This is a genomic window from Christiangramia oceanisediminis (genome assembly GCF_022570735.2).
Lineage (GTDB): Bacteria > Bacteroidota > Bacteroidia > Flavobacteriales > Flavobacteriaceae > Christiangramia > Christiangramia oceanisediminis.
Map to the genome: position 1 here is coordinate 519,045 of NZ_JANCNS010000003.1, position 115,343 is coordinate 634,387.

At 38.4% G+C, this 115,343-nt stretch carries 103 protein-coding genes, 1 other RNA gene and 1 pseudogene (2 of these 105 cut by a window edge); 55 read left to right on the forward strand and 50 right to left on the reverse strand.

The window, feature by feature from the left end; genetic code table 11:
• Both MKO06_RS15140 and MKO06_RS15145 read right to left on the reverse strand, forming a co-directional pair.
• Positions 1 to 803, reverse strand: the 5' end (the start) of a protein-coding gene (locus MKO06_RS15140; protein ID WP_241552109.1) for a TonB-dependent receptor. The gene continues 922 nt to the left of window position 1, outside the view; only the first 803 of its 1,725 coding nucleotides appear in the window; its start codon is at positions 801 to 803; its stop codon lies beyond the left edge, outside the window.
• Positions 804 to 829: 26 nt separating this feature from the next.
• Positions 830 to 3,850: a tetratricopeptide repeat protein gene (locus MKO06_RS15145; RefSeq protein ID WP_241552110.1), complete on the reverse strand. Its 3,021-nt coding sequence runs from the start codon at positions 3,848 to 3,850 to the stop codon at positions 830 to 832.
• Between the two features lie 162 nt (positions 3,851 to 4,012).
• Here MKO06_RS15145 and MKO06_RS15150 point away from each other — a divergent pair, with 162 nt between their 5' ends.
• Together MKO06_RS15150 and ppgK are read left to right on the forward strand one after the other, a co-directional pair.
• Positions 4,013 to 4,696 carry a cell division ATP-binding protein FtsE gene (locus MKO06_RS15150; protein WP_241552111.1) on the forward strand — a complete coding sequence of 228 codons (684 nt, stop codon included), beginning with the start codon at positions 4,013 to 4,015 and terminating at the stop codon, positions 4,694 to 4,696.
• Positions 4,697 to 5,251: 555 nt separating this feature from the next.
• Complete coding sequence (gene ppgK, locus MKO06_RS15155; protein ID WP_241552112.1) at positions 5,252 to 5,998, forward strand: polyphosphate--glucose phosphotransferase; 747 nt, start codon at positions 5,252 to 5,254, stop codon at positions 5,996 to 5,998.
• 5 nt (positions 5,999 to 6,003) lie between these two features.
• On the opposite strand, the gene MKO06_RS15160 is transcribed toward ppgK, so the two are convergent.
• The 4 genes from MKO06_RS15160 to MKO06_RS15175 all read right to left on the reverse strand — a co-directional run bounded on the left by MKO06_RS15160 (position 6,004) and on the right by MKO06_RS15175 (position 10,234).
• Positions 6,004 to 6,249 (reverse strand): YgjV family protein, encoded by a 246-nt coding sequence (locus MKO06_RS15160; RefSeq protein WP_241552113.1) that lies wholly within the window; start codon positions 6,247 to 6,249, stop codon positions 6,004 to 6,006.
• 102 nt (positions 6,250 to 6,351) lie between these two features.
• Positions 6,352 to 8,154 (reverse strand): translational GTPase TypA, encoded by a 1,803-nt coding sequence (gene typA / locus MKO06_RS15165; protein ID WP_241552114.1) that lies wholly within the window; start codon positions 8,152 to 8,154, stop codon positions 6,352 to 6,354.
• A gap of 131 nt (positions 8,155 to 8,285) precedes the next feature.
• Entirely contained in the window at positions 8,286 to 9,740 is a 1,455-nt protein-coding gene (locus MKO06_RS15170) for a DmpA family aminopeptidase (protein ID WP_256946191.1), read from the reverse strand.
• Positions 9,741 to 9,748: 8 nt separating this feature from the next.
• Positions 9,749 to 10,234, reverse strand: a complete 486-nt coding sequence (locus tag MKO06_RS15175; RefSeq protein ID WP_241552115.1) for a DinB family protein — start codon at positions 10,232 to 10,234, stop codon at positions 9,749 to 9,751.
• A 127-nt stretch (positions 10,235 to 10,361) separates the two neighbouring features.
• Between MKO06_RS15175 and kdsA the strand changes: the two genes are divergently transcribed.
• From kdsA to MKO06_RS15230, 11 genes are all read left to right on the forward strand, one after another.
• On the forward strand, positions 10,362 to 11,180 hold the full coding sequence (gene kdsA / locus MKO06_RS15180) for a 3-deoxy-8-phosphooctulonate synthase (protein WP_241552116.1): 819 nt from the start codon (positions 10,362 to 10,364) through the stop codon (positions 11,178 to 11,180).
• A gap of 82 nt (positions 11,181 to 11,262) precedes the next feature.
• A complete protein-coding gene (locus MKO06_RS15185; protein WP_241552117.1) occupies positions 11,263 to 12,423 on the forward strand; it encodes a TonB-dependent receptor in 1,161 nt (386 codons plus the stop codon).
• Positions 12,424 to 12,513: 90 nt separating this feature from the next.
• On the forward strand, positions 12,514 to 13,599 hold the full coding sequence (locus MKO06_RS15190; RefSeq protein WP_241552860.1) for a hypothetical protein: 1,086 nt from the start codon (positions 12,514 to 12,516) through the stop codon (positions 13,597 to 13,599).
• A 17-nt stretch (positions 13,600 to 13,616) separates the two neighbouring features.
• Positions 13,617 to 15,251, forward strand: a complete 1,635-nt coding sequence (locus tag MKO06_RS15195; RefSeq protein ID WP_241552118.1) for a BCCT family transporter — start codon at positions 13,617 to 13,619, stop codon at positions 15,249 to 15,251.
• Positions 15,244 to 16,098, forward strand: a complete 855-nt coding sequence (locus tag MKO06_RS15200) for a universal stress protein (RefSeq protein ID WP_241552119.1) — start codon at positions 15,244 to 15,246, stop codon at positions 16,096 to 16,098. The genes MKO06_RS15195 and MKO06_RS15200 overlap by 8 nt, the downstream gene beginning before the upstream one ends.
• A 119-nt stretch (positions 16,099 to 16,217) precedes the next feature.
• A complete protein-coding gene (locus tag MKO06_RS15205; RefSeq protein WP_241552120.1) occupies positions 16,218 to 16,862 on the forward strand; it encodes a hypothetical protein in 645 nt (214 codons plus the stop codon).
• Positions 16,859 to 17,167, forward strand: coding sequence for a winged helix-turn-helix domain-containing protein (locus MKO06_RS15210; RefSeq protein WP_241552121.1), 309 nt, complete (start codon positions 16,859 to 16,861; stop codon positions 17,165 to 17,167). Before MKO06_RS15205 ends, MKO06_RS15210 begins: the two co-directional genes overlap by 4 nt.
• Before the next feature lie 79 nt (positions 17,168 to 17,246).
• Positions 17,247 to 17,531 (forward strand): hypothetical protein, encoded by a 285-nt coding sequence (locus MKO06_RS15215; protein ID WP_241552122.1) that lies wholly within the window; start codon positions 17,247 to 17,249, stop codon positions 17,529 to 17,531.
• 11 nt (positions 17,532 to 17,542) lie between these two features.
• Complete coding sequence (locus MKO06_RS15220; RefSeq protein ID WP_241552123.1) at positions 17,543 to 18,307, forward strand: oxygenase MpaB family protein; 765 nt, start codon at positions 17,543 to 17,545, stop codon at positions 18,305 to 18,307.
• 35 nt (positions 18,308 to 18,342) lie between these two features.
• Positions 18,343 to 19,725, forward strand: a complete 1,383-nt coding sequence (gene creD / locus MKO06_RS15225; RefSeq protein ID WP_241552124.1) for a cell envelope integrity protein CreD — start codon at positions 18,343 to 18,345, stop codon at positions 19,723 to 19,725.
• A gap of 51 nt (positions 19,726 to 19,776) precedes the next feature.
• On the forward strand, positions 19,777 to 20,193 hold the full coding sequence (locus MKO06_RS15230; RefSeq protein WP_241552125.1) for a ribosomal maturation YjgA family protein: 417 nt from the start codon (positions 19,777 to 19,779) through the stop codon (positions 20,191 to 20,193).
• Here MKO06_RS15230 and MKO06_RS15235 read toward each other — a convergent pair.
• The gene (locus MKO06_RS15235) at positions 20,151 to 20,987 is read right to left on the reverse strand and encodes an endonuclease/exonuclease/phosphatase family protein (RefSeq protein WP_241552126.1); all 837 of its coding nucleotides are present in this window, start codon (positions 20,985 to 20,987) and stop codon (positions 20,151 to 20,153) included. The two genes, MKO06_RS15230 and MKO06_RS15235, sit on opposite strands and share 43 nt — an antisense overlap.
• A complete protein-coding gene (locus tag MKO06_RS15240) occupies positions 20,977 to 22,200 on the reverse strand; it encodes an NAD(P)-dependent oxidoreductase (RefSeq protein ID WP_241552127.1) in 1,224 nt (407 codons plus the stop codon). The genes MKO06_RS15235 and MKO06_RS15240 overlap by 11 nt, the downstream gene beginning before the upstream one ends.
• Positions 22,201 to 22,654: 454 nt before the next feature.
• Here MKO06_RS15240 and ssrA point away from each other — a divergent pair.
• Positions 22,655 to 23,054: a transfer-messenger RNA gene (gene ssrA, locus MKO06_RS15245) on the forward strand.
• Positions 23,055 to 23,311: 257 nt separating this feature from the next.
• Positions 23,312 to 24,562 carry a site-specific integrase gene (locus MKO06_RS15250; RefSeq protein WP_241552128.1) on the forward strand — a complete coding sequence of 417 codons (1,251 nt, stop codon included), beginning with the start codon at positions 23,312 to 23,314 and terminating at the stop codon, positions 24,560 to 24,562.
• A gap of 36 nt (positions 24,563 to 24,598) precedes the next feature.
• On the opposite strand, the gene MKO06_RS15255 is transcribed toward MKO06_RS15250, so the two are convergent.
• Both MKO06_RS15255 and MKO06_RS15260 read right to left on the reverse strand, forming a co-directional pair.
• Positions 24,599 to 25,291 (reverse strand): DsbA family oxidoreductase, encoded by a 693-nt coding sequence (locus MKO06_RS15255; protein WP_241552129.1) that lies wholly within the window; start codon positions 25,289 to 25,291, stop codon positions 24,599 to 24,601.
• Positions 25,292 to 25,482: 191 nt separating this feature from the next.
• Positions 25,483 to 25,878, reverse strand: coding sequence for a hypothetical protein (locus MKO06_RS15260; protein WP_241552130.1), 396 nt, complete (start codon positions 25,876 to 25,878; stop codon positions 25,483 to 25,485).
• Between the two features lie 397 nt (positions 25,879 to 26,275).
• On the opposite strand from MKO06_RS15260, the gene MKO06_RS15265 reads away from it, so the two are divergent.
• Both MKO06_RS15265 and MKO06_RS15270 read left to right on the forward strand, forming a co-directional pair.
• Entirely contained in the window at positions 26,276 to 26,515 is a 240-nt protein-coding gene (locus MKO06_RS15265; RefSeq protein WP_241552131.1) for a hypothetical protein, read from the forward strand.
• A 72-nt stretch (positions 26,516 to 26,587) separates the two neighbouring features.
• Positions 26,588 to 27,673 carry a PQQ-dependent sugar dehydrogenase gene (locus MKO06_RS15270; protein ID WP_241552132.1) on the forward strand — a complete coding sequence of 362 codons (1,086 nt, stop codon included), beginning with the start codon at positions 26,588 to 26,590 and terminating at the stop codon, positions 27,671 to 27,673.
• Between the two features lie 187 nt (positions 27,674 to 27,860).
• Here MKO06_RS15270 and MKO06_RS15275 read toward each other — a convergent pair whose 3' ends face one another.
• From MKO06_RS15275 to MKO06_RS15325, 11 genes are all read right to left on the reverse strand, one after another.
• Positions 27,861 to 28,301: a PH domain-containing protein gene (locus MKO06_RS15275; RefSeq protein WP_241552133.1), complete on the reverse strand. Its 441-nt coding sequence runs from the start codon at positions 28,299 to 28,301 to the stop codon at positions 27,861 to 27,863.
• Positions 28,302 to 28,576: 275 nt separating this feature from the next.
• Positions 28,577 to 28,771, reverse strand: a complete 195-nt coding sequence (locus MKO06_RS15280) for a cold-shock protein (protein WP_241552861.1) — start codon at positions 28,769 to 28,771, stop codon at positions 28,577 to 28,579.
• A gap of 836 nt (positions 28,772 to 29,607) precedes the next feature.
• Positions 29,608 to 31,017, reverse strand: a complete 1,410-nt coding sequence (locus tag MKO06_RS15285; RefSeq protein ID WP_241552134.1) for a TolC family protein — start codon at positions 31,015 to 31,017, stop codon at positions 29,608 to 29,610.
• 10 nt (positions 31,018 to 31,027) lie between these two features.
• On the reverse strand, positions 31,028 to 31,693 hold the full coding sequence (locus MKO06_RS15290; RefSeq protein ID WP_279346396.1) for an ABC transporter ATP-binding protein: 666 nt from the start codon (positions 31,691 to 31,693) through the stop codon (positions 31,028 to 31,030).
• Positions 31,694 to 31,696: 3 nt separating this feature from the next.
• A complete protein-coding gene (locus MKO06_RS15295) occupies positions 31,697 to 34,081 on the reverse strand; it encodes an ABC transporter permease (protein ID WP_241552135.1) in 2,385 nt (794 codons plus the stop codon).
• A 19-nt stretch (positions 34,082 to 34,100) separates the two neighbouring features.
• Entirely contained in the window at positions 34,101 to 34,865 is a 765-nt protein-coding gene (locus tag MKO06_RS15300; protein ID WP_241552136.1) for a head GIN domain-containing protein, read from the reverse strand.
• A gap of 9 nt (positions 34,866 to 34,874) precedes the next feature.
• Positions 34,875 to 37,286, reverse strand: a complete 2,412-nt coding sequence (locus tag MKO06_RS15305) for an ABC transporter permease (RefSeq protein WP_241552137.1) — start codon at positions 37,284 to 37,286, stop codon at positions 34,875 to 34,877.
• Between the two features lie 22 nt (positions 37,287 to 37,308).
• Positions 37,309 to 39,687 (reverse strand): ABC transporter permease, encoded by a 2,379-nt coding sequence (locus MKO06_RS15310; protein WP_241552138.1) that lies wholly within the window; start codon positions 39,685 to 39,687, stop codon positions 37,309 to 37,311.
• A gap of 2 nt (positions 39,688 to 39,689) precedes the next feature.
• Positions 39,690 to 42,074, reverse strand: coding sequence for an ABC transporter permease (locus MKO06_RS15315; protein ID WP_241552139.1), 2,385 nt, complete (start codon positions 42,072 to 42,074; stop codon positions 39,690 to 39,692).
• A 30-nt stretch (positions 42,075 to 42,104) separates the two neighbouring features.
• A complete protein-coding gene (locus MKO06_RS15320; RefSeq protein ID WP_156283369.1) occupies positions 42,105 to 42,782 on the reverse strand; it encodes an ABC transporter ATP-binding protein in 678 nt (225 codons plus the stop codon).
• Positions 42,783 to 42,815: 33 nt separating this feature from the next.
• A complete protein-coding gene (locus MKO06_RS15325) occupies positions 42,816 to 44,069 on the reverse strand; it encodes an efflux RND transporter periplasmic adaptor subunit (protein ID WP_241552140.1) in 1,254 nt (417 codons plus the stop codon).
• A gap of 202 nt (positions 44,070 to 44,271) precedes the next feature.
• On the opposite strand from MKO06_RS15325, the gene MKO06_RS15330 reads away from it, so the two are divergent.
• From MKO06_RS15330 to MKO06_RS15360, 7 genes are all read left to right on the forward strand, one after another.
• Complete coding sequence (locus tag MKO06_RS15330) at positions 44,272 to 45,615, forward strand: sigma-54-dependent transcriptional regulator (RefSeq protein WP_241552141.1); 1,344 nt, start codon at positions 44,272 to 44,274, stop codon at positions 45,613 to 45,615.
• A complete protein-coding gene (locus tag MKO06_RS15335) occupies positions 45,605 to 46,945 on the forward strand; it encodes a sensor histidine kinase (RefSeq protein WP_241552142.1) in 1,341 nt (446 codons plus the stop codon). Before MKO06_RS15330 ends, MKO06_RS15335 begins: the two co-directional genes overlap by 11 nt.
• A gap of 1,068 nt (positions 46,946 to 48,013) precedes the next feature.
• Positions 48,014 to 48,958 (forward strand): beta propeller repeat protein, encoded by a 945-nt coding sequence (locus tag MKO06_RS15340; RefSeq protein ID WP_241552143.1) that lies wholly within the window; start codon positions 48,014 to 48,016, stop codon positions 48,956 to 48,958.
• 525 nt (positions 48,959 to 49,483) lie between these two features.
• Positions 49,484 to 50,356 carry a UDP-2,3-diacylglucosamine diphosphatase gene (locus tag MKO06_RS15345; protein ID WP_241552144.1) on the forward strand — a complete coding sequence of 291 codons (873 nt, stop codon included), beginning with the start codon at positions 49,484 to 49,486 and terminating at the stop codon, positions 50,354 to 50,356.
• Positions 50,343 to 51,398, forward strand: a complete 1,056-nt coding sequence (locus tag MKO06_RS15350; protein ID WP_241552145.1) for a glycosyltransferase family protein — start codon at positions 50,343 to 50,345, stop codon at positions 51,396 to 51,398. The genes MKO06_RS15345 and MKO06_RS15350 overlap by 14 nt, the downstream gene beginning before the upstream one ends.
• A complete protein-coding gene (locus MKO06_RS15355; protein WP_241552146.1) occupies positions 51,399 to 52,793 on the forward strand; it encodes a GH1 family beta-glucosidase in 1,395 nt (464 codons plus the stop codon). It begins immediately after the preceding gene.
• 166 nt (positions 52,794 to 52,959) lie between these two features.
• Entirely contained in the window at positions 52,960 to 53,163 is a 204-nt protein-coding gene (locus MKO06_RS15360; RefSeq protein ID WP_241552147.1) for a hypothetical protein, read from the forward strand.
• A gap of 53 nt (positions 53,164 to 53,216) precedes the next feature.
• Here the strand turns inward: MKO06_RS15360 and MKO06_RS15365 are convergent, their stop codons facing one another.
• Positions 53,217 to 55,019, reverse strand: a complete 1,803-nt coding sequence (locus tag MKO06_RS15365; protein WP_241552148.1) for a cytochrome-c peroxidase — start codon at positions 55,017 to 55,019, stop codon at positions 53,217 to 53,219.
• A 13-nt stretch (positions 55,020 to 55,032) separates the two neighbouring features.
• Positions 55,033 to 56,526, reverse strand: a complete 1,494-nt coding sequence (locus tag MKO06_RS15370) for a PhoX family protein (RefSeq protein WP_241552149.1) — start codon at positions 56,524 to 56,526, stop codon at positions 55,033 to 55,035.
• 237 nt (positions 56,527 to 56,763) lie between these two features.
• Here MKO06_RS15370 and MKO06_RS15375 point away from each other — a divergent pair, with 237 nt between their 5' ends.
• The 4 genes from MKO06_RS15375 to MKO06_RS15390 all read left to right on the forward strand — a co-directional run bounded on the left by MKO06_RS15375 (position 56,764) and on the right by MKO06_RS15390 (position 61,565).
• On the forward strand, positions 56,764 to 57,696 hold the full coding sequence (locus MKO06_RS15375) for a glycerophosphodiester phosphodiesterase family protein (RefSeq protein ID WP_241552150.1): 933 nt from the start codon (positions 56,764 to 56,766) through the stop codon (positions 57,694 to 57,696).
• Between the two features lie 1,031 nt (positions 57,697 to 58,727).
• Complete coding sequence (locus tag MKO06_RS15380; protein WP_241552151.1) at positions 58,728 to 59,780, forward strand: TlpA disulfide reductase family protein; 1,053 nt, start codon at positions 58,728 to 58,730, stop codon at positions 59,778 to 59,780.
• A gap of 217 nt (positions 59,781 to 59,997) precedes the next feature.
• On the forward strand, positions 59,998 to 60,768 hold the full coding sequence (locus MKO06_RS15385) for a hypothetical protein (protein WP_241552152.1): 771 nt from the start codon (positions 59,998 to 60,000) through the stop codon (positions 60,766 to 60,768).
• 176 nt (positions 60,769 to 60,944) lie between these two features.
• On the forward strand, positions 60,945 to 61,565 hold the full coding sequence (locus MKO06_RS15390) for a hypothetical protein (RefSeq protein ID WP_241552153.1): 621 nt from the start codon (positions 60,945 to 60,947) through the stop codon (positions 61,563 to 61,565).
• A 121-nt stretch (positions 61,566 to 61,686) separates the two neighbouring features.
• Here MKO06_RS15390 and MKO06_RS15395 read toward each other — a convergent pair whose 3' ends face one another.
• A complete protein-coding gene (locus tag MKO06_RS15395) occupies positions 61,687 to 62,085 on the reverse strand; it encodes a hypothetical protein (protein ID WP_241552154.1) in 399 nt (132 codons plus the stop codon).
• Positions 62,086 to 62,524: 439 nt separating this feature from the next.
• On the opposite strand from MKO06_RS15395, the gene MKO06_RS15400 reads away from it, so the two are divergent.
• From MKO06_RS15400 to MKO06_RS15415, 4 genes and pseudogenes are all read left to right on the forward strand, one after another.
• Positions 62,525 to 63,640, forward strand: a complete 1,116-nt coding sequence (locus MKO06_RS15400) for a DUF2914 domain-containing protein (protein ID WP_241552155.1) — start codon at positions 62,525 to 62,527, stop codon at positions 63,638 to 63,640.
• A gap of 259 nt (positions 63,641 to 63,899) precedes the next feature.
• Positions 63,900 to 64,238 (forward strand): hypothetical protein, encoded by a 339-nt coding sequence (locus MKO06_RS15405; protein ID WP_241552156.1) that lies wholly within the window; start codon positions 63,900 to 63,902, stop codon positions 64,236 to 64,238.
• Positions 64,239 to 64,254: 16 nt separating this feature from the next.
• Positions 64,255 to 64,614 (forward strand): hypothetical protein, encoded by a 360-nt coding sequence (locus MKO06_RS15410; protein WP_241552157.1) that lies wholly within the window; start codon positions 64,255 to 64,257, stop codon positions 64,612 to 64,614.
• A gap of 17 nt (positions 64,615 to 64,631) precedes the next feature.
• Positions 64,632 to 65,060 (forward strand): annotated as a pseudogene (locus tag MKO06_RS15415) (helix-turn-helix domain-containing protein).
• 480 nt (positions 65,061 to 65,540) lie between these two features.
• On the opposite strand, the gene MKO06_RS15420 reads toward MKO06_RS15415, so the two are convergent.
• Together MKO06_RS15420 and MKO06_RS15425 are read right to left on the reverse strand one after the other, a co-directional pair.
• Positions 65,541 to 69,563, reverse strand: a complete 4,023-nt coding sequence (locus MKO06_RS15420) for a DUF6443 domain-containing protein (RefSeq protein ID WP_241552158.1) — start codon at positions 69,561 to 69,563, stop codon at positions 65,541 to 65,543.
• 1 nt (position 69,564) lies between these two features.
• The gene (locus MKO06_RS15425; RefSeq protein WP_241552159.1) at positions 69,565 to 72,870 is read right to left on the reverse strand and encodes a hypothetical protein; all 3,306 of its coding nucleotides are present in this window, start codon (positions 72,868 to 72,870) and stop codon (positions 69,565 to 69,567) included.
• 745 nt (positions 72,871 to 73,615) lie between these two features.
• Here MKO06_RS15425 and MKO06_RS15430 point away from each other — a divergent pair.
• The 6 genes from MKO06_RS15430 (at position 73,616) to MKO06_RS15455 (ending at position 79,492) form a co-directional block, all read left to right on the forward strand.
• The gene (locus tag MKO06_RS15430) at positions 73,616 to 73,972 is read left to right on the forward strand and encodes a single-stranded DNA-binding protein (protein ID WP_241552863.1); all 357 of its coding nucleotides are present in this window, start codon (positions 73,616 to 73,618) and stop codon (positions 73,970 to 73,972) included.
• Positions 73,973 to 74,044: 72 nt separating this feature from the next.
• Positions 74,045 to 74,494, forward strand: coding sequence for a JAB domain-containing protein (locus tag MKO06_RS15435; RefSeq protein WP_241552160.1), 450 nt, complete (start codon positions 74,045 to 74,047; stop codon positions 74,492 to 74,494).
• 370 nt (positions 74,495 to 74,864) lie between these two features.
• A complete protein-coding gene (locus tag MKO06_RS15440) occupies positions 74,865 to 75,401 on the forward strand; it encodes a BfmA/BtgA family mobilization protein (protein ID WP_241552161.1) in 537 nt (178 codons plus the stop codon).
• Positions 75,385 to 76,404, forward strand: coding sequence for a MobB family relaxase (mobB, locus tag MKO06_RS15445; protein WP_241552162.1), 1,020 nt, complete (start codon positions 75,385 to 75,387; stop codon positions 76,402 to 76,404). The genes MKO06_RS15440 and mobB overlap by 17 nt, the downstream gene beginning before the upstream one ends.
• Before the next feature lie 168 nt (positions 76,405 to 76,572).
• The gene (locus MKO06_RS15450; protein WP_241552163.1) at positions 76,573 to 77,991 is read left to right on the forward strand and encodes a type IV secretory system conjugative DNA transfer family protein; all 1,419 of its coding nucleotides are present in this window, start codon (positions 76,573 to 76,575) and stop codon (positions 77,989 to 77,991) included.
• A 124-nt stretch (positions 77,992 to 78,115) separates the two neighbouring features.
• Complete coding sequence (locus MKO06_RS15455; protein ID WP_241552164.1) at positions 78,116 to 79,492, forward strand: alpha-amylase; 1,377 nt, start codon at positions 78,116 to 78,118, stop codon at positions 79,490 to 79,492.
• 67 nt (positions 79,493 to 79,559) lie between these two features.
• Here MKO06_RS15455 and MKO06_RS15460 read toward each other — a convergent pair whose 3' ends face one another.
• From MKO06_RS15460 to MKO06_RS15525, 14 genes are all read right to left on the reverse strand, one after another.
• A complete protein-coding gene (locus MKO06_RS15460) occupies positions 79,560 to 80,366 on the reverse strand; it encodes a DUF4138 domain-containing protein (RefSeq protein WP_241552165.1) in 807 nt (268 codons plus the stop codon).
• Entirely contained in the window at positions 80,363 to 81,265 is a 903-nt protein-coding gene (gene traM / locus MKO06_RS15465) for a conjugative transposon protein TraM (RefSeq protein ID WP_241552166.1), read from the reverse strand. The genes MKO06_RS15460 and traM overlap by 4 nt, the downstream gene beginning before the upstream one ends.
• Positions 81,252 to 81,869, reverse strand: a complete 618-nt coding sequence (locus MKO06_RS15470; protein WP_241552167.1) for a conjugal transfer protein TraK — start codon at positions 81,867 to 81,869, stop codon at positions 81,252 to 81,254. The genes traM and MKO06_RS15470 overlap by 14 nt, the downstream gene beginning before the upstream one ends.
• Positions 81,870 to 81,884: 15 nt before the next feature.
• Positions 81,885 to 82,709 (reverse strand): hypothetical protein, encoded by an 825-nt coding sequence (locus MKO06_RS15475; RefSeq protein WP_241552168.1) that lies wholly within the window; start codon positions 82,707 to 82,709, stop codon positions 81,885 to 81,887.
• A 3-nt stretch (positions 82,710 to 82,712) separates the two neighbouring features.
• A complete protein-coding gene (locus MKO06_RS15480) occupies positions 82,713 to 83,282 on the reverse strand; it encodes a conjugal transfer protein (RefSeq protein WP_241552169.1) in 570 nt (189 codons plus the stop codon).
• Positions 83,279 to 85,684: a TraG family conjugative transposon ATPase gene (locus tag MKO06_RS15485; protein ID WP_241552170.1), complete on the reverse strand. Its 2,406-nt coding sequence runs from the start codon at positions 85,682 to 85,684 to the stop codon at positions 83,279 to 83,281. Before MKO06_RS15485 ends, MKO06_RS15480 begins: the two co-directional genes overlap by 4 nt.
• Positions 85,674 to 85,949, reverse strand: a complete 276-nt coding sequence (locus MKO06_RS15490) for a hypothetical protein (RefSeq protein ID WP_241552171.1) — start codon at positions 85,947 to 85,949, stop codon at positions 85,674 to 85,676. The genes MKO06_RS15485 and MKO06_RS15490 overlap by 11 nt, the downstream gene beginning before the upstream one ends.
• Positions 85,949 to 86,182 carry a hypothetical protein gene (locus MKO06_RS15495; RefSeq protein ID WP_241552172.1) on the reverse strand — a complete coding sequence of 78 codons (234 nt, stop codon included), beginning with the start codon at positions 86,180 to 86,182 and terminating at the stop codon, positions 85,949 to 85,951. Before MKO06_RS15495 ends, MKO06_RS15490 begins: the two co-directional genes overlap by 1 nt.
• 470 nt (positions 86,183 to 86,652) lie before the next feature.
• Positions 86,653 to 87,792, reverse strand: coding sequence for a hypothetical protein (locus MKO06_RS15500; RefSeq protein WP_241552173.1), 1,140 nt, complete (start codon positions 87,790 to 87,792; stop codon positions 86,653 to 86,655).
• A 2-nt stretch (positions 87,793 to 87,794) separates the two neighbouring features.
• Positions 87,795 to 88,451, reverse strand: a complete 657-nt coding sequence (locus MKO06_RS15505; protein ID WP_241552174.1) for a P-loop NTPase family protein — start codon at positions 88,449 to 88,451, stop codon at positions 87,795 to 87,797.
• Positions 88,435 to 89,079 (reverse strand): hypothetical protein, encoded by a 645-nt coding sequence (locus MKO06_RS15510; protein WP_241552175.1) that lies wholly within the window; start codon positions 89,077 to 89,079, stop codon positions 88,435 to 88,437. Before MKO06_RS15510 ends, MKO06_RS15505 begins: the two co-directional genes overlap by 17 nt.
• The gene (locus MKO06_RS15515; protein ID WP_156283448.1) at positions 89,076 to 89,360 is read right to left on the reverse strand and encodes a helix-turn-helix domain-containing protein; all 285 of its coding nucleotides are present in this window, start codon (positions 89,358 to 89,360) and stop codon (positions 89,076 to 89,078) included. The genes MKO06_RS15510 and MKO06_RS15515 overlap by 4 nt, the downstream gene beginning before the upstream one ends.
• 272 nt (positions 89,361 to 89,632) lie before the next feature.
• Positions 89,633 to 90,466, reverse strand: a complete 834-nt coding sequence (locus tag MKO06_RS15520; protein ID WP_241552176.1) for an RteC domain-containing protein — start codon at positions 90,464 to 90,466, stop codon at positions 89,633 to 89,635.
• Between the two features lie 101 nt (positions 90,467 to 90,567).
• Positions 90,568 to 92,985 (reverse strand): aminotransferase class I/II-fold pyridoxal phosphate-dependent enzyme, encoded by a 2,418-nt coding sequence (locus MKO06_RS15525; RefSeq protein ID WP_241552177.1) that lies wholly within the window; start codon positions 92,983 to 92,985, stop codon positions 90,568 to 90,570.
• A 231-nt stretch (positions 92,986 to 93,216) separates the two neighbouring features.
• On the opposite strand from MKO06_RS15525, the gene MKO06_RS15530 reads away from it, so the two are divergent.
• The 5 genes from MKO06_RS15530 (at position 93,217) to MKO06_RS15550 (ending at position 96,504) form a co-directional block, all read left to right on the forward strand.
• The gene (locus MKO06_RS15530) at positions 93,217 to 93,582 is read left to right on the forward strand and encodes a DUF7793 family protein (RefSeq protein WP_241552178.1); all 366 of its coding nucleotides are present in this window, start codon (positions 93,217 to 93,219) and stop codon (positions 93,580 to 93,582) included.
• Positions 93,583 to 93,616: 34 nt separating this feature from the next.
• Positions 93,617 to 94,534: a helix-turn-helix domain-containing protein gene (locus MKO06_RS15535; protein WP_241552179.1), complete on the forward strand. Its 918-nt coding sequence runs from the start codon at positions 93,617 to 93,619 to the stop codon at positions 94,532 to 94,534.
• Positions 94,535 to 94,605: 71 nt separating this feature from the next.
• Positions 94,606 to 95,070 (forward strand): MauE/DoxX family redox-associated membrane protein, encoded by a 465-nt coding sequence (locus tag MKO06_RS15540; RefSeq protein WP_241552180.1) that lies wholly within the window; start codon positions 94,606 to 94,608, stop codon positions 95,068 to 95,070.
• Positions 95,071 to 95,119: 49 nt separating this feature from the next.
• Positions 95,120 to 95,425, forward strand: coding sequence for a DUF6520 family protein (locus MKO06_RS15545; RefSeq protein WP_241552181.1), 306 nt, complete (start codon positions 95,120 to 95,122; stop codon positions 95,423 to 95,425).
• A gap of 149 nt (positions 95,426 to 95,574) precedes the next feature.
• The gene (locus tag MKO06_RS15550; protein WP_256946193.1) at positions 95,575 to 96,504 is read left to right on the forward strand and encodes a hypothetical protein; all 930 of its coding nucleotides are present in this window, start codon (positions 95,575 to 95,577) and stop codon (positions 96,502 to 96,504) included.
• Here MKO06_RS15550 and MKO06_RS15555 read toward each other — a convergent pair.
• The 4 genes from MKO06_RS15555 to MKO06_RS15570 form a co-directional block, all read right to left on the reverse strand.
• Entirely contained in the window at positions 96,491 to 98,065 is a 1,575-nt protein-coding gene (locus MKO06_RS15555) for an amidohydrolase family protein (RefSeq protein WP_241552183.1), read from the reverse strand. The two genes, MKO06_RS15550 and MKO06_RS15555, sit on opposite strands and share 14 nt — an antisense overlap.
• Positions 98,055 to 99,404 (reverse strand): hypothetical protein, encoded by a 1,350-nt coding sequence (locus MKO06_RS15560; RefSeq protein WP_241552184.1) that lies wholly within the window; start codon positions 99,402 to 99,404, stop codon positions 98,055 to 98,057. The genes MKO06_RS15555 and MKO06_RS15560 overlap by 11 nt, the downstream gene beginning before the upstream one ends.
• Before the next feature lie 154 nt (positions 99,405 to 99,558).
• Positions 99,559 to 100,959: a RagB/SusD family nutrient uptake outer membrane protein gene (locus tag MKO06_RS15565; protein WP_241552185.1), complete on the reverse strand. Its 1,401-nt coding sequence runs from the start codon at positions 100,957 to 100,959 to the stop codon at positions 99,559 to 99,561.
• Positions 100,960 to 100,969: 10 nt separating this feature from the next.
• Entirely contained in the window at positions 100,970 to 103,981 is a 3,012-nt protein-coding gene (locus tag MKO06_RS15570; RefSeq protein ID WP_241552186.1) for a SusC/RagA family TonB-linked outer membrane protein, read from the reverse strand.
• 716 nt (positions 103,982 to 104,697) lie between these two features.
• Here MKO06_RS15570 and MKO06_RS15575 point away from each other — a divergent pair.
• Positions 104,698 to 105,027: a helix-turn-helix domain-containing protein gene (locus MKO06_RS15575; RefSeq protein ID WP_241552187.1), complete on the forward strand. Its 330-nt coding sequence runs from the start codon at positions 104,698 to 104,700 to the stop codon at positions 105,025 to 105,027.
• Positions 105,028 to 105,078: 51 nt separating this feature from the next.
• Positions 105,079 to 106,422 (forward strand): hypothetical protein, encoded by a 1,344-nt coding sequence (locus MKO06_RS15580; RefSeq protein WP_241552188.1) that lies wholly within the window; start codon positions 105,079 to 105,081, stop codon positions 106,420 to 106,422.
• 211 nt (positions 106,423 to 106,633) lie between these two features.
• Here the strand turns inward: MKO06_RS15580 and MKO06_RS15585 are convergent, their stop codons facing one another.
• Genes MKO06_RS15585 through MKO06_RS15595 form a run of 3 tightly spaced genes read right to left on the reverse strand, consistent with a single transcriptional unit; the run spans position 106,634 to position 108,488 of the window.
• Positions 106,634 to 106,990 (reverse strand): hypothetical protein, encoded by a 357-nt coding sequence (locus MKO06_RS15585; RefSeq protein ID WP_241552189.1) that lies wholly within the window; start codon positions 106,988 to 106,990, stop codon positions 106,634 to 106,636.
• 3 nt (positions 106,991 to 106,993) lie between these two features.
• Positions 106,994 to 107,497 carry a hypothetical protein gene (locus tag MKO06_RS15590; protein ID WP_241552190.1) on the reverse strand — a complete coding sequence of 168 codons (504 nt, stop codon included), beginning with the start codon at positions 107,495 to 107,497 and terminating at the stop codon, positions 106,994 to 106,996.
• Entirely contained in the window at positions 107,490 to 108,488 is a 999-nt protein-coding gene (locus MKO06_RS15595) for a hypothetical protein (RefSeq protein WP_241552191.1), read from the reverse strand. The genes MKO06_RS15590 and MKO06_RS15595 overlap by 8 nt, the downstream gene beginning before the upstream one ends.
• A 146-nt stretch (positions 108,489 to 108,634) precedes the next feature.
• Between MKO06_RS15595 and MKO06_RS15600 the strand changes: the two genes are divergently transcribed.
• The 3 genes from MKO06_RS15600 (at position 108,635) to MKO06_RS15610 (ending at position 110,745) form a co-directional block, all read left to right on the forward strand.
• A complete protein-coding gene (locus MKO06_RS15600; RefSeq protein WP_241552192.1) occupies positions 108,635 to 108,916 on the forward strand; it encodes an HNH endonuclease in 282 nt (93 codons plus the stop codon).
• Between the two features lie 203 nt (positions 108,917 to 109,119).
• Positions 109,120 to 109,596: a hypothetical protein gene (locus tag MKO06_RS15605; RefSeq protein WP_241552193.1), complete on the forward strand. Its 477-nt coding sequence runs from the start codon at positions 109,120 to 109,122 to the stop codon at positions 109,594 to 109,596.
• Positions 109,597 to 110,472: 876 nt separating this feature from the next.
• Positions 110,473 to 110,745, forward strand: a complete 273-nt coding sequence (locus tag MKO06_RS15610) for a hypothetical protein (protein WP_241552194.1) — start codon at positions 110,473 to 110,475, stop codon at positions 110,743 to 110,745.
• Between the two features lie 19 nt (positions 110,746 to 110,764).
• On the opposite strand, the gene MKO06_RS15615 is transcribed toward MKO06_RS15610, so the two are convergent.
• On the reverse strand, positions 110,765 to 111,031 hold the full coding sequence (locus MKO06_RS15615) for a hypothetical protein (RefSeq protein ID WP_241552195.1): 267 nt from the start codon (positions 111,029 to 111,031) through the stop codon (positions 110,765 to 110,767).
• Between the two features lie 124 nt (positions 111,032 to 111,155).
• Between MKO06_RS15615 and MKO06_RS15620 the strand changes: the two genes are divergently transcribed.
• From MKO06_RS15620 to MKO06_RS15640, 5 genes are all read left to right on the forward strand, one after another.
• Positions 111,156 to 111,365, forward strand: a complete 210-nt coding sequence (locus tag MKO06_RS15620) for a hypothetical protein (protein WP_241552196.1) — start codon at positions 111,156 to 111,158, stop codon at positions 111,363 to 111,365.
• Between the two features lie 29 nt (positions 111,366 to 111,394).
• Positions 111,395 to 111,535 carry a hypothetical protein gene (locus MKO06_RS15625; RefSeq protein ID WP_241552197.1) on the forward strand — a complete coding sequence of 47 codons (141 nt, stop codon included), beginning with the start codon at positions 111,395 to 111,397 and terminating at the stop codon, positions 111,533 to 111,535.
• Between the two features lie 81 nt (positions 111,536 to 111,616).
• Entirely contained in the window at positions 111,617 to 111,766 is a 150-nt protein-coding gene (locus MKO06_RS15630; RefSeq protein ID WP_197092352.1) for a hypothetical protein, read from the forward strand.
• A gap of 5 nt (positions 111,767 to 111,771) precedes the next feature.
• A complete protein-coding gene (locus MKO06_RS15635; protein ID WP_241552198.1) occupies positions 111,772 to 112,110 on the forward strand; it encodes an SHOCT domain-containing protein in 339 nt (112 codons plus the stop codon).
• A 25-nt stretch (positions 112,111 to 112,135) separates the two neighbouring features.
• Positions 112,136 to 113,287 (forward strand): DUF4236 domain-containing protein, encoded by a 1,152-nt coding sequence (locus MKO06_RS15640; protein WP_241552199.1) that lies wholly within the window; start codon positions 112,136 to 112,138, stop codon positions 113,285 to 113,287.
• A gap of 44 nt (positions 113,288 to 113,331) precedes the next feature.
• Here MKO06_RS15640 and MKO06_RS15645 read toward each other — a convergent pair whose 3' ends face one another.
• Positions 113,332 to 113,994 carry a hypothetical protein gene (locus MKO06_RS15645; protein WP_241552200.1) on the reverse strand — a complete coding sequence of 221 codons (663 nt, stop codon included), beginning with the start codon at positions 113,992 to 113,994 and terminating at the stop codon, positions 113,332 to 113,334.
• A gap of 193 nt (positions 113,995 to 114,187) precedes the next feature.
• Positions 114,188 to 114,340, reverse strand: coding sequence for a hypothetical protein (locus MKO06_RS15650; protein WP_241552201.1), 153 nt, complete (start codon positions 114,338 to 114,340; stop codon positions 114,188 to 114,190).
• A 23-nt stretch (positions 114,341 to 114,363) separates the two neighbouring features.
• On the opposite strand from MKO06_RS15650, the gene MKO06_RS15655 reads away from it, so the two are divergent.
• Both MKO06_RS15655 and MKO06_RS15660 read left to right on the forward strand, forming a co-directional pair.
• Positions 114,364 to 114,531 carry a hypothetical protein gene (locus MKO06_RS15655; RefSeq protein ID WP_156283494.1) on the forward strand — a complete coding sequence of 56 codons (168 nt, stop codon included), beginning with the start codon at positions 114,364 to 114,366 and terminating at the stop codon, positions 114,529 to 114,531.
• A 70-nt stretch (positions 114,532 to 114,601) separates the two neighbouring features.
• A protein-coding gene (locus tag MKO06_RS15660; RefSeq protein WP_241552202.1) for a tetratricopeptide repeat-containing sensor histidine kinase crosses the window boundary here: on the forward strand, positions 114,602 to 115,343 show its beginning. 1,160 nt of this gene lie beyond the right edge of the window; only the first 742 of its 1,902 coding nucleotides appear in the window; its start codon is at positions 114,602 to 114,604; the stop codon falls past the right edge of the window.

A 115,343-nucleotide genomic window follows, 5' to 3' on the forward strand; every position in this document is an offset into this window, starting at 1 on the left:
AACTTCCCGTTCACGATATCAGCACCAACTGCAGTAGTGATGAGTTCTTCAGCTATCTCGATCTCGAAGATCCCTTCTGCATTAAAATGATTTTCAGCAGTTCCATAAGCATCGCCAGAATGCCTGAATTGAGCATTCGCGCTGTCGAAGAATGAATCATATAGTTCGATCTCACTTCCCAGGTAAACCGAATAATAGTTTTGCTGGGAGTCCAGGCTAAGCAATTCAGCATCTGAATTCGAATTGAACTCCGGCAAACCATACCAGTTAAAAAGCTGGTGTTCTCCCCCAACTTCGGCGATCCAGGAAAGATCCCTGTTTCGCGTATTATAGTTCAGGTTCAGTTCAGTATCATAAAATTTATTTTCCAGGATCACATCTTCAATGCCGCCCTGGGATGAATTATGATTTAAAGAGATACCAAAATTGCTGGAACGGTCTATTTCAAGGTTCGAGTAGAATTCGGCCAGGACATTGGAGTAATTTCCGAAGCCAAGCGTGGCATAATTATCATACACCTTTGGAGGCCTAACCCTCTCCACAGTGGTGGCTCTTCCTTTGGCAGGAGTAAAAGTGGAAGCAACCGGAACCGAAAATATGGAATACTGAACGGGCTTCTTTTGCAAACTCACAGAATCATTCCTGCTGGGGGTTTCCCTGATCTTGTTGGCATCGCTCACTGAAGGCGTATAGGGCTTCACCACGGTCACGGTCTCACTTCCTATAGGATCCTGCGCATACAGGAATCCACAGAACATGAACATACTAAAGAACAGATTTTTCTTGATCGCTTTAAAATGCATATAGCAGTAGGTCTATTAGATTAAGTTTAGTTATTGGTTTCTACGGAAGAGTTGGTCTTTGCTTCCTGGGCCTTGATCCTTGAGAGTTCAGTCTTAGCTTCCTGGACGATCTCCGGATACTTCTGGAAATTATTGATCACATTTTCCAGGATATAAGTTGCCTGGTAAGCATCCTTAAGAGCATAGAAATTTCTTGCCATCAACACCAGGCCTTTGGCTCCCCAGCGTTTGTAACCGGAGAAGTCTTTCGCCAGGATCTGTACTGCCGCATTGGAAGCTTCATAATTTCCATCTTTATACTTGAAATAGGCATCATAATAAAGAGCTTCTGCAGCGAGCTCGCCGGTGGCTGACTTCTGAACTTCCTTATAGGCTGAACGCGCTTTTGATTCATTACCCGATTCAATCGCAGCCCTGGCTACCATGATGCGGGCATCATTCTTCGCTGCGCCATCTGCTCCTGAATTATTCAGCACTTTTTCAGCATAGGCATTGGCCTTTGCATAATCACCTGTCTCGTAATAAGATTTCATCAGGTTTTGCTGTGCAAAGGCGACATTCTGCTGATTATCGGCCTGTTTTTCCAGTTTCTCTAATAATGGAAGGGCGCTGGCATAATCCTTTTTCTCAAGATAAATCTCCGAAAGCCTGGTCAGGGACTGCTCGGTAAATTCATTCTTTGGTCTCGAGGTCACATATTTGTAATGCGGAATGGATTTTTCAACCTGGCCTTCGCGGTAGTATAACTGGGCGAGGTAAAAGTTGGCATTGATCGAGTGGATCCCGTTAGGGAAGCTCTGTACATATTTTTCAAAATTGGCGATCGCCTTTTGAGTATTATTATTGATATACTGGTTTTCGGCAGCCTCATAGGTAGTATTGTCCAGGTCGGCATCACTAACTTCCACAAAGTCGATATTGCGAACCCAGCTGGCATATTCATCGGTACGCCCAAGGTCTACATACACATTTCTCGCTGTAGAAACCGCCTGTTTTGCTTCGGGAGTGTTCGGGTATTCAGCAACTACTTTTCTGAATTTTTCCAGTGCCTTGTTACCTTCATTCTGGTTGTAATAGATCAAACCCTGTCTTAACATAGCCTTCGGAACCAGCGCACTTTGCGGTACATCCCTGATCAGCCTGTTATAAGACTGGATCGCCTGTGAAGTATTATTCACGGCCACGTAAGTATTCCCTAATTCATACATCGCATCATCACGGTACGAGGAACGCGGATAGCGATTGATGAAAGAATTAAGCTCTTCAATCTTGGTCTCATTTCTTTGCACGAATCCGTAGCTAATCGCTTTCTGAAATGCGGCATAATCGGCATTGCTCACGCCGTTATCGATGGCTTTTTGGTAAGCTTCCATCGCCGGCCAGTACTGGCTGGTCACGTAGTAGGTATCTCCAAGCCTTAAAAGCGCATCGTTCTTCCTTGCTCCGTCGGCATTGGGACTGTCTACATAAGATTTAAAATAATTTACAGCCTGTGAATAATCGTTCTTTTTGAAATAGGCATATCCAATATTATAATCCAGGTCCTGGTATTCATCAGTATTCCTGGCTGCGCTCATCCCCTTGAATTCGCGGTAACCCAGGATGGCATCATCCAGGCGGTTCACATTGTATTCGCTTTCAGCCTTCCAGAATGTTGCCTTTGCCGTGATGGCCTGGTCTCTTGGCTCCTTTAAAGCCTTGTCGAAATTCTCGATCGCTCCATAATAATCTCCTTCCTCAAACAATTCAAGGCCATAGAAATAAGCCACTTTTTGATAAGCCTGCTTGTCGCTGAAATTCCTGTTATTTTCTAACAGCCTCATGGCTTCCTCGTAGTTTTTGGAAGTGATAAACGAGTCTATCAATAAAGATTCTATTTCCTGCCTGTTCTCGGTATCCGGATATTTGTTCAGATAGGTGATCAAAACCTGTGAAGGGCTTTCATACGAGTTCCCTATCTCATAACTGAGCTTGGCATAATTGAGCATTGCATCTTTCTGAATCTTCGCATCGAATTCCATCTCGCTGGCATTCTTAAAGGCATTAAGCGCCTGTTGTTTCTGGTTGGATTCCAGGTAGGATTGTGCTAAATGATAATAGGCATTCTGCGCAATCGCGTTATTCCCGTCTATGATCTTGTTGAATTCGTTGATCGCGGCTTCATAATTGCCCTGTTTGTAATAGGCGTATCCAAGCTGGTAATAATCGGTATTGTTCCATTTTCCGCCAAGCCCGTTATATCCCTTCAGATAGGGAATAGCCTCTTCATACTGCCCAAGATTGAAATAACTTTCCCCTATGATCTTGTTCAACTGCGGAATTTCCTGCCTGTTGGCATTTGGCAATTGTTCCAGTCCCTGTTCGATGGCTTTTTCAAAATTCCCTAATTTGAAGTTCATATCGGCCTGGAAATAGGAAAGATCTTCGGTATACCGCTCGTTTCCTTTTACTTCTTCGAAATATTGGTTGGCCTCTTCATAATCGTCACCTTCATAAGCAATATAACCAAGGTAATACTTGGCCTGGGCACCATACTCCTTTGAATCCCTCACCCTGTTCAAATAGGTTTGCGCTTCTTCGAACTGGTTAGACCTGAAATAGGCATAACCGTTATTGAAATAAAAGCGCTCCCTGTCTTTCCTGCTCATCGCCTTTTCGTCTACCCTGTCATACCAGCGTCTTGACAACGCATATTTCCCGGTATTGAAATAATAATCAGCCACATCTAAATAAGCCGAATTGGTCTTGGTACTGGTTGGATAACGGGTTACAAATTCTTCCATCAATCTGTCTGCCCCTGGCTGGTTCAAACGCACAGCTGCATTGGCGATATAATAGGCTGCATCACCTTTTATCTTTTCATCGGTTGTTTCATCTTTAACCTCGTCAAAAAGGTTCTGGGCGGCCAGGTACTGCTCATTATTATATAATTCCAGGGCCCGATTAAAATCGGCCAGGTCATGAGTATATACGGCAGTTTGCTGACAAATAGCAGAAAATGAGGAAGATATAAAAACGACTAGCAGAAAAGCTCTTTTAAGTGTCATTTATAAGGGTTTTGATTTGGTGTTCAAAGATAATTTAAAGCTTGCTTCTATAACGCCCATTAACTTCTATAATTATGTTAACTAAAAAAAAAGTGACTGCTGGCCTTTTGAAAAATGTATATTTGAAAATAATTTTACAACCCGAATCAACGTTAGAAACCCATGTCTGAAACTGTCCTGGAACTTAAAAATGCGGCGATCTATCAACGCGAAGCCCTGATTTTATCTGATGTAGACGTTACCGTGAATAAAGGTGACTTTGTATATCTCATCGGGAAGACCGGGACCGGGAAAAGTAGTTTTATGAAAACCCTTTACGGGGATCTCCCGCTTACCGAAGGAGAAGGCCATATCGTTGATTATAACCTTAGAACTCTTAAGGAAAAGGATATTCCTTTTCTTCGCCGGAAACTGGGTGTGGTCTTCCAGGACTTCAAATTACTTACAGACAGGAACGTGAAGGAAAACCTTCTTTTTGTTCTTAAAGCCACGGGCTGGAAAGACAAAACGGCCATTGAGCATAAGATCGACGAAGTTCTTAAGAAAGTGGGGATGAATACCAAGGGTTTTAAATTTCCGTACCAGCTTTCGGGAGGGGAACAGCAACGGGTTGCTATTGCCAGGGCCCTATTGAACGATCCCGAATTGATACTTGCCGATGAACCTACGGGAAACCTGGATCCACAAACTTCGGTTGAAGTGATGGAAGTTTTGCAGGAAATAAGCCGCAACGGGAACACCATTTTGATGGCAACTCACGATTATGCCTTGCTGCTGAAATATCCTTCAAAGACATTGAAGTGTGATGGACAACGGGTTTTTGAGGTGGTACAGAAATCGGTGTAAAATCTATTGAACTTCATAGAGACTGCCACGCTTCGCTAGCAGTGACTTTGCTGAACATCATTGCAAAGAGAAAAACGACGAAGCATTCTCTCTGTAAAATCACAAAAACTTCTAGGAATAGACTGCCACGCTACCTCACAGTGACATGAAAAAGGCCGTCACCCTGAACTTGTTTCAGGGTCTCTTAAAGATATTAATTGAGATGCTGAAATAAATTCAGAATGACGAAAATTGAATAGAAGCATTCGTTGAAATTCTCGCCATGCCGTTTGACACAATATTCTATTTTGTCATCTCGACCGAAGGGAGAGATCTGAAAGATTGCGGAGTAGATTTCTCAGTCGCTTTGCTCCTTCGAAATGACTTAGATCACGATAAAATTTCAGATTTAAACATTAGATGCGAAAATAGATTCAGCATCACAAACTTGCCGAAACAACTCAATCAGGCCTGTCATTCATAACAGAATTTCACCAAGAGGAAACCCAAACATTCCCTAAAAACCTTTTCGAAGAAGTTCATTTTTGATAACTTGTATCACGGTCAATCTGGCAAATGGAAATATTAGGAATAGACATAGGCGGCTCCAGTCTTAAAGGGGCTATTGTAGATGTTGAAACTGGAAAGTTAAAGACAGAAACTCACAGCATCCCTACTCCCGAATCCCGGGACCCGGAAGTGATAGCCAGGGCAGTGACTCAAATGGTAGATGATTTCAATTTTAAAGGTGAGGTGGGTTGTGGTTTCCCTACCATTGTAAAAAAAGGGATTTGTAAACACCCGGGTAATTTAAGCCGAAAATGGATAGATGTAGATGTAGATGCGCTATTTGAAAAATCTACCGGACTTGAATTTACCGTGATCAACGATGCCGACGCTGCCGGACTGGCCGAAATTGAATTTGGCGCTGGAAAAGATCGTAAGGGATTTATCCTGATGATCACCGTTGGCACCGGATTAGGCAGCGGAGCCTATTTGAACGGGGAACTGATCCCCAATTTTGAACTGGGCCAGATCCCGTATAAAGAATATCAGAAGATCGAGGAATGGGCTGCGTCATCGATTAAAACAGAAGAGAATCTTAGCTATAAAGACTGGGCCTACCGATTCAATATCTTTCTAAATTATGTTCACACCATCCTTAATCCAGATCTGATCCTGGTTGGTGGCGGAATTTCGAATGACTGGGATCAATTCGAGAAATACCTCGATGTAGACACTGAACTTATGCCTGCAAAACTCCGGAATGACTCCGGCATACTGGGCGCTGCGATCGCTGCCAGAAATAAATTCATAAAATAAATCCTTTAAGCGGTTTCAGGCTTCTTCTTATTGATGAACAGGTAGTAGAAATTCACACAAACAATGGCGACATTGGTGATGATCACCGGCCAGGAATCAAGCAATACTCCGTAAGCAACGAAGAAAAGACAGCCAATGCTGTTCACATACCGCAGGGTCACAATATTTCTCATCAGGAAAGAAAGCAACACAAAAAATGAGGCGAGGTAACCTATCCATTCGGTGATCGTTATTCCAAATATTTCCGTCATAATATGTTTATTAATAAAAAAGCCCGCCTTAGCGGCAGGCTTTTCATATAGTTTTATTTCGTCCTTAAGATCTCTAATTTGAGTTTCTAAACGAATTGCAAATTAGATCGCTTTTGATCTTTTACGCTCGTTCTCTGTTAAAAGGATCTTTCTCAATCTTAAATGATTTGGAGTCACTTCTACATACTCATCTTTCTGAATATATTCCAGTGCCTCTTCCAGAGAGAACTTGATCGCAGGAACGATCTTCGCTTTATCATCGGCTCCTGAAGAACGTACGTTAGAAAGTTTTTTGGTTTTAGTGATGTTTACCACCATATCATCCTGGCGTGAATTCTCCCCAATTACCTGACCTTCATAGATCTCTTCTCCCGGATCCACGAAGAACTTTCCTCTGTCCTGAAGCTTATCGATAGAATAAGGAATTGCCTTTCCTTTTTCCATAGAGACCAGTGAACCGTTCTGGCGCTCCGGAATTCCACCTTTTAACGGCTGGTATTCCTTGTAACGGTGAGCCATGATCGCTTCACCGGCAGTCGCGGTTAACAGCTGGTTTCTTAACCCGATAATTCCCCTTGATGGAATGATGAACTGTATGTTCATTCGGTCACCCTTGGCTTCCATGCTCAGCATCTCCCCTTTTCTCATGGTCACCATTTCAACCGCCTTTCCTGAAACATCTTCAGGAAGGTCAATGGTCAATTCTTCAACAGGCTCGCATTTTACACCATCAATTTCCTTGATAATTACTTGCGGCTGACCAATCTGAAGTTCGTAACCTTCACGTCTCATAGTTTCGATCAATACCGAAAGGTGAAGTACCCCTCTACCATAAACCATGAATTTATCGGCACTATCAGTCTCCTCGACACGAAGCGCAAGGTTCTTTTCCAGTTCTTTATAAAGTCTTTCCTTGATATGTCTTGAGGTCACGAACTTTCCGTCCTTTCCGAAGAATGGAGAATCGTTGATCGTGAACAGCATACTCATGGTTGGCTCATCGATACGGATGGTCTTTAATCCTTCCGGATTTTCAAAATCGGCAACAGTATCCCCAATCTCGAAACCTTCCAGTCCAACTAGCGCACAAATATCTCCCGCCTGTACATGGTCAACCTTTCTACGTCCAAGACCTTCGAAAGTATGAACCTCTTTGATCTTAGTTTTCTTGATAGAGCCGTCACGCTTTACCAAAGAAACCTGCTGATTTTCCTTCAAGGTTCCTCTCTGTAATCTTCCAATGGCGATACGCCCTGTGAAAGATGAGAAGTCTAATGAGGTGATCAGCATTTGAGGAGTCCCAGCGGTATCTACTTTTGGAGCAGGAATATGTTCAATAACCATATCAAGCAATGGCTCGATATTGTTGGTTTGATGCTGCCAGTCCAGGCTCATCCAGTTATTCTTGGCCGAACCATATACGGTTGGGAAATCCAGCTGCCATTCTTCGGCACCCAGTTCGAACATCAAATCAAAAACCTTTTCATGTACCTCATCCGGGGTACAGTTCTCTTTATCTACCTTGTTCACAACCACACACGGCTTCAATCCAAGATCGATTGCCTTTTGCAATACAAAACGAGTCTGTGGCATAGGCCCTTCAAAAGCATCAACTAATAGAAGTACACCGTCTGCCATGTTAAGTACACGCTCAACCTCCCCACCAAAATCGGCGTGACCAGGAGTATCGATGATATTGATCTTCGTATCCTTATAAGTAACCGAAACGTTCTTGGAGGTAATGGTAATTCCGCGTTCTCTTTCCAGATCATTGTTATCCAGGATCAGTTCTCCTGTAGATTCGTTGTCACGGAAGAGTTCACAGTGGTGCATTATTTTGTCAACCAGGGTAGTCTTTCCGTGGTCAACGTGTGCGATAATCGCGATATTTCTAATAGCTGTCATATAGCCTTTTTTTGAGGCTGCAAATGTACAGCTATTTTTCGCTATTTCATCATTGTTTAAAAAGAATTTAAAAAGCTGATTTTCAGAATGTTTTAAGCCTATTATTTATCATAAATAGAAATCCTATAAAGCTATTTCACTTTTTTGGCCGTAAATTCCTGCCCATTAGATCCAATGATCACCCTTTCAACCTTATTGTTCTCATTACGTTGAAAAGTTAATTGAAAGGGTTCCCCCTCAACTTCAAAAACATCCCTGGAAACTTCCATCAGATTAGAAAATCCTGAACGCCAGGGAAAAATAGCCACTAACTTTTTGTTCAGCAATCTAATTTTAAATTGACCTTCTGGTTGAAGCTGGTAAGATCCAATCAACTCTCCAGAGTAATTAGGAGCATAGGCTCTTGTTTCAGGATTTTCATAACGCTTATATTCCTTCATCAGTTTAGTGATGCTTTCATGCGGAATAGCATAAGCCTTATTGCCGTTAATTCCGGTCATGGTCTCCGCGGCAACCATGGCATTGATAACCGATTCTTCCACGGCCTGAATGGTGGATTCAAAAAGAACATCAATAAACTCGTTTGGGATCACTTCCACCTGTGCCAGGTCATTTCTATTGAAAGCATTTTGATTGGCAGTAGAAAACGCGATAAAGATATCTCCCGAACCATTATAGCCCTTTCCACCTACCAGCGCTAACCCCAATGGAACCCGTTGAGCCAGCCTTTTTAACTGATGTGGAAGTAGCGGAGCATCTGTTGCAACCACTACGATAACAGAACCATCTCCTTCTTTTCTTTGAAGATTGGCCGGGGCCTTCAGTTCGTAATTTAGTGTATCCTGTAATTGCATACCTACGGGTACCCCGGCTATATGCAGATTGCTTTTGGAACCAAAATTTGCCTGAACCAGCACTCCTAAGGTGTATAAGCTATCCTGAAGAAAGAACTGCCGGGAAGCCGAACCTATCCCACCTTTAAAACCCAGGGCCATCATGCCAGTGCCTCCCCCAACATTCCCTTCTGGAACAATACCTGTTGAGGCATTTCCTATTGCTTCCAGTACATGCTCTTCTTTTACATGAAATCCATAGATATCATTTAAAAATCCGTCATATGTCTCGGCCACTACGGGATATGTGTACCACCAGTTGTCTTCACCGTACCAGCCCGTATCCACATACCATTTCAATACGGCGTCTCTAACCACTCCAACGCTATTGGTATTGGTGATCATAATAGGGGTTTCCAGGAAACCAGATTCTGTGATCCAGGTAGTACCCGTCATTTCTCCGTTACCATTAAGACTATCCCAGTTAGCATAAACCGGACTAAACTTCTTACCCCTCGGAAAAATTGCCGTAACTCCCGTTCTCACCGGCCCTTTACCCACCACATTCTCACCTTCTCCCCAAATGATCGTACTATGACCTACTTCCACCCCTTTTACATCGGTAATCGAATTAAGAGGTCCCGGCTCTCCATCAAAGGGGATTCCAAGGTCACGGGCCCTTGATTGCTGGGCATTAGCACTGTATAAAAGAATAAAAGCTAGGCCTAAAAGAAGATATCTGAAAGTAACCATGAACATATTTATTGTTCATCTGCTGAAGGCCCGTAAGTGGCCGGAACCGAGATATCCAATAACCGGAAATAAACGCCGAGTTGCGCCCTGTGGTGCGGGAACTGCCCCATTACCATAGACTGCAGAACATTGAATTTTGGCATTTCGAACAGGATCTCCCCATCATTGGTCATTCTCCACATACGCTCGAATTCATCATCCGCTTTCTTTAAAGCTTTCTCTGCTTCGGCCGTATTGTTCTTCAATTCTTTTACGATCTCGTCCACAGTGCCATGTTCAAGAGGTTTGTAGCCTTTTACATCCATATTCCCGGCTTCCATTGTCCCGGTGATCCAGGATGGGATCTCGGCAAGGTGGTTGGCGATCTGCCTGATCGTCATCGATTTCTCATGTGGTTTGTAATCCATCTTATCTTCCGGAATCCTTTTCAGGAATTTCTCGGTAAGCGCTACTTCTTGCTGCAATTGGGGAATGAGGAATTCATAAATTTTCATTTTGGCTGATTTTAGTTGAAGACTCTAATTTACTGAAAATTAGATTTATAAAACTCATTATACCCAATTTCTGTGCTCATTGCAATGCGGAATTAATTCGATTATCTTTGTTCCAAAATAGAATAAGATGGATCTACGCAAAATCAAGAATCTCAAGCATACCAATTCTGGAAACTTCTTTTTACTATCTGGACCCTGTGCCATAGAAGGCGAAGAAATGGCCCTTAGAATTGCCGAAAAAGTGGTGAGCATTACCGATAAGCTGGAAATCCCATACGTTTTCAAGGGCTCCTTCAAAAAGGCCAACCGAAGCCGTATCGATAGCTTTACAGGTATTGGAGATGAAAAAGCGCTGAAGATCCTTCGCAAGGTTTCCGAAACCTTTGAAATACCTACCATTACCGATATACACGAGATCAGCGATGCGCAACTCGCCGCAGAATATGTAGATGTATTGCAGATCCCTGCCTTCCTGGTTAGACAAACCGACCTGGTTGTCGCTGCCGCCGAAACCGGCCGTGTCATCAACCTTAAAAAAGGCCAGTTCATGAGCCCGGAAAGCATGAAACATGCCGTGACCAAGGTGACCGACTGCAATAACGAACAGGTAATGGTCACCGATCGTGGAACCATGTTCGGCTACCAGGACCTTATTGTTGATTTCCGCGGAATTCCAACCATGCGTGAGTTTGCACCAACCGTTTTGGATGTCACGCATTCGCTTCAGCAGCCTAACCAAAGCAGCGGAGTGACAGGCGGAAGACCAGATATGATCGAAACCATTGCCAGGGCTGGAGTTGTGAACAAAGTAGACGGCCTATTCCTCGAAACGCATTTTGATCCTGCAAACGCCAAAAGTGACGGGGCGAATATGCTCGATCTTTCCCATTTGGAAGGTTTGCTTAGCAATCTGGTAAAAATCAGAAAAACAGTGAACGAAATCTAAAATATTTCCCAAAGTTCGTAACGCTTAGGATTAAAGAGGAAAATTCGGTTTAAATTCAAAATTTAACCGACACCTCTCATAAATGCACAGTGATTTTCTAAACTTCGCCTGTCCCAAACTGGCCGTTGTTGGCTGTTTTATTTTTATATTTTTAAATCCTGTGCTCAGCGCCCAGGATGATGAAAAACCTACGCTGGATATAGGTGGTGCCATACGCTTTAACTATAATCTTTCTTCCTGGAAAGAAGGCCAGAAAGATCGAGGTGGCGATTTTGGATATGATCTCTTCCGCCTCAATGTTAGCGGCACCTACCAGGGCCTGTTCGCCCGGGCTGAATACAGGCTTTATGCCGATGTGTTTGGCGGGGATTTCCTGAAAGAAGGTGTGGTAGGCTATAATTTCGATGAAAAGAACCTCATCGAATTTGGCCTTGCAAAAGTACCTTTTGGGATCGAACGCTATAATTCGCATAATTTTTTCTTTAACCTTCCCTACTATGTAGGACTTGAGGATGATTACGATATGGGAGTCACATTTACGCATACCGCTGAAAGACTGGAATACCATTTTGGCTATTTCAAGAATGCAGAAGAGGAGATCTTTGCTGATATTTCTGAACATACTTCCAACAGGTATGCCTATGATATTGTGGGACGCAATAAAGAGATTCACCAGTTCAACGGAAAGGTTATCTATAAACCACTCAAGAATCCAGCCCATAATTTTGGGCTTTCGGCACAGTATGGAGGGATCTACAACCTGGATACCAGGAATACAGGAGATCGATATGCCCTGGCGGCGCATTATGAGTATAAGACCGAAGACTGGCTTATTAAGGCTCAAGCACTTACCGCTTCATTCAGCCCCGAGAATGCCGAGGGAGAATCCAGGCAATCTATCATGATGGGAGCTTTTGGCGCTCCATATGAGGTCGCGACCGAATTTGAGATCTACAATATAGGGATCTCCCGAATCCTTGATATTAATACCAAACTGGTAAAACATATAGAGGTGTACAACGATTTCGGGTATATGAGGAAACGAAATTCGGGCTTTGATGATTCGATCATGAACGTGGTTGGATTCCTGTTCAGTTCAGGACCAATTTTTTGTTTTGTAGATTACGCGGCCGGCTATAACCATTCGTGGCTGGGAGGAGATTATGTAGACGATTTTTCTACTGGAGACCCTGATGCCAAGTGGGAAGCACGGTTCAATATCAATATTGGCTACTATTTTTAGAATTGTTTAAACCAAAGTTTGTTAGAAAGGAACAAACATATTACCGAATTAAGCCGGAAATTGATCATTTTGATCGTTCTTCCGGCATTCATGAGTCCGGTTCTGGGCCAGGAAGAAAAACCCAAACTGGATCTCGGTGGTGCCCTCAGGTTCAATTACAACCTATCTTCCTGGAAAGAAGGTCAAAAAGACCGTGGAGGTGATTTTGGCTATGATATGTTCCGGATCAATGTAAAAGGAAGCTATGCCGATCTTTACGTGGATGCAGAATATCGCTTTTATTCGGATGCCTTCGGTGGTAGTTTTCTAAAGCAGGCCTGGATGGGATACCGATTCGATGAAAAAAGAGAGGTTCAAATTGGCCTTAGCCAGGTTCCCTTCGGCATACAACAGTATAATTCTCATAACTGGTTTTTTAACCTTACCTATTATATGGGACTGGAAGACGACCACGATATGGGTGTGAAATACGTGCATAAAGGAGAGCATTTTGAATATGACCTTGCATTTTATAAGAATGCTGAAGAGCAGATCTTCGGAAATACTTCTGAAGCCAGTCCTTCCCGGTATTCGTACGATATAGTTGGAAGAAATAAAGAAGTAAACCAGTTCAACGGAAAGCTTATCTACAAGACCGGGGAACAATTTCAACAAAGAATTGGTGCATCGGCGCAATATGGAGGCATCTACAACCTGGACACCAGAAGAACTGGCCACCATAGCGGTATCGCCCTGCATTACGAATTTTTTGTGAATGACTGGAACCTTAAATTGCAGGGCATGACAATAGATCATGATCCTGAAAATGCCGAGAGGGAATCGAATGAAATCATTCAAATGGGAGCTTACGGGGCACCCTATTCCGTAGCTTCAGATTTCAATATCTATACGTTGGCTGTTTCAAAAAGCATACCTGTAAGCCTTGGCCCTATATCCAATCTCGAATTCTATAATGACTTCGGGTATATGGATAAAAAAGTGACAAGCTTTGAAGATAGTTTTATGAACGTTACCGGCGTGCTCATTACAGCCGGTCAAATATACACTTACGTAGATTACGCGGCCGGGTATAACCAGTCCTGGCTAGGCGGCAATTTCGTAGACGATTTCGCTGAAGGCAATCCCGATGCGAAATGGGAAGCCAGATTCAATATTAATATTGGCTATTATTTTTAAACCGAAAGACACATTTTATGGCAGAAAAAGTAACAAGAAGTGACGAAAAGAAATCCATTTTTGGATTAGAGGTCAACGGGCCTGTTTTTTTTACTTCTTCAATTTTTATCATCGCAAGTATTGCTCTAACCCTTATTTTTAAGGAACAGGCCGAAAGCTTCTTCGAAGAACTTCAGAACGGCGTGGCAGAAAATGCCGACTGGTTCTTTATTCTTTGTATCAACCTCTTTTTTGTTTTCCTTATTTACCTGGCCCTGGGCCGCTTTGGAAAACTGAGGATCGGGGGGCAGAATGCCAAACCCGAGTTCAAGACGCTTTCCTGGTTTGCCATGCTTTTTAGTGCAGGTATGGGAATTGGTTTGCTTTTCTTTGGAGTGGGAGAACCGGTCATGCACTTTAATGCTCCGCCAACCGCTGAAGCAGGTTCAGCTGCAGCGGCACAGGAAGCCATGAACTTTACATTTTTACACTGGGGATTCCATGCATGGGCTGTTTACGCCCTGGTGGGACTGTCCCTGAGCTATTTTACCTATACCCGCGGACTTCCGCTTACGATACGCTCGATCTTTTACCCCTTCCTGGGTGATCGTATCTATGGAAAGATTGGTGACGTCATTGATATTTTCGCAGTACTGGCGACCCTTTTCGGACTGGCCACTTCGCTGGGTTTCGGGGTGCAGCAGATCGCTTCAGGACTCGACCATGTATTTGGATTACCATCAGATGTCACCGCGCAGATCGTGATCATCGCGATTATCACGGCCATCGCCACCGCCTCGGTGGTATTGGGTGTGGATAAGGGAGTAAAAGTACTTAGCGAATGGAATATGCGAATCGCGGTGGTTTTGCTAGTCCTCGCGCTTATTTTAGGACCCACCATTTTTATTTTCAGGTCTTTTGTGGAAAACACCGGGAGTTACCTTTTCAATTTTCTTGAAATCTCCACCTGGAGTGAAACCTATACCAATGGCAACTGGCAGAATGACTGGACCGTCTTTTACTGGGGCTGGTGGATTGGATGGTCTCCTTTTGTGGGGATGTTCATCGCCAGGATCTCCAAAGGAAGAACCATCAGGGAGTTCATCCTGGGTGTGCTACTCGTACCTTCGCTGGTGACCTTTTTCTGGATGTCAGCCTTCGGAAGCGTTGCGATAGAAGAGATCATGAATGGAAACGAAGTATTGAACCAGGCCGTGAACGATGATATCGCAACAGCCCTATTCGTATTCTTCCAGGACTATCCACTCTCTATGGTGATTAATGTCGTCGCTGTACTACTGATCGCCGGATTCTTTATCACCTCTTCTGATTCCGGATCGCTGGTAATAGATAGTTTAACTTCCGGAGGGAAGATAGACGCACCGGTTAGTCAGCGTATATTCTGGGCGGTTACCGAAGGTACCGTAGCTGCAGTGCTGCTGCTGGGAGGTGGATTACAGGCCCTCCAAACGGCCACCATCGTCACCGGTCTTCCGTTTGCCATCATCCTCCTTATCATGTGTTATTCTTTATACAAAGGATTGAGTGAAGACCTGCGCAAACTGGAAGAGAAAAAATCCCAGAAACAAATGGAGAACTATGAAGAAATAGTTTCAGATATCGTCAAAAAAAGAAATATTAAAACAGCCGATAAAACCGATAGTAATGGATAAAACAAGAAAAATACTGGTAGCTCTTGACCTTACCGAAATGGATGACCACCTCATCAGGTATGCTTCCTTTCTTGCCGAAAAGTTTGCTCCAGAGAAGGTCTATTTTGTACATAATATCAAGAAATATGAAATTTCTGACCTGTTCAAGGATCAGTTGAAGGATCTGAACCTGGAACAACTCATCAGCGAAGAACTCGATGATAAGGTTTCAGAATTGTTCACTGCCGATGTTCCCAGCCAGGTATTGATCTCTGAAGATCCCTATACCGAATCGCTGATGAACTATATCGTGCAGAAATATTCGATCAACCTGGTCATCGTAGGGAATAAATCTAAAACCAAGGGAACAGGAGTGATTTCAGACAAGCTTATTCGCCTGTTGAAGTGTGACATCCTTTCCATCCCGGAACAGGCGCAAACCAAACTCGATCAAATCTGGGGAGGAACCGACTTTTCCAAAGAGACTGTTCGGGTTTTTGAGCGAGCCGAATTACTGAGAAAGAAAACCAGCGCGCATGTCACTGCTGTACACATTTATAGCGTTCCGGTACAGTTCACGCCTTACCTGGATAAGGAAGAAATGGTACCCAAGATCGAAAAGCACACCCGGGAGAAATTTGATAAGTTCCTGAAACGCTACCGGCTTGGTAATCTGGATACGAAAATTATTCGCGGCCGGGATAGCAGTGTAGCCGAAAGACTGGCACTGGAAAGTGAAAAAGCCGGGGTAGACCTGCTCATTGTGGGGGATATTGGAGGAAATGTTTTCTCTTCCCTCCTGGTTGGATCGGTTACCGATGAACTCTTTGACAGAACCCTGAAAACACCATTATGGGTTGCCAAATAATCAGGTAACCAGTTTTCTATCAATTATTAGCCTCGCCATGCGGGGCTATTTTTTTTTGATCAATTTTATTTCTTCAATTAAAATAAAAGCATTTACTTTGTTTTTCAAAGTACTTTATAATGGAAAACGAAAAGTATCTTAAAGACCTTAGCGAGATCAGGAGCATGATGAACCGCTCCTCCAGGTTCATTTCCTTGAGCGGCTTAGCCGGTGTCTTCGCGGGATGTTATGCGATCGCCGGGGCGATCCTGGCAAAATTGGTCCTGGCAGGACGGGATTCAGTATATACCCAGGATTTTAGTGCCCGATTATCAAATGGCATCAATCCCGAAATAATACAACAGTTGATCCTTATTGCTGTCGCGGTTCTTTTACTGGCCATAGGCACCGCCATATTCCTCACGACCCGGAAAGCCAGAAGGAACGACCAGAAGATCTGGGACCACACCAGCAAAAGATTGCTGATCAACTTTTTTGCTCCTTTGGTGGCAGGCGGAATCTTTTGCCTGGTGCTGTTGCAATACGGTCTTATTGGTCTTATTGCTCCTTCCATGCTAATCTTTTACGGACTTGCCCTTATTCACGGAAGTAAATATACCTTTGCAGACCTGAAAAGCCTGGGTTATGCAAATGTGATATTGGGGCTTATTGCAACCCAATTCATAGGCTTCGGAATTTATTTCTGGGCAATCGGGTTTGGAGTCTTTCATATTATTTACGGCATCTGGATGCATAATAAATATGACAGGAAAACGGCTGAATGAAGAATATCATAAGCAATATAAACAAGGCTTTTGACCACAGGATCCGTCTTGGGATCATGAGCGTCCTGGTGGTGAACGATCATGTTGATTTTAAAACTTTGAAAGAGTTATTGGGTGCCACCGACGGAAATGTTGCGAGCCATACCAAGGCGCTGGAAAAACAGAAATATATCAAAGTGGAAAAATCATTTATAGACCGAAAACCCAATACCAGGTATATTGCCACCGAGAAAGGTCGGAAAGCATTCCAGGAACACCTGGATGCCCTGGAAAAACTATTAAATACGAGAAATGAACTGAAATAATAAATCAAACCTAAACCTGAATACATATTTTTTTATCCACTTACTTTGTTTTTCAAAGTACTTTAAAACAAGATGAATTATGAAAACAAGAAATTTAACTATTATCCTGGTGGTTGTTGCGACCATTCTGCTGATCCCTTTTATTGGGATGCAATTTTCAAACGAGGTAGACTGGTCCACCTCCGATTTTGTGATCATGGGAGCCCTACTCTTTTTGACAGGCCTGGGAATTAATTATGCCATTAGTAAACTTAAAACCAACCGAAGCAGGATCATCGCCTGTATAGTGATAATAGGCCTATTCTTAATGATCTGGGCTGAACTGGCCGTAGGTGTTTTTGGAACTCCTTTTGCAGGAAGTTAAAAATAAAGCCCATGGAGTATTTTGTTAAAAAAGGATCTATCGTAAGAGATATCTGGGGAAAGAGCGATACCATTCTTTTCATTTTCGCCGGTGCCTCTGCCGAATTTGCACTAAACAATGCGGTAGACTGGTTATTCTACACCGGCCGGCTTCCAAAAGATCCTTTGGGAAGATTATTTTCAACCGTTTCCTATGCCAGGAAGATCGTATTCTCTTCAAAAGAAGATGCAGAAAAGGCGATTGAAAACATCAACTGCATTCATAATTCGGTCGAGAAAAACCGTGGTAGAAACATACCCGACTGGGCCTTCCGGGATGTCCTGTTCATGCTTATTGACTATTCCATTCGATCTTACGAGATCCTGGAGCGCAAACTCACTTTATCTGAAAAACAGGAAGTTTTTGAGGTGTTCTCTAAGGTTGGTGAAAAAATGCATTTAAAGGATCTTCCCATCGGTTTTAGCCAATTCGAAAGCATGCGACAAAATCACCTCGAACAGCATCTTAGTTTTGGTGAATTTTCTCGTGAACTCTATAAGCAATATCGATCAAACCTGGGCTTTTTAAGGTATCGGTTATTGATCGAGACCCAGGTTCTCATTTGTCCTAAAAAGGTAAGGAAGACCTTGAATTTCAGAAGCTTTTCGCCGCTTTTTCTGCTGATATTTTTCTATAAGATCTCCAGGGAGATCAACCTGGACTGGCTTCTAAAATTGATGTTCCTGCCATCACAATACAAAGAACAGATTAAAGAAATGGATCATGCTCCTGCCTGATCGAATCATTTTTCATTCATCCTAAAAATCAAAAAATGGACAACCAATCATCTAATTATCCAGGCGGATTTAAATTTCTTACCTGGCTCAAGAATTCCATCACTGCCCGTATGTTCATCGTAGGCATCCTCACACTGGTACTTTTGATTCCGCTTTTAATGGTGGAAGAACTGATCACCGAACGGGCTGATCGGCAAAAATCGGTAGTCTCAGAGATTAATGACAAATGGGGAGAAGCAGTAACTATCTATGGGCCAATTTTAAAGATCCCATTTCGCAGTTTTCGTGAAAAACAAATAACCAATTCTCTCAACGAAGTCACTACAGAAACCGTAGAAGAGATCAAATACCTCTACCTGTTCCCGGAACTTCTGAACATTGGATCCAACATTGATCCAGAAATTAAAAAGCGTGGTATTTACCAGACGGCCGTCTATAAGAGCAAAACTGAGATAAGCGGAAACTTTTCAATAGCATCCCTTGATACCGAAGGGATCCTGCCTGAAAATATACTTTGGCCTAAGGCCAGGTTCGTTTTAAAAACTTCGAATTTAAAAGGAGTGAATGAACAGATAAATATCGATCTATCCAATTCAACCTACGCTTTTTCCTCTAAATACCAGGAGCAGAACAAACTAAATGTAGCCGGCAATGATCTATACCTTATGGAAAGCGAACCGATTGAAAGTTCTGACCTTAGCAAGCAACAACAATTCGAATTCAACATGGAGATCTCCATGAACGGAAGTTCAGAAATTTCATTTGTCCCGATCGGGAAAGCCACCAGGGCGCAGATAACTTCAGACTGGAAGACCAGCAGTTTTACAGGTGATTTCCTGCCCTATAATGAAGATAAGATTACCGAAAGTGGTTTTAACGCGAAGTGGAGTATCCTGGATATCAACAGGCCATTTCCTCAATCATTTAGCGAGAGCTTACCAGATCTAACAAAATTTGGATTCGGGGTGAATTTTATGATACCTGTAGATGAATACCAGAAAAGTGAACGAGCCACAAAATATGGCTACCTGGTTATCGGGCTTACCTTTTTGCTATTCTTCCTGATACAAACGCTTAGCAAGATCCCCATTCACCCGTTTCAGTATCTAATGATTGGTTTAGGACTGATCATGTTCTACACCCTCTTGATATCAATTTCGGAACACAGCAGCTTCTTAAAAGCTTATTTGATTGCAGGAACCTCGGTCATTCTTATGATCAGCCTGTATTCAAAAAGTATACTAAATGGATGGAAATTCCCCATTTTCATCGGGCTTTCATTATTAGCTCTTTATTCATTTATTTATATCATCATTCAACTGGAAAGTTACGCCCTGCTGGTAGGCAGCATTGGATTATTCTTGATACTGGCGGGAGTGATGTATGTTTCCAGGAAGATAGACTGGGGTAACTATTAGGTAAAAAGGTATAAACGGAGGTAGCAGCAGCTACCTCCCTAATTCATATTGATGACCGAATTAAAAAGAAATCGAAGGCTTTACTATTTCACAGGATTTCTGTTGCTCTTTATAATCGAGGTGCTTATCGCTATATATGTTTCCGATGATTTTGTACGGCCCTATCTTGGAGATTTCCTCGTGGTGATAATGATTTATTGTTTTCTAATGTGGATCTCCAGGATTGCGATCCTCAAGGGATTAGCATCGGTATTGATCATATCCTTCGCGGTGGAATTCTTCCAACTCATCAATATTGTGAAGGTCCTTCAATATCAGTTACCTGAAATCTTTTTTATAATCCTGGGTAGCAGTTTTTCTTTTTGGGATCTTCTGGCCTACAGTCTTGGAATCCTTTTTATTTTCGGAATTGAGTATTTCCGTTCTTACTCTTCTGAAAATTCCACCTCCACCATTACCGGCAAATGATCTGAAGGATACCTAAGGTCTTTGGAATCGCTTAAAACAGCATACTTGTTCACCATTACTTTCTCATTGCTGAAAATATAATCGATACGACGGTTTACCGCCTGGCTGAAGTTATAACCATTGTAGGTACCTTCAGGACCAAAAGTTAGATCGGCTTTCATTTTTGAGTCGGACAGAAATTCTGAGATCATCCTGATCTCTTTCGTATCTGGTTCCAGGTTAAAATCACCCATTAAAAGCACTGGAAGGTTATCCTGGTTCAGTTCTTTGATCTTCGAAATGATCAGTTTTGAGCTTTCACTTCGGGCTTTGGTCCCAACATGATCAAAATGAGTATTGAAGACCCAGAATTGCTCACCGGTTTCTTTATTTTCGAAAAGGGCATAAGTACAAACCCGGTTAAAGTCGGCATCCCATCCTCTGCTTACTTCGGAAGGTGTTTCAGAAAGCCAGAAAGTATCTTCATTAAGAACCTCGAATTTATCTTTTTTGTAGAGGAGCGCGCTGAATTCCCCTTTATCGCGACCATCCCTGGCTTCACCGATTACCGCATATTGATCAAGCTCTTCTAAAAAATATTCCAGCTGGGATTTTACAGCCTCCTGAACTCCAAGAACATCTGCCTCGTAAAACGCGATCTGACTGGTGATCCAGTCTTTACGCTTTGACCAGCTGTTCTCGCCGTCATTTTCGTTAGCATACTTGATATTATAGGTCATCACCTGGGTTTGCGCACCTACCGTAAAGCTTAACAGCAACAGCGCACTGATTATAAAAAGAGAACTAGTTTTCATTTTTATTATTTTTTCCGTCTACGAAATCCTGTAAATAGGAATATAGCGGGGTTAATTTTCCATTTTTTGTCATACATGCCCTGCCAAGGATCCCGTCTTTATCATCATTGAAAAAGGCTGGGATCACATGTTCCAGGAACATTTCTCCAAATCCTTCGCTGGCATCTTTAGGCAGTTCGCAGGGCAGGTTATCTACCGCCATAATGGCAATAGCTTTAGGATCCATAAAATCTGCCTCCGCTCCAGATTTCCGGTCATAACCATAAAAAGGCTCGGCGATAGTAGAAGGTCTTATGGTTGTAGCCACAGGTCCGGCGATATCACAGGAGATATCGGCCACATATTTTATTCGGAAATCCTTGTGACGAACATCTTCTTTTGAATAGAAAACGGGTGCGCCCTCTCCATAAAAATGACCGGCTATAAAAACATCGCTGGTCTTGGCAAATTTCATGAAATCTGACTCATAGTTTTCAGGAACCTTATAAAATTCCTTTCGGCTACCTTCAGCGCCGTCTTTACGTTTTGCATAATCCAGCACGTCTATATGGCAGAACACAGGCTGGTCGAATTCGTTGACCAGGTAAGTTTCTGGTTCCACCTGTTTGACCTTTAAATGTTCGAGGATCTCACGGGCTCCATGAGCCACCTTTCCACTTCCGGTCAATACGAATTTGTAGCCAGGTATTTCGATCGCATCCAGTTCTTCTAACATAGCGGCAAGGTCTGGCAGGTCTTCGGCTTTTGGCAAACGGAATCTGTTCTCCTTAATACCGATCGCACGAATACCATTATAAGCTCCTACCAGCCCGGCATAACGACCGAAACCTATCAATCTTGCCTGATCCGCACTGATAATCACTTCGTGATCGTATAGTTCGATGTTTCGTGACAGGATCTCGCGAAGCAGGTCACGGTTATAAGGCTGCTTTTTGATGGTATGAGAGAAGAAAAAGTACTTTTTGTCAGGTATCAAATTAGGGATAGGTACTTCTTTTACTCCTAGAAGCACATCGCAATCGCTGATATCATCGGAAACTTCAAAACCTGCCTCACGATATTCATCATCGCTAAAGATCCTGATATCAGAACTTTCAACCTTGAAGGAGGCTTCCGGGAAGCGTTCCACTACTTTTTTAAGCATTAAAGGAGAGAAAACCACGCGCCGATCAGGCGGAGTTTTTCGTTCTTTGATCAGGGCAAATTTTATCATTTCTGGTATAGCTTTTGTACTAATTGAAGAGTCTCAAAGATATAAATTTAAATCTGTATCTTTGCTGGCCCGATCGTAATCTATGATCGGATTTCTTTGATTTAATGAAATGGTCATTCTGTCCCGATAATTCGGGAGATTCAGCATCTCTAAAGGTCCTGAAACGAGTTCAGGACGAATTCGAACTGGTTAAAATCTGACGATTTTAATCTTTCTCATTCGCGTTAGGGATAGCAGCGGAAATCCTTTTTATTTTGGCTCCCGACGGAGTTTATCCTGAGAGAAAGCCGAAGGGCTGAGCTGACAAAATAAAAAGATTGAAGCGAATAGCCCGGCCACGGAGCGAAAGCGAAGTGGAAACGCCCACATTGAAATTAGAAGGCAGAAGTACGAAGTACGAATTGTTCGAAATTCTAACTTCGTAACTCGTACTTCGAGAAGTTCTTTACATATTGGGGTCGACTTGGTTTTGACAGCGAGTCTAATTGAGTTGTAAGCACGTAGAGCGCTGGGATATAGCTCTTAAATCTCATATTTCACACTTTTTTAAACGGCGAGAATAACTACGCCTTGGCTGCGTAACCGAATCATAGTAGGTTTTGCTTAGTCCCGACAAGGTCGGGAGCCAAGATGTCTCGTGGAAGCCCTGATTTACGGCGTCCACAACAGAGGCACCGATAAAGTAAATATAGTGACCGCAGGGCCTTGATGCGGTTGCGAAACTTAAGCGAGGATACGTGTAAAGTTGGTGGTTTTCGGCCGGCTTTGCATCGACAACCAAGTGAAAACTAAACGTGTAGAAAGCAGCTGAATTGCTTGTTTGGACGAGGGTTCGAACCCCTCCGACTCCACTTTTTGAGTACCAAACTCAATCAAAAACCCCGAAATCCCAGGATTTACGGGGTTTTTCATTTTTAATGATATCGTTTAATATCAAATAATTGCACATTTAGCGAGACCAATACGGTGACCTAGTGCGAGACCAAAAAAAGGGTCTCGATAAACTCACAAACACTTGTTTTTCAATTCTTTAAGCTAAGTTAAAATTTAAAATCATATGCTCTTTTTAGGTACTTTGCGAGACCAAGCGAGACCTAAAATTTGAAAAGCTATGAGAACCGATTTTCACATCCACTTTCACATCCTTGAAAAAAAGAAGAATAAACGTGGGCTAGCCCCTATTTATTTAAGACTTACCGTTGACGGAAAAAGAAAAGAATATAGTATTTCCCGAAGAATACAGCCGGAATACTGGAACGTTAAATTGCAGAAAGTCATGGGTAACAATCCTAATGAGAAAGAGATCAATACCCATATCAATAACCTTCGACATAAACTGAATAAAATTCACCAGGTACTTTCAGATAATGACCAACCTATTACCGCTGCCGAAATGATCGCTCATTTAAAAGGTGAAAAGAAAAGGAAGCCAAAAATGACTCTGAAGGTATTTAAGGAGCATAATGAACAAATGGATCGCCTTTCCGGGAAAAGTATCTCTAAGAGCACCGCCAAGCGCTACTGGACCTGTTATAATCATGTTGAGCAGTTCATCAACGAGGAATATAAGGCTGAGGATTACCCGATGAATGAGATTAACCACCAGTTCATTACCAAATTCGAATATTTTCTAAAGACCAAAAGGGAATGTAATCATAACTCGGCATTGAAGTATGTGAACAATTTTAAAAAGATTATTCGCATTGCTTTGGCCAACCAGTGGATGGACCGGGATCCCTTCTATAATTACAAGGTGCAGTTTGAAACCGTGGAACGCGAATTCCTTACCCAGGAAGAAATCGACAAATTGATCGAAAAGGACTTGCACCTGGATCGGCTTAAATTAGTCAGGGACATGTTCGTTTTTAGTTGTTATACCGGACTGGCCTATTCTGATGTCAAAAAACTTTCCGATGCTGACATCACGACCGGGATCGATGGCGGTAAATGGATAAGAATCAAAAGGAGCAAAACAAAATCCCTGAGCAGCATCCCACTCCTGCCTGTTGCGGAAGAAATTCTGGAACGTTATAAAGATCACCCCGAAGTGAAGAACGGAAATTATGTTTTACCCGTATTGAGCAACCAGAAATCCAATGCTTTCTTAAAGGAGATCGCAGGCCTGTGCGGCATCAAAAAACCGCTCACCACTCACCTGGCCCGGCACACCTTCGCAACTACAGTAACATTGACGAATGGGGTGCCGATCGAGTCGGTAAGCAAAATGCTGGGGCACCAGGATCTTCGAACAACACAGCATTATGCAAAGATCGTTGACCGTAAGATCAGTGATGATATGAAAGCTCTAAGGGAAAAGCTGGATGCCCAGGCTTCTAAAAAGGATTCTAAGAAAAAAAGCTAGTTAAGCAATAATAGTTTAATTAAATCAAGGGTTTTCTTAATCACAATTTCCCTCACTGGAACACGAATCCCCTTCGGAGCTCTTAAGCTCAGATTTATTTTCCTCCCAGACTGTTTCTAAAGTCTGAAGAAAGGCTTCAACTGGCTGGGCTCCGGAAATTGCATATTTATCATCAAATACAAAGAATGGAACTCCTCGCACACCAATATTTCGAGCCTCCATCTCGTCCTGTTTCACTTCATATGCATAGGCATCTGAATTTAAAACCTGCTTAACCTCTTCAGCATCCAGGCCTATAGACGTAGCAACCTCTGAGAGAACGGAGATGTCATCAATATTCTTCCCTTCTTCAAAATGAACTTTAAAGAGAGCTTCCTTGATCTCATTCCCTAAGTCCCTGGTTTTAGCAAATTGAATAAGGCGATGCGCATTAAAAGAATTCGCTAAGATCCCTTTTTGAATATTCATTGAAATACCTGCTTCCTCAGCCATCTTTGTAGCTCCGCTGAACATCTGCAGGGCTTGCTCTTCACTTACACCTTTAGCCTTTACGAAATACTCCAGCATTGAGGTATGGGGATCGGTTTTTAAGGATGGATCGAGTTGAAAGCTTTTCCAAACGATTTCTACTTTGTCTTTATTTGAAAACTTTTCCAGGGCGTCTTCAAATTTCTTTTTTCCTATATAACAAAAAGGACATCTAACATCTGACCAAATACTTACTTTCATAGCTCACTTAAATTTTCCACTGGTTATTTTACCGGGGGAAATTTACAACAACTCTGCCAGAATGTGGATACAGGTAGCTTAATTCAACTGTGATAAACCTAACTTCGATTAATAAGTGTATCACTTCCAAAAAACTAAAAATCCCTCTTTACATCAAGCAAAAAGGGATTTCTAATCAGATTTAAAAGTTGTCATGCGCATGCGATAGTAATATTATGACTGTGTCCACTATCGGTTGTGGAAACCTTTGAAATAGTACTGCCCGGATTATCCTTTAAGGCTTGAAAATCAGTGTCATTAAGGGTGACCTGATGTATATGATCTGCTGATTGACCCAGATCATAAGTCTTGGTCGCACCTGCGGAAACATCTTCTTTAGAAACTGTTAGACTGTGGGTGTGGCTCTGGGCTGAACTTACCGTTGTACTAGTTCCATTTTCGACACAATCTTTTGCTACTGGTTCTGGGTCAGGGTCTGGTACTGAATTTCCATTGTCATCAGATCCTGAACATCCAATCATCGTAACTGCAGGGATACTTAACATAAGTCCCATTGTTGTTTTTTGAATAAATGTTTTTCTGTTCATAATCCTGCTTTTTAATTAACACACTTCTTGAATCATAACCAGCCATAGGTTAGAGAAGGTTGTGGGACATAATTAGCGGGGGGAGGTATAAATAAGTAAAGTTTATGCTTCAATAAACTTTTAGAATTGAATAATTATCAAAATTACAAAAAAATAAAAAATACTCTCATATAATTAGTGCTAATACTGAACATTTATTAAAAATAACCGAGAAACTTTAAATTATCATCTATTTGTTCTGATTTCATCCTTAAAATTTAATGCAAGCAGTAAATATTGCTATGTAAACCTGTTAAAATTGTAAGAATTATTTTGCAAAATACTGCACTTCAGATAAGATATTAGTAAATTAAGGAAGCCTCCCCTCGTTGTTTCAATTCTGAAAATTGATGTCGTTATGAAAAAATCTAAAATTTCAATCTTAAGGAATTCTGGAGGCAGCCTTGTAAATCCTGTATATTTCTTTTTAATATGCATTGCGCTTGGAATTTCTGGATGCTCAGATGATGATGACAACTCTCCACCGGACGAAGTAAACCAGTCTATCGATTTAATATTAATTGCTGAGAATATGGTTTCACCTGTGGGCCTTGTTCCCTCGCCCGATAATTCCGGTAATTTATACGTAATAGATTAGGTCGGAAAAATATGGATAATAGATGACTCCGGAACGTTGCTAGTAGATCCTTTCCTCGATGTCAGTTCACGGATGATCTCTTTAAATGCGAACTATGATGAAAGAGGCTTATTAGGTCTTGCCTTTCATCCAAACTATAGTTCTAATGGCCTCTTATATGTTTATTACACAGCTCCCCCGAATGCCGGAGGGCCCGCACCGGGAGAAATGTGGAATAACATAAGCAGAATATCGGAATTTCAGGTCTCAGGTACCGATCCAAACACGGTGATGGCTGGTTCAGAAAAAATAATTTTAGAAATAGACCAACCACAAGGGAACCATGAGGGAGGTACTATTGCTTTTGGTCCTGACAACTATTTATATATTTCCATTGGTGATGGAGGATCTTCTAATGATGTAGCCCCAGGACATGTAGAAGACTGGTATGAAGTGAATGAAGGAGGAAATGGCCAGGATGTTGAAGCCAATCTTTTAGGTAATATCCTCAGAATAGATATAGATGGTGGAGTCCCGTATAGTATTCCTGGTGATAACCCCTTTGTAGGTTCCGATGGGCTGGATGAAATTTATGCCTATGGCTTTAGAAATCCATTCCGGTTTTCCTTCGATATGGGAGGTGACAGACGTTTATTTGTAGGGGATGCCGGGCAGAATTTATATGAAGAAATAAGTGTAGTCGAAAATGGCGGAAATTATGGCTGGAACGTAAAAGAAGGAACTCATTGTTTCGATGCTTCCGATAATGAAAATGTCTTGGATGACTGTCCCAATACAGATAATTTGGGAAATGAACTAATAGATCCTGTAATAGAAATGAACAATGCTAATAATCCTGCTGGAGGTTCTACAGTAACCATAATTGGAGGATATGTATATAGAGGATCAATCCCGGAATTGAGTGGCCAATACGTGTTCGGGTCATTTTCAAAAGATTTTGAGCCTACCGGTGAAGTTTTCTTCGCAAACCCTTCGGGTCCAGGATTGTGGGATTTTGAAGAGTTGGATTTTAAAAGTACAACAGAAGATATAGGATATTATTTAAAAGGTTTTGGCCAGGATCTGGAAGGCGAGATCTATCTAGCGGTATCAGAGATGCTTGGCCCCGCTGGAAATACCGGAAAAATTTATAAGATTGGATTAGTGGATGACGAATAGAAATAATTCAATCTTAGTATGAGAAAATAACTGAAGTTCGAATTATTTAAATAAATACTACTGTTTCGGTTATCGTAATTAGAGGTAGTAGATGCCTGTTGGCCTGGTGTTTTATATTCGTACCTAAAATAGCAAATTTTTACTATCTATCCCCTATCCGAGTTATGAGCCTTAGGTAACTGGCGTTTTACTTATTTTCCTCGATTATATTTATTCCTGGATTGATCTCTTTTATTTTTTGAACAAATAATTCGTTGGACTCAGGGCTGATATAAATTTCATCATATTTATTGTATTTAATGATCAGTCCTTTTGTGGCTAAAGCGGGTTTCAGTCCTGCCCAGAGACTTTTTCCGACGATTATTTCCCTGATTTTATCTATTTCGATTTTACCCTTTATTGGTCCACTTTGATAAAACAAGTATTTATCAGACAATTCATATTTAGTGGACATTAATATCCAAAAGAGCAGAATTAGAACTAAAATCAGCACCAGATCAGAAGGGAAAAATTCATAGTTAAATGAACTCTCTGAGAAGATTCGATAAGAGATAAAAACCAAAAACAAGCCGGTTAACCCAAAGGTTATAGCAAGAAATAAAGTACCTTTTTTAGCCTTGAACTTCATCTGTCTAATTTGACTTTTAATAAATCCTCACCTTATGGTCCAAATTAATATGCGAAGGCAGGTCATACAATTCTTCCTGTTTTTTTAAGTGATACCTTATCACCTTACCGAATTCTTTTCTGGTTACTAAAATTACACTTTTTCCAGAATACCCAGACCTTGTGAAGAAACGCCATGATGCCTGGCTTTTTAAAATCAATGGAACAACTACAAAAAAAAAGATTGCCTGGTTAGGCAATCTTTAATTCAGATTTTATGTAAAAAATTGTTACAAATTAGTAAACAACTTCAACCTTAACAGCATTTAAGCCTTTTTTTCCTTGTTCGGTGATATACTGAACTTTGTCATCTTCTCGGATGTCATCAATTAAACCAGTGGAATGTACAAAAATATCTTCGCCTGATTCGTTTGAAGTAATAAACCCAAATCCTTTTGAGTTGTTAAAAAATTTTACTGTGCCTTCTTGCATCATAATAAATTATAAGTTAAAAATAAATATTGTTCAATTAGATCGATTAACTAACGACCCGGTTTTCGGATGCATTATTGAACTCTTAAAAAAATAAAGTGATGATGAAATAAAAAAGGAAAGAAGGGTAATCTCTTTAACTTATTACTAAAAAATACCTTACCATTAAAAAAATGTGTTCTATCTTGAACAGGACAAACATACGCCTTTTTTCTTCGCACTTGTATAAAAAGAGAAAATAATTCAATTTTTCTTTTTCCGTGTAAATATGGTTAGCAACTGGTTTCCCCTATCTCCCTGATCAAAACCTCTTTTAAGGTTTCCTGATCCCCAAAAGTATCGGAATTAAACTTGTTGTTATTGCTGAGAATAATAATGCATTTATCCTGATCCATAAATCTAACCATCACCGAGTTTGATCCTAAAATAGCTCAACGCCTTTCCATTAATCTTGGCTGGGATTTTAAAAAAGGATACTTGTAATTCCAGACTCCATAGCCAGCGTAATTGTATTCTGGATAGGATTTTTCCAATATATTTTTGCTTTCAGAATTCAAAAGTTCGTCACAGATTATCTTTTATACGCTGGATCTTCTTAGTTAGAGCGAGATTTTTCGGGTTTAACTTTAAGGCTTGTCCATAGGCTTTTTGGCCTGAATGGACATTTCTAAACTTTCATAATTCTGACCCTTGATATCCCAGACCTCCCAGAAACACCCGTTGTTTGAGATAAATGCTTATTGACTAATATTTTTTAAAATTTATTAAGGTCAATGTTTGGAATTTAGAGTAAATGTTAGCGCCAAAAAGCCTAGCTAATGCATATTGCTTCAGAATTAAATAATTCCACGGTAATAATCCAAAATCTTGGTTCTGATAAGAAATTCATATTTAGCGTTGGCTAAGTTAACTCTTGCGCGATCCAGGTTATTTTTGCTAATGATATATTCCACCATATTAGACACACCATTTTGAAACCTAATTTCATTGACACGATAAGACTCTTGATAGGCAGTAACCTGGTCCTTCAGAAAAAAATAATCTTTATAAGCGGCCTTCATATCGTTATGCGCCTGTTTAATGGCCTGGAAATATTCATTCCTGGTGTTTTCTAAAGCCAGCCGGGCATCCTCCTGGCCGATCTTTTTTAATGAAACCTCTCTTTTAGCCTGGAAACCATTTAAAATAGGAATATTTACACTTATTCCTGCAACCGAGCTAAGGTTGTTATTCAGCTGATTGAAATAAGGAATTTCCTGTTGAGAAAATTGAGTTTGATTCACCTGAACTGCATAACTAACACCGTTGATATTGATGAACTGACCGGTTTCTACAACCTGTGAGCCGGTCTCGTTCAAGAGGCTAGCCAGGCTTGAATAATTGGTATTCATCTGTGCGAACAGGGAAATTTCAGGAGCAAAAAGCGATCTGGCTACAGATACATCTTCTTCCGCCGCCTGTAATCGTAAACGCTGACCTTCAAAAACTTCTAGATTTTCCAGTGATTCCTCATAAACCTCTTCCGCAGAAAGCTGGTAAGGTTTAATTTCAGGCAACACCTGAAATTCTTTTACTTCTATTTCTAACCTGGTATTTAATAACTGGGCCAGGTCAAGTTTTGCCTGCTTTAATTGGTTTTCTGCTGCGACAACTGCCGACTGATCATTTGAGAACTGTCCTTGAATATCCGTAAAATCTGCAGGATTACCCGAGCCCTCTTCGGCTAAATGAGCAATCCGGTTCATCTGGTTTTCTGTGGCTTGCAACCTGATATTCGTAAGTTGAAGGAGATCTTCGCTATTCAGCACCTGGAAATAAGCGAGTGTCACATCCAGAATCAATTGCTGCTTAGCCGCTTCCTTTTCTGCTTCGGCGGCCTTCATTTTAAAACGATCCCGCCGGATGCTGTTGCGCAGTTCAAACCCATTAAATAGCCGGGCATTTAATCTTAGGCTGGCATTGCTGAAACTGAATTGTTGGTCAATCACGTCATTGGTATATGGGTCAATGCTCCTACCTTTGTTCATGGCATAACTATACCCCCCGTTAATCGATGGTAAAACCTGTGACCTGGTCCCCTTGAAATTTAATTCTTCGCTTTCAAACTGGAGTTCAGATCGTTGATAAGCGATATTATTATCAATCGCTATCTGGATACATTCTTCCAGAGAAAGCTCTGAATTCGTCGAATTTTGCGCAGTAAGGGATGTTGTGATGAATAGAAAAAGAATGATGAATTTTTTCAAAATTGTAATTTTAGGATTTTTGGATACTTCCGTCTAAGAGATGAATGGTACGTGAACCGTATGTGACGTTACTTTCAGAGTGAGTAGCCTGGATGATGGTAACTCCTTCCTTATTAAGATCATGAAAAAGCTGCATGATCTCGTCACTTTGCTTTGAATTGAGATTTCCAGTAGGTTCATCAGCTAAGATCAGTTTTGGTTTAATGATAAGAGCACGAGCAATACCCACAAGTTGTTGTTGACCACCGCTCAATTGATGTGGAAAAAGATCCTTTTTCCCAACTATATTAAAACGGTCAAGGATATCAGCTACCAAAGCCTTTCGTTCTGAACTTTTTACCTTTTTATACAGTAGCGGAGTTTCAATATTTTCATAAACCGTTAGATCGTCCAGCAAGTGATAAGCCTGGAAAATGAAACCGATATTCTGATTGAAAATTTCGGTTCTTTTTTTAGCCTTTAGTTCATGTATGGCTTCTTCTTCAAAATAATAGTTACCTTCCTGAAAGTCATCAAGCATTGCGATGACATTTAGCAAGGTAGATTTCCCGGAACCAGAAGGCCCCATGATAGATAAGAATTCACCTTCCCTTACTTCCAGATTGAGATCATTTAGCAGAAAAATTCTTCTTCCACCAGAAGAAACCCATTTATAGATATGTTCTAATTTCAGCATGATTTATTCGTTCTTTAAAGAGTTTATAGGGTTTGAAATTGCAGCCTTGACCGCCTGAAAACTTACGGTGACTAGAGCTATTAAAATTGCCGTTGTACCAGCAATGGCAAAAACCTGCCAGCCAATATCAATTCGATAGGCAAATTCCTGAAGCCACCTTCGAGCCATCCAGTAAGCGAGAGGAAATGCAATTACCAATGCAATCATCACCAACTTGATAAAGTCTTTAGAAAGTAAGCCTGTAATATTGCTCACACTTGCACCTAGAACTTTTCGAACGCCAATTTCCTTGGTGCGTTGTTCCGCCATAAAGGCGGCAAGTCCAAATAAGCCAAGACAGGCTATAAAAATGGCGAGTCCGGCGAAAGTAAGAGCTGCCCTTGCCGTTCTCCTTTCACCCGCATACATTTTTTCCACATGAGCATCTAAAAAAGTATAATCGAAAGCGACGGTAGGAGCGACCTTCCCAAAGGTTCCTTTAAATTTTTCAAGAGTTTGAGGTAGTTCACTGCTATTAAAACGAACCAGCATATAACGAAGCGGTTCGAAACCATTATTAAACGCATAAGCACCGATTGGTGATCGCAGGGAAGAAAAATTAAAATCATCCACCACTCCAATCACATAAGCATTCGGTCCTAGATTCGCGATAATATTTTTTCCAATCGCCTCCTGCGGAGTAATTCCAAGAAAATCTACAGCATTTTTATTCAACAGCACATCTACGATTGAATCGGATTCCTGCTTTTGCCCAGGAAGGTCTTTTCCTGCTAATAAATTAAGCTGAAGCGTTTCCACGATACCACCCTGTGCCCTATTGGTTTTCAAAGAGATCGATTCATCCGAGTTCATATTTTTATATAGAGACCTCCCACTAACCGAAATTCCCGGATAGCCCTGAGCCATCGTTACCGAGGAAACTTCCGGGAGATTTTCGAACTGCTTGATCAATGTTTCTTTTTCAGAATTAGATTTGATGGCCCTAATAGAAATTGCCATCGTATTTTCAGCATTGTAACCCAAATTCTTATTCCGAATAAATTCCAGCTGATTGTAGATTACTACGGTAGCAATGATTAATATCACCGAAGCTGAAAATTGTACGATCACCAGCCCCTTTCTTAAAAATGCGGTAAAGCTTTCCCTATCCCTACCCGAACGCATCACTTCCATTGGAGAAAACCTGGAAAGATGTAAGGCAGGAAAGGAACCGGCGATCAGGGTTGTAAGGAACCAAATAGCCAGAATAGCTAGAAGAAACCGGTACGAGAGCATATAGTTCAGGGACAGACTACTGCCTATAATCTTTTCAAAAAAAGGCAGACTCAAAAAAGTAAACAGAAGGGCTACAATGATCGCAAGCAGCGTTACAAAAGCCGTTTCTGTAAAAAACCTGGCAATAAGAACATTTGATGAGGCCCCTAATGTTTTGTTGATGCCCACATCTTTAGTGCTTTTCTGAGATCTTGCTGTTGCGAGATTCATATAATTAATACAGGCGATCAATAAGATCATAACCGCCAGTAGGCTGAAATTTCGAACCTCCTCAATACTTCCCAATTTGGAGGTATAGGCACTCTTGATATTTGATGAATACAAATGCATATTTTCCAGCGGCTGTAAATTAAGTGTATACCACTGATCTTCTTTTTCAACATTTGCATCTACCAGTTTTTGCATTTTTGAAATTACAGCATCAGCCCTCGCATCCTTATTCAGTAAAAAGTAAGTTTCAAAACTGGCATTGCTCCAACTCGGTTCCTTGTAAAATCCAATCGATTTAAAAGAACCTATTATAGTTCCATCAAGACTGGAATTTGCTGGAAAATCTTCATAAACTCCGGTAATTTCCATTTTACTGTCATTATCGATACTTATGGTCTTACCAATTGGATTTATATCGCCAAAATATTTGAGTGAAGTAGATTCAGATATTACTACAGTATTTGGCCTGTCCAGCTGATCTTTTGCATTTCCGTATACAAAATCCAGCTGAAAAATTTCAAAAAATTCAGGATCGGCATAGTAAAGCTTCGATTCGGTAAAATTTTCATTATCCACCTGAATGGAAGCTGTTTTTCCGAAGTCATGATCCCAAAGCCTGGCTGATTTCTGAACTTCCGGAACTCCCTGATCCACCGCTGGTTTTAACGCCGCCGGGACTGTAGCCCATATCTCGTTGTTGCGATGTTCATCTGTGTTGAATAGTACCCGGTAGATACGCTCTTTATTGGTATACATTTGATCAAAGCTCCGTTCCTTTATTACAAAAAGGAAAAGCAGCATGGTGATGGCCAGACCAATAGACAAGCCCAAGATATTGATGAAAGAAAATGTTTTATCGGTTTTAATTCTCCGCCAGGATATTTTGATGAAATTTTTTAACATGATGTACTTTTCAGGATGACTAATCTATTTTCTGAATAACTGTTTCTCCTATCTTTAATCCATTTTTGAGTTTCGCATCGCCTTTATATTCGATACTTGCTTCTCCAAATGCCGTTACCTTCAGTTCTTCTGAAACATTAACCACCACATGGTTACTCCCGTAAGCAGCTATTTTTGTTTCATTAGATTCCAGATCAAGTGTGTTCACTTCGCTGCTTCCATAGCAGCGATAGCGTTGGAGACCTACTTTTCCGCCTTTAACTTCCAGGTAACTTTCGCCGTAAAGGGCCACTTTAAATTCTTCTGCTGTAATATTTTCAAAATAAACTTTGGGAGAACCATAAATATCCAGGTTAAAAATTGCTGAAGTTATCGGGTCTTTAAACTGAATTCGTTCCTCGCTTCGTATTTCCACTTCCTCCAGATCCTTGTAATTCACCGTAATTCGCACTTCGGTACCTTTATAGATCGGCCGCTTCATCTCATGCCCGTTCACTTCAACTTCCTTTTCTTTTCCTACAATTTTTGCGTCTTCGAGGAAGATATGCAGCTCTTTCCCATCATTTTCAATATTGATCTTTTCACGAGCTACCTGAGAATTTTCAATCACCACAGATTCTTCGTGAGCTTGTTTAAAAATAACTTCTATATAAGGGCTGATCGTTACTTCTGAAAAGCGAGAAAGCTTTACGGTTTCAGACTGTGCATGGCCTAAATTAAAAATGATAAGGCTTAAAATTAAAGCGACCATAAATTTCTCCTGGATTAAAAGTATATTCTTCATAGTGTAGATTTATTCGATTTTGAGACTTTTTACGGGGTTCATGTTTGCCGCTTTAAAACTTTTAATGCCTATGGTTAAAAATGCGGTTCCCAGGGTGATGGTCGCAGCTAGCAGGAATAACCACCATTTGATTTCAATTCTGAAGGCAAAATCCTGGAGCCATTTATTCATCAGATAATAGCTCAGCGGGAAAGCGATCAAAAATGAAATTCCTACCAGTTTGATGAAATCTTTGGAAAGCAAGGCCACGATTTGTGATGCTGAAGATCCCAGAACTTTCCTGATCCCGATTTCCTTAAAGCGTTGTTGCGCAGTAAAGGTTACCAGTCCGAATAATCCGAGACAGGCAACAATAATGGTAAGAATAGCAAACAGCGTTAGGATAGTTCCCATTTTCTGCTCTTTCAAATAAGTATGATTAAAGGAATCATCCAGAATACTGTAATTCAAAGCTTCTTTAGGATTATAACTATTCCAATCTGAATTTAGAACCTCAATGATTCCAGACATATCTGCCGTTTTAGACTTGATTATTATACCCCCATGAGGATTCATTTTCAGAATTAAAGGATCGATTTCCTTATGTAGGGATTTCCAGTTAAAATCCTTAATAATGCCAATTACATGAAGGTCTTGCAGACCTTCATGGGTATCACGCTGAAATGTCTTACCAATAGCACTTTGTCCAAATCCAAGTGCCTCGGCAGCTTTTTCATTGATGATCACATTATTGCTTTCATTTCCGTAATCTTTTGAAAAATTACGCCCCGCCAGCAATTCCATACCCATGGTTGGGATATAATTTTCATCAACATTGTAGAAATACATGCGGCGCAAAAACTCTCCTTTAAGAAAAATTCCACCAGCTTCATTGTAGCTTTCTCCGGCAGGCACATAAGCGGAATGAGTTAAATTCTCGACTCGTGGATTATTTTTGATCTCCTGTATAAAATTATCCTCATTATTTTCAAGTAAGTAGGTATTATGAACTACGAGCAGTTGGTCTTTTTCGTAACCCAGGTCTTTATTTTGAATATAACTCATCTGCTCCTTCACCACGAGTGTGGCGAGTATAAGTCCTGCGGAAATAACAAATTGAAAAACTACCAGGCCGCTGCGAATACCGGAATTCTTTCCGCTCCCGGAAAATTTGGATTTCAACGCATGTAGCGGATTAAAGGAAGAAAGGTAAAACGCCGGATACCCGCCAGCCAGGACCGTGATCAAAAAGATCAATCCAATTAAGCATAAAACATAAACAGGTTTAAGAAGAGAATAAAATTCAATGTTTTTTCCTGCCAATTGATTAAAGCCCGGCAATGATATTGCAAAGATCACTATGGCCAGAACTGAAGCCAGTAGAGCTGAAATGAATGCCTCGGCCAAAAACTGGTAGATGAGCTGCTTTTTATTCGAACCTAGTACCTTTCGAATTCCCACTTCTTTTGATCGCTTTGAAGCAGAAGCAGTGGCAAGATTCATAAAATTGATGCAGGCTATGACCAGCATAAAAATGGCCACGATACTAAAAATGTAAATGTATTTAATATCTCCGCCCTGTTCCAGAGTGGTGGCATCAGAAAAATCAGAATGCAGGTGAATATCGGTCAAGGGTTGAAGAAAAAGTCCTAGGTCATTATCTTTCTGGAATTCTTCATAAGACATCCCAATTGCGTCGATCATCTGTGGCCCCATGTATTTCCTGGTGATTGCCGGTAATTTTGCTTCCACTTCGGCTATATCAGCATCTTCCTTTAGAACCAGATAAGTGAAAAAATCAGACTGCATCCAGGTAGTTTTTTTCGCATTGACATAGCCCAGAGTGGACGCCAGGATATCGAAGTGAAAATGAGAATTTTCAGGAATATCTTGCATTACCGCAGTAACTGTATAACTTTCATCCCGATTAGTCACCCTGATCACTTTTCCCACCGGGTCAGCACTGCCAAAGATATTTTTGGCCAGGGTTTCAGAGATTACCACCGTATTAGGTTTATCAAGTGGAGTTCCTTGATCTCCATTGATAATAGGCAAGGTAAACACCTGGAAAAAATTTGGATCTACATATCCCAGGTTACTTTGGCCGTAATAAGTGCCATTATATTCTAACCTGTTATTGTGAGATTTGGCCAGCCTGGTTGCATCGGTTACTTCCGGAATGTCATTCTCCAGGGTTTGAGCAACAGGTGCCATAACTACAGCCTCATTCATTTCCTCACCATTGATATTAGCCCTGAAAACAACTCGAGCGATCCGGTCTGCCTTTTTGTTAAATCGATCATAGCTCAGTTCGCTGGAAACATATAACATGATCATTATAACTGAGGCGATTCCCAGGGCCAGACCTATAATATTGACCATAAAAGTGCCTCTGTTCTTTATGATATTTCGCCAACCGGTTTTTAAATAGTTACTGATCATGATGATTGATTTTTGATGAATTTTATTCTGTTTTGAGACTTTTTACCGGATTTTTCATGGCAGCCTGAGTGGTCTTTAAACTAACGGTAAGAAAAGCTATAAGTAGAACCAGACCGCCCGAAGCCAGGAATATCCACCAGTTTAAAGTGGTTTGATACGCAAAATTTTCCAGCCATTTGTTCATTGCGTACCACCCGATGGGAATCGAAATTAGGACGGCCACCAGTACCAGCAAGAGAAAGTCTTTGCTTACAAGGCTAACGATATTGGGAACTTCAGCACCTAGTACTTTTCGAATTCCAATTTCTTTAATTCGATTTTTCAGGGCAAAAGTTGTAAGTGCAAAAAGCCCCATAAGCGAAATCACGATAGCAATCATTCCAAAGAAGCCAATCACTTTCTGAATCCTGTAATAGGACGCAAACTTTCGTTGGAAGTTTTCATCTAAAAATGAATACCGAATAGGACTTCCTGGTTCCAATTCCTTCCAAAGCTGATCTATTTTTTGAATGGTAGACATTGGATCTTCGGCTTCCAATCTCGCCAGAATGGCACCACCAGATTGGTACATACAGGCTTCGTTATTAATGGTAAAAACAGCGGGCTGAACCCTGGTTTCATAACCCAACACATTAAAATCCCTAACAATCCCTACTATTTTTATAGGTTTCTCCAAACAATTCGAATAGTATATGGTCTCCCCTATTGGCTCCTGTAATCCGAAAATTTTAGCTGCTGTTGCGTTAATAATCGCGGTCTTAGTATGCTGATCCATTCCCGAATCACGAAAATTTCTACCACTGATAATCGGCGAATCGAGTGTTTCAAAATAACCTGAACTAACTTTAACCGAATTCATCCTATAATCGGTCCCATTTAATCTAAAATTCACGGTTGAAGAATCGGCAAGAATATCGCCCGGCACATTTGTAGTTTTAGACACCGATTTAACACCGGGGATCTCGAGCAATTGCTGGCGAACTTTTTCGAAATTTTTCTCGCGTGTATCCTGACTCGAACGAATGCTTATTAACTGCTCTTCAGAAAAACCTTTATCTTTAGTTTGAAGATAATTAAGCTGCTTATCGATGACTGAAATGCTAATAATAAAAAAACAGGTGACGGTAAATTGAAAAATAACCAATAGGTTTCTTAGCCATAAACCTTTATTCCCGCTGAACGTGCCCCCACTTAGAATTTTTAATAGCTTAAATCGCGACAGTAAAAAAGATGGGAAAAATCCAGAAATAAGAATGACTGCTATTAAACATAATCCAATCTGGAATAAAAATTCAAGGTTAGAGTGGATTTGAAGCCCTAACCCAAAGCTGTTATTTACATATGGAAGGATCGCAATCACTAACCCTATAGCAATTACAATACTGATGCTGCATTGCAAAATAGCTTCCCACATAAATTGCCAGAATAAATTCCAGTTTCCCGAACCCAGAACTTTTCGAACCCCGATTTCTTTGGTTTTACCAAGAGATTTAGCGACACTTAGATTGCTGAAATTGATAGCACCAATGATTAAAAGCAACATTGCCAGAATAAAGAGTACCGTCACGGTCTTAATACTCCCATTCCCATATGTTGGGAAATTTTGTATGTCAGGCACGGCGTCCACATATAAAACAGGGTGATTGCCACTGGCTAAATCTTCATCCTGCCAATTTTCAACCTTAAGCCTGCGCTCCTTGAAAATTCGATTAATATCCCCCTCAAGTACTTCTTTCGTTACCGGAACCTTCAATTTAATGTAGCTCTCATAAGAGTAATTATTCCAGAAAAAATTCTGAGATTCATTAGGGTCGCGCATTACCAGGTGCACTTTGCGATGGGAAGGAGTATCTGGCATTTTCATAACCCCGGTAATCACTGCTTCCAGCATATTGAAAATCGTAACTGTACGACCCATGGGATCCTTATTACCAAAAAGTTTTTTAGCCAGCTCGGTGCTGATAATGGCACTATTAGGATTATTTAATGCTGTATTTCTATCTCCCTGTTCTAATTTGTAAGGGAAAACCTTTAGAAACAATGAATCCGAAGATGTAAAACCATTGTGATATAATGTTTCATTCCCGGCACTAATTGGAACTTCATAGTCTCCAGCCCCCTGCAACGATGTTGCCACCTCTACCTTTGGGTAATTCTCTGCCAGAAATGAAGCCAATGGCGCTGGCGTTGCCTCAAAAAGATCCTCTTTCTGCTTCATTGAAACGCGGTAGACCTTTTCTAATTCTGGAGACCATGTGTCATAGCTCAGTTCATAATTCAGATAGGATAAGACAAGGATAAAACTTGCCAATCCTGCTGCCAGCCCTAAAATATTAATCAACGTATACGACTTGGCATTCCAAATACTTCTCCAGGCGATTTTGATATAATGCTTTATCATGATTATTCGGTTCTTAAGGATTTTACAGGATTAGATGTTGCAGCTCGAAAAGCCTGAAAGCTTACCGTTAGGACAGCTACGAACATAGTTGCAAAACTCGCCATTAAAAATATCCAGATATTCAGGTCAATTCTGTATACAAAATTTTCCAGCCAGTTTCGAGCCAGAAGCCAGGCTATTGGGATTGCGATAATAATAGCAAACAATACGATCTTTAAGAAGTCCAGGGAAAGACTCGAAGTGATCTGGAAGACACTTGCACCAAGGGTTTTTCTTATGCCAATCTCTTTGATGCGTTTTTGTGCTGAAAAGGTCGCCAGTCCCAGTAATCCAAGGCCTGCAATGATGATCGTTAACACCACAAAGATGTTGAAGATATGAGCCAGCCGTTGTTCAGATTTAAACATTTCGTTGAAGGCATCGTCCATAAACTGATAACTGAATTCCTTTTCAGCATCAAATTTTACGTAGCTACTTTCAATACTTTTGATCAAGGCGGGCAGGGATGAAGTTTTTTGGTATTTTACATAAAGACTTCCTGAATTGAATTTATTAATACTGGAGTTGCTTTTTGAAACCATCATCGCCAGGGAATTGATAGGAGAATCTAAAGAGGAATAATGAAAATCATTTACCACTCCCACAACTTCAAATTGAGCCCCGGCCATTTCAATATTCTGACCACGAGGATCATTTTTTAGTTTAAATTTTTCGATAGCCGTTTCATTGATAACCAGTTTTTTGGGTTGCTCGGGCAAAAAAGGATCTTCGGGTGGCAACTTCCACTTTAGCTCCAGAACATCAAAGAAATTTTTATCAATACTTATAAATGGTAAGGCCATCGGCTCACCATTTTCTGAAGATGCGTAGAACATATCATAACCACCGTATAAAGGGTAACCCGAAATAGAAGTCCCCTTTACAGCAGGTAGCTTTTCAACTTCTTTTCGAAAAGCGGGGATATTATTTCCCATACTTTTTTCCAGAGAAATCATCAAAATATCAGATCGGTTAAGACCGGTATCAATATTTTGAAGATGACTCATTTGCTCCCGGATAGTAATACCGCCTATGATGAGAATAACGGCAATAATAAATTGGAGGGTAGTACAGACTTTCCGAACCAGGCCTCCCCCAAGGTCATTCCTAGTTTTCTTTTTGAAGTTTTCTATTGGATTAAAAGATGCCATGACCATAGCAGGGTACATTCCTGCAATAAGAATACTTACCATAAAAATCAAGGCAAGCGTCAATATGAAATTTTGATTGAGAAAAAATGCAGTATCAATATTGATATCCAGCAGATTGAAAAAGAAATCTTTAAGAAGGAAGCTCAATATACCAGCAAGCAAAAATGAAAGGCTGATAAAAAGCGTAGACTCAATATAAAACTGGAAAGCGATCTCCTTTCGGCTTGCGCCATTTACCTTGCGAATGCCAATTTCTTTAGATCGGTAGGAGGCTCTTGCCGTTGTAAGACTCATATAATTTATGAGCGCCAGCAGAAGTATAAGTCCGGCAATAAGCGGGAATACGTCCAGGTAACCGATACCTGCATTCCTTGAAAATTTTAAATGAGTTTCGGTAAAGGGATAAAGGAAAAAAAGATCTTTAGATTCACTATTTCCTTCTTTGCTCAGCCTGTTCGTGGTTTCAGCAATTTTCTCAATCTGGGTAGCATCATTAATTTTAAAATAGGTTTTAAAAGCACCTCCGCGAACGATTGGCGAATTGAATAAACCGTCATTTCCCTTAGTTTTCTGAAGACTAGAAACAGATGCGACAAATTTATGCTGAATGCTTGAATTGGATGGGGTTTCAGCGATAACACCCTTTACCGTGTAGTTATAAATACTGTCTTTTTCAACCTGGAGAATCTCGCCGATTGGATTTTCATCTCCGAAATACTTGTTGGCCATTTCTTCGGAAATCAACAAACTGAAAGGCTCTTTTAACGCAGTTTCAGGATTACCCTTAAGGAGCGAAAAAGAGAAAAAATTGAAGTAATTTGGGTCGGTATAGAAAAAACCTTCTTCAGAAAAACTTTTCGGTTCAAGGCCTGTCCTTTTGATGATCAAAGGCTTGTACTCCTGAAAAATCCTGATATTATCATCAACAAAGGCTGAATTCTCCTGAACCATTTGCCCCGTAGCTGCACTGAAATTCTGAACAAAAATAGTGTCCCCACCAAATAAAGCTTTTGCACGAAGCGTATAAATGTCATCTGAATCTTCATGAAATTTGTCAAAGCTATGTTCATGAGAAACATAGAACATGATTAGGATACAGGCGGTAAGACCTAATGACAAGCCACCAATATTTATAAAACTGTATAGCTTGTTCTTTCTAATATTTCTGAATGCAATTTTGATATAATTTCTGAACATCCTGTTTGTTTTTTGATTGATGATGACCTATTACACAAGCACATTTTCAGTGACTTTCTGCCCATCCAGCATCCTGATGATTCGATGACTGAATTTAGCATCATGTTCACTGTGAGTAACCATGATTATAGTAGTTCCGGCTTCATTAAGCTCGGTTAAAAGATCCATAACTTCGTTTCCATTGCTGCTGTCCAGATTTCCGGTTGGCTCATCGGCAAGAATGATCTTAGGATTGTTAACTACTGCCCTGGCAACGGCTACCCGCTGTTGCTGACCTCCCGATAATTGCTGCGGAAAGTGTTTTCTACGATGCATAATCTGCATTTTTTCCAGCACTTCATGAACCCGTTCTTTGCGTTCGGCAGGTTTTACCCCTGTATAGATCAGTGGAAGCTCTACATTTTCAAAAACAGAAAGCTCATCAATAAGATTGAAACTCTGAAAAACGAAGCCTATATTATGTTTTCTCAATTTTGCTCTCTGCCGCTCATTGTAACCGGCTACCTCAATACCGTTAAAAAGATAGCTTCCGCCATCAGGGTCGTCGAGCATTCCAAGAATATTCAGAAGCGTTGATTTCCCACATCCAGAAGGCCCCATAATCGCAGCAAATTCACCCTCTTTTACTTCAAAGGATAGCTTGTTAAGCGCTATGGTTTGAACCTCTTCTGTCTTGTAATATTTTTCCAGGTCAGTGATTTTGATCATTTTTTAAATATTTTGTCCGTTTTTAATTGATGTTTAATTATTGATTACCAGTTCGTCCACGTCTCCAAAATTAGAATAACTAGAGGTGATCACTCTGTCTCCTGGCTCCAGGCCTTCCAGAACCTCGTAGTATTCGGTGTTCTGGCTTCCCAGGCTAATAGGTGTTTTATAAGCCACATCACCATCTTCAGAAATCTTAAAAATCCAGTTTCCACCGGTTTGCTGAAAGAATCCGCCTTTGGCAACCAGGGTGGCTTTTTTTTCCTGGCTTAAAGCTAGCTTGATCTGAAGACTTTGCCCCCTTCTGATATTTTCTGGAACGCCATCAACAAAATGCATATCTACTTTGAAGCGGCCGTTTGATACCTGGGTATACACTTTTTTAATCTCCAGTTGATAGTCTTTTCCGTTGAAAGTAAAAGTTCCAATCTGCCCGTTAAAGATTCTTGAAATATAGTGTTCATCAATTTCAGCCTGAATTTTGTAGGAGCTAATCACATCGATCTGGCCCAACCGCTCTCCTTTAGATTTTGACTGACCAATTTCAGCATCCAAAGCCGTTAGTTGTCCGTCAACCGGAGCTTTCACAACTAAATCTTCTACCTTTTTCCGCATGAGCTCAAGGGCTTTTCTGGTACGTTGATAAGATTCCCGTGCCTGCATGGTTTCAGTTTTACTAGAGACCGAATCCTGAACTAAGACTCGCTCTGTTAGCTCTAAACGCTCTTTTTGGTAATCAAAATTGTTTTTGGATTCTTCATAGTCCTGTCTTCCAATCGCCCCTTTTTCATAAAGTTTAGAATTGAGTTCAAATTCTCTTTTCGCTTCTTTCAGGCTGTTTTTAACGTCTGTTAATTGATTAAGCCTGTTAATGGTGTTTTGTCTGGAAGCATTTTGAGTACGCTGAATCTGGGTAAGAAGATTATAAACCTGTGTTTCCTGGTTTACAAGACTCAATTCCAGATCGGTATTTGATAAGCGAATGATTGCCTCGCCCTTTTTCATCATAGCACCGTCTTCTACAAACCGTTCTTCAACCCTACCTCCCTCCATAGCATCGAGATAAATGGTTTTGATTGGTAGTACCACCCCATTCACCGGGATATCCTCCTGGAAGTTACCAGCCTTAACTTCGTTAATTGTGATACGTTCTTTTTCTATATTCAATTTTGAATTGCCTGTTGAGGAAAGAATGACATAGAGAATTAAAATCCCTATTATTGCAGTTCCAGCAATCATTGCGATTTTTTTAGGTGTAAATCTTTTCTTTTCTAATGGTATATCCATACATGTTCAATTTCACTCGAATACAAGTCAAATTGGTGCCAAAGTGTTAATTACTTGGCTACCAGTTCTTTAAAATTATTTCACCAAATAAAAGTGTTCGGTTTCGTGACACTTCCTGTTCGATTTTAAAACAATTTTAACCCGGGATTTTTTTCGGGCCAGGAAAATTCATCAAGCCTTGAATAAATTGTAATATTGTCTCATGCAGTTAAGAGATGCTAAAATTCTAGTGATCGACGACGATCCCGATGTGCTTATTGCAATGAGATTATTATTGAAGTCTCACGTAGCAGAAATCGCTGTTGAAAAAAAACCGGCCAATCTGCATGCTATTTTTTCGGATAATAAATTCGACCTGGTAATCCTGGATATGAATTTTAACGGCCTCGTTAATACTGGCAATGAAGGCATCTTCTGGTTAAATAGGATCAAAGAACTCAGTCCAGGAACTGATGTGATCCTGATCACGGCCTACGGAGATATCGAATTGGCAATTCGCTCTCTAAAAGAAGGTGCTTCCGATTTTATAATCAAACCCTGGAAGAATGAAAAAGTGATTGAGTCCGTCACTGAAATGATTCGGAAAAAGAAAGAGCCCGGAACTAAAATAAAGGCAAAAGCTGGAAATAACCGTATCATTGGTGAAAGTGAGGAGATTAGGAATGTTTTCACCAAGATTGAAAAAGTGGCACCCACTGATGCGAACGTGCTTATCCTGGGTGAAAATGGTACTGGTAAAGACCTCGTAGCCAAGGCGATTCATGAAAATTCAGAACGCAAGAACAAACCCTTTGTAAAAGTTGATGTTGGCGCACTTACGTCTACTTTATTTGAAAGTGAACTATTCGGTTATAAAAAAGGAGCTTTTACAGATGCGAGGGAAGATCGCAAAGGAAGGTTTGAAACTGCTAATGGAGGAACGCTTTTCCTGGACGAGATCGGGAACATCAGTCTCAGGCAGCAAGCGAGATTGCTTACTGTTTTACAAAACAGGACCATCACACCTTTAGGATCGAATGTGGCTATTCCGGTGGATATCAGACTGATCTGCGCGACCAACCTAAAGATCTCGGAACTCTCTGATGAATCCAAATTTCGAAAGGATTTGATTTACCGAATCAATACGGTCGATATCGTAATTCCCCCACTTAGGGCAAGGGGAACTGATATTACATTACTCACCCGTCATTTCCTTGATTTCTATGCTAATAAATATTCAAAAGGACCGTTTAAGACTGAAAAAAGCTTTCTTGAAAAGCTGAAAAAGCATCCGTTTCCAGGTAACGTTCGGGAGCTTCAGTATATCGTTGAACGGGCTGTGATCATGTCTGAAAACACTATTCTGGCTGATAAAGATCTATCCTTTTCTGCAATCGAATCGGCACCTGACAAACAGGAACTGGACGATTTGCGTCTGGAAACGGTGGAAAAAAACACCATTCTGAAGGTGATCGATAAGAATAAGGGAAACATCTCAAAATCGGCTAAAGAGCTTGGTATCACCCGCGCTGCACTATACAGAAGGCTTGATAAATATGACCTTTAAGAGTTATCATATCGCAATCACGATACGAGCGATTGTTCTGGCGATCATTTCGCTTGCCATGTCCTGGTTTTTCATCCAGCAAAATTGGGTAGGATTCTTCATAGGTCTATTGGTTTTCGTTATGGTGATCTATAACTTTTTTAGATATTTCAGTAAACGCTTCGAGGTCATCGATGATTTTTTTGAAGCTGTAAAATACCGTGATTTCTCTAGAAATTATTTAACTGAAAATAAAACAGAAGATATTAGCCGGCTATATACCGGTTTCAATACGGTGAACAAGACCGTACGTGAAATAAATTCTGAACGGGAAGTGCAGTACCTCTATCTTCAAAAAATCCTGGAGATGATCGATATCGGGATACTCGCTTACGACCTGGATTCTGGTGAAACGCTATGGGTCAATGAGGCGTTCCAGCAATTGATGGATGTTCCGGAATTTAAGAACGTCAAATTTGTAAAATCCCGAAAACCTGAAACCTACCAGGTATTATTTGACAACTATTTTATAAAACCGGCAAACCTCGACCTTAAAATTCGTAACGAAAATATTAAAGTTATTGCTTCGCACAGCATTTTTAAGGTTGAGAGTCAATCCTGTAAGCTTATCGTAGTTCATAATATTGATGATACGATCAATAAAACGGAATCGGAAGCCTGGAAGAAATTATTGAGCGTAATGACACATGAGATCATGAATTCTATTGCGCCTATTTCTTCGCTCGCCAATACTTTGAAATCATCGGTACAGAAAAATATGAATGATTCACTCCTCGAACTTGATCTGGAAGACCTGAACGCCGGCCTGGGCAGCATTGAAAAGCGGAGTGATGGCTTGATGAAATTTGCCAAAACCTATCGAAGCCTGAACAAAGTAACTAGCCTTAATAAGGAGACCATTCTTTTAAAAGATCTGTTTATAGACATCGAGCAACTCATGCGTTCATCTAATTCTTTACGAAAAGATACCCTGCGTTTTGAAGTTGTTGATGAGAAGATGGAAATTGAAGCAGATTCCTATTTGCTCGAACAGGTTTTGATTAACCTTATTCTCAATGCTATAGAAGCATGTCAAAATGAGGAAGAACCTCAGGTTCTTATCAAAGCCGTTCATAAATCAAATGGGAGGAAAATGATTGCGGTGGTAGACAATGGTCCGGGAATTCCTCATGAGATTAAAGACCAGATCTTTGTTCCATTTTTCACTACTAAAAAACAAGGAAGCGGAATTGGTCTTAGTTTATCCCGACAAATTATGACCCTTCACGGTGGTAAGATACAGATAGATAATATCCAGGATCGAGGTGCACAGGTTTCCCTGGTTTTCTAATTAGTAGTAAACATCCCAAAGAGCTTTTCAATCATAACTTGATTTTGAAATGAGTATTCCTTTTCAAGGATATTAAATAGGTTTGCAAATTCCCTTAAGCTATACTTACCCAATGAAAAATAGAGGAAGGTGACAAAAGGAAACCGAAGTAAAAATAAAAACCCCATTTACAATTAAATTTGGTTTCATTTGATCTTATTTGAGAATCCAAAATCACTACAAATCGATATATATTTTATGAACTGAACTATATCATTTTTTGATACCACACATTCCCAAATTTGAACAAGTGGTGTACTCACAGAATTCCATTAATGGACAAGCACTGGACTCATACCATCCCAAAAATGAACAAGCGCTGGTATCTAATATAAACATTAATAAACAGGATAAACATTATAAACCACCAAACAGGAAGGCTGTTATTTTTTTGATTTATAAAATTTTGAACCCGACTATCCTACATATTCCAACTTAGATAAAACACCTTCTAAAAGCGATTTAAACGATGATTCTGAAACTTTTTGACCTAAACCAAACAAGTCTTTGCCTCAGGTCAAAATCGTTCAAAAATTTAGCTTAAAATTCGTTTTTCTGCAAATGAAAAATGTATAATTAAATTTGATGATGTTTGGTAGTATTTGGCCGTATAGAACTTTTTTCAAAGGAAATTTTTAAAGACATATATTTTGTTGGATTTTAATTCTATTTGTGAAATCAGATCGGTCAAATTGGATTTGTCGCAAAAATCAACGTAAAAATGCGGCTTTCGAGGCCATTTGACGCAAATCCGAAAAACACCAGAAACAAACACCCTTGTTTTTCAATGCTTTACAAACCATAACATCGCGCAGCGTGTTATCCTCTTGCTATTCCATTTTTTAAGCTGCCGCTTTTAAAATTGAAATACTTTAAACCGATAATCAAGTTTTGGATTGCGGATTCAAAGCCAATTTTACTTTTTATATCTGGCGCATCAATACTTAACTCATAAAACTTAAAATTCATATTGAATTAACATGAATAATAAATAAAGTCTATAAAATTGCAATAGTCCATAAAGAAACCATGAAAAAACATATTATCCTCCTAGCTTTATTATGCCTAAGCTGTTCCGACGATTTTGAAAATTCTCCTGAAAGAAAACCGGCTTTGAGGGATGAATGGACTGTTGAAAAACAAATTGAAAGCCCATTATCCGATATATGGGGTTTTGACGGTTGTTTATATGTAGTTGGTGGGCATAGAAATGAACTTAATAAAGCAGTTATATCATCCAAAGAAAATGAACAATGGATCATTAAGGAAAATTACGAGGGTGAAATTATAATTCGGGACGTGGAAGGCAAGTCATGTAATGAAATCTATGCAGTAGGATCTGGAGGTAGACTATTTATTTTTAACGGTGACCGTTGGACTATTAGGACTTTTGAAAACACCAATTTCACTAATGTCAGTATCATACAAAATAAAATTTATTTAAGTGCTAGCAACGGTTTTTATTTGTACAGAAGTGGGGAATTAGTAAAAATCTTAGAGAAAGAGGTTCATTTTCAGGATGCCTGGGGTGACAATTATGGAAATTTATATGTAGTTGCCTATAGCGGCGAAAAAGATTTTATTTTTCATACAAATGGTGCAGAGTGGATAAACATGTTAGAGAACTCTGAATTTGAAGGAAGCTTTTTATCTTCCATAGAGGGATTTAATAATAAAAATCTTTACGCCGGGGGTTCAGGGGGGAATTTACTTTTTTATAACGGAGAAAAGTGGACCAAAGTTTTAGAAGGTTTTGGTTCAATTAACGACCTGAAATTTTTTAGAGGAACAACTATGTATTTTGCAACCGGATCTACTATTAACCCTGGAAGAATATATAGTGTGAATGGAGGTTTCTATTCATTCGAATATGAAACCAATGAAAGCATCAATGGCTTATGGATTGATGAAAATGTCGGTATTTATGCAGTAAATTCTGGAGGTAAAATAATATCGAATTTGATCAATCTTTGATGTCAAAACAAAACACCTTAATTGTTCGAAAGAAGATAAAATTTTCAAGATGATTGGAGGAAATCAAATGAAAAGGACTAAATGAATAAAGAATTCTAACTCCGAATTATACGATTCCTTTTTATCAACATTTATCAGCTAATAACGAATTAAGTTTCAATCATTAAATCTCTTACATAGATCAAAAAATTAAAATCCCATTTTGATCCACCTCATTAACAATTTCAAAATATTTAAGCCTCACTTATAAAGGATTAATAAAGCTTGATTGACATTAGCTTAATATAATATTCATAGATTTATATACCTAATAATTAGACTTTTAAGTCTGTTAAAACATAATAACTTTAAGCCTGAATAACATGCCTAAGTTCCGAATTTCTTTCCAAGAGAAGATCGATCATTTAAAGGTACACTTTCTGTGCATTCTATGGAAAACAAGGCTTTCTAAAATTCTATCACCCAATTTTCAGAAAGAGAAATCTCCCCGAAGAAGCCTAATAGCTAACCTATCCCCCATTATATATGAAAAAACGTGAAGTTGAAGTTCTAGTACTTTCAGATATCCATTTGGGCACCTACGGCTGTCATGCTCAAGAACTACTGTTTTACCTTAGAACAATCAAACCTAAAATTGTAATTCTAAACGGTGATATTATTGATATGTGGCAATTCAATAAACGATACTGGCCAGAGAGCCACATGAAAATCATTAAACATATCACCGGTTATTTAACAAAGGACGTAGATGTTTATTACATCACCGGGAACCATGATGAAATGCTTAGGAAATTTGTTGGCTTTCAAATGGGATCCTTGAAAATAGTCAACAAGCTTGTATTGAATCTTGATGGTAAAAAAGCCTGGTTCTTTCATGGAGATGTCTTTGATGTGACCATGAAACATTCCAAATGGGTGGCCAAATTGGGAGGAAAAGGTTATGACCTTCTCATCGTATTGAACCGACTTGTAAATCATCTGTCTGAAAAAATAGGACAGGGAAAAATATCGTTCTCAAAAAGGATCAAAAACGGGGTTAAATCTGCTGTCAAATTCATAAATGATTTTGAACAGGTTGCAGCCGATATTGCTATAGATAACCAATATGATTATGTGGTTTGTGGCCATATTCACCATCCCGAAATCAAAACCATTTCAAATAATGAAGGATCGGTAAAATACCTGAATTCTGGAGACTGGGTGGAAAATCTAACCGCACTGGAATACAGCGATGGAGAATGGTCTATTTATAAGTTTTCTGAAGACCAAATAGCTAATGAAACTTTTAAAATGAAGCGAAATTGGGAGGAAGAACCAAAGCTTAACTCTACTATTCTATTTGAAAATCTGATGAAGGAATTCAACCTTCAAAAAAGTCCAGATAATGGCCAGTTTTAAAAATCTTAAGATTCTTTACGCCATTCAGGGAACTGGCAATGGCCACCTGTGTAGAGCAATCGACATCATACCCATTCTGAAGAATTATGCTGAAGTAGATATACTTATTAGTGGGATACAGGCAGATATTGAGCTGCCTTATGAAGTAACCTATCGCCTGAAGGGACTCAGTTTCATCTTTGGAAAAAAGGGAGGGGTTAATATCTGGCAGACCTACCGTAAAAATCATTTGAAGTCGGTTTACAACGAGATAAAAGATCTGCCTGTTGAACAGTACGATCTGGTGATTAATGATTTTGAACCAATTTCGGCCTGGGCCGCATTTTTAAAGAATAAGCCCTGTTTTGCTTTAAGTCATCAATCTGCAGTGCTGGATAAATCGGTTCCATTACCAGAAAAAAATGATTGGATGGGTAAATGGATCCTGAAAAATTACGCCCCGGCAACGGTAAAATTTGGTTTTCATTTCGAGGAATTCAATCAGCATATATTTACTCCGGTAATCAGAAAGCAAATCCGTGACCTGGAAACAACAAATAAAGGTCATTATACGGTTTACCTGCCGGCCTATTCAGATGAACGCATTATTAAAATACTTAATACATTTCCCCAGGTTCAATGGGAGGTATTTTCCAAACATAATTCTCAGCAATATTCAATCGGCAATATTCATATTCACCCCGTAAATAATGAGACTTTTCTTAAAAGCTTTGCATCCTGTACCGGAATTATATGTGGTGCAGGTTTTGAAACTCCGGCTGAAGCCCTGTTCCTTCGGAAAAAATTACTAGTGATCCCTATGAAGAATCAATTCGAGCAACATTGCAATGCGGCAGCTCTTAAGAAGATAGGAGTGCCAGTAATTCAAAATTTTAAAAGCAAGAATATTGAGGTAATTCATAACTGGCTCAACAATCATGAAATATTAGAAATGAATTACCCTGATAGAACAGCTGAAATTATAGAAAATCTTCTTACCGATTTTCAACGAAATTATTCCAGAGAAACCCAAATGCAGGAAAAACTTTTGAAGACAGTCTAGATGTATTTAAAATATAGTAGCTATAAGTCTGCAAATAGCTTTGTAAAAGATGATTTTGGAAAGGATTTTCATTGGGGTGTGTCAACTGCTGCTTTTCAAACAGAGGGAAGTCCCATAGCCGATGGGAAAGGACTTTCCATTTGGGATGTTTTTTCAACAAAAAAAGGCAGGATTTATCAAAATCAAAATGCTGAAGTAGCCTGTGATTTCTATCATCGATATGAGGAAGATATCAAACTCATGGCTGAAATGAATATTCCGAATTTCAGGTTTTCAGTTTCGTGGTCAAGGATCATCCCTGCAGGGACTGGAACTATTAATCAGGCTGGTATTGATTTTTACAACAAGGTTATAGATTGTTGCCTTGTAAACGGAGTTGAACCCTGGATAACGCTATATCACTGGGATCTACCTAACATCCTTGAGGAAAAAGGAGGCTGGACAAACAGGAAAATTCTTGAATGGTTTAGCGAATATGTAACGGTTTGCGCTCAGAAATTTGGAGATAGAGTAAAACACTGGATGGTACTTAATGAACCTCTGGTATTTACCGGAGCGGGATATTTCCTTGGTTTACATGCGCCAGGAAAGAAAGGAATAAAGAACTTTTTGCCAGCAGTTCATCATGCAGCCTTGTGTCAAAGTATTGGAGGCAGAATACTCAAAAGAATAATCCGCGATTCCCGGATAGGTACTACCTTTTCATCTACCCTGATAGAACCTTACCGAAAAAATAAAAAAGATGAAAACGCGGCAATAAGAGTCGATGCCCTGGTAAATCGTCTGTTTATTGAGCCAAGCCTGGGAATGGGATACCCAACCATGGAACTTCCATTTCTGAAGAAAATTGATAAGTATAAGCATAAGGGTGATGAGGAATTACTGAAATTCGATTTTGATTTTATAGGAATACAGAATTATACCCGTGAGATCATTAAAAAGTCCTGGTTCGTTCCATTCATCAAAGCTACTAATGTGAAGGCCGAAAAACGAAAAGTACCTACAACACAAATGGGCTGGGAAGTTTATCCTCCTTCGATTTATGAAATACTTCGAAAATTCGGGAATTATGACCAATCTAAGGAATTGATAGTGACTGAAAATGGAGCAGCCTTTCCTGACCATTTAACTGATGGAAATGTAAATGATACCAATCGAAAAAAATTCATCAAAAAACACTTACAGGAAGTACTTAGAGCAAAAAAAGAAGGTGTAAATGTCAGGGGATATTTTGTGTGGAGTTTTACCGATAATTTTGAGTGGGCGGAAGGTTACAAACCAAGATTCGGTTTAGTCTATATCGATTACAAAACCCAAAAACGCAGTATTAAAAGCAGTGGGATTTGGTACAGTGAATTTTTAAAAAATGCTAGCAGCCTTAGAGTGCTAAAATGATGTAAAAAATAAAAATTTAATACTGAGTTTTCTTTAGCAGTTGATCCATAATATTCTCTAAACACATTTTCGATGATACTCTTTTACCTTTAAATAAACCGTTAGAGTGACCATTCAGAAATTCTTTTTTAAAGTACTATCTTTACCATTATTTAATACTGAAAAAGTGTACTGTTTTTATCTTGAGAAAAAGCAGCGTCTTGGGTTTCAGAAGATCCATACCAAGGATTGCGAATTACTTCCAGAAAAAAAGGCTCGATTTAAACTAGGTTATTTCGATAATTACGAAGAGCTTATTGATCATGCAAAAAATGAATACGGAGATGTGAAACTCTGTGAGCTTTGTTGTAATACCGAAGCTGAATCGTAATAAAAAAGACCAGATTTTAATCAACTAGAAAATACCAATTAAAAACCCCTTGATTACAGGGGTTTTTCGTTTTGAAATCTTTTGTCGGTAAGGCTTTCCATAAAAGCAATAATGGCTTCCATCTCCTCTTCGTTTAAATCAAGAGAGTCTGGAGGGAGGGTTTGATATTCCTCAATAATCCCCAGGCCGGCTCCACCTCCGTTATTGTAAAACTCCATCACCTGCTCTAAATTAGTGTACACTCCATTATGCATATACGGTGCAGTAAGGGCAATATTTCTCAATGTTGGTGTCTTGAAGAAAAATTTTCTGCTTTCTGTTTTCATTAAGGTATACCTTCCCAGATCTGGATCTATTGAAGAGTTAGCTGATGTATCTTTTGGAACTCCCAACAGTTCCATTTCTGTATCGAGAAATTCAGGAGGGATCGTTCCATTAAAAACAGGAGCGAAATGGCAGGTAGCGCATTTTGCCTTTCCCATGAATAGGTTGAAGCCTTTAATCTCCTGGCTACTCAAACTATTCTCAATCCCATTTATATTATTATCGAATTTCGAATTAAACGGCATAAGGTCCCTGATATAACTAGCGATAGCATTCCTGATATTCCCATGTGTAGCGCCTCGCTTATATAATTTATCAAACTCTTTTACGTAAGTAGAATCTGAAGCAACGGTTTCACTAAACTTTTCAAGGTCTGAATGGAATTCATTTTCTGCGTTAATAACCGCCACAATTTGTTTCTCCAGTCCTCGCGACCGATTATCATAAAAGAATGCTTTTTGAAGAGCCGCATAACCCAGTGTTGGAGTATTCCTGATCTGACCTTCAAATTTGGTAAGGCCATCGGTAAAAGCTTTATCAGCCTGATGACAGGTAGCACAGCTCATCGTTTTTGTATTTGAAAGGCTGGAATCCTCGAACAATCTTTTTCCAAGTTCAGCCTTAGCCTCGGTAAACTGATTATTTCTGTTATAAGCTGTAAAATAATCCAGGTTAAATGTCTGCCTTTCAAAAAGGCTTTCAGCATCTATACCGATTGGCAAACCAACCGGAAAATCTGCATTCCAGTCTTCCCTGGTCCTTTTCCATAATTCTAGCTGCATATGAGTATGGTCCTTTATAAAGCTGTATCGATCGAAATCATTAAAATTCGTGTCTAAACTTTGAATGCTTCGCTCAATTTCGGTCTTCCATGATTCATATAGATCAGGCCTTTTAAACTCAGATTTAAAAATTTCCAAAATATGACCAATCGAGGTGTATACGATTCCTGCTTCCTGAAGCGAGCGCTCCAGCACCGGAGAATCAAATCCCGTTATTCCCAGGGTACTAATCCTTATTATCTCATCGCGAATCAACCATAGAATATGGTAATTTTGAAAATTGAATTCCGTATTCTGCTGAATAAAATTCATCCTGTTCCTGGTACTTGAAATTGCCTTCTGAAGTGCTTCAGGATCTATAGATTCTGCAAAAAGATTCTCCTCGATTACCTGGTATCCAAAAGGTTCAAAGCTTTTAATGTTGGTTTCATCTTCCTCCTCAACCTTGAGAATATTGGGAGCATTCAATGCCTTATAGGTTTTCTTTTCAGCGAAAGCCAGAATAGCCTCTGCTTGCTTAAATGAATTGCGGCTTTGAATATAAAAGTGTTTTTTCCTCTCAATTTCATTTTCGGCCTGGAGACTGTCTAGGTATATAACGCTTCTTTTGATTTGATCCAGGTAATAATTTTCCAGTTTTTTTACCGGAGGCAATTCAGCATATTCTGTATCCTGACTTTCTTTACAGGAAATCAGGAATAGGAAAAGGCATGGAAATACCCATGCCTTAATAGTTTGTTTTTTGAACATTTTTAAGCTCATTTTATCTGTCTAATCCTTTTAGCACGTATAACTGGCTTCCCTCATTTGAATATGCTGCATTGGTAGAGGTATCTGTAAACGAAGCATCTTCCCAGCCATGGTTTTGAGTGATCAAAAGAAACATATCCTTAACTCCAACAGTTTCAGAAATATCGATCATCCCGGTTATTTCCCAGGTATTATCGGTGGTTCCATATCCCATTGATGCAGCCAGTTCCTGGTCACATTCAAGTACCGTTCTTAGTTTGCCGGTCTCAAGATCATATTGGTACAGGCGTGCGAAATGATTTTTAAGAGGATTAGGATCATTGCCATAATTAGGATCCTCCTGGATATAAGCATAATTTTCGGTTACCACGATATTATCAGGGCTTAGGAATGTTTTAGCTTCCCCTTCCAGGTTATCTCCGTCAAGTACGCAAGTGATTTTTCCTGGCGCGGTAGGATCGTTTTCATTTAATTCCAGTTTGTAAACTCTACCATAAATGGTAGCCGCATCATCAGTAAAATCGCTGTCTCTTCTTCCGGTCACACAGAAATAGATCTCTCTTTGGTTTTTGGCTGAACCTCTTCTCCAGTCGATATCTTCAAGTCTTGTAAAGCCCATCACACCTTTGGCATCGGCTTCCATTTCAAGCTCTTCAAGGGTTTGTCCAGTTAATTCCACAAATTCCATATCATAGGATTGACCTTCCAGCATTTCAGCTTCCTGGCCAACTTCGAAACCTGGCACTTTCAGACCATAAAGTTTTCCGTTGTTGAAACTTCCTGCATCTGAAACATACATTCCCAATTGGCCAGATGGTTCATCACCAGATGAATCGTCATCTCCAATAAAGGTTACAGTTTTACCTGGATAAGCATCTCTTCCGATTGGCACTGCATTTTCAACAGTCCACTGACCCATCCCGTTAATGATATCAGCAGTAGAGGCATTAGCAGCATCCTTGTTTGGATCTAGTTGGAAAACTTTCCCTGGATTTCCGGAAATTGACCATTCACCACCGGAAAGATAAACAGGAGAAAAGAATCCATTTTCTTCGGTTACCAGGGTTCCTGAACATTGAGCTACATTTCCGGTTGCAGTAGCATTAAGGATATATTCACCGCTAATAGGTTTTAAGCCTGCATCTAGCTGGATCCTGGCTACAGAGAAATCGGCCTCGATATTATTGATCAATGTAAAAGTTCCGTCAGGATTTCTTAATAGTCCTGCACCGTCGGCCATAGAACCATAAATGAAGTCGGTGTTTTTTCCAGTGGTAGGAAGCACATCTTCAGAAGACAAGATAGGATAAGCCTTTACTCTTCGGAACTGAGGTTCGATCTTAAGAAAGGATGGAGTTTCAGAATAGGCTTTTAAAGGAGCCATTTCTGGACGAATACCTTTGAGTTTAAGATCTGCTGAAGTTTCTTCAAAAGCAGACTGATCCTCGGTACAGGAAGTGAAGCAAATTAATCCTGCAAGAGCGAGGATCGAGAGATTTGATTTCATAATTAAATTGGTTTTAAGTTTACAGGAATAAAAGTACTTTCAGGCTTCTTGAAGGTGTTTAATTAAAAATCATTTGATCTTAAATTAATGGCTACCTATATGTTACCCAGATTAACTCATTATTAAAATCTAAAATCGAATAGTCTTCAGGATTTAAATTATTTGGGAATGGCCTACATTTATATTTCACCTGATTCTTACTCAATAGGAAATTCCATTAAAATCTGAACCACTATCATGATCAAATTCTTTCTTCTCAGTTTCCTTTTCTTAGTTTTTTCCTGCAAAAAAAATCACGAAAGAGCTTCAGAAGCTTATTCCGGAGAACAGGAAATTGAAATTCATGGCCATAGAGGTAGCAGGGGAACCATGCCCGAAAACACCATTCAGGGATTTATAGCGGCAATTAATGACAGCGCAGATGTACTGGAAATGGACGTGGTAATTTCGAATGATAAAAAAGTAGTGGTTTCCCACGAAGCCTATATGGCTTCCAAATTCGTTTTGCTTCCAAATGGAAATATAATTCAGCCAAAAGATGAACGTAAGTTCAATCTTTACGAAATGAGTTATGATAGTATTCAAAAATTCGAAACAGGCTTAAAAGAGGATCAGGGATTTCCCGACCAGAAAAAAATATCAACTTATAAACCCTTGCTTTCGGAAGTTATAGATAGTGTTGAAGAGTATATTCGAAATAATGAAATTGCTCCAGTGAGATATAATATTGAGATAAAATCAGATCCACGCGATTATAAAGAATATCAACCGGAACCCGAAGAATTTGTAGAATTGGTGATGAAACTTATTCAAAGTAAAAACATAGAAAACAGGTATAGTATTCAATCCTTTGACACGAATATACTTGAGATTTTAAATGAAAAATACCCGAAAGTGCCACTGGTTTATCTGGTATATAAACCAGGAATATCTAATAATCTTGAACAACTTTCTTTCGTACCAGACATTTATAGCCCAGAGTATAATCTGATTACCACCAAGGCTTTTGTAGACACCGTCAAGAGAAAAAATATGAAATTGATTCCGTGGACGGTTAACGATAGCCTTGCCATAAAGAGAATGAAATCCTTTGGTGTAGATGGGATTATTTCAGATTATCCTAACCGGGTTTATAATTTGCTTCAGAATGATATTTCAAAAAAGAATTAAAAATGGAAAAGCCCCTCGGTAGGGGCTAAACCTGCTTATATACCGAATGGCAAAGCGGCTATCTAGGAAGGGGAATGCTATACTTCAAAATTAGGTGTTTTAAAAGTGAGTATTGTTAGTTTTATTTTATTTAAAACTTAAATTTTCAACCTGTTATTCAAGATTAGTCATTTAAATTCCACTAGCTAATTTTCATTGCTTTCTATATAAAATTACCCCACTATAAAAAAAGGATGCCCCTAAAAACATCCTTATTCTTTCGATTCCTATGAGAATCAAGATTTCATTTAGTCATTCAATGTTTCTAAGGTCCTATCCAGGTCTTTGCCAATCTTGTACAAATACAAATTGACTATCAGCAAAATGAAGACAGAAGAAAATATGAATACTAGCATGATATTTATGATTCGCTTTAATTATTGAAGCAAATATAGCAGCAGGTAATAGGTTCAAGAATAAATGAAAATTAAAAAAAGGCTATGATAAATGAAGAGGTAAGATTTAATTTAATCCAGAATTAATTACGAAGAACCAAATATTAAAATTTTATAAAGCGAGACTAATCTGGTGACCAATTAACTTCGAATTAGCACTCTAACCCACTAAATCTCCATTTAAAATTTATTTTACTTTTTATATCTGGAGCATCTTCCTTTTGTTCTTTCCTTTAGAAAAATAAAAAGCCCTGATTCTGATTTTAGATTTTACTTCCCATAGAGCTGTATGCATTTCCTTTCTGAAATAGGTTGGAATAAAATTTCGCGATAAGAAAGACTTATAAATAGCTTAGCGGTTTATGCAGTCTGATTAGCGCTAAATTTTATAGGTTTGGAAGAAAGGGAAATGCCGAAAGTAAATCAGAAAAATTTGAGGTTTTTCGTTTAATCCAGATTCATAACGATGTAGTTTATAAAACCACCCCCCTGTTAGAAAGGGAATAATTAGCTTCACTAATCCGCTATTCTTAAAAGTTTTTACTGCAAAAATTGTGGTTTACAAGCTTTGAAACATATTAAGATTATCTCTATCATATGGCTCAATTTAATTTTTATAGCTTTATAGCTAAACCAACTTTAATTATGTTCTTAAAAAATTTAATGCTTTTGAGCTTGATAAGCTGCAACCTTGTTATAGCTCAAAAGAAGGATTTTTCATTATCAGGAAAAACATCTAATATTAATGATGGTACCTATCTATTTCTTCGAGATCTCGTAAATGGAGGGAATATTGATTCTGCTCTTGTTAAAAATAATAGCTTCAAATTTGAAACAATTTTGACTGAACCCGTTGTTTACACAATGCTCTTTTCAAGGGACCGAAAAAACTTTAAAGAAGTTTGGATTGAAGATTCAGAAATGACATTTAATTCTTCCAATGTAGATTTTAAAAATGCGAAAATAACAGGATCTCGCAATCAATACTTATTTGAGGAATTAATTGAAGACACATACTCCAATTCAAATAATTTATCAAAGAAAATTATTAAAGAAAAGGAAGTCTCCTTTATCAAAAATCACCCCGATGCTGTTATAAGTGCCTATCTCTTACATGGTAATAAGAAATTGAATAAAGAGGAAATTAAAGGGCTTTTCAAAAACCTTACAGATGATGTAAAGCAAAGTTCTTTGGGTAAAAAGATAGCAAGGAATATTGAAAATAACATCGCTTCAATAGGAAAGGAATTTCCTGATTTTAGTATCCCAAATGAGAAAGGTGAAATAAAACAAATTTCAAAATTGACCGGTGGTCTCACCTTGCTTCAATTCTGGTCATCTACTTGTTATGGTAGTAGATTGATGAATCCGAAGCTAAAGGAAATTTATGAGAAATACCATTCGGAAGGATTTAGAATTGTTGGGATTTCCAGAGATAGAATCAAAGATAATTGGACCAATGCGATTAAAGAGGATAATCTTACCTGGCCTCAATTAAGTAATCTGGAAAGCTGGGAAGGCGAAGTTTTCCAGGCATATGGTATTTCAACTACCCCTTCAAATATTTTAATTAATGAAAAAGGAATTATTGTAGAACGAGATATAGATATTGAAGATTTAGATAATACTATTTCCCGTTATTTGAATTAAGAATTTCGCGCAGTTTAAAGAAAAAAACTGACCAAAGTAGGACATACACCAATAGCTGGCACCGTAAAATTGAAAAATAGTATCTTCAAAAATAAATCAAACCAAAACGGGACAATCTGCCTCCACTATTCCACTGACTAATTTTATGATAAATTGTGAGGCACATTTTGAACGCAACCTTTTGTTTAATTTTTCATCTATTATCTAAACAGAGAACTTGGAAAGATTTATCATACTTCTTATATCAATAATCAGCCTTGGTTGTAGTAGAGACGATATCGGTTACATAGAATCTGATATAAATTTTATGCCGGTAGAAATTTATAACAATTCAAATACTTCAGAAATTCCAGATCTAAAACTTAAACTGATCACAGAAGAAATATATCCCTGTATTAATTACACTATAATTACCGATCAGTCAATAGAAAAAAATGTGCTCAGGATAAGAATGAAAGAAATTTCCAATCCGGGTATCTGTTTAACAGCTTTAGGCCCGGCAACTGCTTATATAGATCTACCAGAAAATATTACTGAGATAAGCTTTATCAATGGCCAGACAATTGACAAATATTCAATTGAAATTAACCAGGAAAAAATTTCCATAAATCGCATTGAAAGTAACTTTACAAATTTGCTTTTTGAAGATACTTTTCGATATCCTGAAAATTCTTTTGCCTACGTAGGTGGTACGAACACCGATAACACTGAAATCTATCAGGCTTTTTTAGAAGTACTGCTTGAAAATCCAAATTTCACGCAATTCAGCTTTGAGGGAGAGGGACGGATACCTTATCCTCCCGCCTCAGATGGTCATTGGGTTGACCGCCCATCGAAGTATTTCAAATACACAGATTACGAAGAATTCGAAAATTTAGAATCAATTCTACAGGACTTTTCAAATGAAAATATTGAGGAAAATTCTGGTGTTTCACTTTCCATTTACGGTTGGGATAATATAAGTTATCATAGCTGGCTTAATAACTAGTCAGGAACCCCCTATCAGTTTATACTTAAATAGACTCCACCGTTAGAAAGAAAACTGGTATATTCACCATCATTCTGGCTAGGCCTACGAATCAATTTTCCCGTTCTATGATGCAATTATAATCAATGAAATAATTCTTATTTCAATTAGATTGTGTTGGATAAAACAATTTAATAATGACGAAAATCTTACTAACCTCACTACTGTTTTCACTGAGCTTAAATAGCTATTCTCAATCTGAAAAGGATAATCTATTAGAGCAGGATATTGATGAGATAATTGAAGAACTAAAATTCATGTACCATTATGATCAGGCTACGAGAGAATATTTGTACTATCAAACATTTGATAAGTCGATCACTGATAGCATTGAAAATTTAAGCAATGAGGTAAGAGAAAACAGGTTGAAATTCACCCCGGTTAAGTCAGATTCCCTCAAGAAAAAGATCTGGAAAAATTATATTACCCCAATGGACAAGATCCACACGGAGAGAGTAATTGAAATAACGAAAAAATATGGGTTCCCTTCCGCTAAAAGATTAAAAGAATATTCGGAAGAAAACATTGATTTTAATCCTTTGATCCTGTTAATTCATTCCCCATTCGAATATTCAGAAGATCTAAAGAAAATAGTAAAAATAGAACGGGAAAAGGGAAGGTTAGAAAAGTGTGATTATGGATATCTACTTTGGCATTTAAATGGTCGTTCAGATTTTCAACCAATGCTGGACAATGGATATGCAATGACTAAAAAAGAAGATGGAACTATCGAACTAAAAGCAGTGGACTGTGATTAAAATTTCGAAAACTGCTATAAAATAAAAGCTAGCCCTTGTCGCTATCTGCATAGCGCAAACAAAAGACTGCGATAGACCAGATAAAACAAGTAGTTTTATCTGGCACTTTTGAAGCTATTTTTTATTGCTTTGTTAGAGTCACAACTTCATCAAGGGTTTTGTACCAGCTAATTTGTTGATCATCTATTTTTGAAAAGCTAAACATTACCGTGTTTCCTTCTGGATAATTGAGTTCTAAACGGAAATGTTCTTCATTATTGATTTCCAGAATACCCATAGAAACACTGGAATCATGCATAGATTTCAGATGATCCTTTTGGCTTATTTCACCCGAACCTGAAAGTACGATAATATCATCCTCAGTGATCTCAAAACCTGTTCTTGAATCCTCATAAGTATCTGCTTGCCAGGTACCAAGTAGCCAGGCCGGCGGATTAATAGGATTTACATAGGTTTCATCATCTTTGCTACAGGAAATAGTTAAGATACATAAACATAGGAGGATCAAATTCTTTTTCATGATGGTAAATAGGTTACAATTGAAAATCGCCTTCTTAAATCTAATAATGTGAAGCAGTAGGAATAACGGGGTTTTACACTAATGCTCGTAAATCTAAAGCTTTTCTTAAACAGGAAAAAGGAGAAATCCGTTTAAAAATAAACCAGGATTGATATTCTCAAATTGGTTTGAGCTACTTTCCGGTGAATCATGCAGTTGGAAAAATAGTTTAAAATGACCTATTTTGTCCCTTCTTTTGGTTTATTTGTGCTGAACCTCTAACGTTCCAGAATGAAAATTTTTTATCTGCACCGACTCAAAAGCAAATTAAGATAATTCCTTTCCGCTGAAATATTTGATAAGATCCTGCTTCTGCCTTTTCCATAAACTCCCTGGGATTAATGTCAAAGCAAATACCGGTTGAAGTTTTCTTCCTAAATTTGGCGCTACTAAATACAGTGTGAAAAGAACTTTAGTAAGATATAGAAATACTGCTTTTGGAAGGTTTGTTTTTCGCAATCAAAAGTACGCTCCCATTCTTTTTTTTATGGGTGGTTTCATATTTGACACCCTCACCTTAGGGCGAATAGATCGTGTTTATGATACGGTAGTACTATGCTCGCATATGACCTTATTATCCTTAACACTTTATTTATATAATACAGTGGATGATAACAGGTGGGAAGGTACTTTTATCGAACGATATTCCGAATATCTTCCACTAGCCATACAGTTCTTCTTTGGCGCACTTTCAAGTGCTTTTGTCATCTATTTTTTCAGAAGTGTGTCGATGTCAAAAACTCTGTTTTTTTTCATACTGCTGGTTCTGCTCCTATTTGCAAACGAGTTTCTTAAAAGTAAGATCTCCAACAAATACCTTCAGTTTAGTGTTTATTTTTTTATCAGTTTTACCTTTTTCGCCTTTATTATTCCCACGCTGATCAAGGAAATGAATACCTTTATTTTTATCATTTCGGGGCTGATAAGTTTGGGGTGTACGCTAGCACTCATCACGTTTATTTACAGTTCAAGCCCAGTCACAAGAGCTGAGATAAGTTTAAAAAAACTCATCGGTCTTATCCTTTCTATCTATATATCAATTAATGTTTTTTACTATTTCAATTTGATTCCTCCAGTGCCACTAGCTATGGATACCGGGTTGGTGGCTCATAATGTGCGAAAAATAAATAACGAATACTTTGTTACCTACGAAAAGAACCCATGGTATATATTCTGGCGTAAACATGACACCAATTTTCATCACCAGGCAGGTGAAAGAGTTTATGTATTCACTTCTGTTTTTGCACCTACAGATTTAAAAAAGTCCATTTTTCATAGGTGGAAATGGTACAATCCTGAAACCAGAAAATGGGAAGTAACAGATGATATTGATTTTGAAGTTGCCGGTGGGCGTGATCGTGGTTTCCGTGGATATACCTATAAAAATAACCTTAAGGAAGGCCAATGGAAAGTTGAAGTAATTACCGAAGAGGAACTGATACTTGGTATTGTGGATTTTGAGATTAAAAACACTGCTAAACCTCCTAAAGGAAGAATGGTAAAGAAATCATTTTAACAACGGTTACCTCAATTAATGAAACGACATATTTTGTCGCTTTCTCTTGTTTTATTTGTCCTGAACTTCTAAATTAACAGGATGAATATTCTACCTTCACGGACTCCATAGCAAACTCATCCCCGGAAAAGGAAAAGTACTGGAACAATACGGAGAAGTCTTTGCTCCCGATATCAATTATAAACATCAGCATATCCAGCCTGTAGAAATATTAAAGCAATTCCCACATACCGAATTCAACGCCATTATCGGCAGCAGTATGGGAGCTTTGAATGCCTATATCATTTCTGAAAATATTGGCAGGCCGGCATTGATGTTCAATCCGCCGCTATCCAAATACCGGTCTGTAGAATTTAAACCGAAATTTAAGAAAGGACATATTTTCCAGATGTTCCGACTTGGAGGTAAGGATGAAATTGATGTGGCAGCCAAGATTGCCGATGCCCTCGAAGTAAGCCTGGATTTTTTGATTGGTAAGGTAGACCAGGAACTCGACCAGCACCCGCTTAAACGTATGATCGAGGTACAGCAAATGGGAGAAGATGATAAAGAATATTCTTTATACTTTAGATGCTTTGATCAAAAATGTAAAATTTAAGTCTATCGCTTAAACCATGGAAGTAACTTACCCCCGGCAACTGGTATATTTCACCTATTTAGCGACACCGGTACAAGAAGGTACAGCTTATATATTCTTTGCTATGGATCATTACTCGGAGTTCGTTTTTCAATTAGGCGTAGAACCTAATAACTCTGAAGAAGCCACCCTACGCCAGCTTAAAAAGCTGATGAAAAACAAAGGCTTTAAAACGTCCCCTAAAAAACCGTTTACCCTTATGACTAGTTGCGGGAAGGACTTTAAAGATAAAATGCAAGCCGCCATACGACCCTACAATGGCAACCTAATCATAGATATCGAAACAACCCTGGAGAAGACCCATGATTTCGCCGGATATCTCACCAGCAAATATTAATTATTACCTTTGAGACTATGAGTACAACAGCAACCAAACCAAATCATATAGGCCGTAAAATTGCCCGCATTCGTGAACTGCGCGGCATGAAGCAAGAGACCCTCGCCGAGGAGCTGGGCATTTCACAGCAGAGTGTTTCGCATCTAGAGCAAAGTGAGACCTTAGAAGATGATAAGCTGGAACGAGTGGCCTAAGCGCTGGGTGTTTCTAAAGAAGCCATTGAGAATTTTAGCGAGGAAGCTATATTTAATAATATTCAGAACAACTACGAAGGATCCACCATTAATGCCGGGCCTACGATTAACCATCATTGTACCTTTAATCCTCTGGATAAACTGGTAGAAGCCTACGAAGAAAACAAAAAACTCTACGAACGTCTGGTGCAAGCCGAAAAGGATAAGGTTTCGTATTTGGAGAAGTTAGTGGGCAAAATAGAAAATCACTGATTTCAACCTTTTAGTTTAAAAACCCTCTCCTTTTTCCATATAAGATTTCTCCTTTTTCTGATGAATTTAAAAAAACACTGTCTATTCAAATAGGTAATGATTAGCTAGTCTAACTATAAATGTTATTATACCTAGAAAGACAAATATCCACCAGTATTTTTTAAGTCGTTTGTTTTGTTCATGATTTGTATATTTTAATACTAAACCAAAAGCTATTGCAAGTAGAGGAACAATAATTTTAATGGCTTCCATTTTTAATTGTTTTTTTATTTACTCTTCTAAAATTTTTAGAAGGAAGAACACTGTTGTCATTAAGCCCAATAAAATTGCTGCAATTATTTGAGTGAACGGTGTAATATCAGTGGCACCAATTTTTCTGCTTTTGTACCTTTTCTTTTTCTTTCTCAACCACGATACTAAATAGTAGATTTGGAAAGCGGTAAATAATAATCCAGCAAAGCTAAATAAGAGATTCATAAGTTAATTTCCCTCCTTTATTTTTTCATATCCTCTTTCGATTACCACCGGCTTCATAGTGTTTAAGTTTGTTCGTATTACATTTATACCGTTTGAAACTTCTTCCGACATGTTTGGGGTAGGTCCTGGAATTAATCTATCAACTGCATTATGGATAACCTCACCACCAATAATAAAACCTGCCTCTTCAGCGGCAGCGCCATAATCTGCTGTTATTAAATTAACTCCAAACTCTAAAAGAGAACCTGCCATACTAACTCCATTTCCTATACCGGCAATTGTGGCACCTGGTGCAGCTCCCACTCCTGCTACTGCAGATCCTACCACGGCAGCACCGTAACCTGTTACTGCAATACCGTCTCCGGCTGTTTGTAAGTCATCTGCAATAGATAGTAATTGGTCTTTATTATGATTAACATATGTTTGTGTCTCCTCTAGAAAGCTACCGTTGGATTCTATAGATACTCCTGTAGCACCAACAGCTAACTCATCTCCCTTTCCATAAGTTTTGCCTGTATTATTGTCGGTGAAAACGCCATTATCTTGTAAAGAATATCCTTTTCCTACTGCAACATCGGTAGCTTTACCCAGGTTCACATATCCTTCTTTTTCCGCAGAACCATCATGCCATTCAATATTTCCATTATCTAAATTTTGATACCAGTCTGTAGGAGCCATTCCATCAGGATCAATCCAGTATAAAGGATTATTGAAGGCATAATTATAAGGAGAGTGTCTTCTCATCTGTTCAGCCAATGGATCAATATTCATCCACCTACCCAGTGCAGGATCATAGTTTCTGGCAGAGACATCATACCAGTCTAAGGTATTCCCAGAGAAGGTTTCATCCTGTAGCTCTTTCCCTCCAAAACCATAACGTTTCGCGGCATCATTACCATAACTACTGCCTCCACCATTATACCCTTGGTGGGTGAGCCCAAATGGATAATAATTTTTCTCCTGGATAATTTCCGTAGCAGGATCTATCGAGCCGTTGTGATCACCATCAGTATAGCTTAAACGCACATTTCCGAGATGATCGACGTAATTGTAGACATAATTAAACTGCCCGTTGTCATAAGACACGTATCCCTCGGAAGTACTAAAGAATTGCAGTGTTCCGCCTTCGTAGATAAAGTTTCCGGCATAGTCCGTGGTCTTACCTGGGATTACTTTTCGAAGTTTTACCCCGGTAGCGTCATAGGCGTAATGAATTGTCTGGCTGGAAGAGCCGTTAAACTCCACATCTACCGGCAGGTTCAAATGATTATAAGTAATATTCGTTATCCCTTTATTGGCATCGGATGTTAAGTTGCCATTAGGATCATACATATAATCATCGCCAGTGTTTGTTCCATCTTCGAACCCATTTGTATTTCCAATATCGCTTACCCGGCGCAACCTATTGCTTACATCTGAATTATTATAATCATAGGTAAGGTTATCCATAGCCCCGGAACTCCCTCTCTTTAACTTTTGAATATTACCATTCTTATCATAAGTCACCCCACTCAGATTATATGCAGAATTATGAGCAGTCGCCGAAGTGATTCGGTTTAGATCGTCATAATAATACCTATAATACTTCAAGTTACTGTCTGTGTTATCCGTTCTCCAGTCGGCCCTACTAATATTCCCATTAAAGAGAGGCGTGCCTGAAGATGGATCATTATAAGATAATTGAAAGTTAAATAATTTATCAGTATTTCCAATATCATTAATAGATTTAAGCCAGCCTCTAACATTATAAGAATATTCTATATCCTGCAACCTGGTACTGTCTGAAGCAACATTTCCAACTCCTTTGTTCTCTAGTTGACCTAGTTCATCGTAATCGTTTTCTGTAATCATCTCAGGAGTGCTACCATTGATGGTCTGGGTATGTTTCTTAAGTCGCTTCATGTGATCATAATCATAGGTGTCGATAGTCACAATATCACTCTTACCGGTTTTTTGATGGGTCGTCTTAGTCTGTAATACAGTTCCTGTGAAATCAAGGTCATGTGCAACTATATCTGTAGTGCCAAGGAATGGATTATAGGTTTTGGTCCAGACAACCCTTCCTTTACTATCATATCCCATGGCCGTGGTGATCCACTGGCTGGTTCCAAGAACTCTTGTTTTGGTAACCGTAGCAAGCCCTTTGGTTCCCATTCCTTTTATAATTGTTTCTCCAAGAGAATTGGAATTAGGAATGGTGAAACCAATGTTCAGATTATCATAGGAATCGTAATAATTGATGGTATAAATCTCACTAATCGATGTTTGAGGTTTGGCGTTATTGGTGTAATAGACATTGGTTCCTCCTAGACTTCTTGAAGAGGTTTGTCTTTGTTCATAATTATAAGTAGCTCCGTCGAAAGTTCCCTGAAGATTGGATCGACCATTACTATTACTTATATAACCGGTATAAGCCACCCGTCCAAAAGCATCATATTTTGTAAATAACCATTGGTCAGTAGGCTCTCCAGAATTTACACCTCTCATATTTGCATCCTGAGTAAGTACAGGTTGATCCAGCTTGTTGTATACGATATACTCCCAACCTTTACCCGGAACCTTTTTCTCAGCCAGGCGGTTTCTACGATCGTATTTGTACTGGTAACACAATTCATTCTTTTCCGTAGTAGATATACTATCATGAATCACCTTAGGTGGTAATACATAGGTAAGGTTACCATAGTCATCGTAAACGTAGTATGTATCATGTTTAGCATTAGTCTCTCCTGAGTCTGTCGTATCCCCATCGCCATTGTTATCACTATCAGCATAGGTTCTTTTTAACACCACTCTACCTTGCTTATCCGTAAACTCTTCCGTAGTATGAGCCGTACCGGAGGTGTGGTTCTCATCTTTAGTAATGGTTTTATATAATTCTCCAGTGGCATAATAGCCTCCGGAGGACAAGGTAGGTTCATAGATCCCGTTAGTATACGTAAGGCTCACCTGGTAGTTACGTACTTCACTGGAAGTGTTCGTTTGATAATCCATCTCAACCTCATGTCCCCCGCCTAATCGCCAGTCATAACCGGGAGCTGCCTGTTTTTCAGGTCGACTAAGAGGGGAAGCTTCCAATTGACTTTCCGAGAATGGGTTGGCTGTGCTCACTCCATTGAAATCATCTGGGAAAGCAGCATCATAATAATTACGAGTGTTTTCATCTATATCCCCAGTTCTAAAAGAACCAGAACTTCCAGTTTCCACATAGGGAAGGTATTCCCGGGTCTGGCGACCATACTGGTCATAAGCCACATGGGTCACCAGGTCTTTACAAGCTTCATTACCATGGCCAATGCCAACCTGTTGTTTTGGTCTTCCAAGACCATCAAAATACGTGACCTGCTCAATGGCATCTGTTACATCTCCATTCTCATTTTGATAGGTTCGGGTAAATACATAATTCTCGGTATTACTCAGGGATAGTGCATCATTACAACCTGCACTGGTGGTAAATACAAAATTATCCAAAGCAATATCTCCTGTATAATTACTACCGGTAGTAGCTACAAAACGGAACATCTGTGATCCTGTTGTGTTAGAAAGGTTTACAGTATAAGATTGCCAGCTCGTTCCCTGGTTTCCTGATTTTGACCAAATAGTCCCCCAGCTACCACCACCATTGGAACTTATTTGCAACTGGATGGAACCAATCGTTGCTCCATACATATGGTAGTTAAAGGTAAAGGCACTTATAGAGCTTACATCATAGCTAGGAGAAGTAATAATTGCCGTTTTACTAGGAAAGTTAGGACTGGAGGATTCAGTATAAATGTAGTAAGAGCCATCATAAGCTCCGGAAGGACCGGTAGAACTTGAGGGCGTGCCCCCACTCCTCCTACTCCAATCCATATCATCAGACGAAGATTGTGTCCAACCGCCCAGACCGCTCTCGAAACTCTCATCAGAGGCCGCCAGTAACACAGGACTGACCACGCCATTAGAATTCGTTTTATTATTTAATGCAATACTATCGGTTAACCCTACAAAAATAAATAGGATCGTAAATATAAATGTACTTCTCATCATATTAATTTTTGTAGTTGTACTGGTTTTCCTGAACGAGGTTACCTAGTTGATCTTTGATGAATTCAAGACGATTGAAATTATCATAGTGATAGGTAGTTACCTGTGCCCTTGGATCGGTGATCTTAGTTACACCTACTAAGGGTTCATATTCGTAAGTGGTAACCATCGCGTTGGGAAGATTCATGCGAAGATTATTGATCTGCAACATATCAGATTCATCATAATATTCCAGACCACTATGTCCTGATAATTGGTTCATAACCTCAGTTGAAGTGGCATTCTCGATCTTGGCAATGGGGTGTTGATCATTATAACCCCACAAATAAACAATATGAGCACCGTCTTCTTTAGATACCTCTAAAGGATTACCAGAAGAATCGTAACTATGGTAGCGCACGCGGGGTTCTAGCGCATTTGGACCTTTCGCAACTGACACAAAGTCTAATTCCGCCTTCTTTAAACCTATGCTTTTATAGGTATTCTTTACATATGATAAAAGTTCACTGCTTTGAGCAATCTTATCTCCATTTAAATCCTTGTATTGCCGGATTTCAATAGGAACAACCCGGTTTTGAAAAAGTAGGTCCTCCTCAGCAGGTGTGGTATTGATTAAATCCTTGGTATAAACAAATTTCTGAATCAGCGGATCCAGATCACTGGCATCGGTCAATACAGAGGCTACCTGGTAATGATTTGAATAATTGAAATCATATTCGGTAGTTTTTACATGATTACTTGCCCCATCATAACTGGTTTCCGTAGTTGAAACTTTATCCACTGTTCCCCCAGTCATGAAAAATGCTTTATACATGATTCCGGTTCCGCTATCAGGCTCCCAATACTCCTCAGCGTTATAAAAAATAGCTAACGGGAATCTAAATCGAGATTCAAGAAATAATGAAGAAGGCCCAATTTCATCAGAATTATGAGGATGAATTTCTGGTGACTCATCACTTAACATTAAGCCTTCTCCACCTAATGATGATTGCGGAACAATCCCAGCATACAAGTAATTATTTACCACATCTTTTACCAAGGAATAAGATCCATTAGACTCTTTTCGGTATTGACGCACCTTAAGCGGTAAGCCCCTAAGCCATTCATTATCATTAGGGATATGATAGGGATACTTCATATAGCCCTGATTGTCCTTGGTCAAGCTAAATTCATATTCAGTTTTTCCAACATTGTTATTTTTATCCCCGAAATATTCTGTAACCATTCCATATCCAATAGAATTACCTTGAGCAGTACTCATAGGACTTCCTGGAACTGCACCATCAGGCATTAACACCACACTACCATCCGGACTCATTGTCTGATCAATAGAATAAAAACTCGGCATTCCCAATACAGCTCCCGAACAGTCTCCATTGGAGCGTTTATATTCATATTCTTTAAAAGAAACTAGACTTTGATCGGCATCATATGTATCGATTCTTTTAATTCGTTTTCCTGAGGTGTAAAGAATTTCTGATACACTTGCCTGAGATATTTCTGTCCAAGAAAGACTCGCCAAAAAAGCATCGTTCATATTATATGGATCATGGGTTCCCTGAGGAGTTACAACAAATGTGTAATCACCTGGTTGTAAGGTAAGCTGATCCTGACCCATAAATAGTTCAGCAACCGTTAATGATCCTTGTTTTATAAAAACTCTAAATTTGCAACCGTAACCATAGGTGGTGGAGCTACATCCTGAATTATCAGCGAAGGAAATATTAGATGAAACCGACCCATCGATATTGGAACTTACTGTAAATGGTTTCTGATAACTACCTAAATAATAAATTTTTCTATCAATATTATCCAATTGAGAGAGCCCTACATTTTTATTTTCTATAGTAGCTGGATTTGTATTACTAAAAAATAGATCCTCAATATTCCCTGTAGGTTTGGCTTTGTTATGTTCATAGGTGAATACGGTATAACCTCCAGTTGGATAAGTGATCTTTTCAAGCATCCCAGCCCTGGACGCTATAGTATCTACTGATCGATCTATGCCAGTAGTTCCATAATCAAAAAACGTCAAAAAACGACCATTGTTGGTATCGTTATAGTACCCCCAGTAATCCTGTGAATTGGAAAACCTGTTTGGCAATGGATTTGAATTATACTCAAAAAAATAGGAGGGCTTTATAGAACCATTAATCCCCTTCTCGGTTACCGAATTTAACATAAGACGTTTATCAGCCCTAGGCTCTACTGTCTTTAAGTAGGCTAACTGGTTATTGTCATCCTCACAATCGCTATAGGTATAATTAAGGTCAAAAGATTTGATAAGATTGGTGGTTCCCTGGTAAACTTCTACCGATGAAAGTGGAAAAGCATCATCCAAATCCAAACGCTCCGATCCTTTTATAAATTTAACTCGTGTATTTGAGGCGTCTATTTGATGCAACTGGTATTGTTTGCTCTCGACTCGGTTAAAATAACATATAGCCTGGTTTGTATCCATATTTAACTTATCATAACTACGACGATGAAAAATTGGATATTCTTCATTGTAAGAAAAAGATACGGATTCGCCATTAGGAGAAACTATATCCATAAGTTTCCAAGAATTATAAACTATGTATGAATCATCAGAATTTGTCGTAAGGGATCCACTTTGTGAAAATGAATACGAATGTGTTACATCATCGTAGTCAAAAGCCTCTCTCAATCCATTTTGGGATTTCCCAAAATAATAGATGTATCCATTTGAGTTTTTTATTATGAATTTGGCAATTTTGCCATTTTCTAAGGTGTAGTTTATATCTAGGTCATCATATGATTTTAATAACGGCTCTCCGGTCTGCTGGTTAAAAAAGAACGTAGCTGATAATCCCGGAGCCTGCACCTGGAATTTATCTGGGATCATGTCATATTCAGAATAATTTAACAAACCATTATATGCACTACTTCTAGAACTTCTACTCGTAAAAAAATTAGAATAAGTATTAAGGTTTAAATAACCATAGTAAGGTAGCTCATCAGAACTGCCACGTGTCTGACGGGTAACCGCTCCTCCTGCGTTTAACGTCCAACCTATCCCAACCCTGGAAGCAATCTCTTCAACCTTGATTCCGCGTGCGTGATAAGAAAGCCCAATGGGGATATTCATCCCATCTAGATCAATAGAATGAAACGGTACCGATATATTAGGAAGACCTGTATAATGTGACACTGGGGTTTCCGCAAACTTTGCAAATGCAGCAGCTTCAGGAGATGGAGGAATGATCTCAGGGAGAAGTTTTGGGTCCTGTCCATAAGCAAGAGTTGTAAAACCTAAAATTATGGTAATTAAAAATTTGTAGTTTTTCATCGTGAGTCACTTGAACTTTGATGAGCTAAACTACTAGGCGGCTAAACTACCTCAAATTAAAAACCCTTACTATTTTGAAGGATTATTATCATTAACATAAGAAATGTGATTCATTTAATTTTCTATTACTAAACTGTCCGAACATTCCCATTAATGATCATATCACCTTGAATATCATACAAATTTTCAAAACGGTTAATATGAGACTTAACATTAATACTAGTGAAAACATACTGGAAAGAGGCATAATAAAGTCATTGAGGTTAAAAACAATGTCTCATTGAAAAAAAACCATATTCCCACTTCATATTTTCTGGTAAAACTGAAAGTTTCGTATCGAGTTTTTCAAGTTTTTAATGGATTCCCCTGAGACTTTTTAAAGTTTAATTGACCTTAATGTTCTGATCACATTCATTAATCAATATATTTTGATCCAACTAATATTATCGCCATTTTCTTTTTCCGCTAGCAAAACTACAATTTCCAATACCGGAGACGGCATAAAGCCATTACGGCTATGCCTCCACTTTTTATACGTCTCTAACGGCAATGGAAATTGTATGGATGTTTAGCATCAAAAAAGATAACAGCGAAGGCTCTATAAGAAGTAAATCAAAAGAGAATCATTATGAAAAAATACCTGGAGACATATCACTCAAAAAAATCAAAAAAGATAAACGCTCCAGATATAAAAAGTAAATCAAATTTTATTAACCAGGTCTTCAAGGCCATAAAAGTAAATGTTATGAGTACTATCAGAAACAAAGTTCAATTAATCGGTAATGCGGGTAATAATCCCGAAGTGAAAAATCTTGAAAACGGCAAAAAAGTAGCCTCATTTTCAATGGCAACCAATGAATTTTATAAGAATTCAAACGGAGAAAAAGTTCAGAATACCCAATGGCATACCATCGTAGCTTGGGAGAAAACTGCTGAAATCATTGAAAAGTTTGTAACCACCGGTAAAGAAGTGGCAATCGAAGGTAAACTTAGCACCAGATCATATGAAACAAACCAAGGTGAAAAAAGATTCGTGACTGAAGTTATCGCTAACGAGATTCTTTTGCTAGGAACTACTAATTCCAGTGAATCAGATTCTTAAAAAAAGAAAGAGGGTGCTCTTCCTCAACTTGGCACCCTCTTCTATCCTAAACTATTAATTCAAATCTAGAATATGAAAACCAAAGTTAATGAAATATCACTCAAATACCGGGGAAATTTTAAAATGAAAGAAGCCCCGAAAATAACTTCAGCTGAAAAGGCTTCAGAAGTTATTTACCAAAGCTGGGATAAAGATCGAATCGGAATTCAGGAAAGTTTTAAAGTATTACTTCTCAATAATGCTAATAAAGTAAAAGGCATTTATGAAGTCTCAATTGGCGGTATAGCCGGTACCTTAGTAGATGTGCGGATACTTTTTGGAGTAATCCTAAAAAGCCTTACAACCTCAGTCATTTTAGTACATAATCATCCCTCCGGTAATTTAAAGCCCAGCCAGGCTGATAAAATGCTCACACAGAAAATTAAAACAGCCTGTAAATACTTCGATATAAACCTCCTGGATCACCTGATCTTAAATCCAGATGGAGAATACTATTCCTTCGCAGATGAAGGTATGCTATAACCTTTTTTGTTCCAATATTCAATAGGGTGGCTTTTTAGTCACCCTTTTTTAGTCTATACCGATAATTATTATCGATGAAAATAGACTTCTATTGAAATTTATCTAAATCTTCAATTTAAAAACTCTTAAAGTCTAATACTCATAGTGAAGAACATGCGTAACTAATCTAAATTAAAAAATACGGCAAAGCCGTATAAAAAGGAAAAGCAAGAGGGTAACACGCTGCGCGATGTTTCAGACATTCTTTCCTTTTAATCACTGTCAAATGAATGCATTTGATCCGTAATGCTATGTAAAGGGAAAAGACAAAAATTATTTTTCACGCAAAACCTCTGAAAAACCCCGTAAACAGGCAAATATTTCACGCAAAATGAGCCAAACTGAAAAAAAAGAACCCTTTAAGAATCTGAGTTTTAAAGCCTCTGTGGCTAAAAAATTCATCAAGTTTAGTAAAGCGATATCAAAATCCAGGTCCGCTACCCTACTGCTTATGCTTGAGTTTTTTGAATACAATAATATTTCACCCTCAGAATCCCTTGGACCGCGAATGCAAACTCTTGAATCTGCTATCACAAAGCGTATCAATGCACTGGTAGCCATCATTCGAGACATTGAAATCAACCAAACCCTACCAACCAAGGGAATGCTAGATGCCCTATTCGAAGGTATACCCAACCCTTCCACTAAAAAACTATCCATGTCTTTTGAAAAGGCATTTGAAAATTTGACTGTTCAAAGCCCACCTGAACAGAATCATCCCAATAATACTGATCACCACGATATCAGGAAAGTTCTTGATAGAATGAAACTGGTCAAACCGCCTTTTGGTAGGCCTTACTGGAAAGTTTCTCTAACCAATTCAGAGATAGCACACCTCAAAAAAAAATACCATGTATATAACAATTAGCCCTCAAAAATTAGGCGATCAATATGCAACGAGCGTAGCTGATTTCGTCGACTACCTGGAAAAAGAAAACACCGATCGTCTTCCAGAGCAACGGGAATTATTCTTTAACCAAACTAGTGATCATATCAGCTCGAAAGAAGTGATTAGAGAAATCGATTCGAACACTGCAAAACTTAAAACAACCGAACCACGTTATTATTCCCTTACAATTAATCCGTCACAGCGCGAACTCCACCATATTCAAAATGATCCGGACAAACTAAAATCTTATACAAGGGAAGTAATGAAGGATTACGCTGCAAGTTTTAACCGAAACTTTAACGGTAAACCCATCCAGGTATCCGACATTAAATACTATGCGAAAATTGAGTATACCCGCACTTTTAAGAATACCGATAAAGAGGTACGAGAAAATGCCATCTATTCGAACCGAATCGCAAAACTTGAAAATGACCTTCGCAAACTTTCCAGGGGCGAAATAAAAGGCTCTGACCTGGATATTCAAAAGGAAATTAACCGGCTACAAAAGGAGGCTCCCCATAAAGTTAACGGACAACTTATTGAAGCCGGCATCGGTAAACCTGGAGCCCAAACCCATATCCATTTAATCGTAAGCCGAAAAGATCAAACCAATTCCATAAGCCTTTCACCGGGTAGTAAATACCGTGCCTCTGAAGTTATATTCCAGGGTAAACATACCAAAAGAGGTTTTGACCGAGACTCCTTCTTCCAAAAGGCCGAAAGCCGATTTGATAAACAATTCCAGTTTCAACGTAATTATGTGGAAAAATATTCATCTCGTAAACTCCTGATCAACGCTCCCAAGCAGTACTATTCGGCAATCTTAAAATTACCTACCTCCGAACGTAAACTGGCGATGACTTTAATGAAATCAGCCCAATCCGTTATACCTGCCATTCCAAATACAAAATTGCGATTCGCTGTAAAACAGGTTCAGAAAGCTCTGGAACTAGGTATGCGATCAGGCTCAATTGGATATTAAAAACACGACAAAATGATTTTACCTCTTATTTTTTCCTATACACTCTCGGCAGCATTATTTTCTATACTACTGCGGTGGTCCAAATATGGCGTAATACAGGTTCTTCTTGTTTGCAGCCTGGTTTTCCTTCAACTCTTTTATCAAACCTATGAAAACTTATTACAGTCCATGATTATAACGCTACCACTGCTTTTAATTGCATTGATAACTTCAGTTCTAATAAAAAATAATTCTACTGTAGATATTCCGGGGAAATACAAAATCAAATTCTCCCTGGACTCAGGAAATTTGCAAATAAATAACCTAAGGAGAGGTGTATCCATTACCGGGGCCGCAGGTAGCGGAAAGACAGAAAGCGTGGTATATAACTTTATTCAACATTTTTTTAAACATGAATTCTGCGGAATCATTCACGACTATAAAAATTTTGAATTGACAGAACTCGCCTATCCCCTTTTTAAACATTCTAATCTGCCTTTTTACATTATTTCATTTGACCCTGTTTATCATCGCATTAATCCTATAGCGCCCGTTTGCCTACCCGACGAAGAAAGCGTTAACGAGGTTGCCAGGGTGCTGGTGGAAAACCTATTAGAACAAAAAGACCAGTATTCTTCGGGAAGTTCAAGATTTTTCAATGATGCCGTGGAAGGGATTCTTAGCGGAATGATCTGGAAACTCCGCACCTACCATCCAAAATATTGTACCCTTCCTCACCTAATAGCCCTTTACCAATTGATGACCGGCGATCAACTAATCAGTTTCCTTAGTTCTGACTTAACCTCGCGAGCTATGGCCGATGCTTTTATTTCAGGTGTTGATTCCGAGCGACAAACAGCAGCAGTAAAAGGAACCTTGGCCAATGCATTTAAGAAGATTTCAACGCGTAAAATTTTCTTTTGCCTTTCTGGAAATGATGTATCCCTGGATATTAATAATTCCGCTAATCCGTCTGTGGTATGTGTCGTAAATAATCCTAAACTTGAATCTGCCTACTCTCCTATTATTGCTACCATTATGCATTCTATCATCAAACAAATGAGTATCAGGAACAGGCAAAGCTCCTTTGTTTTGATGGAAGAGGCTCCTACGATTCGACTCCTGAATATGCATCGAATACCGGCCACCTTAAGATCATACGATATTACTACACTCTATATTATGCAGGATAAAATTCAAAACGATTTGCTCTATGGAGATAAAGCCAGTAAAGCTATTTTAAGTAACCTCTCCTACCAGTTCTTCGGAAAGGTTAACGATCCAACCACAGCCTCCTATTATGAACAATTCTTTGAACTGGTTAACAAAGATGTAATAAGTATTAGTAAAGGCCAGAATCTTAATTTTGATACGCGAATCACAAAAACTAAAAAGGAGGTTTCGAAACTAAGAGCAGACCTATTTTTTAGATTACAACCAGGAGAGTTCGTAGCATATGCAGATGGAAAAGAAAGACTCGTGAAATTTCGAAAGCAGATATTAGATAGAGGTCTACCAGACAAATTTGTAAGTCATAGTAAAGAAGATATCGAAAGAAATTTTATTACAATTTATGAAGAAGCAAAAAGAATTATTGATGAATTATAAAATTAGAGCCTAAAAAAACATGAAGTTATCAACACTAAAACGTTTTCGTTAAAAATATTCCTATTATATAAACTTTAATACCAACATATTTTTATAGTTTGAATACAACCCTAAATCATAAAATATGAACAATTTAAAATTATTACTATTATCATGTTCACTAACATTCCTGGTTAGTTCATGTGAAAAACCCGACGTGGCAAACCCTACAAGTTACTCCAAACAATCCATTGATTCCAAAGAAAACCTAGTTCACTCCAATAAAGCATCTATTGGAAGTGGGGTCATGATGCAGGCTTTTTATTGGGATGTTCCTGCCGGAGGAAATTGGTGGGAAACAGTAACCTCAAAGATTGCATCCTGGAATAATGTAGGAATTGATGCTATCTGGCTTCCTCCTGTCTCGAAAGCTCAGAACGGCCCCTTTTCCATGGGTTATGATCCATTTGATTATTATGACTTTGGAGAGTACGATCAAATGGGATCTACCGAAACTCGGTTTGGATCAAGAACGGAACTAGAATCTCTAATTTCAACAGCCCATAATAATAATATAAGTGTTATAGCGGATATTGTAATAAACCATAATAGTGGTGGAGATCTTGAAAGTAATCCATACAGTGGTACCGAAACCTATACAGATTACAACCCGGCTTCAGGCATGTTCTTTAGATCAGCAACTGATTTTCATCCAAATGACTACCACAGTAATGATTCAGGTGTTTTTGGAGGCTTTGCTGATTTATGTCATGACAAACAATATGTACAGGATTGGTTGTGGAACAAAACCAACTCCGTAGCTAAATATTATAAAAACACTATGGGGTTTGATGGCTGGAGATTTGATTATGTAAAAGGATTCTCACCAGGTGTAGTAAATGCTTGGACCAACGAAGTTGGTGGCTTTGCCGTCGGTGAATATTGGGACGGTAATGCAGCTACCTTAGAATGGTGGGTAGATCAATCCGGCGCCTCAGCATTTGACTTCGCTTGTTATTATAGAATGAGAGATGCCTTTGAAGGAAATGACCTATCAAAACTCCAAGACGATATGCTCTGGAAAAGAAGACCAATGAAGGCAGTTACATTCGTAGCAAATCATGATACAGACGAAATATATAATGGGAAAATGCTTGCCTATGCATATATTTTAACTCACGAGGGATACCCGACGATATTCTATCAGGACTATGAAGAATGGTTGGACAAAGATAAACTCAATAACCTAATCTGGATCCATAATAATAAAGCAGGAGGAAGCACCGATATTCAATTCGCTGATCAGGATGAATATATAGCTCGCAGGAATGGTGCACCAGGATTAGTTATTTATCTTAATAATAGTAACTCGAGAAAAGAACGCTGGGTATCTACCAATTGGAACTCCCAGAGAATTAAGGATTTTACTGGAAACTCCGGATGGGAGCCTGTCACCCAAAGTGACGGATGGGTAAAAATAGAGGTTCCTCCGAACAGCTATTCAATCTGGTCGCTGAAGTAAATATTACAAGTGTACTCTTTCTAGAGTACACTTGTATTTTGATCTGTACGCGGTTAACAATTAGATCCTATATTTTCTTTATTAATAAATCTATATGGCGTCCACCATTCTTCTCGTTGAGAAATAATTTAAGCGTTTCATGATCGCCTAAGGTGACCTTCGGATATACCATCACAAAACGAGCATTTTTACCACTTCGGACCACTACAGGAAAACCCTTTCGATGCAGGTTTTGAATTTCCAACTCCTGGTATGAACTCTTACGGCGGTTTAATCCATGAATCTTAGTCAAATTCAAAGTATTAATTCTAAAATCAATATTGGATCGATTCTGAATATTCAATACCATATAGACTTTTTCTTGGAAATAATATAAACCCTGAACTTCCAACTTAATCTTATCCTTGCTCTTTAAAGCTATCCTATGTGGATTCCGATTAAGATAATAGGTGGAGAGTTTCTCCATAAAAGTAGAATTGGAGATCCCTTTTGAAAAGATTTTCACTTTGTTTTCCTCGTCACCGTTTTTGATCGTCTGAATTGAGTTAATCCTGAATACAGGATCAATGAAATGAACAAATTGAGTTAGAGTATCCTTATATTTTAGAATATAATGATAGAGTCCCCCATCGGTGGTTCTAACCAATAAATTACTATCTTTTCCCGGCCTCCCCTGCAGCAGTCCCAAACTATCTTCCGCAGTTTGATTATAACTAAAAACAAAATCTTCAGACCCTGTTACCGCCTGGGCGATAGGAGTATCCATTACAATAGCTACATTTTGAAAATCATTGCAATAAATTACATCAGGCGATTTTTGAGCTATAACAACATTAGCTATTATTCCTAAAACAAAACTGGTAATTGATTTCATAATACTGGTTTTAATAAAAGTTGATACTGATGCAGGACCTTAACCTTAGTACTGCGATTATTCCTTTGAAAAATGCCTTTTAACCCACTTACCTGCGGTAAGCCCGAAATATTTATATCCTGGATAACATCATCAATTAACTCCGTAGCAGCCTGGCTTCGGAAACTATTCTCGATATAAATCCCCTCCTGACCATCTGAAATATCAAATGCTTTCATCGAAATAGCTTTATTACCAACCTGGCGAACATTTAATAACAACCGATTTGGCTGAAAACTGCAGAAGGCATAAAAAACCGAGTTTTCCCTCAAGGTATCACCCTCAATAACAAATGGTTCAACTAGCCTTAATTTTAAGCGATGATCCTTTGAAACTACCTGGTCACCAATCACTTCTGCTTTAATTGGTTTGCCCATTTGAAAACCTTTTGATTCTTCCTTTTGGGGCTGGAGAAAGAATATTCCATGACCCTGACCAATCGGTTTTAGCGACTTAGGCTGGTCGAGTTCGATTACAGGATTAGAAAGCAATGACCGATCCCTTGACTCCTCCTGCTCATACTTGTAATCTTCTATATCAGGTCCGGATTTCAGAATACTATCCATTAAAGCGATCTTCTGTTTTTCTCGTAAATAAGGATCGTACTCCCCCGATTTGTTTATAAGGTCTTCGTCATACAAACCCGGGGTAGTTACCGGCCTTTTTCCCGATAACTTATCGACCGCCTCTAAACGGGTATCATATTGCTTTTTTTCATCACTTAATTCAGGAACCTCTGGCTCCTTTATTTCTGGAACTTCTGCGTCCTCTTGCCTGATCATGAACCCGTAAATGATAATAAAAGCAATAATAACCGCAAGCATTGCAATAACTAGTAGTTTTCGTTTATCTGGTTTCATCTGCCAATTTTTTTAAACTGTTTTCGAAATAATTAGTAATAAGAAGACCGTGAGGGTTCCTAGGGAATTGCCTATCGACCTTTAGTAGATTTCCGGAAGTCGTAAGCCGGTAAGTATCAATCGTACTTCCCCGATTTACCTGGAAGTCGATTACCGAAGTAAAGGAATAGGGTGCATTAGAAAGATCTAATTCCGTTTCAATACTTTGGATTTGCTGAACCAGGGAATACTGTAAAAGCCGGTTGTAGACCCCATCCGATTTCTTTTGACGATAAATGTCATCCACGCTTTGATTTCCGAGCCAAAGTGCTTTCTCCAGGTTTGATTTATAATTACTGGTGTTTAGGTCATAAAAGTACCGGTAGAATTGTGCAAGGTGAGCCTTAGCTTCAACTTCTAGATTCTCATTTTCTTCAACTAGTTCCAATGGGATTACCATTCCCTCTTGGCTTACCACAAAGGCCTTACCCAGTAGATCCTCTTGAATTTTCCTTACCTGGAATAAAGAAACTAAACTACTGCCGAAGGCAATGATGATCACAGTGACCACAATAAATCGGTTCAACCGAAGCACTTTATAAATATGTAAATAGGGGCTTTTCATAGGCGTATAGTTTTATTAAGTAGTGAAGATTCGAAATGTGAATGCGATGGCTTGTTTATATAGCTTAAATTTTAATAGAACCATAAATCCAATGGAGCCCAGTTGGATAACCGGGGCTAAAACACTACCATCTATAGAATTACCAACCAGGTTCGGCCAGAAATCGGTGTTGATTGCATTATATAATTGATTGATAAAGATATTGACCAGGAAAAAAGCTGGAACAATCATATAAACTGCTGCATATAACTTGAAGAATCTATAGGCCAGCTCCCGAAATTTCTCAAATACGGAAAGACTAATAACCAGCGGAAATAGTAATTGCATTAAACCGAGAAGAAAGAAGCGCTCTGCAAGAAATAAAGGGTAAATAAATAGATCCATGATCCATAAAAAAATACCCAGGATGAATGCTATGACCTTCATCGGGTAAAAAGGAGTGACCAGGTATTCATATAGCATAGCCAGTGCTTTACTACCTGCTTCTACCAATCCCATATCACGTTCAATTTCTACATCCTGTAATTGCAAGGGCACTAGAGCTGGAGCCGTATCACGAAATCTTGATTCTACCCCAACTAGTATTCCATCAAAAACGCTTAGAATCTCTGAAGAAAAAATAACCAACAGGACAATTACCAGGTTTCTGATAAGATCAGCCGGGTTTAATCCCCAGGTATAACCATCACTGGCCACAGCACCTTCATGGTACTTCTTGATGATATTGATTAGAAATAATAATACTGCCAGCGCTTTTATGCCTGTAATGGTATACTGGGACAGATCAGTTTGTTTGATCGTAGTAAACACGGCATCGATATATACCAGGCCTAGATCCATAACCTAGTAATTAGATACCCGGTTATTAATACTTTCCTTGATTTCCCTAAACTCTATGATTGCTCGATACCGACGCTTTTTTAGTTCTATCTCATGAATCATTTCACGTGAACGTAATCGCTGCGCTTCTAAAATGGCTAATCGTTCCGCATCAGTCATGTTCAGGAAATTACTGGTAAGCAAATCCCTCGAAAATTCAAGGTCTAATAAGGCATTACCAATTAAACTATTGAATGACTCGCTAATTTGGTCTACCTCATCTGCCCTGATATACGGTGAATTCAGAATTTCTCGTAAGTCCTGTTGAACGGTCTCATATAAGCGCTGGTTATTATCAATTATCTCCCGTACAACCTGCAATTGTTTTACAATGTTACTCACCTGTTCAATTCTCTCTTTTTGCTCTTTGAGGAATTTTACAGTCTTAAAAAGTTCGGAAGTCTGCTTGGTCGATTCAATTAACGACTGGGCAAGGGCTAGAAAATTCGTGTTATCATAAACCGGCATGCCCTGGGCACTGGACTTACCTGAATAGATCGTAAGTAGAATGAATAATAAGATAATTTTTTTCATGGCTTAGTTTTTAAATAATTGGTTACAAAATCCTGAATGGCACCTTCCATGGAACCATGTTTTTTATATAATTCGAGTAGAATTTCACTTTCCTTTCCATCGGTTAGATAAGCAGCATATACTTCCGGTGGAACTTCTAACCTAAAGATGTTACTCTCCTGGCCGATCTTTATAAATATTTCAGTGTATTTCCGGTTTCCCTTCAGGTTATTTCGAATGGAATTCAGTTGATTCAGATCGTGCGTAGATAAATTCAACCTCCTATACAAAGCATCGTAACCCTTTTCATTACGAAGACTATAAATAACCTGCGTGTTCTCCAGTATACTGGCTGAAGTGCTATTCTCGGGTAACTGGTTGATCGATTGTAAGATTATACCAATAGCCCCGTTCTGTTTCCTAATAGCCTGGTAATAGAATTCTACGCTTTCAAGGACATTTTCAAATTTTAATTGCTTGGCAAACTCATCAAATAGGATGATCCCTCGCTCCGACCTATTTTTCCAAATGGTGCGCTGAATTGCTGACTTTATAAGTTTTAACATCACCGATAAAATCTCCCTGTTATCCTTGACTTCATCCAGTTCGAATATGATCATTCGCTTATCTTCCAGTTTGTAGGATTGGTCCTTGTTGGTCTCGAAAAGAAAACTATAGATCCCATCCCCAACATACTCTGATAGAATGTGTAGAAAATGTTCCGTATCGAAATACTTATCGGATCTGGCTCGGTTACTACTTTTAGGTCGATCACCTAAATAATCGTAAAAACTTTCCAGAGAGTGATCATCGCTGGTGCTTTGGTAATAATCCAGTAATAATTTCTTTAGGGCTACCTCTCGCTCCTTGGCGACCTTATGACCCGAAGCTGAAAGCTCTAGCAAAAAAGCTGTTAGATCTTCTATTCGCTCCGGGCCCAGGTCATCTGGATTCTCTATATAAAATGGATTGATTCCTAGACTTTTACCCTGCTCGTAACGGAGAATGATATGATCCTTAGGGTAAAGTTTGGCAAACTTGGAATACGAGCCTCCCAGGTCAATTATTACCAGCCGAGTACCCACCTCGTAAAATTGGCGGAGTATATTATTGGCTAAAAAAGATTTGCCTTCTCCTGTTGGAGCAAAAATGGCAAAATTACGAGCTTTAATACGTCGCTTGTCTTCATCCCATACATCTTTGATTACTGGAATATTAAAGAGCCTATCGTTAAACATGATCCCCTTGGAATCATCCCGGTAATTCGTATTATTTAACCATAAACATAATCCATGTCTTAAATCCGATACGTAGTAATCTTCGCTGGAAAAGCCCTGGATAAACCCAAAATAACTGTTCAGAAAATACCGGTGTAAAGCAGAGCCCTTTGGCTGGTATGCTTTAATATCGAGTTCCTTTAAGGACGCCTGGATGTAAGATCTGATTCCAGCTAATTCTGTATTTTCCTTGGCCCAAAACGTAATATTGAAATGCCCCCTGACAAGCCTTGCCTGGTCATCTGAATTTATCTCGGATAGTATTGTTTCAATACGCTCCAGGGTGATCTTATTCTGAGTTCCAAACTGAATGCTCTTTAAAAGCTCCTCGCGCTTCTTATTTAATATACCAATCCAATGGGAACGGTCATCTAATACCAGAACCTGGTTGACAATATGGTTTTGGTTTAAACTAAGACCTAAATCATCAATAAAGCCCTGGTGAAAACTTATCTCGTCCGATGTAAATCTTGAATTGGGTTTGCTGGTGCTAACCGTTTCCGCAATACTCTTTTCGTTATTAATTGCCAGAATATCATATAATTGGTCTCCAATACTTAAATCTTTGCCTAAAAGCATATCGGTGGAAACCGCATTATTAAATCCATTGAAATAATCGGTGGTAAGATTCCATACCTCCTCTTCCCTGAGCCTAGTAAAAGACAGTGTTTTTGAGTTATCCAAAAAGTTTATGGCTTCCCGGACCGATTGTACAAAAGCCCGTAACTTTTGATCTTCACCTTTTGGTAATCGGCTTACCTTCTTTATAAATGGATTGGCAGAAAACCCTTTAGTAATATTCTTTGTACCTGGCCAGGTAAAAAACAAGTAAGAATGATGATCTATATAGTCTCGAAGGTTAAAGTAATTACTGGTAGCATGTGCTAAAAAGGTATTCCCGTGAATTTTCATACCGTCATAAGCCGTTTTTAAATAAATGTCTTGTTTATGTACAATGGTTCCAGATGGAAGTCCCTTTAAAGCCCGGGCCCAATTACTATGTAAGTCTTCAAAATCCTTTTCGGAGAGGGAATAAATTTCAGGTAGCGAAATTTTAAATCCCATCGCGATACTACCGCTGGCCAGGTAGATCAAATCTTTATCCTGGTAAATAACCGGGGGGTATTTTTGCAGGTTAATTTTCATAAGAACTAAAGCCTATTTCTTTATTGGAAATCATTTCTAACTTACCAGTAGATGCTAATTCCGGGATTTTTTTAAAGCGTAACAGGAAAAGATATAAGCCTATATTAGCACTTAACACTAAAAAAATAAGGAACAGGCTGAAGGAAAATATGATCATAAGCAGGCCACCGATTACCGCTATCATCTGTACGGCGAAACCATTTACAGATAATCCGAAGATCACAGCCTGTTCCCTAATACTTCTATAGATCTTAAACCTTTTCATTAGACAACTATTCCAATCAAATAAGTAAAAATGCCAACCACGGCACCCGCTATTAGAACGAACACCAGGACCCTGGTAATCCCCTTCTTTAAATCCGCATTCTCACCAAAGAAATGCCCGGCATTGAATAAGAAACCCACCAGGAAGATTACTCCAAGAATGATTGGAAAGATTGACCGTATCGTATTAGAAATATCGTTAACGGAATTTTCAATCCCGCCGATTTGAGCCATCAGCGGGAGAAAGCTTAGGGACAAAAAAAGTGTGTGTACATATTTATTTTTCATCGTGAATCGGTTAATTTTTTGATATAATCAAATCTAAAACCGACTCTTAATTAACCCCTTAAGATCTTTATAGCTTAACAGGTTTATACGGTGATATTTATGAAGAAATCATCAATAGGCCTTATATTTTAAAAAACTTGTATGAGTGAGCTGCATTTTCATTTTATTAGATCCTATTTGTGGATTGATGATTGGTTTAAGAAGGATCAAAGAAATATTTAGCAGACATCTCTAAATAGACAAAGGGAACAATAATGATGACATTCATTGTTCCCCTTGATTCGCCATAGATCGAAAACTGGCATTATCCAATTCCTCTACGGGTATATTCTCAGACTGTATAGTCACCCCGTTATGACTATAGTAAGATAAGAAATGATCAGCAGCAATTCAAAAGTTTACCGATTAAATCCGTTTCACTTATATGCATTATTCATTGAAAGGTCAACCCAGAGAACAGGATAGTCGCTAGCTTGATTCCAGGGACTTTGTAGATTTCGAAATGTCCTCCATTGCTGCTCCATTCCGGCCCATATACCTTTCCGATTAATTCCAACCCTGGTTACTAATTGGTATAACTCAGGGGATACTATAAAATAACTTTTTTGCCGCATGTTAATTCCTTTGGCATATCCTCCGAGGCGATGGTAATCAGTATTGATGCTATCCCTTTCTTCAATGAAATTGGGATGCCGACAAACATCCTTAAGATCGGTCGATTGAAATAAGGGCGATATAGAATGACAATAAGAATATGCCATTAAACTACCCAAAAGCACAATATTACTGGTACCTCGAGATCGCAGTTCCTGGTAAATTTCGATTATACGGTGAACCTGTTGAATGCGAATGGCATCCGTAACTTCTTTCGGATCTTCAACCGGAACAAATTGAGCCGAAATTACAGTTATAGCTATATTTACCGGGCTGATAATTTCTATGATTCCACAACCATCCTGGAATAAATAATCTCCATTGTCCAATTTTTCTTCTGAAAACAATTCTACTTTGGTAATATGCCACCCCGTCTTCAATAATAATCCATGATGAAGGCCGTGAACACCTGGTGAAGGTAGTAATGCCAGGTTAGCGTAATTGGAACCCGGGTATTCAGGTAAAAAAGTCCGATTTAAATTCGATAAGCTTTCCCGGTCTTCGATCTCATGTAGCATTAGTATATCCGCTTGGGTCTCGGCAATCAATCGTACTTTATTCGAAATGCTAGTAGGATCAATAGGATGATTTATAATCGGAACCCAGCCATTCCAACGATTATTCCAACTGGCTTTTTCCATCGTAGGGTAGTCCATCCCCTTAAGGTATAATTGACCTCCCCTACGGTTCATAATCGCGTACCTTGTTTTATCAAACTTGTCAAACTTGAGTAAAAAAGATAATTCCTGAATTCTTGTTAGATCACTGGAGCTTTTGGTAACCTTCGCGATAAGTTGGTCCATTTCTTCGATCCAGTTAAGAACGCAGCGATTGTTGTTTTTAGGCAACAAATCCTGGTGCCTGAAAAACAAGTTCTGAATGTTATAAAAGGCTATTCTCATAATTACTTTCTTTTATCCTTACTATCTGCATCGAAAGCAACAAGGTTGAACAACTGTCGCATTCTACTACGAATTCTAATTCCATACCGGTTCTCCAGCTCTTCTGCATTCAAATTGGTAGTTGCATGTGTTTTAACTTTATGGCTTACGAAAAGGTCATAGCGCGATAGCATAATTTCACCTAGGACATTATAATCCTGACCGTAATACCTGCCTGCAGGTTCCGCTCCCAAATCATCAAAACAGATGGAACCATTATTACCGTAATCTTCAATAATCTTAAATCCAATATGATTAAAACCGAAAACAATATTACGGGTTGGAATAACCTCGTAATAACGATAATGCGGGACTAGATGTCGCAATAATTTCATTAAACTGGTTTTTCCACAACCTTCAGGTCCCGTTAATAAAAGGCCCTTATCAGGATTCAAACCGTATAATTCACATTTCTCACGGTCCCTGATAAAATAATTGGTTAGCCGGTGTAAGATTTCAAGATCCTCTTCATATATCCTAAACCCGGAACCGAATAAAAGCTTTCCCTTCGTCTCGAGGTATCGTAGAACTTGTGAAAAATCATAGACCAAACGTTCTCCTTCAAATTTGGCAACAGTAAACTCCTCACCATTCTCTATTAATTTACAAGGGTTGATCATAACGCTTTTCTTTTTTTTCCTGGTTGTCCCCATTATGGGACGCCGTTGGAAGGTTTGAGGTTTCGGTAAGCCACCTGGAAACTATTTCCTTGGTATCCATACGTGCTGTATCCCAATTCAGAAAATGTTGATCAAGCCACAATAAAAAATTTGGATACTCTTTTTCATCCAGCTTTTTCTTTTGAAAAGCTTCTTTTAAACTTTCATTTTTTTCATCTAAAAATTCTTTTATGTTTTTAAGTTTATTATATATGGTAAGCTGTTCACCTATGGGACGAGGGCGTCCCACTAACGAACTGCCTTTGGGGGAAAGCCGTCTCTCTAATGGGATGCCCTTTTTAATAATTCTTAATACCTTGACCTTGCTTGCAGGCTTTTGCCTGAATGAAGGACGATATGAAATATATTTCCAACTGTCCAAATCTTTTATAATTCGGTGATACGTGGAAGTGGATCCTAATTTGGAAACTTGCATGATTTCCTTTCGACTGATAGTCATCCAATTGGGAAAATGTTCCCTGTTCCATTGCCTGAACAAAGCCATGTATACACTAACATGCCTTGGATTTAACCTCATGTCTTTACTGAAAGACTCCAGGACTTCGTTAAGATGTGTGATGTAATTCATGACAGCCGATTTTGGATTTTATTTGAATCTAAAACATCCTGGATATCAGAAGCATCATAATAAATGATGCCTCCCACCTTAGTGAAAGGCAGAGTTCCATTTATCCTTAAATTTTGTAAAGTTCCTGGGGAGATCTGTAGAAGCTTCATAACTTCGGTGGACTTCAACCATTTTTTGGAAGAAATACCTTTTCCGTGCTGTTGAATTATTTCCCGGATCTCCTTTAATAATTCTTCCTTAAACTTGTTTAAATCTTCGGTGGTAATAATACTTGTTGGCATGATAAAACGATTTTAAAGAATCCCGCCACAGGGTTTAAATTTTTAAGCAGCGGGATTCAGCTGATTTGACTTTCGTTTTACAAAATTGGCATGTATTGACTCGGATTTTTCCCTAGTAGTTTCGTAGTCCTGGAAAAGTTTAACAGGGAGTTAAACAGCAACATTTACGCGTAAATTATAGGATAATTTTAATTTAAACTTTACAACCCTCAGACGCTAGCTGGGGATTTTAGTAAATTGAAAAAATCGTAGTCCGGTTGAACTTCGATTATTTAGACCTCATCATCTCGAACCATTTTATGCTCTAATTGATGCATTAAATCTGCTAGGTACTTGGTTCTATTCTTCTTCCGAGCTTTGATCTCTGAATAAGTCTTGTAGATATTGTCTAATTTAATATTGAAGAAGTCTTCGAATGAAGAAGCAATGGTTTGAAGATCTGCGGTACCATGATTGAGATCGCCGCTGGAATATAACGCGTAAATCAATTCTACTAAAGCAGTTTTGGATCCCGACCATACTACCAGTTTATGTTTTTTATCGGAAAAAAGAGCAGCACTTCCTGGTTGCAGATTTTGGAGGCTTTCCCTTAAGTAATGAATAAAACGGTATAAGGCCTGTACCTTGGCCCATAACATATCATGTGAAGTGCTAAATTCGGGGTACTGATAATAATTAATAGTTGGCGTAAATGGAAAATCATTACGACTATTCCGGGTAAAAAACTGGTGATCAAGGTAATTGTGATCCTGTTCCATATAATGAACAAAATCATTATTACTGGAGAAAAACTTATTTACTTTCCTGACCTCCTTTTCTAAAAACCTAATTTTATAACTAGTTCCTGCCTTGGGTTTGGTCAATTCACAAGTTCGAACTTCCGTAAAATAAATGAGGTAGCTCATTGGGTAAGGCTTGATATTTTTGAAAAAATCAATCTCCGTTAGTACATCTTCAAAGTCTTCTTTTTCCACATTGGATTGAAGTTTAGACAGCACATCATTACATAACCTGATACCTATTTCAGCCTTTCGAAGATGAGTTTGCTCCGACTTCAACAGTTCATTAAGTTCATTAGTAAATATGGTCATCGTTTCCTCAAACATGCGGTTAGTATTAATGGAAAACAGATAAAATCTTTGTTGAGCTATTTTCAAATTAGGAAGTGCTAAATAATATAAGATTTGGGGCAATAAAAAAGAACTATCTAATCGGTTCGGAGCCAGTCCAGCGCCTCTAATGTATAGTTATCCCTTGTTTGTAGGTATGCGCATTTTTCAATAACCTTCGCTCCTACTTTTCGCTTCTCAAATGCAGCGGTTAATCCGAAATCAATTCTGGAGCATTTGATCCCTTTGGCTCTTATAATTGTTTGATATAACAGCTGGCGATATACCTGGTATTTCCTGGAATATTTATAGTCCATGCCAATTAAATCTGGAACATACACACCGGAACTGTTTTTATAACAAAACATTACCCCCACCATAGGCTCATCCTGGTTCTCTTCCTTCTTTAACCTGAGTATTATAAATTCCCATGACTTGGAATCATTCATATTCTCAAATAATTCAAAAGGATAATTAAACGTATTTAAACCTGGATTGTTTTTCTTTACTTCTAGATATAAACCATAAAATTTTTCCAGTAATGGTATGTTCACACTTTGATCGATCGAAATATTGAAATAATCTCTAAAACCCTGTATTTCTTTTCTAAAATGCTTACGCGACCTGGTGCTTAAAGTGCTCACATATTCTTCCTCACTGTTCCAGGTAAAATTTTCATATACACAGGATTCAGGCATGGCTACTTTTACAAATCCTTTGTTGTGTAAGAAATCGTTCAATTCGTTATCATCAGTTCGAAAATCCCGTAAAAGAACTGTAGAAGGTTTTAGCCTGTTTTCCAGCTCTTCTAATTTATGCAAGAATAAACTAAATGCCTCTTTCCAATTCTTCGACTCTCTGTCAAGATATAGATGATCTCCTTCCGTTAAAAAGGAACCCAAACTTAGGATATGACTGGTATGATAATAAGGATCTTTTACACGTAACCTCTCCATTTCCCTGGTTACAGAGATAGGGGCAAGCATATCTTCCTTCCAAAGACTGAGCGTGACCAAACTCATAAGTATCACTTTACTGTTTGAATCCTTGATATTGAAATAATAAAACTGATAATTATGCTCAGGCTTCCTATTTCCCGTAAAACTTTTTTCAATAAAAGCCATGCCGTCCCAATCGATTATACTTCCATTTCCCATGTATTTATTCCAATCCTCCTTCTTCATATCATGTATGGTGGTAAAAATTTCGCAGGTAAGACTGGACAACTTATTGGTCTGGCTAATATTAGTATGATTAGTCATCCCAAATGCAAATCTCACTCGTTCAAGGTTTGTATGCGTTTCTTCAAGGGCCTTATAATAATGATGATTGACGGCTTCGGTAAGGCCTAGGATTTCCTGTTTTTGATTATGACGCGAAATCGTAATTCGTAATCCAGTATTTTTTACAGGAACTGCCGGAAAAATACCAAGGTTTACGTAATACCCCTCTCCCATAAGTCGGTTGACGAGGTTGTATCCCGTTTCCGGCATACCCGTTCCTATATAAAAGACCGGGGAGTCATTTTCAGAAATTAATGGGAGTTCTGTAGCTTTTAAACACTCATTGAAATAAGAAGTCCTGTCCGATAGTTGCTGTTGCAATTCGTAAATTTCAGGACTTAAATGAATGTCAGCTGATGCAATTGCAGCTCCTACCGACGAGGGTTCTAACTGGGCGGAGAATGTAAGTGGGCCTCCGAAATTTCGGATTCGACGGTGTAATTTCTTGTTGTTACAAACCATTACGGCTCCACTGGCACCAAAAGTTTTGCTCAGGGTTCCAAATAATATTGCGTTCTCCGGCAATTCTTCCAGAACACTCATTACATAACCGCTACCATTTTTTCCTTTCCAACTCATCCCGTGAACATCATCAAAATAAATATGCAATTGAGGATACCTAACGCTTAGTTCTATTAATTCTCGAATCGGGGCATAATCACCATACATAGAATAAATACCATCAGCCATATACCAGATCGTATTACAACGGTTTGACAATTTCTTTATCTTATCCTCTAGCATGTCTAACCTGTTATGCCTGATCATCTCTACCGGAACCGATCTTAATTTAAGAGGTTGAACGGCATTTTGAACGCTCCAGTGAACCTGGTGATCAAGTATTATCCCATCCCCGTCCTGTACAATGGATGGAATCACGGCCATATGCCCTAGTGTACTATTCTTGGTTATTATTACCGGAAGGCCATAAATTGAACGAATCTTCTCCTCAAGCTCTTCATATAATGGATGTGAAATATAAGATTTGGATAATGGGAATTGCGTTCCATAGCGTTCTATAGCATCAATCGCCGCCCTTTTTAATCTCAAGTCTTGCTCTAGACCTAAATAACCTGTTGTCCCGAAATGAAATAATTTCTTTCCTTTAATTTGAATGTGTCTGCCGTTAAAAGATTCTCCTTCTGCATACAGGTGAAGAGCTCCTTCATCTTTTGCATTAGTCATTACCTCGACAACCGTGTCGAGGAAATTGTTGTGTTTAATTTTTGCCATTTTCCCTACTCAATTAATAAGAAGTAAAAGCTATAAAAGAAATTCTGCCTGGCCTATTTTTTAAATTTTATAGGACTTAATAGGCAAGTAGTTGACCCTAATAGGCAAATCTTTTTAAACTCAAATGATGCTAATTGACTAGAAATTACCCTAATTGCATATTACTTGACTGTTTATTGCATGTGTTAGCGTTATTTAATTTCCTAAATTAGAACCGCTGAAGGTACTGGTATGGGATTCAAAAATAAATACGCAGAATTTTGGATGGAAGACGGAATCCTGTTCTTTGTATATAAAGCCAATACTATTATTGACCTCAAGGCCGCGGAGTCGATAGTCAAAGATAGGATCAGGTTTCAAAACGAAAAGGAACTTCCTATTCTTTGTGATATGCGCCAGCTTCACATTGTAGAAAAGCCAGCCCGTGATTACCTGGCAGCAGAAGGATCCTATCTTGCGAAAGCAGTAGCTCTCGTGGTGAAAGAATTATATACTGAGAAACTTGTGGATGTATTTCTGCAAACCAGCAAACCTAGCGTCCCTACACGCAGGTTTACCTCAGAAACCAAGGCACTTGAATTTCTTAAGCAATTTTAAAAGGCCTTATTCAGTTTTTTAACTTTAAATCTTTATGGGTAGGGAGTTCAATCATAATAAGCTTGAAGAATTATGCGATTTCGTTATTGAAGTGAGTAAGGGAAATTTTACGCTCCAGGTAGACCCTAAAAATTCAGGAGAACTTACTCCGTTAGTAATGCTCCATAACATCATGAACGAAGAGCTCAACACCCTCTTTCATATTTCGCATGGAGGTAAGAGTCATCCTGAAGTTAATCTGATCAGTATACTTGCACATCCAAATTTGGATAATGCCTTTATTTCCTCAAGTACCATGAAGTTGATTCATATGGATCAAACTCCTAAAAGAATGAATAGTATTCTTACACCTTCATCATATGAAAAGCTATATAAGAGTATTCAAAAACGTCATTCATGGAAAAAACCCGCTAAAAAATTAAATATCGATTTTATTACTGGTAAAGGTTTAATTCTTAAGACAACCGCAGTACTGGAAATTGTGGATCCATCAGATAATAATTCATTGATTCTCATTAATGCTTATAATTTAGAATATAAGAACGATAAATTGGAAAAATACAGAAGAGGTATTGATACAATTCGGACAAAATATCCATCCAGAAACAGGTCGATGTTACTGCAGGAAAACCGGGAAATGATTGAAAGTTTACAAAGGCACCTCATTCAAACCCTGGATCAAAAATTTCCCGGAATGAAAGCTTTAGCGGAAAAATTTAATGCCAGTGAAAGCAAACTAAAGAAAGGCTTTAAGCATTATTATCACATAAGTATTTACAAATTCCTCCAGCAAAAACGTTTCGAAAAAGCACACTTACTACTTACTCAAACTGAAAAACCCGTTAGTACTATTGCCCGTGAATGTGGCTTCGTAAGTGCCGCCCATTTCTCGCGATCATTCAAAGAAAAGTTTGGATATCGCCCTACCGATGTACAGAGAAGACCTGAATAATACCTGTATTGATAAAGGGTACATCCCTAAAAGCAAATTGATTTGAAGACATTTACTACAAATTAATTGCAATGAAATCGTTAAGCTCTCATTCCAGAAATAGATTCATAGAGGTTTGCTGCTTTCTATTCATAGTGCTATTCCTTTATACCGCGATCAGCAAACTCATGGACCTCGAAAATTTTCAATTGGAATTACAAAAATCTCCCCTTTTAAGTGATTATCATAAAATGGTCGCTCTTGTTATTCCGGTTTCGGAAATCTTAATTAGCCTCGGTCTCATTTGGAAGAAGACTCGATTTATTTCTCTTTTAAGTTTCCTTTTCTTCATGACCCTCTTCACCGCATATATCTATACCATATTAAATTTTACAGGTTACATTCCCTGTTCTTGCGGAGGTGTTATAGAAAGCCTGGGATGGACTGAGCATCTCATTTTTAATGGCCTATTTATACTATTAGCCATTGGTGCTATTATCTACTACCCCATTCAAAAGTTTCAGAATATAAAACAAATCTTATTGCGCAATGAGTAGGAGAAGCTGAAAATCCTGTAAAGAGTAAGCATCATTAAATTTTAAGATTATGAAAAAAATGAAAATAATCACACCAATTATCGCTATAGCTTTAGCGATTGGTGGGGCCCTTATGACCCAAGCTGAAGAATCAAAAGCAATGGTTGATCAAGCCATGCTAACGCATTCTTCAGAACCAGTGCAAATCGGCTATTACAAATTACCAAGCAACCCGGCAAATTGCCAGGCATTTAGCACGGTGGATTGTAATCCGATTGAAGGACCGCAACTTTGTACCGTAAACATTAACGGGCAGATGACTCAGCTCTATGATAGTGGCTGTGCAGATATTCTATACAGGGACCCTGTAGAGTAAAATTGATAAGGCAGCCCATTAGGGCTGCCTTTTTTTCAAACACTATGACAAGTACTTTTAAAATACTTTTGATTCTTTTTGTATTATTCCTAGCGGTTCTTACCATCATAGGACTCTACATACCATTTTATAATCGACTTTCAACACCCATGGGATTTAATCGAAACTTTGAATCCCCTGAATTTCTGATCAAGGATACTATACCTTTAGGTTACACTGGATACTACTTCACCGGAGTTCATGAAAATCACATATTCCTGGGACATAAAAGCGCACCAGCCCATATCCTTAGGTATGATCTAAAAACAAAAGATACAATTCACCTAAACTTCAATATCGACAGGAGACAATTTCCAAACTTTGACCCTGATAAGCTAAAATTAGCAATTCAATATCCCAATACATATTTTGTAGATGGTTCCAACGGTATATTTATTAAAGGTAACCTTATAAACAAGAATATAAACGAGACCAATGAACTCGAATGGAGATTTGATAATTATATCCAAATAGATTCAAATACTATTGCATTCAGAACCTACGATATGCACAAGCAACAAAATATGCTAGCTGCTATTGATTCGATCGGCAAGGCCATCAACATATACCATCCTAAAAAACAACAAGATGGAATCTTTGATACGGATGGACGGCTTTTTCAGAAAAATAATTACCTCATCTATCTTCTTTATTATAGGAATGAATTCCTCGTTTTTGATAATACATTAAAACTCCAGTATGCAGGAAAAACTATAGATACTATTTCAACTGCTCAAATAGATATTTCGACCTTTGATAAAACACTCACGATTTCAAGCCCGCCCCTTCGCGTAAACAAGAATCTTTTTGTAAATGATAGTAAACTTTACGTAGAATCAATAATAAAGAGTAACAATCAAAGTCTTAAGCAATTTCAGCAACAGGTAACTATAGATGTTTATAATTTAAAATATGGAAAATATTTACATAGCTTTTACCTTCCCAAAATAAATCGAAAGCGCCCAGTTGAATATACCATTCACAAAGATAAACTTATGGCTATCTACGATAAGAACCTGGTTATTTTCACTGGCTATTAGAATTTTGTTTTTGCTGTTCCATCTTTAGAAAATAAGCTTCAAATAAGCCTTTCGATTCATAAAGATTACCATTTTTTATAACGGTGTGGACATTAGCTGTATGCTCAATATTTTCTAGTGGATTGCCGTTAAGTACAACCAGGTCTGCAATCTTTCCTTTCTCAAGCGACCCTAAGTCGTGTTGCAATCCCATAGCAGTTGCCCCGCCTAAAGTGGCAAGTTCCAATACTCTGTGCCTGCTAAGGCCGTGTTCCTCATGCTGCCATATTTCCCAATGATAAGGCAATCCAGGAGTGTCCGTATGTGAACCAATCCCTATGTTGCCTCCACTTTTCGATAAGGTTACTGAACTTCCTAAATATAAAGCAGCTTTGGAATCTTCTCCAGAAATTTTGTCCTTGTTATTAATAAATTTCTTTAAAGTTTCCCCTTTATTCCATTCTTTGAATATTTCAACATCCTTAGTTCCCGATTTAAAAAACTTTTTGAATTTGGAATGATTATCAAATTCAGAAATACCCGCAACTGTATACCAGGTCTGGCTTTTTGCTATTAATTGAATCAAATCATCATACATTCCGCCTATTTTAATAGCATGTTCAACTCCCGTTAAACCATCAAAAAATGCCGAAGCATCTAGGCTTGTAGTGTAACTAGAAAAGTCGGCGTGACCGGTAATATTAATATTCTCATTCCTGGCGGCCTTGATTAACCATTGCCTAATCTTTCTTGGCCATAAATCATGAATTTTGATGAAGATAGCTCCTCTTTGTTTTTCTCTTTTAACCCAGGATAAAGCATCTTGATAATCTTTTATTTCAAAATGAGGATGACCCAATGCAAAGAATGGAATCAATCGGGAGGACTTTAATCTTCCCGTTTGGGCCATTTCTGAGTAAGCCTGCATTTGAGGTTTGCCTGCCGGGTCTCTTATAGTGGTAATACCGAACGCCAGGTCCATGAGCAATTTAGAGTATTGATCTACAAGTACATCTGGGGGAGCATCGTGGTGAGCATGTAAGTCGATAAAACCAGGCATAATTGTTTTACAAGAAAAATCAATCCGTTTTGCGCTCTCAGGAATTAGAATACTGTCTGAGTGACCAATTTCTTTGATCCTTCCTTTTTCAATAATAACGGTACCATCTTCTATAATCTCTCTTCCTTGCATGGTGATAAGCCGGGCGCCTTCCAGCGCCAAAACCCTTGTATTCGTTTGGATAGATTTGTTTACACTGATTTTTACAGCCTGATCATTTAAAAATTCCTCCGTGCATTGGCCCGAACTGCATTGATCAAGTATCATTTTCGGATGAATACGGAATAAATAGTTTCCATTAAACCACAATAAATCTCCAGAACCTGGATCAAAAGAATAATCCAACACTCCAAGGTTGGAAACCTTTATACTATTACTATCCGTCGAGGCTATAGGCATACTTTTATCATGCAGCTGGGTTAAAAAGAGCATATTTTTACGTAGATAAGCCATGTATTTTAAATCCTTAGAAACAATACCATGTTCCACATTTTCAAACCTGGCTATTATTCTACTCTCCAAGGGTTCTTTTAAAATTGGTTTTGACAAGTTGTTTCCCTCCAGGAACTTTAACTATATGAAATATCCATTCCCCATCGATTGTCAAACGATTCCTAAAAGGAATTGGAGCAGTTAACGGCATAATTATTTTCCCCTCATCCCTGTCCAGGACTTTTAAAATGCCATCAGTGAAACTTTCCATGTTCCTTTGATAATTACGGGCACCTTCAATAAAAGCAATATATTTTCCATCTTCACTAACATCGAGGTGTTTGTATAGTCCTGTTTTATTTAAAATTGTATCCAGCTCCTTTTTTCTAAGGTTATAGCACCAGATAAAACCTTTCTCATTATTATCCCAGGAAGAATAAATGATTTCTTCTCCTTTCTTAATTAACTTCGGAAAAAACTGTCCATGATCTGCATCTATCAATTGCATGTTTTTCCCTGATTCAAAGTCATACTCATAAATCCTTGCCTGTGTTGAAAAATAGAGCTTCCTTTTGCTATTATTCAATTGAGGATAACGCATATACCTCAATTCCAAACTATCTGTGGATAACCTATTTTGATTATAAACTAAAGGCGCTGCTTCCACTTGTATATTCGCTGCAAACGGTATTATGGTATCCTGTTGACTTTTAACATTTATTCGGTGAATTTTCCCACCGTAACCAATGATTATATTCTCATTATTTTTATCAAAACTAAACCTCGGTATGAATTCTAAGTGTCGCCCTATTACCTTTTTGAATAATAGAGCTTTACCCTTTAGATCATACACATTCAGGTAATTTTGGATTACATATTTTGAATTACTCATTCCTCTTCGAGTGCTTAGATTCACAAAAGCTAAATAATTTCCATCGCTGGAGATAACGGCTTGTGTAGATTTGTTCCCATTTAAACGAATTACCGTATCAATGCTATTGGTTTCCAGGTCAAAGGATCTGAGGTAATCATCATAAATCACGTAACCCCTGTCATCCAAAATACTACCCTTAGTCCAACCCCGTGTTTTTCGAGAAAACTCTCCTTCTAAATTATAAATGGAATCAGAATCTCTTAAGGCATTTCCCGAAGTCAACCATTCCACACTGGATTTACTTTCGTATTGATTATGATGAGTAATTGGTTTAACATTTTTTCCGTCAAGATCCATTACATACAAATTATCCGCACCCGACCTGTCGGAAATAAAGGCGATCTTACTTCCGTCAGGAGAAAATACAGGATGGGAATCCCATTGCATTCCGAAGGTAAGTTGTTGTGGGTTACCGCCCTCAGCATCCATTAAAAATAGCTTACCCAGCAAGTTAAAGACAATACTGTTATCCCTGGGCGATACATCTATATCCATAAAGGTCCCTTCTGTTGTATGGATACTATAGAAACGATCAGGCTTCAATGGTAGGGAATCCTGGCCCCGAATATTCGGAACCAGGAAAAACAAAAAGATTATACAATATGTAAATTTTCTATTCCTAAAGAACTTTTCTACATTTATAAATAAACTAATATCCCGCATTCTGCTCTAGGTTTGAATTCTTTCTTATTTCGTTTTGTGGAATTGGGAATAGCACATCTGATTCTTGCCATTGCTCTTTTAGGGGCTCCAGCACCTCAGTTGCTCGCTCGGTTCTTTTTAAATCATACCAGCGATGAGCTCGTTCTGTGAATAATTCATGCCTTCGTTCAAGAAGGATAGCATCAAGCAATTCTCCAGCGTCCGATATCTCAAGGGGTGATAAACCAGCCCTGGACCGTATGGTGTTGAGATCCTGTAATCCTCCGGTAAGATCTCCCTGCATCGTTCTCGCTTCAGCCCTTATTAAATACTGCTCGGCTAAACGAAATACCATCGAATATTCCGTAAGGGTTGGAGAAAATCGAACTTTGTATTTAAAAGGATAATAATAGGTTTGATTGGTCGTAAGGCTACCAATCCACTGGCTTCGACGAAGATCTTCGGCCTCAAAAGACTCCACAAGACCAGGCCTTAAACTCACATGAAAAGGATTGAAATTCAGGATGAACATCCTTCCTTCCTTTGTGTTGAAATTCCTAAGGATTGGCCGGAATTGCAGAATGGCTTCCATGCTATTCGCCAGGAAAACGGCATTGAGATCTTCCGGTAAGGAATATAAGGACTGATCTATAACCTGGGAAGCGTGAAGCTCTGCTGCGTTCCAGTTTTGACGATATAATTCTACCCTGGCTAAAAAAGCATGAGCAGCCCATTTATTAGGGCGAATTCTTTCGCCTCCCGCAAAAGAATAATCTTCTGGTAGACTTTCTATTGCTGCATTGAGATCTTCCCCGATTAATTGATATATGTCCGCTACCGCTGATGCCTCCAAACTCGAATTAAGTTCGTAGTCGGTGCCCGTGGTTAAAGGAATCTCACCAAACAGGTTAACCAGATGGAAGTAACAAAAAGCGCGTAAAAACCTAGTCTCTCCCTCTAAACGTTTGGCTACTTCCGGGGTGAGATTCGAGGATTCCTCAATTCCTTCCAGGACTGCATTTGCATGGTAGATGTACCGGTAAGATTCATTCCAAATATTGAACTCTAAAATAGTATTTGTTGGCACCAGCGCATTTTCGAAAAACTGCCTTTGAGTTGGATTAAAACTATAATCCACCAGGTCGTCTGCTGCCAGGCCAGTTACGGTAGTTAGACTTTGAAAACTTCCGCTCACGAAACCTTCAGAAGACATCATATTACTATAAATACCCAGTACCGCAGCTTCTGCGGTCTCGTCCTCTTCAAAAACAGTAGTACTGGTTAATTGAAAATTAGGTTCCTCTACCTCTATGGTATCACATCCAAATGTGAAAAAGAGATAAATACCGGTTACAACCTTAAGAAAAGTGTGTCGGCGAATTCTTATTAGAATATTTTTGTTGATCATATCAATTGATTTAAAAATTAATATCCAGTCCCAGGCTTAGGAACCGTAATGGCGGAATAAGGTTGGAACCCGCATTTTCAGGATCTAAACCTTTATAATTGGTAACTGTGAAAAGATTTTGTCCCTGGAAATAGATTCGACTGTTTATTCCGGCAAACTCCGGCAAATTATAGGAGAGGGATAGATTCTTTAGACGTACATACGAAGCATCTGTATAGGTTAAAGAACTACTTAAAAGTTGCTGAAAAGCAAAATAAGGAGATCCAAATCCACTTTCAGCCTTCTGGAAAGTAGCATTATCTCCAGCTGCCTGCCAACGGTCTAATAACTCTAAAGGCTGGTTATTGGGCAACCCAGGCAGACCGAAGGTCTGGTAGTAGGTCCTGCCCTGCTGCTTTACGAACTGGAACAAAAAGTCTAAAGCAAAGCCTTTAAAATTTAGGCTATTCTGAAATCCTCCGTAAAATTCAGGATCAAGGTCCACCAGATCTACAATATCATCCGGAAAGCCTATAAAACCGTCCTCGTTTAAATCTTCAAATTCATAGACTCCTGTTTCTGGATTTACTCCGTTTAATAAATATCCTTTTTGGATCGATAAGGATTCGCCAACGGTGTAAGTTGTGCTGTATGGAGAATTCTCAATATCATCAAACTCCAGTAGCGTATTCTTTGGAATAGTTATATTAAAATTAGTAGCCCAACTAAAATCCTCACCTGTTATATTTTGTATAGATAAGGCAAGTTCCCAGCCTTTATTTTCTACCAGTGCAGGAAAATTATACTGTATGCTCGTAAAACCTGTAGTGCCCGGTAAGGGTAAACCAATAAGCTGGTTTGAAGACCGGTTGCGGTAATAGCTGGCGCTCAAATAAACGGCATCGTCGATTAGGCCTAATTCCAAACCACCCTCCAGCTTCCTATTAGTTTCCCAACCAAAATCACGGTTTACCAGGCGCGTAGGATATAATCCCGGGCTTCCCTGGAAACTTACCGAAGTTGCAGACCAAAGATCTAGAAACTGGTAATCTCCAATTTGGTCACTACCGGTGGTTCCATAGCTAAATCGAAGCTTCCCAAAACTTAGAAACGGGAGATTTTTCGCAATAAAATCCTCTGCAGAAAAGATCCTTCCGGCTCCCACTGCACCAAAAGATGCATATTCCCTGCCGGGGCCAAACCTACTGGACCCGTCACGTCTCCCGGTAAGGTTTAATAGGTATTTATCTTTATAATCTGTATGAAACCTTCCATATAAAGCGCGGTACTTATATTCGGTATTACCAGAGAATAATATTTGGGTATTACCCGCAGCCTGGATATTCTCAAGAAGTTCATCACTATTGAAACCCGTAGCCCTTAAAACCTGCCTCTCATTTGTGGTTTCCTGTACGGTGGCACCTACAAGAGCAGACACATTAAAATCACCCAATTTTTTATTAAAGTCTAATTGCGGCTCCACAATCCAGGTTTGCAACCTGGAATGGTTATTAGAAGATTCCCTTCTATTAAACGATATGGAAGGATCGAAAGCAGACTGTGGTGTATATTGGTCTTCCCGGGTATTTATATGAGTATATCCAAACCTGGAACTTATTTTTAAGCCAGGCAATATCCTGTAACCGAGGGTAGCACTGCTCACCAGGTTATTGGTTTCTCCACGGTATCGTTCTTCTAAAGAAGCCAGGGGATTGGAAAAAGTAGAATTCTCCCAGTTCAAACTTCCGTCAGGATTAAATAAGGCTGGCGCGTTGGGAGCAAGTGTCAAGGCCGCCAGGGTAAGATCGGCTTTAGGTAGCTCGTTACGGTTTACGCTGTAGTTACCCGCAAAATTGGCTGAAAATTTGTTGTTTTTGGATCTATGATCAAGGTTGATATTTCCTGAAAAGAGCCGGTTCTTGAAATCTCCAGGAAAAACCGTTTCATCTTCTCTAAATCCAACTCCGGCCCTATAGGTAGTTTGATTGTTTCCTCCGCTAAGGCTCGATTGAATATTCGTAAATTCTGCTGTACCACCAAATAACTCTTCCTGCCAGTCCGTTTCTCGTTCCTGGTCCCAGGTTAAGAGGTCCGGAGCACCGGCGGCAGATGGTTCTGTTCCAGAATTCTCATAGGCTTCTCTCCTCAATGCCAGGTATTGCTCCGTATTAAGAAGGTCCATCCTATTGGCGACCTGACCAACTCCTCGTTGAATGTTAATGCGATAATTGGCCTCACCAGATTTTGCTGATTTAGTCGTAATTAATACCACCCCATTCGCACCCCGGGAACCATATATCGCCGTGGCATCAGCATCTTTTAACACCTCGATACTGGAAATTGTAGAAATATCAATATTGGCTAACGGACTGGTTTGCAAGCTGGCCTTTCCAACCCGGTCGTCAGTCGTTGGGTTGGTTGGGTAAGGGACCCCGTCTATGATAAATAAAGGAGCATTCCCATCTGCTCGTAAACTGTTGGTTCCCCTTATTTTAATATCAAAGCCGCCACCCGGGACCCCGGTGGCCTGAGTTACTTCTACCCCGGGCATTCTTCCCTGGATGGCGGCAAGCGGGTTAAGCACCGGTTGATTTTCTATTTCTTCTGCCGTAACCCTGGATATATTACCTGTGCGCTCCCGCTCCGTCACGCTGTAATATCCTGCATTCAATTGTATCTCGTTTAGGGAGGCTATATCCTCTTCTAATAATATTCGTATCTGGCTATTCCCATCTATTGGTATTTCCAGTGTTTTATAGCCAATAGATGAGAAAACCAGGGTATCACCCGGGGATGCATTTATTGTAAATTCTCCAAGGTCATTCGTGGTAGTACCATACTGCCGGTTCTTCACCAGTACGGTAACGCCTAACAATGGCTCACCGTCCTGGTCGCTTACCGTTCCCGAAATTTCTTTTTGTAATAGGAAGGGACAAATTTTAGGCGTTGCTGCCTGGGCCTGGGATATGGCGAGGATCACCAGTAATCCCATAGCCAGTAGGAACATGATAATTAACATGCCCCTCCTGTAAAAATTTTTCATAATTTTACATGAGTTAAATGAAACATTAGTTTTATTAAAGCTTAGGCCTTCCCTGTACGACGCCAATCTCAAGGGAAGGCTTTGTTGCTTCTACCCGTCAAAACGAGTGTTCATCTTTCTTTTTAGCATAAGCGATTTTTTTGTTGACTAAAACAAACTATTAATAATTGGAGCAAAAAAAGGCATCCTCGTCCTACCATTATACCCAGCCAAATGAGTTCTTGAGCACTACATGAGGCTTCCCTCCCAACTCCCGGTACGGTAGGGATTGTACCGGCATCCCACGGGATTGTTATACCAATTATCCTGTTCCCGCAAACAGGAATTAATGATTACACTTAATCAAGTGCTGGCCACCTTGGCCTTATTAATATGTAGGGTTATACTTTTAAAGCGACTTCTGCTATGAAGAAACAAAAGCTTTGAGAAGAAAAGTAAACGCATAAAAAATGGGCGCGAAACTCAACTTACCACGTCAGAGGTACTGGTATACCGTGCAACGATAAGAGAGCCCACGCCCGGGTCGTGAGCATCCTTGCTTATCATCTCGTTGCATAAAATTACCAGTTTTCTAACGCGAGACTCTAAGCGAATGCTTCTAATATTTTACTTAAAGAAGTTTCGCAAATATATTAATGACGTAAATATAATTAAAATTTCTATTTCAACACATATATGTGTTGATTTTATTTCTAGAGAATGGCAACTTTTATAAAATGAGTCAGGATGAATTAAATAAGTTGCTTGTCAACATAGGGAACAGAATAAGATCTTTAAGGAAAAAAGAAAATATCTCTCAGTTGGAACTAGGCAATATCGTAGGAAGATCCGCGAATCAAATAGGTAGAATTGAAAGGGCAGAAGGTAATCCAACTATTGAAACACTTTATCGAATTGCGACACATTATAAAGTAGATATCAGCTATTTTATAGATCGGAAAAAAAAATTTCTTTTAAAATCTTTTGCCACGTTTTTGGCGAGTTTATTTTTTAAAATAGCATTTTGCAAATATTTTAGGCTAAAGGGTTATATTGCGAATTATTAAACGGGCATTTTAATCACCCGTATTTATTAAAAGATTATTCTACATATTTATATGGAATTTTGGGAAAGATTAGGGTTTAGAGAAAATCCTTATAATACAAAGCCTTTAAATGTTAGTCTGCAAGATGTGGACTTGCTGATGGGCCGAAATGAGGAACAAATCGAATTTTTGAACGCTATTGATTCTAATAAAGAAGGAATATTAGTCCTCTCAGGAGTACCTGGTGTTGGCAAAACAAGTTTTTTCAATGTTCAACAGTTCCTTTTAGAGAGCGGTCATGCTCCATTTGGTCCAAGGCTTCTTGCTGCACGACAACTCTGTCCAGTGAATCCGTATGATGAACCTAGATTTATAGCTGAAAGATGTGTCCAGTCTCTTTGTAAGTCGATCCAGGTATATTGCAGTATGACTGGTGCAACTTTACCTCCTGAGACAAAAAAGATTTCCGAATGGATTAACAAACGATCTGCTGCCAGTTATTCGCTTGGGCTGTCAGTTATGGGTTATGGAGGTAATTTTGGTAGACAAGTATCAGTGTCCTCTATAAAGGATACTACTTATGAAGGGCTAGTGGAGGTCATAGAGGTAATGGTTTCAGAAGTTGTTGCTATTTTAAACTTTAGCGGCTGTTTTATTGTTCTAGATAACATTGAAAATTTACAAGAGGATGAGTTAGGCGAATCTTTAATAACATTCAGAGATACGCTTTTTTCTTTGGAAAATGTATGGTGGATTTTGATTGGTCAAGCCGGTTTAAATAGCCTTATTCAAACTAAGGACCCAAGAGTTTCTCAAAGAATTTCAGCTAGTATTGATTTAAAACCAATTTCAGACGAATCATTGAAGAGAGCGGTGGATCAAAGAGTAGACAAATTTCATTCCGGGCAAGAGAAAGGATCTTCTCCAATTCCAGAGTCTATATATACTAGATTATTTGAATCATCAAATGGAGAAATCCGATTCGTCTTCAAATACTGCCATGATATTTGCTTAAGGTTAGTTAAGAAAGTTAGAACTCAAATGGCCGGATTGGATAATGGCTGGGGAGAAAAGGTTTTCAATGAATTAATGGGAAATTACTTTGTTAAAAATGAAATTTCCGAGGATAATTGTAATGGTTTATTAAAAGAATTGATTTCAGAAAATTTTCATGGATTAAATCTAAGTGAAGAAATTAAAGGAATTTTAAAGCAAATTGGAAAAAATGAATCTGTTGGGGTCTCAGATTATAAAGACTTTAAAAAATTTGGCGTAAAAAATCAAAATGATTTTCTACATAATTATTTGACCAAATTAAAAGATAAAAACCTGTTATTGAGAAAGACGGAAGGGAAAGTTGTAAAATTTCAATTAAGAGGTTTGACCTTAATAGCATTAGAAAAAAAGCTATTATAAATTAATTTTACACAATGCTTAAATCCTATAGTTTGGAAAATTTTAAAAAAGATTAATGAATGTCACAACTTAGTCGTCCTTCCTGATGTGACAATTTCAAAATAGCTAATTAAATCGATTTTATTTACATTCCTGATCTGCCATCGCTTTGAATCTCTCATTTTAAAGATTTTTCGAGCATTAAATCCTGAAAAGAAGGAATTAATATTATTTACCAACTACCAGAGTTATCCAGTGAAGAAGCTTTTTTTAAAGCATTCTCAACTATTTCATGTAAACTTACCGCTGAATTGCATCTTTCGGTCCTATCTACTAATTCTTCGAAATATTTAGAAGCTGAATTATAAGGTTTTGTAGTGCATAGTTTTGCAAGAGTTTTTATCAATTTATTTTGTGCCCCAGTAAATTGTTTTTCTGCAGATCCTAAGTGCCTTGCAAAATTATGACCTTGCTCCATAGTTAAAGCGTTTTCCAATAAACTTTTATTTGCTTGAACTGATTTTGAAGGATAAACCTTTCTGAGTAAGTTCTCAAAATTACGACCAGCCATGTAAGTGTCTAAAGACATAATCTAATTTTTTAATTTATTATTTTGCATATCTAAAATGAGATTAATTATATGAAAGCATCGCAGAAATGTTAGAAGTATGAAAATTAGACAAACTACATTAATGTAAAAACCGTACGATTGATAAAGATTTTTACCTAGTGTTGCAAGGGCTAACGTTATAAATGATACAAATAATAAAATTAGAACGCCACTCTTTAAAATTCTTATCGATTTTGAATACAAAGGAGAGGCTAGAAATACTTGAAAAGCATTTACTTTTTCATCAATTTTATCTCCTCTGATTATTGTATTCGATTTAACGGTTAGAAGTATAGTAAGTAAAGTTAATATAAAACCTGATACAGTAAGGCCAATTGCTCCGAGATTATTAGCATTTTCTTCTAATCTTAATTCAATTTCAAACTTGTTTTCACATATATAAATTATTGATAATATAACACCAGTAAATATTAAGTCATAAAGTAATGGCCTTTTATAATATTTATCCAATAGAAAATTAATCATTCTGTGAATTTATAGTTTTAGATCTATAATTCTTATATGCATTGTTTGCTAAAACAAACATTTCTTTTGGATCAGCTTGTCCTTTTTTTCCTTCTTTTAAAGGGCATTTAAAATTTAAGCTTTTCTTACCTCTAATAAAATTGTAACTTTTATCTTCTCCATCATTATCTTCATATTCTAGATAGAAATCCTCCATGTTTTCTAAAATCGTTATATCCTTAGTAACTGCATTTAATAGTCTTTTGGTTGTAGTCATCATTTTATAGTTGGTTTCATTAACTACTTTCTTACCACCTTGATCTCTAAATCCTAAATCTACTCGAATCGTTTTTGGGTCGACTAATTTTCCCAAAGCTTGCATTTCTGAAAAAAATGCGTCTTCAGTATTTCTATATAAAGCGGGTAAATTTTCAGGCCTTGCTCTAAATCTAAATCTGAAGATATTCTGAAGCGAATGCATTACTTGTTCTGCCGACTTCTCCATATGAACTTGAGCTTTGCAGGCTTTGCTAATATGAAGAACACTTTTAGAAGAGATATACCTGAAATAGTATTCAATATCAGAAATTTTTGGACCAACACTGTTATATTCACATAATATTGTTGGATGAGATAATTTATCCATATCGATATAAAAATGGGTAGTTTCAACTATCTCTTTATTTTTTAAAATATCGACTGATTCGAAGCTTAGAGTATCTTTGTCCATAAAAGAGGGGGACTTGTCTCTAATCAAATGAATTTTGCATTTATACATTTTATCTGGGAAAGAAAATGCCGCTGAGGAGATAAATAGTTTTCTGGATTCAGCCTTGTCTCTCTTTTCGTGTCGATCAATAATTACAAATCTCCGGTTATTCCGGCGTTCATCATTGATATACTTGATGCAGGATTTAATAATGTTGAAGCTCCCAATTTTATCACTTTGTTCTTTGTAGGGTTGAAATTCCAAATCAAAAATGTGAAATTTCACATTGAGTTTCTTATCCATATAATACATTTAAGTATCCAGAATCGGAAGTAGGGTTGGGATTCTGCGGCTAATATATTATTTATTTGACCATTATTTTAACATCTATATAAAAAACCGTGAAAGTTGCTTCTCTAGGATGAGAATTATGGACCATCAATATACAAATGATCGATGCCTGTCATATCCATCCTTTTAGTCTATCTAATGATGATACTGTTTCTAACGGAATTGCGCTGTCCCCTACCCTGCACCGAGCTTTTGATCGTGAATTAATTTATATTCCAGCAGATTATAAAGTAAAGGTATCTACCGTTGTTAATGATATCGATTCTAACTTTACCTTAACCCAGTTCAATGAAAAAGAAATTTTTCTACCAAATAAAGAATCCTGGTTTCCTTCAGTTGAGTCTTTAAGCTGGCATCAAGAAAATGTATTTATAAAATAAATATAAAGACATTCAACCTAAGTGGAGTGATTAGGTTAAATGAAAACCGAAAATTTGATTCTCATCTCTCAGCCATAGAAGTATCACACAAAATCATTGTTCAACCTGTCAGTTATATTTTTTGAAATATACCCTCTAACGGGTATTTCTTCCGCTTAAATAAATATCTAATTTTCAAACAATAACAATTAAACCTATTAGCTATGGCAGCACTGGAAGAAATTAAACAGCATTTTGACATTGATGAGTTAGAAAAACAACTTCAAACAGTTCTAACACTAAAAGATCCTATTGGATACATGGAAAGTAATATCAATTGGGAGATCGATAAAGAAGATTTAGACGACTCACCCGAACTTGATGATCAAATATTATTAATGACTAGTGATTCCAGGATGAAAACGATCTACGGCGCCTGGAACCCGTTCAAACGCTTTTTAAGTTGGTTAAGCAGGAAGAAGATTGCAAAAGGAGTTAAAAAGGCCCTTTGCGGGATTGCCGATAAAATTCAAAGTCTCATCGATGAAGAGGCTGAACTGAAAAAAATCTTAGAAGTAGCACTATTGGCTTTAATTGGTGCATTAGGAATTGGCTCGATTAATCCGGTAGTTTTGACTATTGTTGTTGGTTTTTTAGGAGCAATGATCCTAAACGGAGTAACTAAATTTTGCGGTTTTTAAACTAAATCATTTAGTTTAACTTTTCTATAATATTTCTGTAAGTGAATTAAATTTATTTTTAAACGAAATGTAGATAACAAAAAAGGGTTAATTCTGTAATGCAGTCATGGCCCTTTTTTTACGCCTTAATTTAAACGGGAATTGAAATCTTTCCATCCTATTTCCCCATTGATTTTTATTGGGATCTCGAAATGTTGTGAATTCGCATCCAAACTTAAACATATTAAACTGTCACAATGTGGACATTTGAATTTAGCTTTGCGCGTTAGCATCGCTAGAGTGAAACTAAATTCTTTTTTACAAATTGTACAATCTCTTTCCATCAAACTAGAACCTACATAAATCATAATCATAAATTTTTACACTAAAGTGTTGGTTTTTACACATTTATTTGTACTAAATATGAGAATTTTAAAAATTAAAATATCTTATTCCCGTCTTAAATTATAGAATTTTAACAACTGCAATTAAATCATCAGCTACGAAAAGCGAAGTAATAGACGTTTTAAAAAAATTTAATGTATTCGTTCCTTCTTGTCTTATTAATGATAATACCGTTTCTAACATAATCGCTCTATCCTTATCTTGCACGGCTTTTCTGATTGTAGATAAACTCACATTACACCGGATTTCAAAGTGAAGGTTTCTACCGTGGTTAATGATACCGATTCTAACTATACCAAACCCAGTTTCACGAAAGTTGAATTTTTCTACCAAATACAGAGTCCTGGTATCCTTTGGTAGATTCTTTAGTTTGGCATATAAAGCATATTTTCTGCAATAAAAAATTAGATTATAGAATACAAAGGCTATTTAATTTTGGGTTTTGTCCAGATGATTTAAATTAGCCTTCCAAAATAATCTGAACGAACACGTATGGGACTAAATGCTTTGATTTCAATAGATCTAAAGAATAATGATATTGAAAAATGTGAAATTTTCATTGAGGAAATGATAAACAAAGAATGGTCTCTTATGGAAGAGGTTTCTAATACCTGGGTTACTAGTTTCAATGAAGGGGTCACCAGGGAGAAAGCATTAGCGGTTATACAGAATGATATACAGGAAAGCAAGATGAAGTCTCAACTCGAAAAGATTAGCCTGGCGGTGCAATTGGCCGAAGAGGATATAGTATTTGGAGAGTTTTAATAGTGATTGTAATTAGATTTTAAACTCCTGAAAATTCTTTAGATAAAGCTGCTACCGCTTTTTCTAATTTTACTCCCAAACGATTACAAACTCTTTGTAAATCATTAATGGCAAGATTAGAACTTTTTTCATCATGCCATAAGGTAGTATTAGGCATTTCATAGGTAGGTCCATTACCATATCTCCAGCGTTCACTATATCCCAGCTTTAGCATTTCATCCTTCACATTTGTATGAAGCTTATTAATATCATACGATAACATGATTACTCCAATTGTATCTCCCATAGCTTATTTGTGGTATTATTTATTACGAAAGTAAGATGCTCTTCATTATTGCCTTTACGGGATGTCGCAAATAAAAACTACCTACGGTCTGTACCTTGCCTCTAAATCATTTTAAGATACTATTATGCCATATTATTATGTAAATAAAAACGCCCAGCCTAATGGAGATCACGAGGTACATGAAAAAAATAACTGTCCTAATCCTCCTAATTTTGAAAACAGGAAAGATTTAGGTTGGCATGTAGACTGCCATAGTGCGGTAAGGGAAGCTAAAAAAACCTATAAACAATCTAATGGTTGTGAAGACTGTTGTAAACCGTGTCATACGACTTAGATTAATTAATTTTTATTCTCCTCAATTTTATGGAAACAATTACCGCTATTAAACCAGGACCCAAGCCTAGAAAACCAGACGGTACTCCAGACCGAAGAAGAAGGGTAACCCCAGATAATAAGCCAAAGCATCCTAAATTAAAACCCGACAGGCATAAGCCGGGAGATTAAAAGAACCTTTTTTATGGGAAACCGTAAATAAGTAATACTTGAACTATTTAATTTTCAAGTAAATATTTAAAAATTACTATTATGCCGGTTAAACACACACCTACAGGTGAAGTTCATAAAGGAGAAAAAGGAGGAAGTACAGGGTGCGGGGTTAATACCAAAACTAAACCCGATCATTGGGTAGATACTTCTTCCAGGATTACCTGTGCAAAAAATGGATGTAAAAATTAACCTGTATGGAAATATTTATTTTCTGGTTAATTTTTAGCTTGGTTGTAGGCTTTATAGGTTCAAATCGTAAAATAGGTTTTTGGGCTGCATTTTTATTATCCTTATTACTTAGTCCTTTACTGGGATTAATTATAGCCCTGGTATCGAAAAGCAATGACTCCTATGATTATGAAAATAAAGTACTCAAAAATCAAAATGAACAAAACGATAAGCTAAGTAAAATCGCACAGAATTCTGCCCATTCGATCTCTGAAGAACTTAAAAACTTAAAACTTTTAAGAGAGCAAAATGAAATTACGGAAGAAGAATTTCAAAAGCTGAGACGAAAAATTATCAATTCCTAGTTCTTTAAATTCTTATAATTAAATCATGGCCTGGAGATATCGGAAAAGAATCAAAATTATTCCCGGTGTACATTTAAATCTAAGCAGAAGCGGGATTAGCACTTCTATTGGAGTTCGAGGAGCCAGCGTAACCCTGGGAAAAGACGGAACTTACCTTAATACAGGGATTCCCGGCACCGGTATTTACCAAAGACAAAAACTATCAGGTGGCCTAAAATCTAAGCCTGATACTAATAATTTTGTCCATAACTCCATTTCGTATACTGAAACCGAAATCACAAGTTCTAGTATTCATGAAATCACCAGTAGTGATATGCAGGGTATTAAGGATGCTATTATCATGGCTGGAAAACAAAGAGCGGAACTTAAAGAGGATTTGGCTACAGTAGAATCTAAGCTAAGTCTTACCAAGCTGTATTTGGTATTTAGTTACCTTTTTTTATACGGCCTAATAATAAAAAGTATCGCAGATAATATTAGGAAGGATATCAGCTCGCAAAAAGCCGCAATCAAAAGGATAAAGTTGGAAATAGAACAATGCTATGTAAATCTTGATATTAATTTTGATGAAGAATTTCAAAATTGTTACGATCAATTAAGGCAGCATTTTAATTCTCTTTGTACCTCACACAAAATTTGGGACGTAACCAGCGAACAATATCAAGACAGAGCCACCACCAGGTCGTCAGCAGGAGTTTTAGTGAAGAGAAGTGAGGTTCGGTTAACTACTAAATCGCTAGATTTTATCAAATGTAAATTGGACGCCATGGTTTTTCAAAACGCTAATGGGGCCGATCTTTATTTTTATCCCTATTTTATTGTAATGTATACCGATCCTTCAAAATTTGCCATCATCGGTATTACAGAGCTTGATCTTCATTCCAGCTACGTAAGATTTACTGAAACCGGAAGCGTACCGAAGGACTCACAAATTATTGATTATACCTGGGCTAAAGTAAACAAGAACGGTTCAAGAGATAAACGTTTTAAAGGAAATTACCAGATTCCCGTAACAAAATACGGCCAGTTTAATCTGTATACAGATACTGGAGTCAATGAAGAATACCAGTTTAGTAATTATGATTATTCAAATAGCTTTGGAAATTCTTACCTCAAATACCAGCAGATGATTAAGAAAAATACTTCAGAGTTTATCCAGGAAAATACAGTTTCATAAGATTTATCCAGTCTCTTATTTAAAATCGTGGTTCTTTCTCTATACTATTTTTCGCTTTCAGAAAGTACATATTTATCTATCATATAATTGGTTATAGGCTTTAAAGTTTTTCCATTTTCCGGGTTTATACCCGGAGCCGTAAAGTAATACAAATCATTTTTATATTTATCATACCACACCTGTACTTCCCCATTTTTAAAGAAAGTAGTTGTATCACTTACTTCAATTTGCCTAAAATTCTTCACTAAAAATGACCTGTAGGCCACCTCTCCCAATTCTCCCTCGCATTTTATAGGTTCATAGTGATCCTCTACCCAAACCATACATTCTTCACTTCCATTTAAAAAACCTACATATCCAGCTGTACCAATTAAAGGTATTAAGGATACCAAAATCCATTGTTTAAAGCCTTTTATCGCATAGGGTCCTTTATGGCTCTCGACTTCTATTTTCTCATTATCACCTGAATGCTTATTTAAGATGAATTCATTATAATCTGAATATCCTAAATATTTAGCCAACATGTCTTTGGTTTCTCCTTTAGGGCTACTTTCATTTTTATAATACCGCTCAAGAGATTTATACGAAAGCTGGTACTTGAAATTCTCCAATAAACTTTCAGATATATACTCACACCTACCTCTTAAGCTCTTCAGCCCAGATTCCCTTTCAGCCTTATTAAAGATTTGCTCTAAAAATTCCTTCATAAAACAAAATTTAGCCTCCCAAACAGTTGTACAATTTAATACCTAGACCCCTCATTCACAAACAGGTTTACAAAGAGACAATTTTGTCTCACACTTGTCTCACACTTGTCTCAGCCAATTCCGGCATCATAGCCAATATTTGCGATGTGATTGAATGACGATTGGGCATGCAACCCGGTCTGCGCAACATTCTTCACTTATGATTAATCAATACGGCCTGCAGGGTCACCGGGAAGTAACTCATCGCTGCCGTATTGGTTTTCAACTTCCCAAAGGTATCCGGTTTACGGATTTCCATAATACGGAATACCGTAAAAAAAGGGCTTGGCCCTAAAGGTATTCCCATGTCAAACATTTAAAAATTAAATCATGAAAAAAATAATTTTAGCACTAGTAATAGTGGTTGCAAATATTTCATTCATCGCTTGTACAGATGATAGTCTTGCAGAAGCTCAGGAAGATATAAATGCTCCTCATTATGCAGACTCTGATGATGAGCATATTGACCCTCCGGCAGATCCACCTGGTGATGATTAATAGGTACCGATGACAATAAAGCCACTTTTAAAAGTGGCTTTATTTTTTGCTTTTTGTATAAATTGGTCACATGAATAAAGCTACCTCTCTATTTGCTTTTATTTTAGTTATCATAGTTAGCTGTACCAATGCAGAGAAAGTCGATATCCAAAAGTTTAGAAACGATTATGCTTATGAACTATTCGTCAAGGCAAAAAACGAAAAGGACATAGATAGAAAGCTTAACCTTTTGGCTCTTGCCAACCACCAGGTGAAATCAGCAAGCGATACGCTATTATATGATATCCTGGATTATCAAATTTATTACCATGATCTTAAAAGGTCTTATGATAGCTCGTTATATTATTCTAACGAGATGATAAATAAGGCTGCATCAATCAATGACACGTCTAATTTGGCAAAAGGATATTATCGAAAAGCCAGAACCTTCTTATATCTAAATAAACAGGAACAAGTCCTTGAGAATATGTATAGATCCCAAAGTCTATACAAATCAATTCATGATTCTGTAAAAGCAGGTAAAAGACTGGTAGAATTAGCAAATGCGCAGGATAGACTTGGTGATTTTACCGGAAGTCATCAAACAGCAACAGATGCTCTTAATTATATAGCTGTGGATGATTCAATTTATTTAGCAAGCGTTCATACCCTGCTGGCTTTAACCAGCTCAAAATTGGATGATTATGAATCATCCATAAAAGAAAATAAAAAAGCCCTGAAATATGTGAAATCTCGCCATGACAGTCTGGTTATTCTAAATAATATTGGAGTTAATTATAGAAGAATAGAAAACTTTAAAAAGGCTGATGAAG

Bases quoted from the DNA above. Each gene is read 5' to 3' on its own strand.
- MKO06_RS15145 (WP_241552110.1), bottom strand. From the start codon at position 3,850: ATGACACTTAAAAGAGCTTTTCTGCTAGTCGTTTTTATATCTTCCTCA.
- MKO06_RS15150 (WP_241552111.1), top strand. From the start codon at position 4,013: ATGTCTGAAACTGTCCTGGAACTTAAAAATGCGGCGATCTATCAACGC.
- ppgK (WP_241552112.1), top strand. From the start codon at position 5,252: ATGGAAATATTAGGAATAGACATAGGCGGCTCCAGTCTTAAAGGGGCT.
- MKO06_RS15160 (WP_241552113.1), bottom strand. From the start codon at position 6,249: ATGACGGAAATATTTGGAATAACGATCACCGAATGGATAGGTTACCTC.
- typA (WP_241552114.1), bottom strand. From the start codon at position 8,154: ATGACAGCTATTAGAAATATCGCGATTATCGCACACGTTGACCACGGA.
- MKO06_RS15170 (WP_256946191.1), bottom strand. From the start codon at position 9,740: ATGGTTACTTTCAGATATCTTCTTTTAGGCCTAGCTTTTATTCTTTTA.
- MKO06_RS15175 (WP_241552115.1), bottom strand. From the start codon at position 10,234: ATGAAAATTTATGAATTCCTCATTCCCCAATTGCAGCAAGAAGTAGCG.
- kdsA (WP_241552116.1), top strand. From the start codon at position 10,362: ATGGATCTACGCAAAATCAAGAATCTCAAGCATACCAATTCTGGAAAC.
- MKO06_RS15185 (WP_241552117.1), top strand. From the start codon at position 11,263: ATGCACAGTGATTTTCTAAACTTCGCCTGTCCCAAACTGGCCGTTGTT.
- MKO06_RS15190 (WP_241552860.1), top strand. From the start codon at position 12,514: ATGAGTCCGGTTCTGGGCCAGGAAGAAAAACCCAAACTGGATCTCGGT.
- MKO06_RS15195 (WP_241552118.1), top strand. From the start codon at position 13,617: ATGGCAGAAAAAGTAACAAGAAGTGACGAAAAGAAATCCATTTTTGGA.
- MKO06_RS15200 (WP_241552119.1), top strand. From the start codon at position 15,244: ATGGATAAAACAAGAAAAATACTGGTAGCTCTTGACCTTACCGAAATG.
- MKO06_RS15205 (WP_241552120.1), top strand. From the start codon at position 16,218: ATGGAAAACGAAAAGTATCTTAAAGACCTTAGCGAGATCAGGAGCATG.
- MKO06_RS15210 (WP_241552121.1), top strand. From the start codon at position 16,859: ATGAAGAATATCATAAGCAATATAAACAAGGCTTTTGACCACAGGATC.
- MKO06_RS15215 (WP_241552122.1), top strand. From the start codon at position 17,247: ATGAAAACAAGAAATTTAACTATTATCCTGGTGGTTGTTGCGACCATT.
- MKO06_RS15220 (WP_241552123.1), top strand. From the start codon at position 17,543: ATGGAGTATTTTGTTAAAAAAGGATCTATCGTAAGAGATATCTGGGGA.
- creD (WP_241552124.1), top strand. From the start codon at position 18,343: ATGGACAACCAATCATCTAATTATCCAGGCGGATTTAAATTTCTTACC.
- MKO06_RS15230 (WP_241552125.1), top strand. From the start codon at position 19,777: ATGACCGAATTAAAAAGAAATCGAAGGCTTTACTATTTCACAGGATTT.
- MKO06_RS15235 (WP_241552126.1), bottom strand. From the start codon at position 20,987: ATGAAAACTAGTTCTCTTTTTATAATCAGTGCGCTGTTGCTGTTAAGC.
- MKO06_RS15240 (WP_241552127.1), bottom strand. From the start codon at position 22,200: ATGATAAAATTTGCCCTGATCAAAGAACGAAAAACTCCGCCTGATCGG.
- MKO06_RS15250 (WP_241552128.1), top strand. From the start codon at position 23,312: ATGAGAACCGATTTTCACATCCACTTTCACATCCTTGAAAAAAAGAAG.
- MKO06_RS15255 (WP_241552129.1), bottom strand. From the start codon at position 25,291: ATGAAAGTAAGTATTTGGTCAGATGTTAGATGTCCTTTTTGTTATATA.
- MKO06_RS15260 (WP_241552130.1), bottom strand. From the start codon at position 25,878: ATGAACAGAAAAACATTTATTCAAAAAACAACAATGGGACTTATGTTA.
- MKO06_RS15265 (WP_241552131.1), top strand. From the start codon at position 26,276: ATGAAAAAATCTAAAATTTCAATCTTAAGGAATTCTGGAGGCAGCCTT.
- MKO06_RS15270 (WP_241552132.1), top strand. From the start codon at position 26,588: ATGATCTCTTTAAATGCGAACTATGATGAAAGAGGCTTATTAGGTCTT.
- MKO06_RS15275 (WP_241552133.1), bottom strand. From the start codon at position 28,301: ATGAAGTTCAAGGCTAAAAAAGGTACTTTATTTCTTGCTATAACCTTT.
- MKO06_RS15280 (WP_241552861.1), bottom strand. From the start codon at position 28,771: ATGCAAGAAGGCACAGTAAAATTTTTTAACAACTCAAAAGGATTTGGG.
- MKO06_RS15290 (WP_279346396.1), bottom strand. From the start codon at position 31,693: ATGCTGAAATTAGAACATATCTATAAATGGGTTTCTTCTGGTGGAAGA.
- MKO06_RS15295 (WP_241552135.1), bottom strand. From the start codon at position 34,081: ATGTTAAAAAATTTCATCAAAATATCCTGGCGGAGAATTAAAACCGAT.
- MKO06_RS15300 (WP_241552136.1), bottom strand. From the start codon at position 34,865: ATGAAGAATATACTTTTAATCCAGGAGAAATTTATGGTCGCTTTAATT.
- MKO06_RS15305 (WP_241552137.1), bottom strand. From the start codon at position 37,286: ATGATCAGTAACTATTTAAAAACCGGTTGGCGAAATATCATAAAGAAC.
- MKO06_RS15310 (WP_241552138.1), bottom strand. From the start codon at position 39,687: ATGATAAAGCATTATATCAAAATCGCCTGGAGAAGTATTTGGAATGCC.
- MKO06_RS15315 (WP_241552139.1), bottom strand. From the start codon at position 42,074: ATGTTCAGAAATTATATCAAAATTGCATTCAGAAATATTAGAAAGAAC.
- MKO06_RS15320 (WP_156283369.1), bottom strand. From the start codon at position 42,782: ATGATCAAAATCACTGACCTGGAAAAATATTACAAGACAGAAGAGGTT.
- MKO06_RS15325 (WP_241552140.1), bottom strand. From the start codon at position 44,069: ATGGATATACCATTAGAAAAGAAAAGATTTACACCTAAAAAAATCGCA.
- MKO06_RS15330 (WP_241552141.1), top strand. From the start codon at position 44,272: ATGCAGTTAAGAGATGCTAAAATTCTAGTGATCGACGACGATCCCGAT.
- MKO06_RS15335 (WP_241552142.1), top strand. From the start codon at position 45,605: ATGACCTTTAAGAGTTATCATATCGCAATCACGATACGAGCGATTGTT.
- MKO06_RS15340 (WP_241552143.1), top strand. From the start codon at position 48,014: ATGAAAAAACATATTATCCTCCTAGCTTTATTATGCCTAAGCTGTTCC.
- MKO06_RS15345 (WP_241552144.1), top strand. From the start codon at position 49,484: ATGAAAAAACGTGAAGTTGAAGTTCTAGTACTTTCAGATATCCATTTG.
- MKO06_RS15350 (WP_241552145.1), top strand. From the start codon at position 50,343: ATGGCCAGTTTTAAAAATCTTAAGATTCTTTACGCCATTCAGGGAACT.
- MKO06_RS15355 (WP_241552146.1), top strand. From the start codon at position 51,399: ATGTATTTAAAATATAGTAGCTATAAGTCTGCAAATAGCTTTGTAAAA.
- MKO06_RS15365 (WP_241552148.1), bottom strand. From the start codon at position 55,019: ATGTTCAAAAAACAAACTATTAAGGCATGGGTATTTCCATGCCTTTTC.
- MKO06_RS15370 (WP_241552149.1), bottom strand. From the start codon at position 56,526: ATGAAATCAAATCTCTCGATCCTCGCTCTTGCAGGATTAATTTGCTTC.
- MKO06_RS15375 (WP_241552150.1), top strand. From the start codon at position 56,764: ATGATCAAATTCTTTCTTCTCAGTTTCCTTTTCTTAGTTTTTTCCTGC.
- MKO06_RS15380 (WP_241552151.1), top strand. From the start codon at position 58,728: ATGGCTCAATTTAATTTTTATAGCTTTATAGCTAAACCAACTTTAATT.
- MKO06_RS15390 (WP_241552153.1), top strand. From the start codon at position 60,945: ATGACGAAAATCTTACTAACCTCACTACTGTTTTCACTGAGCTTAAAT.
- MKO06_RS15395 (WP_241552154.1), bottom strand. From the start codon at position 62,085: ATGAAAAAGAATTTGATCCTCCTATGTTTATGTATCTTAACTATTTCC.
- MKO06_RS15405 (WP_241552156.1), top strand. From the start codon at position 63,900: ATGGGAGCTTTGAATGCCTATATCATTTCTGAAAATATTGGCAGGCCG.
- MKO06_RS15410 (WP_241552157.1), top strand. From the start codon at position 64,255: ATGGAAGTAACTTACCCCCGGCAACTGGTATATTTCACCTATTTAGCG.
- MKO06_RS15420 (WP_241552158.1), bottom strand. From the start codon at position 69,563: ATGATGAGAAGTACATTTATATTTACGATCCTATTTATTTTTGTAGGG.
- MKO06_RS15425 (WP_241552159.1), bottom strand. From the start codon at position 72,870: ATGAAAAACTACAAATTTTTAATTACCATAATTTTAGGTTTTACAACT.
- MKO06_RS15430 (WP_241552863.1), top strand. From the start codon at position 73,616: ATGAGTACTATCAGAAACAAAGTTCAATTAATCGGTAATGCGGGTAAT.
- MKO06_RS15435 (WP_241552160.1), top strand. From the start codon at position 74,045: ATGAAAACCAAAGTTAATGAAATATCACTCAAATACCGGGGAAATTTT.
- MKO06_RS15440 (WP_241552161.1), top strand. From the start codon at position 74,865: ATGAGCCAAACTGAAAAAAAAGAACCCTTTAAGAATCTGAGTTTTAAA.
- mobB (WP_241552162.1), top strand. From the start codon at position 75,385: ATGTATATAACAATTAGCCCTCAAAAATTAGGCGATCAATATGCAACG.
- MKO06_RS15450 (WP_241552163.1), top strand. From the start codon at position 76,573: ATGATTATAACGCTACCACTGCTTTTAATTGCATTGATAACTTCAGTT.
- MKO06_RS15455 (WP_241552164.1), top strand. From the start codon at position 78,116: ATGAACAATTTAAAATTATTACTATTATCATGTTCACTAACATTCCTG.
- MKO06_RS15460 (WP_241552165.1), bottom strand. From the start codon at position 80,366: ATGAAATCAATTACCAGTTTTGTTTTAGGAATAATAGCTAATGTTGTT.
- traM (WP_241552166.1), bottom strand. From the start codon at position 81,265: ATGAAACCAGATAAACGAAAACTACTAGTTATTGCAATGCTTGCGGTT.
- MKO06_RS15470 (WP_241552167.1), bottom strand. From the start codon at position 81,869: ATGAAAAGCCCCTATTTACATATTTATAAAGTGCTTCGGTTGAACCGA.
- MKO06_RS15475 (WP_241552168.1), bottom strand. From the start codon at position 82,709: ATGGATCTAGGCCTGGTATATATCGATGCCGTGTTTACTACGATCAAA.
- MKO06_RS15480 (WP_241552169.1), bottom strand. From the start codon at position 83,282: ATGAAAAAAATTATCTTATTATTCATTCTACTTACGATCTATTCAGGT.
- MKO06_RS15485 (WP_241552170.1), bottom strand. From the start codon at position 85,684: ATGAAAATTAACCTGCAAAAATACCCCCCGGTTATTTACCAGGATAAA.
- MKO06_RS15490 (WP_241552171.1), bottom strand. From the start codon at position 85,949: ATGAAAAGGTTTAAGATCTATAGAAGTATTAGGGAACAGGCTGTGATC.
- MKO06_RS15495 (WP_241552172.1), bottom strand. From the start codon at position 86,182: ATGGCTCAAATCGGCGGGATTGAAAATTCCGTTAACGATATTTCTAAT.
- MKO06_RS15500 (WP_241552173.1), bottom strand. From the start codon at position 87,792: ATGAGAATAGCCTTTTATAACATTCAGAACTTGTTTTTCAGGCACCAG.
- MKO06_RS15505 (WP_241552174.1), bottom strand. From the start codon at position 88,451: ATGATCAACCCTTGTAAATTAATAGAGAATGGTGAGGAGTTTACTGTT.
- MKO06_RS15510 (WP_241552175.1), bottom strand. From the start codon at position 89,079: ATGAATTACATCACACATCTTAACGAAGTCCTGGAGTCTTTCAGTAAA.
- MKO06_RS15515 (WP_156283448.1), bottom strand. From the start codon at position 89,360: ATGCCAACAAGTATTATTACCACCGAAGATTTAAACAAGTTTAAGGAA.
- MKO06_RS15520 (WP_241552176.1), bottom strand. From the start codon at position 90,466: ATGTTTGAGGAAACGATGACCATATTTACTAATGAACTTAATGAACTG.
- MKO06_RS15525 (WP_241552177.1), bottom strand. From the start codon at position 92,985: ATGGCAAAAATTAAACACAACAATTTCCTCGACACGGTTGTCGAGGTA.
- MKO06_RS15530 (WP_241552178.1), top strand. From the start codon at position 93,217: ATGGGATTCAAAAATAAATACGCAGAATTTTGGATGGAAGACGGAATC.
- MKO06_RS15535 (WP_241552179.1), top strand. From the start codon at position 93,617: ATGGGTAGGGAGTTCAATCATAATAAGCTTGAAGAATTATGCGATTTC.
- MKO06_RS15540 (WP_241552180.1), top strand. From the start codon at position 94,606: ATGAAATCGTTAAGCTCTCATTCCAGAAATAGATTCATAGAGGTTTGC.
- MKO06_RS15545 (WP_241552181.1), top strand. From the start codon at position 95,120: ATGAAAAAAATGAAAATAATCACACCAATTATCGCTATAGCTTTAGCG.
- MKO06_RS15550 (WP_256946193.1), top strand. From the start codon at position 95,575: ATGGGATTTAATCGAAACTTTGAATCCCCTGAATTTCTGATCAAGGAT.
- MKO06_RS15560 (WP_241552184.1), bottom strand. From the start codon at position 99,404: ATGGATATAGATGTATCGCCCAGGGATAACAGTATTGTCTTTAACTTG.
- MKO06_RS15565 (WP_241552185.1), bottom strand. From the start codon at position 100,959: ATGATCAACAAAAATATTCTAATAAGAATTCGCCGACACACTTTTCTT.
- MKO06_RS15570 (WP_241552186.1), bottom strand. From the start codon at position 103,981: ATGAAAAATTTTTACAGGAGGGGCATGTTAATTATCATGTTCCTACTG.
- MKO06_RS15575 (WP_241552187.1), top strand. From the start codon at position 104,698: ATGAGTCAGGATGAATTAAATAAGTTGCTTGTCAACATAGGGAACAGA.
- MKO06_RS15580 (WP_241552188.1), top strand. From the start codon at position 105,079: ATGGAATTTTGGGAAAGATTAGGGTTTAGAGAAAATCCTTATAATACA.
- MKO06_RS15585 (WP_241552189.1), bottom strand. From the start codon at position 106,990: ATGTCTTTAGACACTTACATGGCTGGTCGTAATTTTGAGAACTTACTC.
- MKO06_RS15590 (WP_241552190.1), bottom strand. From the start codon at position 107,497: ATGATTAATTTTCTATTGGATAAATATTATAAAAGGCCATTACTTTAT.
- MKO06_RS15595 (WP_241552191.1), bottom strand. From the start codon at position 108,488: ATGGATAAGAAACTCAATGTGAAATTTCACATTTTTGATTTGGAATTT.
- MKO06_RS15600 (WP_241552192.1), top strand. From the start codon at position 108,635: ATGATCGATGCCTGTCATATCCATCCTTTTAGTCTATCTAATGATGAT.
- MKO06_RS15605 (WP_241552193.1), top strand. From the start codon at position 109,120: ATGGCAGCACTGGAAGAAATTAAACAGCATTTTGACATTGATGAGTTA.
- MKO06_RS15610 (WP_241552194.1), top strand. From the start codon at position 110,473: ATGGGACTAAATGCTTTGATTTCAATAGATCTAAAGAATAATGATATT.
- MKO06_RS15615 (WP_241552195.1), bottom strand. From the start codon at position 111,031: ATGGGAGATACAATTGGAGTAATCATGTTATCGTATGATATTAATAAG.
- MKO06_RS15620 (WP_241552196.1), top strand. From the start codon at position 111,156: ATGCCATATTATTATGTAAATAAAAACGCCCAGCCTAATGGAGATCAC.
- MKO06_RS15625 (WP_241552197.1), top strand. From the start codon at position 111,395: ATGGAAACAATTACCGCTATTAAACCAGGACCCAAGCCTAGAAAACCA.
- MKO06_RS15630 (WP_197092352.1), top strand. From the start codon at position 111,617: ATGCCGGTTAAACACACACCTACAGGTGAAGTTCATAAAGGAGAAAAA.
- MKO06_RS15635 (WP_241552198.1), top strand. From the start codon at position 111,772: ATGGAAATATTTATTTTCTGGTTAATTTTTAGCTTGGTTGTAGGCTTT.
- MKO06_RS15640 (WP_241552199.1), top strand. From the start codon at position 112,136: ATGGCCTGGAGATATCGGAAAAGAATCAAAATTATTCCCGGTGTACAT.
- MKO06_RS15645 (WP_241552200.1), bottom strand. From the start codon at position 113,994: ATGAAGGAATTTTTAGAGCAAATCTTTAATAAGGCTGAAAGGGAATCT.
- MKO06_RS15650 (WP_241552201.1), bottom strand. From the start codon at position 114,340: ATGGGAATACCTTTAGGGCCAAGCCCTTTTTTTACGGTATTCCGTATT.
- MKO06_RS15655 (WP_156283494.1), top strand. From the start codon at position 114,364: ATGAAAAAAATAATTTTAGCACTAGTAATAGTGGTTGCAAATATTTCA.